Origin of the sequence: Pseudomonas sp. SWRI99 (assembly GCF_014270125.1) — a bacterium.
GTDB classification, from domain to species: domain Bacteria; phylum Pseudomonadota; class Gammaproteobacteria; order Pseudomonadales; family Pseudomonadaceae; genus Aquipseudomonas; species Aquipseudomonas hamedanensis.
This window is the reverse complement of the sequence record NZ_JABWQR010000029.1, coordinates 1-85,601: the sequence shown is the minus strand read 5'-3', so window position 1 is coordinate 85,601 and position 85,601 is coordinate 1. Positions and strand designations below refer to the sequence as shown.

Genomic DNA, 85,601 nt, shown 5'->3' with positions numbered 1-85,601 from the left:
GCTCGCGATAGTGTCAGCCAACAGATATGGCGCTGATACACCGCTATCGCGAGCAGGCTCACTCCTACAAGGGTTTGCAACATCAGCTTATAATCGCCAGCTTGCTAACGATCGAGACCGGTATGACCGCCATCCATATCAAGTTCCCCGCCTTAACCCTCAAGGCCGGCCCGCGGGCCATGGCGCGGATTCGTGCCCAAGGTTTGAACGCTGCGGATGTCGGCACCCTGCCCGGCGCCGCCGGCGGGCCGAAGGCGTTGGGGATTCAGGGGCTGGACCTGGCGCTGTTCGGCGAATGGCTGCCGAGCGCGCCGCGCGAGCGGTCGCTGATTGGTGCATCGGTCGGCTCCTGGCGCTTCGCCAGTGCCTGCCTGCCGGACGCCGCCGAAGGTCTGCGCCGGCTCGGTCATCTTTACGCCGAGCAGCATTTCAACAAGGGCGTGACCATGGCCGAGATCAGCCAGAGCTCGCAGCGCATGCTCAACGATCTGCTCGACGGCCGCGATGCGAGCATCCTCGAAAACATCCATTACCGCTTGAACATCATGGTGGTGAAAAGCCAGGGGCGGCTGGCCGAGGATCATCGCGGCCGGCTCGGTCTGGCCCTGGGTTCGGTGATCGCCGACAACCTGCGTGGGCGCGCCCGCCTGTCGCGCCACTTCGAGCGGCTGATCATCCACGATCCGCGCCTGGCGCCACCGCTTGATGCGTTGACCGATTTTCCGTCGCGCTTCGTTGCCCTCAATGCCGGCAACCTGCGTCAGGCCCTGCTGGCGTCGGGCTCGATTCCGATGGTCATGGAAGGTGTGCGTGACTTGCCCGGCGCTGGCGCGGGCACGTTCCGTGACGGCGGTCTGCTCGACTATCACCTCGACCTGCCCTACAGCGGCGACGGCATCGTGCTCTATCCGCATTTCACCGACCGGGTGATTCCCGGCTGGTTCGACAAGACCCTGCCGTGGCGCCGCGCTTCGGTGCAGCGCTTGCAAGACGTGCTGCTGCTTGCGCCGTCGAAGGACTATCTGGCGCGCCTGCCCTACGGCAAACTGCCGGATCGCAACGACTTCAAACGTTTCATGGGCGATGCCCCGAGCCGGCAGAAATACTGGCACACGGCAATGGACGAAAGCCGCCGGCTGGGTGACGAGTTTCTCGAACTGACAGCCAACGGTCGCCTCGCCGATCGGTTGCTGACCCTTTAGTCAGCACGGCCAGATACAAGCTGATAAACTCGCCGCCTGCCCGAATCGCTGCGGCGAACGCCATCTGAACAGAGCCGAAAATACTGTGGAAATCTTCAAGGAATTTACTTTCGAATCCGCCCACCGCCTGCCGCACGTCCCCGCCGGCCACAAGTGCGGGCGCCTGCACGGTCACTCGTTCAAGGTGGCCATCCACCTGAGCGGCGACCTTGATCCGCACACTGGCTGGATTCGTGACTTCTCCGAGATCAAGGCGATTTTCAAGCCGCTGTACGAGCGTCTCGACCACAACTACCTCAATGACATCCCCGGTCTGGAAAACCCGACCAGTGAAGTGCTGGCCAAATTCATCTGGAAAGAACTGAAGCCGTTGTTGCCGGAACTCAGCGCGATCCGCATTCATGAGACCTGCACCAGCGGATGCATTTATCGCGGGGAATAACCCGATCCAGAGGGCACTGCACAATTCTGTGGGAGCGAGCCTGCTCGCGAATGCGGTTTGCCATTGAAATAAATAGTGACTGACACAATGCCTTCGCGAGCAAGCCCGCTCCCACAGGGACAGGCGGCGTGTCAGCCAATGAACAAACAGCCTTCACGGCTGTTTTTTTACGCCTATGCTTTTTGGCTCAAACCCGCCAAGAGGACAGGCCCATGACGGACTGGCTGCTGGACCAGGTCTTTGACTTCAACGGGCATCAGGTGCGCTATGCCGTGCGCGGCGACGGCCCGCCGCTGGTGTTCGTGCATGGCACGCCGTTTTCGTCCTATGTGTGGCACCGCATTGCTCCGCACTTTTTCGCCACGCACCGAGTGCACTATTTCGATCTGCTCGGTTACGGGCAGTCCGCACAGCCAGACGCCGACGTCTCCCTCGGGGTGCAGAACCAACTCCTGACGCAGTTGCTCGACCACTGGAATCTGCAAACTCCAGACGTGGTCGCCCACGATTTTGGCGGCGCCACGGTGTTGCGTGCACACCTGCTCAACGGCAGGGATTACCGCAGCCTGAGCCTGATCGATCCGGTCGCATTGACGCCGTGGGGCTCGCCGTTCGTGCAGCATGTGCGTCAGCATGAGGCAGCGTTCAGCGGCTTGCCCGATTACATCCAGCGCGCCATCGTGCCGACCTATATTCGTGGCGCGATTCATCGCCAGATGGCCGATGAGGAACTGGCGCCGTATGCCCAGCCTTGGCTCGGTAACCCGGGGCAAGCGGCCTTCTATCGGCAGATCGCGCAGATGGACGAGCGTTATACCCGTGAGGCCGAAGGCTTGTACCCGGCGATCCGCTGTCCGGTGCAGATTCTCTGGGGCGAGGAGGATCAGTGGATTCCCATCGAACGTGGCCGGGCATTGCAGCAGATGATCCCGGGATCACGATTCCACGCCATCCCCAACGCCGGCCACCTCGTTCAGGAAGATGCCCCCGAAGCGATCGTCGCCGCATTGCTGCGCTTTCTCTGACCCACACAAAGTTGCCCGCACACCGATCGTTCCCACGCGCATCAAAGGAATGCCTCAACGGATGCTCCGCGTTCGGTTTTGGAATGGGACGCGGAGCGTCCCGGGCTGCATTCCCACGCAGAGCGTGGGAACGATCAGATCAAAAGATCGCAGCCTTCGGCAGCTCCTACATTGGGCTTCGGTCCGTTCAGGTGCACTGTTTTCGCGCCTGACTTCGCCGTGTCGTCTATACATACCCGGCCCAACCGTGTTTGGCACGACCGCTGCAACCCTCCCGCGTCTTCCCCCTTCCAGCAAGGACTCCCCATGACGCAGAATGCCCCCGGCAACGATTACCCCCTCAGCGAAGTCCCGATGCACGCGCGCAAAGGCCTGGCCTCGACGGCGATGGTGTTACTGGGCTTCACGTTTTTCACCGCGACCATGTTTGCCGGCGGCAAGCTCGGGGTCGCGTTCGGTTTTGCCGAGATGATGGCGGTGATCATCGTCGGCAACCTGCTGCTCGGCCTGTACGCCGCGGGCCTGGGTTACATCGCGTTCAAGAGCGGCCTCAACTCGGTGCTGATGGGGCGCTTTTGCTTTGGCGAAGTCGGCAGCAAGCTCAGCGACCTGATCCTCGGTTTCACCCAGATCGGCTGGTACGCCTGGGGCACGGCAACGGCTGCCGTGGTCATTGGCAAATACTTTGATTTGAATGAAGCCACGGTGCTGGGCCTGATGGTGCTGTTCGGTCTGGGCTTCTGTGCCACCGCCTACATCGGTTATCGCGGGCTGGAGATTCTGTCGTACATCGCGGTGCCGGCGATGATGTTGCTGCTGATGCTGTCGATGTGGGTGGCGACGGTAAAAGTCGGCGGCTTCGAAGGCTTGCTCAGCGTGGTGCCAACGGGCTCGCTGGATTGGTCGACCGCGATCACCCTGGTGTTCGGCACCTTCGTCAGCGGCGCGACGCAAGCGACCAACTGGACGCGATTCTCACGTTCGGCGCGGGTGGCGGTGCTGGCCAGCCTGATCGGCTTTTTCATCGGCAACGGCTTGATGGTGCTGATCGGCGCGTACGGCGCGATCGTTTATCAGCAACCGGACGTGGTTGAAGTCCTGCTGTTGCAGGGTTTCGCCATGGCGGCAATGGCTATGCTGTTGCTGAACATCTGGAGCACTCAGGACAACACCATCTACAACTTTGCCGTGGCCGGCTGCAATTTGCTGCGTACCGGTCGGCGCAAGACCGTGACCCTCGGCGGCGCGGTGATCGGCACCCTGCTCGCGCTGCTGGGCATGTACGACATGCTGGTGCCGTATCTGATTCTGCTCGGCACGGTGATTCCGCCGATTGGCGGGGTGATCATGGCTGACTTCTTCTATCGCTGGCGCGGGCACTATCCGCGTCTGGCCGACGCACGGTTGCCCGCGTTCAACTGGCCGGGGCTGACGGCCTACGGCGTGGGCACTGTCGCTGCGTTCAGCTCGCCGTGGGTCGCGCCGCTGGTAGGGATTGCCGCTGCCGCGCTAACGTATGTCATCGTCACCGGTATGCTCGGCGCCCGTCGCGTCAGCGCACCCCTACAAGACTTATAAAAAGGATTCGCCTGATGCACATCATCAACGCCCGATTGCGCAACCAGGAAGGCCTGCACGAATTGCACCTGCAAGACGGCCTGATTCACAGCATCGCCCGCCAGACCGAAGCGCCCACCCTCGGCCCGAATGACCTCGACGCCGGCGGCAACCTGGTGGTGCCGCCCTTCGTCGAACCGCACATCCACCTCGACGCCACCCTGACTGCCGGCGAGCCGCGCTGGAACATGAGCGGCACGCTGTTCGAAGGCATCGAGTGCTGGGGCGAACGCAAGGTCACCATCACCGAAGAAGACACCAAGACTCGGGCGAAAAAGACCATTCAGGCGCTGGCTGCCCACGGCATTCAGCATGTGCGCACCCACGTCGACGTCACCGACCCGCAGCTGACCGCACTCAAGGCCATGCTCGAAGTGCGCGAGGAAAGCCGTCACCTGATAGACCTGCAAATCGTCGCGTTCCCGCAGGAAGGCATCGAGTCGTTCCGCAACGGTCGCGAGCTGATAGAAGAAGCGATCCGCATGGGCGCCGACGTGGTCGGCGGCATTCCGCATTTCGAGTACACCCGCGATCAGGGCGTCAGCTCGGTGAAGTTTCTCATGGATCTGGCCGAGCGCACCGGATGCCTGGTCGACGTGCACTGCGACGAGACCGACGACCCGCATTCGCGCTTTCTCGAAGTACTCGCCGAAGAAGCACGCAGCCGCGACATGGGCGCGCGTGTCACCGCCAGCCACACCACGGCGATGGGCTCTTACGACAACGCCTACTGCGCCAAACTGTTCCGCCTGCTCGGCCACTCCGGAATCAGTTTTGTCTCCTGCCCGACCGAGAGCATTCACTTGCAGGGACGCTTTGACAACTTCCCGAAACGCCGCGGCGTCACCCGCGTCAACGAGTTGCTGGAGGCCGGCATGAACGTGTGTTTCGGCCAGGATTCAATCGTTGACCCGTGGTATCCGCTGGGCAACGGCAACATCCTGCGCGTACTCGAAGCCGGCCTGCACATTTGCCACATGCTCGGTTATCGCAACCTGCAAAGTGCGCTCGATCTGGTCACCGACAACAGCGCCAAGGCCATGCACCTGGGCGAACGTTATGGACTGGAACAGGGCCGCCCGGCGAATCTGCTGATTCTCTCGGCGGACAGCGATTACGAAGTGATCCGCAGCCAGGGCTTGCCGTTGTATTCGATTCGCGGCGGCAAGGTGCTGATGAAGCGGCAGATGCCGGTGGTGGAGTTCAGCTGAGGTTCGCGGCGGCTGATGGCCTCATCGCTGGCAAGCCAGGCTCCCACAGGGTTTTGTGTTGATATGACGATTAGGGCCGAACACAAAACCTGTGGGAGTCTGGCTTGCCAGCGATGGCGTTTGCCGATTCAACCCATCAGCCGCGCCGTGCCGAACAATCTGACGCGCAGCAACTCCCCTTCCGAAACCTCCAGCAAAATCGGTGCGGTGCCACCGGGCATGACCACTTGCACTTCCCCCATCTCGACCCAGCCAACCCGCCACGCCGCACACGCCACCGCACTGGCGCTGGTGCCGGATGACGCGGTCGGCCCTTCGCCGCGCTCAAATACCCGGGCGAGAATTTTCTGCGGCGACGCCAGCGCGGCCCATTGCAGATTGACACCCGCCGGGCAGGGATTACCGGCACCGGTTGGCGTGGCGTAAGCAATCTGGGTCAGGCCTTCGTTCAATGGCGATTCAAGCATCTGCTCGTTGCTCGGCAAAGCGCCGGCATCGCTGAGCAGCGTTACGCAGTGAGGATTGCCGATGCGTACGAATTGACTCTGGGTCCAGGCGGGATCGAGTTGTGCCAAGGGCTGGACATGGCTGACGTTCCGACTGTTGAACTGAATGCTCTCAACCGCGTGCGCAGCCGCCGCCTCCGGTCCGAATCCGGGCTGGCCGAGATCAAGCCAAAATCCGCGCACGCCTTCGACCTCAGCCGGTTTCACCGAGGTTTCCACTGCTGTGCCCTTGTCATGATGAACGCGCAACACTGCGCCTCCCTCCGGCATCAACCCCTGCTCGGCCAACGCCTGAGAGAAAATCGTCAAGCCGTTGCCACTGCGCTCGGCGAGGGAGCCGTCGGTGTTGACGATCAGCACATCGAATGGCGCCGATGTCTGGAACGGGCCGATCAGCAGGCCATCGCTGCGGTGAGGTTTGCTGTTCGCCGGGCGTTGGCCAGCGGGCCAGTGGCAGCACAGGGCTATTGCTGCTGCGCTCCATTTTTGCCAAGACGAGGCGCACTGGGCAGCGCTTGTCGGCAGATCAATGCCGGCCTGGCGCAAGGCTTCGGGAGAAACCACTGCGTAAATATTGCCGCGTGCGTCGTAGAACCTCGTCATGCCCTATTCCCGTCTTTCATGCTGGCGAAAATCCCACTGTAAACCGCAATCTCCTGTAGGAGTGAGCCTGCTCGCGATGGCGGCGTGTCAGGTTTATAAAATATCGACTGGAATACCGCCATCGCGAGCAGGCTCACTCCTACAGGTTACGATGTCGGCTGCACGCCCTCGAACAGACTGCGATCGAACCTCGACGCAGTCAGAATGTCACTCGGGATGCCGTTGTTTTTTTGCCAAGGATCGATATGACCAGCCTCAACCCCCAAGACACTTTTATCCCCGGACGCCTGCAACAGATGTCCACGCGCATCGCCTTTTTCATCGCCGGTCTCGGCATCGCCGCGTGGGCGCCGCTGGTGCCGTACGCCAAGGCACGCGCCGGGCTGGATGAAGGCACGCTGGGGTTATTGCTGCTGTGCCTGGGCGTCGGTTCGATTCTGGCGATGCCGCTGGCGGGGATTCTTGCCACACGTTTCGGTTGCCGGCGCGTGGCCACCGGCGGCACGTTGCTGATCTGCGCCGCGTTGCCCTTGCTGGCGACGGTGTCGTCGATTCCGGCGCTGATCGCCACGCTGTTCATGTTTGGCGCAGGCCTGGGCACGGTGGATTCGACGGTGAACCTGCAAGCGGTCATCGTCGAGCGCGCCAGCGGCAAACACATGATGTCGGGTTTTCATGGGCTGTTCAGCCTGGGCGGGATCGTCGGCGCGGCCGGGGTCAGCGCCCTGCTCGGCCTCGGCCTGACACCGCTTGCGGCAATGCTGGTAGTGGTCGTATTGCTGATCGGCGCCTTGCTCAAGTGTGTGCCGCACATGTTGCCTTACGGCAGCGAAAGCTCCGGCCCGGCCTTCGCCATTCCCCACGGCATCGTGCTGTTTATCGGTGGCATGTGCTTTATCGTGTTCCTCACCGAAGGCGCGGCGCTGGACTGGAGCGCGGTGTTTCTGGCGCAGGAACGCGGGATCGACACGGCGTATGCGGGATTGGGTTACGCAGCGTTTGCCTTGACCATGACGGTCGGGCGTCTGCTCGGTGATCGCATCGTGCGCAAGCTCGGTGCTACGCGGATCATTCTGTTTGGCGGTCTGTTGGCAGCGGCGGGATTGTTCCTGGCGACGTTCGCGCTGAGCTGGCAAGCGGCGCTGGTCGGCTACGCGCTGGTCGGTGCCGGCTGTTCGAACATCGTGCCGGTGCTGTACACGGCGGTGGGCAAGCAGACGGTGATGCCGGAAAGCATCGCAGTGCCGGCGATTACCACACTGGGGTATGCCGGGATTCTCGCGGGGCCGGCGGTGATCGGTTTTGTCGCCCATGCCAGCAGCCTGAGTTTTGCCTTTGGGCTGATGGCGGTATTGCTGGTGGCTGTCGCGATTGGCGGCAAAGTGCTTAAAGTCTGATCTGTGGCGAGGGAGCTTGCTCCCGCTGGGTTGCGCAGCGACCCCCGCTTTGGGGCCTGCTGCGCAGTCCAGCGGGAGCAAGCTCCCTCGCCACAGTGGCAGCGGCTAGAAACCGACGCTGGCCTGCACAAAGAACGTGCGCGGCGCACCGACATACATCCCCGAGTTGTTGTCGCTGGAGCGGGTGAAGTACTGCTTGTCGAAGATGTTCTTCACCCCGGCGCCGAGCTTGAGGTTCGACAGTTGCGCGCCGAAGTCATAGCCGCCGCGCACGTTCCAGGTCACGTAGCCTGGAATGTCACCGTACTGCCCGTCCGCCGTGCCTTCGGTGATGTAATTGCCGTTGAAGCTGCCGTCGGCGTTCACGCCAGTGCCGGGTGAGCGCTGTTTCGATTGGGCAAAACCGTCAATGTTGTAGGTCCAGCGGTTGATGTCGTAACGCAGGCCCACGGTCGCCACCTGCCGCGAGTAGAACGGCAGATCGCGGCCCTTGAAGCCGGGAATCTCGCCTTCATAGGTGGCGCGGGTGTAGGTGAATCCGGCGTTGGCGGTCAGGCCATCGAGGCGCGGATCGAGCGCGGCCATGTCGTAATGCACCGATGCTTCGAGGCCCTGGTGCTTGGTCGCGCCGAGGTTGGTCCAGCCGACATCGTTACTGATGTATTGCAGCTCGTCATCGAAGTCGATGTAGAACAGCGTCACTTCCCCGCCCCAGACGTCATCGTTGTAGCGCGTACCGATTTCGTAGGTCTTGGCTTTCTCCGGCTGCAGACCGTTGGCGGTGCTGTCACCCGAACCGCCCTGGCCGAGCTGGAAATACTGCAGGCTGCCAAACGAAGTTTCGTAGTTGGCGAACAGTTTCCAGGCATCGGACAGGTGATACATCACGCTAAGCGCCGGCAGCGGTTCGTTGCTTTCGATGCTGCGGTTTTTCTCCGGCACCGGCCGCCCGGCGGTGTCGAGCACGGCGCGGTCATGCCAGTCGGTGCTGATGTGTTCGAAGCGGATACCCGGGGTGATCGTCCACTGACCGACGTCGATCTTGTTGTCGACATACACCGAATTGGCCTCGGTGCCGCCGGTGCGGTCCTGGAACACATGACCGTCCGACGTCGGCCTGACCACCGGCTGATTGTTCACCAGCGCCAGACGGCTCGATTCCTCGTGCATCGCCTCTTTCAGATAACGATAACCAACGCTGACTTCTTGAGTGGTCGGGCCGACATCGAACACCCGCGATACCCGAGGTTCGATGCCCAGGGTGTAATACGAACGCGGGTACGAGCTGAGGGTTTTCTGATCGCGCGCAGCGATGGTGCTGCCACGGAAGCTGTCGGTGTAATAGGTGAGGATCTCTGCCTGGGTGCGCTCGTCGATCTGCCGAATCCACTTGAACGACACGTCTTTGCGCCGACCTGTGAACTGGTCATAGTCGCGCACCGACTCATACGGTTTGTCGTCGTACTGCTTCTGCGTCAGACCGCCGGGCATGTCGGCGCTGGCGTCGTAGTAGTGGAAGTTGAGGCTGAAGTCGTCCTGATCGGTCGGCGCCCAGTGGGTCTTGAGCAGCACGTCGTCGATGTCGTTGCCGTTATTGCGCTCGCGATAACCGTGACCGTTGACGCCCGAATACAACAACGCCACGCCCATGCCGTTGTCGGCCGTGCCGCCGAGGAACGCGGTGTCGATGTGCTTCCAGCCGCCGTACTGGGTAGTCTCCAGAGTCGTACCGATTTCACCGGTGGTTTTTTCCGGAATCGCGCGGGTCACGAAGTTGATCACGCCCCCGACGTTTTGCGGCCCGTAACGCACCGAGCCGGCGCCGCGCACGACATCGATGCTGTCGAGGTTGCCCGAGGAAATCGGCGCCATCGACAGCTGCGGCTGGCCGTACGGGGCGAACGCGGCCGGTACGCCGTCGATCAGCACGGTGGAGCGCGGCGACAGTCGCGAGGTCAGGCCGCGCACGCCGACGTTGAGGGAAATGTCACTGCCACCGGTGCCGTTGGAGTCTTGCACCTGCACGCCGGGTACACGCTTGAGCACGTCACTGACGTTCATCGCGCCTTGCTCGACCATCGCTTCGCGGCGAATCACGGTGCGGGCGCCAGGGTGGTTCTGCACCACGGCGGCGTCGGCGTCACCGAGCCAGTCACCGACGACCTTGATGTCGGTCACGCCCAGTTCCAGCGGGCCATTGCTGGCGGCGGACGGCGCTGCGGGGGCGAGCGTCACCGAGCCTTCGTTGATCTGATAATCGAGGCCGCTGCCCTGCAACAACTGCCGCAGCGCCTGCTCCGGCGAGACATTCCCCTCGACCGCCGGGGCCTGCTTGCCGGCCACCAGCTCCGGGCTGAAAAACACTTGCAGCGACGTCTGCTGACCAAGTTCGCTGAGCGCCTGGCCCAGCGGCTGGGCGCGGATATGGATGGCCTCGGCGGCAACGGCCAGCGGCATCGCAGCATTGACCGCCAGCACGAGGGCGAGCGGCAACCAGGGAGATTTTTTATTGTGGTTTGTGGTGTTTTTCACGTCGTACGGAGTCCTGTGGATCGCAAGAGTGTGCGGCTGTTAATGCAAACCAGTTGCAGTTGAACAGGAAGACGATGAACTCGAAAAAAACCTGAATGCTATTTTGAAATTATTTCCTGGCTACCATCAGCGAGGGTCCGAACGGCCACTGGCAGGATGCTCGGCAAGGCTTTGAGCAAGGCGTCGGTGTCGTCGGATCTGAACACGCTGGTCAGGCGCAGGCTGGCCACGCTCGGGTTGGCGACCGTCAGCGGCTTTTCGCGATAACGCGACACTTCGGCGGCCACTTCGCTGAGGCTGGCGTTGTTGAACACCAGTTTGCCGTTGCGCCATGCCGTCAGTTCTGCCGGGTTGACCGCATAGGCTGCAGCGACTTTGCCTTGGCCGTCGACGTAGGTGCCCAAGCCGGCGGTCAGGCTGATGAACGCTCCGTCCGGGGCATTGCGCCCCTGCACTTTCACCGTGCCCTGCTCCACCGCCACGCGGGTTTGCGCAGCATCGCGGCGCACATCGAAGCGCGTGCCGGTGACCGTGACCTTGCCACTGCCGGCCTCGACCACAAACGGACGGGCGCCGTCATGCTCGACGCTGAACATCGCCTCGCCTGCGCTCAACTCGATAAGCCGACGATTGTGCTCGTAACGCACCTGCACTCGGCTGCGGCTGTTCAAGTCGATCACCGAGCCATCCGGCAATACCACGTGTTTGCGCTCGCCCAGTGCCGTGGCGAACTCGGCGCGGTAACCGCCCGGATCATGCAAACCACTGAACAGGCCAAGCCCCAGCGCAACGGCCACCACACTCGCAGCGACGGCATAACGCAGCAGCGGTCGCCGCTGGCGGCGTGGTGGCGGGGTTTCGGCAAGCGCTTCGAGGCGTGACGCCGGCAGCAGATCCGCCGCCGTCCACAGGCCCTGGAGCAACTGGAATTCTTCGCGGTGTTGCGGGTGCTCATTCAGCCAGGCGTCGAAGCGTTGCTGTTCTTCGGCACTGACCGCCGGCTCCTGCAATCGCACGAACCAGCTCGCTGCCTCGTCGCGTACCGTCGTTTGCCCACAGGCGCAATCACCCGTCTCCCTCATGGAATGTCCTGTCCGGCTGAAGATGAAAAGGTCCGAGCGTTCATGACTGCAACCCGTCGAGACGCTCGCGCAGATGCCGCAGGGTGCGGATCATATACTTTTCGACCATGTTCTTGGACAGCCCCAGGCGCTCGGCGATTTCCGCCTGCGTCAGGCCCTCGATCTTCTGCCAGACAAAAATCTTCCGGCAGTTGAGCGGCAGCTCGCTGAGCGCGCGCTCAATGGAATCGGCCAGCTGGATCGCGTGCATGTAATGCTCCGGGTCGCCCGCTGACGACGCACTTTCATCCACCACGCCCGATTCCATGGCGCCACGTCGATCCTCCCGCCGATAACCGTCAACCGCAATATTGCGCGCGGTCTGGTGCAGATACGCCCGAGGTTGTTGCACCGCCGCCGAATCCGACTCAAGCACCCGCACAAAGGTATCGTGCGCCAGGTCCTCGGCCTGCGCGCGATTGCGCAGGCGGCGAGTCCAGGTGCCGATCAACTCTTCGTAATGCTCGAAAAAGCCGGATCTGCGGGAGCGCATGGGGTATGAGCGGCAAGCTGAGGAAAGGGGCGTGAATAGTAATGCTTCGTATTAATACAAAGCAATGCACGCTGCGACGGTGTACTGATGCGCAAGGTGCAACCACCGACGACGCCGAGTGCACAAGCACCCTGAAGATCTCTCTGTAGGAGCTGCCGAAGGCTGCGATCTTTGACTTTTAAAAGACAAGATCAAAAGATCGCAGCCTTCGGCAGCTCCTACAGGGGATGTAGGCAGCTTAGGCCTGGGGCAGTTTGCGGAAGCCCACCGCCAGACGATTCCAGCCATTGATGGTGTTGATCGCCACGGTCAGATCGACCATTTCCCTGGGCGTGAATTGCGCGGCGACGATGTCGTAATCTTCGTCCGGGGCATGGGTCAGGCTCAGTTGCGTCAGCGATTCGGTCCACAGCAACGCCGCGCGTTCGCGATCGCTGAAGAACGGCGCTTCGCGCCATGCCGTCACTGCGAACAGGCGACGCGGGGTTTCGCCGTCCTTGATCGCATCGCTGGTGTGCATGTCGATGCAGAATGCGCAGCCGTTGATTTGCGAGGCGCGCAGCTTGACCAGCTCGATCAGGCTTTTTTCCAGTGGCAATTTCGAGACAGCGGTTTCCAGCGCCATCATCGCTTTCAGGGCATCAGGGGACGCGGTGTAGAAATCGGTACGAGGCTGCATCTGTGGCTCCGGGGTTGCGAATGAATGTGCGGCTACGTTAGCCCCGGGCCGTGGTTCGGCAAATAGCCAATTGTGCGCAAGAACAGTAGGCCACCGGCATCGCCATCGACCACTCGTCACTCACCCGGCACCAAGGGTTCAGCACGCCAGACCAACATCAGGTAATCCCTTTATCAGGAGATGCACCATGACTATGCGCACACTCACTTCGGTATTGCTCGCCGGTCTGCTCGCTGCGGGTTCGGCAGCAACCTTCGCCGCCAATGACAGCACCGACGCCACCGGCACCAAGTCCGGCGCCACCAGCGGCTCGACCATGCCGCCGGACAATACGCCGGGCTCGCCTTCCGGTGGCAGCGGGTCTGGCGGCTCGAACAACGGCAGCAAATCGGGTACCGGCTCAGGCACTGGCATGGGCACCGGGACAGGCACCAATGGCGGCGCCAGCAGTTCCGGCTCGGGCGCGGGCGGCGGCACCGGTTCGGCCGGCGGTGGCACAGGCGGTGCGGGTGGCGGCACGGGCGGCTGAACGAACAAGAGCCATCCCAAGTAGCCTGTAAACGAAGAAAATCTACTGTGGGAGCGAGCCTGCTCGCGAAAGCGATTTGTCAGTCAATAATGATGCAAGCTGACACACCGCATTCGCGAGCAAGCCCGCTCCCACAGTTGGAATGTGTTGTTTCAAAGATCAGCGATCCGAGCGCATCAGCGCGGCAAAACGTTCCTCTGGCGAGAACACCGCCGCCCTGTTGCGGCCGGCATTTTTTGCCTCATACAACGCCGCATCCGCGCGCCGGATAAACATCTCCAGGCTGTCGTTACCGTTCGGGATAAATGAATAACAGCCCAGGCTCACGGTGAGATATCCGGTGGGCGAACCACTGTGGACAATGTGTTTGTCGATCACACTGCGCCGAATCTGCCCGGCAATCGCCAGCGCGCCGTTGATGTCGGTGTCCGGCAACAGCACGGCAAACTCTTCACCGCCGTAACGCACCGCCAGGTCCGACTTGCGCTGGCAACATGTCTTGACCACCTGCGCCACTTGCGCCAGGCATTGATCGCCGGCGACATGCCCGTAGGCATCGTTGTAGCGCTTGAAAAAATCGATATCGAGCATGATCAGGCTGACCGGACTGACCTGCCGTGCACAGCGGGCAAATTCGATTTCCAGCGAGCGCTCGAACAAGCGCCGATTGGCCAGGCCAGTGAGGCTGTCATGGGTCGCGATCTGCTCCAGCGCCCGTTGCGCCTTGCGCAGGTTTTTTTCAATGCGCTCACCGTTGCGCACTTGATGGATGAACACCCAACCGAACAGCCCCACCCCAAGGATCACCAACGCAACAATCACGCTGGACTGAAACGCGCGCTCCGACCAGCCCTGCAGAATCGTCTCGCGCGAAGTCGCCGCGGACACCACCAGCGGATACGACGCCAGTTGCCGATAGCCATACAACCGGGTAACGCCGTCGACCACCGAGTCGAGCATTGCCGTGCCCGCCGTCGCGTTCGGTAGCAGGCTCTGATAGATCTCGCCGTGGGCCACCGAGGTGCCGATCAGTGATTCGTCGAAAGGCCTTCGGGCAAGCAAGGTGCCGTCGGTCAAGGCGACAAACATGATGCCGCTGTCGTCCAGGCTGAAACTCTTGAAAAACCGGTCGAAGTAGGACATCCGGATACCGGCCAGCAGCACCCCCTGGAAATTGCCGACGCGGTCGTTGATGCGCCTGGACACCGGGATGATCCACTCGCCGTTCTCGCGACTGCGAATCGCTGGACCGATGTGTGCCACGGTCGAGACATTCTGCTGATGGAACTTGAAATATTCGCGATCGGCCACGCCGTTGCCACGGGGCAGATCGGCGAAGGACGTAATGACCCATTGCCCCTCGCGATCAAAAAGAAACAGGCCGTGCAGTTGCTCCAGCTGCTGCGCGCGGCGGGCGAAAACCCTCTGTAGACGCGGTCTCTGCGCAGCGCCGTAACCATCGTCCTGAATCCAGTCGACCAGACTGGTCAGCACCAGGTCCGCCGCCATGATCGTGTCCTCGGCCTGCTGCGCCATCGCCCGCGTCAGGTTGCTCGATGCCACTTGCGCCACCGCCAGGTCCTGACGCCGCGACTGCTCCAGTTGCAGGTACAACAAACCGCACAGGCACAGGCTCACAGCAACGATAAACAGCACCGCCGCTTTGCGCAGGGGCAGGCGCTTGAGCGCGCCGGGGGCCTGATTCGGATCTTGAGGGGAGATAGGCAAAAGCATGTCCTGGGCAGGTACGACAGGGGCGCGAGCCCGAAACCCTTATGTTTGTGAGCGTAGCCCACCGGGGTGTACCGGGCAAACGCCCGCCTCCCGCCCAGTTATATCGGCGCGTCGTCCGTTTGGATGATCGCTGTTTGCCAATTTATTTGCGGCTGCTTCAACGTCAGTCAGTTGTGCAGCAGTCGACGCATCGCGCTGCGTAGATGTGCCTGGGCACTCTGCGCATCGCTCGCGCGCATTTGCTCGCAGGCACGTTGCGCGATCGCGTGGGGCACCGGTTTCAGTTCGCGCTGCGTGGCCATGGCCAGCAGTTGCACCTGCGCGGCGCGTTCCAGGTAATAGAGATCATCCCAGGCCTGGGCGATAGTGGGTGCGGCGACGATCACACCGTGGTTTTTCAGGAACAGGATATCGGCATCGCCCATGACCCCGGCGATGCGGTCGCCCTCGGATTCATCCAGCGCCAGGCCGTTGTAATCTTCATCCACCGCTGTGCGCCCATAAAACTTCAGCGCGGTTTGCCCCAGCCACAACAGCGGCGGTCCTTGCAGCAGGCACAACGCAGTGGCGTGCGGCATGTGCGTGTGGAAGGCGACTTTCACCCGCGGCAGCTGTTTATGCAGACGCGCATGGATATAGAAAGCTGTCGCCTCGGGTTCGCCCGCGCCGTCGACCACGTGGCCATCGAAGTCGCAGACCAGCAGATTCTGTGCGGTCACTTCGGCAAATGCGTAGCCGTACGGGTTGACCAGAAACAGCTCGTCATGCCCCGGCAGCATCGCCGAAAAATGATTGCAGATGCCCTCCTCCAGTCCATGCAACGCCGCCAGTTGAAAACACGCGGCGAGTTCGTGACGGGCGGTGACGATTGCCTCGGTCTCAAGGTTGAGTGTCGATGCCGACCGGGGCCGAACACTGCCGCTCAAGGTGTGCGCCATGGCAATTCTCCTTACATCCAGCCGAGGGATTTGAACAGGGGCAGCACGTGATCAAGCGCGCTCAGCGTTGCGTCGGGACGATAGTCCGGCAACAACTGACGACCGGTGCCGCGATCGATCCAGACGCAGCGAAAGCCCATGTCCCGCGCTGCCGTGTGATCGAGCATGGGGCTGGCGCAGATGTGCACTGTTTCATCGCGCGTCACGCCCAATTGCTCATGAGCGTAGTCGAACAGCCGGGGCGCGGGTTTGTAGGCGCCGGCCTGTTGCGCAGTGATCACCCGGTCGATATGGCCGCCGAGCTGCGCGACGTTACCGGCAATGATCGCGTCATCCGTGTTGGAGACGATACACAGTTTGAAGCCCATGGCTTTGAGCTGCGCGAGGGTCTCGATCACTTCGGTAAACGGCGGCATCTTCGGGATCGCCGCGGCCAGACGCTGACTGTCTTCGGCCAGGCTCGGCAAACCCAGTTCTTCCAGCGCCAATTGCAGACCGAGACTGCTCAGCTCGCGAAACGAACGATGCGGCGGGGTTTGTTCGAGACGGTGTTCGTGACGGTCGTACACTTCAATCAATTGGTTCGCGTCGACGTGGTGCTCGCCCTTCTCGCTGAGGATTTCCCCGACGACCGCCTTCAGGCCCTCATCCCATTGGATCAGCGTGCCGTAACAATCGAAGGTCAGCCATTCGGGGCGTGGCGTGTTGGTCAGGGTCATTGGTCGGTTCCTCGGTGGTGAGGGTTTCAGCTTATGAGCGACCAATGATAGTGTGAAATTAAATAAACAGACGTACGTCAGTTGCAAAACCAATATCGAGAACACCGCCATGCTGGATCTGGAGTTGCTGAAAACCTTCGTTTGCGTGGTCGACGAAGGCAGCTTCACCCGCGCCGCCGAACGCGTACACCGCACCCAATCGACGGTCAGCCAGCAGGTGCGCAAACTGGAGGATCTGGTCGGCCATGCTTTGCTGCTGCGCGACCGCACCGGGCTGAACGTCGCCGTCACCGAGCACGGCGAACTGCTGATCCACTACGCCCGCCGCTTGCTCGCGCTGTCCGCCGAAGCCACGCAAGCGCTGGCCAGCGAGGTCGATCTGGAGGTGCTGCGCATTGGCATGCCGGAGGACTTCGACGCCCGGCGCATGGCGCTGATCCTCGCCGGTTTCACCCGCAGCCATCCACAGGCACGCCTGGAAACCCTCAGCGGCATGAGCCTCGACTTGCGCCAACGCCTCGATGCCGGCGATATCGACATCGCCCTGATCAAACGCGAACCCGACAGCGGCCCGGCGTGGGCGACCTGGCCGGAACGGCTGGTGTGGGTCAAAGGCGCCGAGTTCGATACGTCGAGCGGTGTACTGCCGTTGGCGCTGTTTCCGCAAGGCTGCCTGTATCGGCAGCGAGCGATTCGCCTGCTGGATGTAGCCCAGCGACCCTGGCGGGTAGCGTTCGGCAGCCATAGCCTGACCGGGATTCAAGCGGCGGTGGCATCGGGATTGGGGGTTTCAGTGCTGCCGGTCTCGGCGGTGCTGCCGGAGCATCAGCTGTGTACGGACTTGCCTGAGTTGGCGCCGACGGAACTGGCGTTGGTCAGCCGCGAGGGAGTGTTGAGTGCGTTGCAGCGTGGGCTGGTGGAGTTTTTGCGTGGGGAATTGGGGGTGGATGCGGGGGGATTTGCCTGAGATCCCCCGGTGGGTTATTCGGGTTTGTTGATTTCCCGCAGCAGGTCGGCGGTGGGGATGTTCATGGTGTTTGAGTAGTAGGGTTTGTAGCCGTAGGCGGTGACGACGACTTTGCAGGGGACGCTTTTTCTTTGGGATAGCAGAGCGTTAAGTTCCGGTACCGAGAGATTGTCCTGCGTGCTGCCGTTATCTGGGGTTTGGCGCAGAAAGGCACTTGTTACATTGTTGAATCTCCCCCGTGCTTTGTTCGACGCATCCTCATCGATCACACCGTATGCGGAATACCTGAACCGGTTAGTAATCGAAAAATCCTCGTCATCACCCAGTGCGCATTCCAGCATTGTCGAAGCGGCACCTACCCTCTTGCCCCTGTTGAATAAATCCAATAGATCGACGTCAGAGCCATAATACACAGCGTAAAGGGAGCTATTTCCCTCCCTTTCTACGCTAAGAAAGTTAAGGTTCGCGGCAGGAACACTGTGATCCTTGGCGCAAGAGGCACAGAAGACGATCAGGAGTGTTGCCAACAACTTCTTCATATCAGCAGGTTTCCTTGTTGATCTCATCAAACATAATGCGGTGGGGTCGGTGACGCGGGCAGCGGGTTTTCCGCTCATGAACAGCTCCTTGCGGTGTGACGTGAAGATCCTTTAGGGCGCGCAGCATGCGTGAATTTGCAGGCGCTTCAAACCTTCAGGAAAAAAAACAGGCGCTCAAATGAGCGCCTGTTTTGATTGGCCGTTGCCCGTGGCTCACCGCGCCGGGGGCACCCGGATGTCCCCCGCCCGGCACTGATTCTTCACGCCTTTGCCGCACGCGCCAAACTGCAAATCCTTGTCCATGCACACCCGCACTTCCGACAGCTGCGGGCCGCTGCAAATCACCGCGATGCCGTCTGCCGGGATGCCCGGATTGGCCTTGCGGAACAGATCGGCAATTTCTTGCGCCTCGAAGTAGTACGAAGAACTGAACGGTTGCAGCTCTGCCGGCACGTTCACCGCCGCAACAGCCTGGTCGGATTTGTCCAGATAGCCCATCGCGCCGAGGCCACTGCAGGTGCCGTGCTTGGACCACTCGTGATCAAGGAGTTTTTTCGTTGGAAACAGCGTCAGCCCCTTGTTGGTCTCGGCGGCTGATAATCGGGTCAGCGGCGGGCAGGATTGCGGCCAGCCGCCGCTGGCATATTGTGGCCACAGGCCGTGCAGAACGAAGCCGTAGCCCTTGCCGGTGCACTGCGCATCGTCCTTGTGAGTGAGACAAAAAGTCGGCGACCAGGACAGCGCCAACAAGTAGTAGTCGAACACCCCCGCCACCGATTCCGCCTGCACTCTGGATTGCGATTGACGCGCCGAACTGATGCCGATGCTACCGATCGTCAGTGCGATCACTGTCAAAATTGTAAACAGCTTTTTCATGTACCCATTCCTTGGGACGCCAGCGTCCGTGGTTATCGTTGCGGGCCAGACTTGGCCAGTGCTGATTTCGACACGCTTGTATTGCAAGCGCATGACGCAAGGCAAGGCTCTGCGCCGTGCAAAGGTCTACGCTGAACAGGCAGACATCCAACAAGGGAACCGAAATGAGTAAAGCAGACGAACTCGCCGCCAAACTCAAACAAACCCGGCACACCCAGGCCGACGACAGTACCTGCGCTGCGCTTGAGATCGATTGCTGGCCTGCTCAGGTGTATGACTTGTACCACCGCATCGAGGCCTGGCTACAGCCCGTCACCGAGGTAGGACTGAAGATTCGGCGAATTCCTACGCACGTTTGCGAGACTTCACCGGATGGCGAATCCCATGATTACGCCATCGATCAGTTGGTGATCGAAGCCAACCACCATAGCCTGACCTTTGATCCGATCGCGCGGTTTACCGAGGACGGCTGCGGCCGAGTGCAGATTAATGTGCCAGAGCGCGATCAGTCGTTGCTGCGCACGGTGGATGAACATGGCGAAAGTCACTGGTGGTTGCAGACCGTTGAAACCGGGCAGGAGCTGGATGCGATTGCCCTGACGGAAAACAACTTGCTGCAGGTAGTACAGCAAGGTCTGGGTCTGTAAAGGCCATCGCGAAACTGACAAAACTGTAATCCACCCCTCAGCCAACTGAAAGCTGGCACTGGTTAGCCTCCCCGTCATGGGTCAAACAAGGACTTCCAGCGCATGTCTTCCACCACGTCTCGCCGCACCTTCGTCAAAGGCCTTGCTGCCGGCAGCCTGCTCGGCGGCCTCGGCCTGTGGCGCACGCCAGTCTGGGCGCTGAACGGCGCCGGGCCGCTCAACGAGCTGAGCGGTAATCAGTTCGAGCTGTTTATCGGCGAAACCGCGGTCAACTTCAGCGGTTCCCCGCGTACCGCCATGACCATCAACGGTAGCCTGCCCGGCCCGCTGCTGCGCTGGCGCGAAGGTGACACGGTCACGCTGCGGGTGCGCAATCGGCTCTCGGCCAGCACCTCGATTCACTGGCACGGCATTTTGTTGCCGGCAAACATGGACGGTGTGCCGGGCCTGAGTTTCCATGGCATCGAACCGGGCGGCGTGTACGTCTATCAATTCAAGGTTCGCCAACACGGCACCTACTGGTACCACAGCCATTCCGGGCTTCAGGAACAGGCCGGTGTCTACGGACCGCTGGTGATTGAGGCCAAAGAGCCGGAGCCCTTCCAGTACGACCGCGACTGCGTGGTGATGCTCAGTGACTGGACCGACGAAGACCCGGCCAGCCTGATGAAGACTCTGAAAAAACAGTCCGACTACTACAACTTCCACAAACGCACCGTCGGCGACTTCATCAATGATGTCGGGGAAAAAGGCTGGGGCGCCACCGTCGCCGATCGCAAAATGTGGGCGCAAATGAACATGAACCCCACCGACATCGCCGACGTCAGTGGCGCCACGTACACCTTTCTGATGAACGGCCAGGCGCCCGATGACAATTTTACCTGCCTGTTCCGCCCTGGCGAAAAACTGCGCCTGCGCCTGATCAACGGCTCGGCGATGACCTACTTCGACGTGCGCATTCCGGGGCTGAAAATGACCGTGGTGGCCGCCGATGGCTTGCACGTCAATCCGGTCAGCGTCGATGAATTGCGCATCGCGGTAGCCGAGACTTACGACGTCATCGTCGAGCCTGATGGTGACGCCCACACCGTGTTCGCCCAAGCCATGGACCGCAGCGGTTATGCGCGCGGCACCCTCGCCACACGCGGCGGATTATCCGCGCCGGTGCCCGCGCTCGACCCGCGTCCCCTGGTCAGCATGGACGACATGGGCATGGCCGGCATGGACCACAGCGGCATGGACATGAGCGCCATGGACCACTCGGCCATGGGGCCGATGCAATCGCATCCGGCCAGCGAGACAGACAATCCGCTGGTGGACATGCAGGCCATGACCACCGCGCCAAAACTCGACGATCCCGGCCTTGGCCTGCGCAACAACGGCCGTCGCGTGCTGACGTACGCCGACCTGCGCAGCACCTTCGAAGACCCGGACGGCCGCGACCCGGGCCGCACCCTCGAGTTGCACCTGACCGGGCACATGGAGAAATTCGCCTGGTCGTTCAACGGCATCAAATTCTCCGACGCCGAACCGTTGCTGCTCAAGTACGGCGAGCGTATCCGTCTGGTGCTGGTCAACGACACAATGATGACCCACCCCATTCACTTGCATGGCATGTGGAGCGACCTGGAAGACGAGAACGGCAATTTCCAGGTGCGCAAACACACCATCGACATGCCGCCCGGCAGCCGCCGCAGCTACCGCGTCACTGCCGATGCCCTCGGCCGCTGGGCCTATCACTGCCATCTGCTGTATCACATGGAAATGGGGATGTTTCGCGAAGTGCGGGTGGAAGAATGAAGGGACCGACCATGACTCGATTTAGCGCGTTTTCCCTGCTGCTCATCGGCGCCCCAGCCCTGGCCGCCAGCGACATGCACGGCATGGACCATTCGGCCATGCAAAGCATGGACGACGGCATGATGCAGCCCGCCGCGCCCGCCGAAAGCCGCGCGCCGATCCCGCCACTGACCGACGCCGACCGCGCTGCCGTGTTCACCAGTCCCGGCGGCCATCAGGTACATGACCGCGTCATCAACAGCTATTTCCTCGCCGACAAACTCGAATGGCAGGACGCCGACGACGGCAGCGCCCTGGCCTGGGATCTGTCCGGCTGGATCGGCGGCGACATCGACCGGCTGTGGCTGCGTTCCGAAGGCGAGCGCAGCAACGGCAAGACCGAAGACGCGGAAATTCAGGCGCTCTGGGGCCATGCGATCTCGCCGTGGTGGGACGTGGTCAGCGGCGTGCGTCAGGACTTCAAACCCGGAGCCCCGCAAACCTGGGCCGCGTTCGGCGTGCAGGGCATGGCGTTGTACAACTTCGAGGCCGAAGCCACGGCATTTCTCGGTGAGGGCGGCCAGAGTGCGGTGCGCCTGGAAGGCGATTACGACATCTTGCTGACCAACCGGCTGATCCTGCAACCGACCGCCGAACTCAACGTCTACGGCAAAAACGATCCGCAGCGAGGCATTGGCTCCGGGCTGTCCAACACCGAGGCGGGCCTGCGTTTGCGCTATGAAATCCGCCGCGAATTTGCGCCTTATATCGGCGTGACGTGGAACCGCACCTACGGCAACACCGCCGACTACGCCCGCGACGAAGGCGAGGATCGCAGTGAAGCGCGCCTCGTCCTGGGCGTGCGGATGTGGTTCTGATTTCCCTCTAAAAACAAACCGGAGACTTGCATGCGCACCTTGACCACCACCCTCCTGCTTGCCAGCGGATTGCTCCTGAGCAGCCTCGCCCAGGCCCACCCGAAACTGCTGTCATCGACCCCTGCCGAAGGCGCGGATGGCGCCGCCCCCGGCAAGATCGAGCTGCACTTCTCGGAAAACCTCGTCACGCAGTTTTCCGGCGCCAAACTGGTCATGACCGAGATGCCCGGCATGGCCCACCCGCCGATGCCGATGAAAGCCAAAGTCAGTGCCGGCAGCGACCCGAAAACCATGCTGATCACCCCGCTCGCGCCATTGCCTGCCGGAACCTACCAGGTGCAGTGGCGCGCGGTGTCATCCGACACGCACCCAATCACCGGCAACGTCACGTTCAAAGTGAAGTGAGCGATGGATGAACTGGTCAACATCGTCCTGCGGTTCGCGCTGTATGTAGATTTGCTGCTGTTGTTCGGCCTGCCTTTGTTCGGGCTGTACAACGTTAATGCGGCGCTGCGGTTTCAACCGCTGTTGCGTGGGATGGCGTTGGTCGGGGCACTGCTGTCACTCGCAGGGCTGGTGCTGATGACCCGCACCATGAGCGGCGAAACGCAGCTCGCGGCACTCTGGCCGCATCTGCGAATGATGCTCCTGGAAATGGATGTCGGGCTGGCGTGGGCGCTGCGGATGACGGCGCTGACCATCGTGCTGTTCCGGCCGAGTGGCTGGATTGCCTCGATCGCCAGTGCAGTCGCCCTCGCCTCTCTGGCCTGGAGCGGACACGGCGCGATGGATGAAGGGTTGTCGCGATTCTGGCATTTCCTCAGCGACATTCTGCACCTGCTCGCGGCCGGGGCGTGGCTGGGCGCGATGCTGGCGTTGCTGCTGATGGCGCGACGGGTCGGTGACACCCATATTCGGCGGCTGGCCGAGGCGGTCAAGCGCTTCGAATGGGTGGGCGCAGGGATCGTGCTGACCCTGACGATCAGCGGCGTTGTGAATTACCTGTTCATCGTCGGCCCGCGGCTATTGCCTGGCAGTTATGGGCTGCTGCTGGCGATCAAGGTTCTGCTGTTTATGGCAATGCTGATGCTCGCCGCGTTGAATCGCTTTCACCTTGGACCGTTGCTGGAGCGCTCGTTACGCGACGGCCAACACCTCATCGCAGCGACCGCGTTGAGGCGCAGTCTGGTGGTGGAGCTGGTCACGGCCCTGCTGGTCGTGGCATTGGTGGCGTGGCTGGGTACATTGAGTCCGGAGCCGGGATGACACCCGGGAAGGGCTTTCACTACACTGGGCCACCTTCCCTCTCAGAAGTCCGATCTCCATGACAACACCAAAAAGCACGATGATCGCCTGCGCTCTGCTGACCCTGGCCACCGGCGTCCACGCCGAGCCAAGCGCCAGCCACCTCGACCGCATCCAGCAACAAGGCCAACTGCGCGTCTGCACCACGGGCGACTACAAGCCCTACACCTTCAAGCGCACCGACGGTGATTTCGAAGGCATCGACATCAGCATGGCCCGCTCATTGGCCGACAGCCTCGGCGTCAAAGTCCAATGGGTGCAAACCACCTGGAAAACCCTGATGCCCGATATGCAGGCCGGCAAATGCGACATCGGCATGGGCGGCATCTCGGTCACGCTGGAACGGCAGAAAAAAGCTTACTTCAGCAACACCCTCGACACCGACGGCAAAATCCCGCTGGTGCGCTGCGCCGACCAATCCAAGTACCAGACCATCGACCAGATCAACCAGCCGGACGTACGCCTGGTCGAACCCGCGGGCGGCACCAACGAAGCCTTCGTCCACGCCTTCCTGCCCAAGGCACAACTGGCCCTGCACGACAACGTAACGATCTTCCAGCAACTGCTCGACAACAAGGCCGACGTCATGATTACCGACGCCTCGGAAGCGCTGTATCAGCAGAAGCTAAAACCCGGCTTGTGCGCGGTCAATCCGCATCAGTACATGCAATACGGCGAAAAGGCTTACTTGCTGCCGCGCGATGACATCAGCTGGAAACTGTATGTCGATCAGTGGCTGCATTTGAGCAAAGTCACCGGTAAGTACCAGAAGGCTTTGAGTGAGTGGATTGCCGTGCCTGCGGCGCAGTAAAGACTAATCGTCGTGCAGCATGCCGGAGCTGTATTGACTCAGGCTGCTGCCGATACTGTTGCCGCCGAAGTTCAACGTATTGGCATTACGGCTCTGTGGCGACTGGCAGTCGCCGGAGAAGCAACTGGTCGTGGTCAGGCCTGCCCCGCCTGAACAAGCACTCAGCACCGATACCGCTGCAACAATCAACAGCACCCTGACGACATGAACGTTCATCGCACGATTCCCCTCTGGATGAAAAGCGACGGTCTTGTCCGAGCATCCTGCGCCCGTACCGCGCGCGCCAACATGAAACTTGCTTGGCCGACAGCACCGGTTCAGCATCTTCTGAGCTGAGGGCGACAGCGCCATACCGAACGCAGAAATAGCGCTGAGCGGATCTTTGCCCGACCGCATTCCTGATAAACTCCCGCGCCTTCGCCTCGTTGATTCAGATTCCCCAAAATGCCTCTACAACCCGCGCCACTGTCCCGCCGTTTTTCTGTAGCTCCGATGATGGATTGGCACGGCTAATTCTACAGGCCGCTATAATCGCGGCCTCCAGCATCATCTAGAAACGCACGTACCATTTTCGTACCACCCCATTTCCTTTTTCCCTGGCGGGACAAGCGAACTTCCTCTCGCATCGTCGGCACACCCGCCTGTCGCTCCAATCCCAAGCACTTCCCACAAACGTTTTTGTCGCGGGCAAAACGACTGCGCACGAGTGTCTCTTCGTCATCTGCATGAATGAGTGGCGACGGCGATCGGCTGTACCGCCTGATAGGTAATGCTGTTTTTTCGGGAAAGGCATCGGAAAAAGGTAATTTTTGTAAGTCGAACGGTCAATCTGGCTGAGAGCCTTGATTTTACTGGGCTGCAAAGGATCGGCATGAAGTAATTTTTGAGTAATGTAGAAATAAGGTAATTACCTTTTAAGGAAGTAATATTTGTTTTTATGCATCCCTTATAAATCAACCACTTACAGCCACATTACCTTTTTCATTACTCAAAATTACTTTCCGAAGTAAGCCAGCAAAGCCAATGAATACGGGGCTTTCCCCGGTGTCCCGATATTCGAATTACCACATTACTTTTTTCCGACGGCGTTCCTGAAAAAGCCGCATTGAAAGGTTTTGCCTACCTGCCTTCCGCTTCGCCAGGTCCGCCCTGTCAGACACCCACCCTTCGCAGGGATCCGCAGGCTTTTTGACCTTCGACGCCACTACTAAAGCGCCCGGCCGTGGGGGCGCTCGGCCAGGTGCAGGACTGCGGAAAAAAAGACCCATTTAGCCCGCAGGCGAGGTGGGGGGATGACGGCGCGCGCCAGAATCAGCCACGGCGATAGCCGAGAGCGCGGTAGCAACGATTTGGGATGTTTGCGTACTCGGATTTAGCCGCGGGGTGTGGTGTAATGAGAAAACTCAATTCAACCAAGGAATGGAAATGGCTGCTGCAGTTATCTCATGTATCAATCTGAAAGGTGGTGTTGGTAAAACAGCACTAGCCGTCAATCTCGCTGCTTACTGCGGTTCGCTCGGTAAAAAGACGTTACTAGTCGATCTCGACCCACAAACGAACGCGAGTTTCTCATCGGTCGGCGTGGCCGCTTGGCAAAATCATGTACGTGACCACGGATCGGTAGCAGACTTATTGGGCGCCAGGAAACATACAACAGCGGACGGAGCTGTTCGTGACGCGCATGAAACGATAATTCATAATGTTTTCGATAATGTCGATCTAATTCCATCACATATCGATCTTTTCACCGTAGATCTCGACCTTGCGGGCGCAACATCAAGAGAGACCAGACTGCGAAGAGCTCTCAAAGATGTAATAAACGAATATGAAGTCATAATTTGTGACTGCCCACCTAACCTCACCATCCCTACGCAAAATGCCTTGGCGATCAGTACGCACTATGTTGTACCTGTTTCTCTAGACTTCCTTTCCGCTATCGGAGTAGGGCTACTATTGAAGCGGGTACAAGAATTTTGTACTGACCTTGAGCACACATTAGAGAACATTGGAATTGTAATTTCTAGAGTTGGCCGCCCTGCTCTACATCGGGCGGAAACCGAGGCAACACTTCGTAAGCAGTTCGGGAAGTCAGTTTTAAAAACAAAAATCTCAGAACGTGTAGCTGTTAGCATATGCGCGCAACAGCAAATTTCTGTTTTTGACTCCAAAGACGACACATCAATTTACGAATTCACAACTGTCTGCAATACACTGCTGAAAACATCGGGAGTAATTTAATGAAAGCTCACGAACTTTCCAAGGCACTTTTAGCGCTCTCGAAAATTCTAAAATCAGGCCCTGATGTTGACGTAGAGGACTGGTCGCTGCTTAGTAAAAGCGTTACCCCAATGAACAAGCCTACACCTCTAAGAGATAGCGATATCCCCACAGCGCTGTACACGCTGGTGAGACTAAACGACGTAAGTAAAGCCCAATGGCTTTCGTTAATTCAAGATTTCAATATCGACATCGAAATACGTCCGAGAGATGCAACAAGAGATATTGTCGGAAAAATACTCAATTATCTCGCAACCAACCCTAGCGCGCGTGAAAGCTTATTAAGGACGGGATCTAAAAAGAATCCTACAGAATCAACCGAGCTCGCCAACGCACTGAATTTGTTGCTTAAATAATGGAACAATTCAAACTCGAAGTAAAAGCCAATTTCGAGCGGAGTTATATCGCTACGAGAACTAGCGTTGACGATGCCTTAACAAAGCTCGAACCACACAAAGAAGTGTATGCAGAAAGCTATTCACGATTAGTGTCTCTCAACGCATGGAGATCCGAGCTTTTCAGTAACATCTTTGATGTAGATACGGCCGAGTTCTTTCAAGAAGCGCACAACGATGCGTTAATGTCACATGCACTCGCGCGCCAAGGTGCTTGGCGCGTAGCGCTAATGTCCCTGCGAAGCCTCATTGAGAATACTTTATTTGGACTGTACTACTGTGAGCACCCCGTCGAATTGCAACAATGGTTGATAGGTGAACATAAATTAGGTTTCAGCGAAACCATTACGTACCTATCACGCCACCCAAAGCTGAAAAAAATTGATGAAGCATTAACCGGCATCGAAGTACTAAAAAAAGAATACGCTACTTTGTCCAAAGCTGTTCACGGATCAGCAAAAGTATTCCGAATGTCAAGGGACGGAACTGTTACAGGATTAAACCTAAGTTCCGCCTCGGAACTTGGAGCGTGGAGCAGTCGCGAAAAATCCACGATCGCGGCAATTAATTTATTACTAACCTGCTTCTTTGCAGAGCACCTGAGCGGCGCAGCGCTACCCAACCTTCGAAAGTCAATAAGCCTCGCAATACCCGTAAAAAAACATGCAAATCTAAAAGCAGTTCTACAGGTAACACTCCGACACTAATAACAATGCAACACTTGAACACACCACGAATTACTGGAGCCCCCCCTGATGCAAGGGCTCCATAATTCACAAACACTCTAAAGACATCTGTTAAAAATTCAGCAAACTAATCACGAATACCAATTTCGTACACTTTAAACCTTATTACTTCTTGGCTCATCCAATCATTCAACTGCAACATCCGCGTCTGAATCGGTTCTAGCTCATTGGCTGCATAGATTTCTGCTGCCTCCCGAATCGACCCAAACCCACCCGCATTCTGCGGCACAATCCCCATCAACTGCGGCGGAATGCGTAGACTGGCCAAAACGTCATCCCGCGTCTGGTTCTTGATCGAATTGAACTCATCCTTCGCCGCCACCTCACTCACGGGGATCAGTTGAATCCCGTCCTTCTTGCCGGTCGGCGAGTACACGAACAAATTCCGAAAATTCCCAGGCCCTTTCGACTCCTTCAACGCTTTCCGCAACGCATCAATATCAGCCTCTGTCTGCGCCGCATCGGTCATGTACAGGATGAACCCGGCATGGCTGCCGTTCTCATAATACTTGCGCCGAAACAACGTCGCAGACTCGTTCAACAACGCCGACTGCAACGCGCTAATCCACTCCGGCAGCCCATAAATCTCCTGGTGCAGATCCGCCTCACGCAAATGAAAAATGCTGTCCGTCTCAAACACGTGTTCATCCTTCCACCCCCTCACTTGGTAAAACTGCCCATCCGGCCCGCGGCGCATGTACTTGGCCAACGGCGTCTCCAGTTTGCGCACCCCACCCAACCGCGAACGGCGCCCCTCAAGGTAGCCATTGCCCAGGCACAGAAAGTCCAACGCAAACTGCTCAAACGAGGCCCGCGAGAGCAGCGGGTGCGGGATAAACGTCTTGCTCAACAGGTTGCGCTTGAACATCAACCCTGAATGCAGATGCACGCTCGCCCCCACCGACCGCGCCAGCCCGTCCAGCGACAGCGGCGGCTCATACCACCGCCCGTTGAACCAGCACTCCAGATAGTCGAAAACCTCCCGACCACCCAGCACCGGCGTCGGCTCGCCGAAAGAAAACACTTGAGTCCCGGCGCCGGTGGCGGATGTGGTCGCGGGCAACGTCTGGTTGGCCATTTGTTCGGTCATCAGTAAATCTCCATACGCCCGGTGTTGGCAGTGGTCTGCCCCTCAAGCGGTTCGTGGTGCAATGCGTGAAAGAGCGCCCAGGCCAGGTCGGCGTGGCCGGTGTTGTCGTTGCGGCCGGCGGTGTAGGTGTACTGGCGTCCGCCGGCGGTGACGGTTTTGCGGATCGCCATCAGCGACTGGGCCATGTCGGTCCAGCCAACATCGAATTCGAGCCGGCCCTTGTGGATCACGTCGTAGGCCTTGAGTACGAGGCGGGTTTTGACTTCGGGCGAGTAGCTGAAGGTGGTCACCGCCGGGAAGAACTGGCGCACCAGCTGGGCCACGCCGCTGCCCAGACCGGTCACGTCGATGCCGATGTAGGTCACCCAGTAGCGGTCGCAGACGCTTTTGATAAATGCTGCCTGCGCGGCGAAGTCCATCCCTCGGAACTGGTGGCGTTCGAGGATGCGGAATTTGCCGCCCGGTACCAGCGGCGGCGCGACCACGACCAGGCCGGAACAGTCGCCCGTTTCGGCCGGGTCGTAACCGATCCAGCCCTAGCGGTCTCCATCTGCCAGTCGTCAATGACAACCAAGACTTTTAGACAGTTGTCCAAGCCCTCGCGGACAGGGGGTATGTGAGATTTTGAAGAGTGCTTAGTGCCCAATGTTTCGGCGTCGCCAGCAATCTCCTCGAATATTCTTGGTCGCCGGTTATTATCGAGGAACGCTCCCTTCGAGTTCCAAGCTGACGCCGCGCCAGTGGACCCCATACCCTTAGCCACTGGCTACGGCGAGCGGATACTGCCTCTACTCGCGGATTGAGTCCTCCACAGATTGCTGTGAACCGCACCACTCTCGTCGCTCACACGAACGGACGGGATCGGATGATTGCCCCTGAAGAAGATGGGCTTTGCCTCGGACTGGATACGGCCAACCTTGCGGAGGCTTCAGTACCGGAAACGCTATTGTTGCGCAGGTAGCGGCGAAGCCGGGCAAAAAAACGATTGCCATCGACGGGATTAATTTGAAAAGGCATACCAAAGCATGCCTTATAAGACAGCACTACCCGTTAAGCCCCATAAAGACCTAGCTTAATTGATGAGCTAAATCCACAACAGGCTTATACTGTCTCAACTTCGGCTTTACCTCATATCCCCTATAGACGCTCTCTCTCCACATCGGAAGATTATCACCGAACTTCATCTCAGCATCCAGCATCATCATAATATGGAAAGCAATAACGTCATTCACTGAAACAAGGTCCGTATTCATATGAAATTTAAGAATGGTGCCAGCGGGACATACTTTCCGCAGAACCACGCCACACTCTTCAGTCAAGATCTCCTGATAGAAAAGACTGCCTTTTGCCCTTGCAAAAATCAGTATCGCCAAGCAGAAAAAATGCACTTTACCATTAATGAAGTCACTTGCCGCCTTTATCTGCCTAACATAGTTAATTATCTCACGCAATTGAACGCCAAAAACCTTACATAACGCCACAAGCAAAAGCGCATTCTCACCAAAGTCAAGCAACTTGCTATGAACTGTCATATTAGTTGCCAACACTGTTTTTTCAGTACTGTATTTAGGCCTCGACGCGACTGGCGTACCTGCCACATTAACTCCGACAGGGTAAGATTCAATCGAGGGCAACACTGACCGCACAAAACGATATATATCCCTATTATCTAAAGAAAACTCAGAGTCGAAAAATCTTTTTAAATAGTTTTCAGACGAAAATGTTTGCCCATAAACGACCTTTATTGAGTGGGCTAACTGAGTGGAATCCGAAGCAATTACAAATTTGCAATCATCCAAGTCGAAAAAGTGTTTGATTCTTTCTAGCAGTTCAATTGCGTAGGTTGGCCTACAACGGTCAAGTTCATCAATAAAAATGAATACCGGTGCTTTTTTATTTTTATTTTCTCTAGCCTGCGCAAAACCCTCCAATAATGCCTGCTTGAAATCTTGAACGCTCTTAGCTGCACCTGCTTGCTCAGCTACCAGTTCCTCCACAAGTTTTCCCGCAGCCTCACCCCCACCCTCTCCTATCAATTCATTGAAATCCACCCCTACTGTCCTCATAAGCAACCCTCGCGCTATGAGAGGGACACTTTTTTTTATTAGATTAGAAGTAACATGGATGACTGATTTTCCGACCTCCGTTGAATCCAGGGAGGTAGAATCGAGTAATTGTTGCTGTAAAGCTGCCATCAACGCTATTAGAGGCTCAGAAGCGTAGTCAGATTCCCAAGCATTGAAACAAACACAGATATGTTCTTCGCTTAATTCTTTCGCCCAACGTTCCAAGAAAAAAGTTTTCCCAGCACCCCACGCGGAGTTCACATTCAGAACTCTTACATGACTATTCGCCAGCAAATATTTAGTCAAAAAATCAGCACTGGTTTTTCGTGCCATGAAATCATCAGCCCACACCCCAAGATCTTCAGTCATGCACTCCCACTCCCTTGAGTTAAACCACGTGCTTAAATTCAACCACCGTGGCCTGAAGACAGCAACGTCCAAAACCACAAAAACCACAATTGCTATTTTTTAAGCTTTTTCTTACAGACCTTCCTTGACGTTTCAGTTAGCCTCCGTAAGTCAGAAAAAACTGATTCCTAAACACGGATGAACGACGCAAGGACGATGAATGATTTCCTCTGCTCGCCTGGGTGACAAGCACGTCTGCCCATTACCAGGTCACGGCACAACCCCGATCGCCTCCGCCAGCGGTGACGTAAACATCAATTTCATGGGCTCTGCTCGAGTCGGAGATACGTGCGGTTGCGGAGCAGTGATCACAACAGGTTTCCCCTCTATCCAGGTAAATGGCCGACCAATGGCCCACTTGGGCAGTCCAACCAGTCACGGTGGCACAGTCATTACCGGATCAGGCGATGTTGGTGGCGGCTTTGTCATGGGTGACTCTGGCAGTGCAACCATCATCAATTTCATGGCGCTCGGAGCGTTCCGCCCCGACGGATCCGTCGATGATGAGAAGATGGCAACGTTACTGGCCGACCCGAAACTCACTGAAAAAGCCAAGGCTGCAAACGCTCTAGTTGCGCCAAAGGCCGTCGCCAAGGAGCCTGATAAAAAACCGGAAAAGAAACCCGAGCCAAAAGCCGTATCCGCCGCCTGCAAAGATCCGGACATGATGGAGAAGCTGGCGACTTACATCGCGGCCGAGATGAACACCAACATCTATAGCCCAGCCGTTCGCCAGATGAAGGAACTGAACAGCTACGACGCTCATGCTAAAACCAAGGAATACATGGCGCTGCCCTTTTACCTTCAGCTCGGTCCCAAGCCGGACTTCTACAGCTTGGCGATGGGAATGAAGGCAAAGGCCCTGGCTATCTGGACCGAGCGGGTCGGCCAAAATCGTCCATGGGACCACAAACCGATCATCCGTAGGACCATTGGGGGCGTTTGGCACAAGCAGGGGCAGTACGACTACTTCTACGACATTTGGTCGAACATTCATTACGGCTATGTGGGCAGAGCTGGCGGCCTATCCGAAAGTGCGTTGCTGGATGGTGCTGGTGGCGAGCAGATCATTTCTGATGCTCTACGCAAAGCCCAGGAGGTAGTAACGAAACCAAAAGAACAGTGGGAGCTACCGGGCCCAAACCGTTCAGCCAATGTCGACGGTCTGAGGGCGTGGGATGATGCGCCCGACCGAATATCCATCAGCATCGGCGTGAAGCTCTATCGCCAACATCCCAATGGGGGCATCACAGCTAAAATGATCATGGATCAAGTGCTTGCAGTACCACCTAAGGAATGGGGAAAAGGAATCAAACTACATGAATGCAGCTAAAACCGGACGCCGATATGGGCGCTGGATCGTTCTACTGCTCATCGCTCTTCCAACCGCTTTTTGGTATTTCGGCTCCCCAGTCGTAGCGGTGAATTTCTCCCCGAACAGCGAAGGAGAATTTCACTACGCTTGGAACACCCAAGACAGGATTCATAGAGGCGATATCAAGCACGGTGGCTCGGCCGTTGAGTTCGGCTACCTGTTCCCCGATGACGAATTCTTCATGATGTTCGATTGGTGGGCTGATGATGGTTTTCAGAGGTGCATCGACATCACACCCAAATGGGGTCGAACCATTGACATCTATCTGGATGAAACAGGCAGGATCGATATCGCTAAAACCGGCCCGGACGTTATTGCTCGATTGAAACAATGCACCGGCGAGCCAGACCCTTTCCGGCCGTAAATAATCGGCCGGCTCTCCAGCGACATCAAGATGTACACGATTCCTGCGGCTTCGCCCGCTTGATCGCCAGTTCATCCAGTTCTAATTCGCGCCTGCGCAGCCTGTTTCCGGGCGAAGGTCTGGCTCTCTTGGTAGACTTGCACCCCATCACGCTTGATGCGGATCTGAGCGGTGTAGCTCACAGACCCATCCGCCAGTTTTCTTGCCCTGATAGCTGCCATATCGAAAGTGGTACGCGTCGATTTTGAAGTGGTACATCGTACCACCGAGACCTGAAAAAGGCCTGAAAACGCCCAAAAACACGCCGAATACACGTTGAGTAAAATGGTACAGAATCAGAGCTTTAGCCCAGTAAAACCAATGCCTGCGCTGTCTCGGCGCTTCAGCGTGGCGCCCATGATGGATTGGACCGACCGCCATTGCCGGTACTTCCTGCGCCTCCTGTCGAAAAACGCCTTGCTCTACACCGAAATGGTCACCACCGGCGCGCTCCTTAACGGCGATCACGAACGCTTCCTTCGCCACAACGACGCCGAGCACCCGCTCGCTTTGCAATTGGGCGGTAGCGTCCCGCTGGATCTCGCTGCCTGCGCCCGCATGGCGCAGGAGCACGGCTACGACGAGGTCAACCTGAACGTCGGCTGCCCAAGCGATCGCGTGCAGAACAACATGATCGGCGCGTGTCTGATGGGACATCCGCAGTTGGTGGCCGATTGTGTGAAGGCGATGCGCGATGCGGTTTCGATTCCGGTGACGGTGAAGCATCGGATCGGTATCAATGGGCGCGACAGTTATGCCGAGCTGTGCGATTTCGTCGGTACGGTGCGGGATGCCGGGTGTACAAGTTTTACCGTGCATGCGCGGATCGCGATTCTGGAGGGCTTGTCGCCGAAGGAGAACCGCGACATTCCGCCATTGCGCTATGACGTGGCGGCGCAATTGAAGGCTGATTTTCCGCAGCTGGAGATTGTGTTGAATGGTGGGATCAAGACGCTGGAAGCCTGCCATGAGCATTTACAGACGTTCGACGGTGTGATGCTGGGGCGTGAGGCTTATCACAATCCGTATTTGCTGGCGGAGGTCGATCAGCAGTTGTTCGGCAGTCCGGCGCCGGTGATCAGCCGCGCCGAGGCGTTGGCGCAGCTACGTCCTTATATAGCCGAGCATTTGCTGGCGGGTGGTGCGATGCATCACATCACCCGGCATGTGCTGGGCCTGGGCACCGGGTTCCCGGGGGCGCGTAAATTCCGCCAGTTGTTGTCGGTGGATATCCACAAGGCCAAGGATCCGCTGGCGCTGCTGGATCAGGCGGCGGCGTTGCTCGAAGGGCGTTGATGCCCTCCCGTCATTCATCAGGCGGCTAAGGCCGCCTGGCTTGCACCTCAAGCCGCCGCAGCCGCGGTCCAGTTGACCCAGCCAAACAGCCACGTCGCCAATATCAGCAAGCCAAACCCGATGCGATACCACGCGAACGCGGCGTAGCTGTGGTTGGCAATGAACTTGAGCAGGCCGCGCACGGCAATCATCGCGAAGATAAACGCGGTGACGAAGCCCAGAGCGAAAACCGGGAGGTCGTTGGGCTGGAACAGGTCGCGGTATTTGTAGCCGGAGTACACGGCGGCGCCGACCATGGTTGGCATGGCGAGGAAGAACGAGAACTCGGTAGCGGCTTTGCGCGACAGACCGAAAAGCAGGCCGCCAATAATGGTTGAGCCGGAGCGCGATGTGCCGGGAATCATCGCCAGGCATTGTACGAAACCGATCTTCAGCGCGTCGGACCAACGCATGTCGTCGACGTGCTCGACGCTTACGACATGGCTGCGCTGCTCGGCCCACAGCATGACGATGCCGCCCACGACCAATGCCACGGCAACGGTGATCGGGTTGAACAGGTATTCGTGGATCGTGTCAGCGAACAACACGCCCAGGATAACTGCCGGAAAAAAGGCGATCAGCAAGTTAATCGTGAACCGTTGTGCGTTGCGCTCGGTCGGCAGGCCTTTGACGATCTCGAAGATCTTCGGACGAAACTCCCAGACAACCGCAAGAATGGCCCCCAACTGAATAATGATGTTGAACGCCATGGCGCGTTCGCCGCCGAACTCAAGCAAGTCAGCGACAATAATCTGGTGACCGGTGCTTGAGATGGGCAAGAACTCGGTCAGGCCTTCTACCGCACCTAATATCAACACCTGGAAAAGGGTCCAGAAATCCATTAATCCTCCGTCAGAGCGCTCAGGGCGAGCGACCGGGCAATAACACTCAGGGTTTGAGCATCTAAAGTCATGCAAGTAGTTCTTTTGGCCCGGAAGAATAGGTCTTATGAAATGCCACACTCAAGCCATGTTAATAATCGTCGGCCGACGAACTACTCAGAAAAAATTTATATCCATGTAGTAAAAATATTTCAGCAAAGATATAAAGTGTGACCTGGCTCACATTCTTCCCGGATGGCCATTCAGTGGCAAAAGGACATAGACAAAGCCATCGCAATAGACTCAGAATAGTGGCACCATTGCATATCGCCATCATCTAAGCAGTAGTTCACAGCTTCGCGGAAATCAACTAAAAGCTTGAAAAGCTTAATTATTGTTAGAAAACTCGCGAGCCACGTCTAATTTCCGCGTAAATGTTACCAATTGTCAGTCACAGATGAGAACCGGTGCTTTAACATCCCGATGTCAGCACTAATTCGAGTCAAAGCATGATGCTCTCAGGGAACTTAGCGACTAGAAGCCCGCGCCCGACAAATGACGAACCTGGTGTTCTCACTTTGAGTCGTACCCGTGGCGTGGCTGAACATTTTAGAGCGCTAGTCGCCCCGCACGTGCGAATCGATATACCGCTTGAAGCCAGCGAATACACGGGCTACTTCAACCAGAATGAATACCTGGGTTCGTATCGCGCCATCTTCCTTGTCATCGATAGCCCGCAGGCACTTGAAGACAATCTCGCCCTGGTCGAAAGCCTGCGTAGCGACAACTTGAAACCGCTGATCTGCGCCGTCATAACGGGTCGTGGCGCCTTCAACAAGATCAAATATTACCTGGCCGGCGCGGATGCTTGTATCAAGCTCAACACCCTTTCAGACGACAGTGCCGACTTGCTGGCAGAGTTCTTCAATAGCGAAGAATGGCAACGTGACATCAACTTGACGCTCGACCCGACGCGTATCTGCCTGATGAGCACCAGCAAGAAACTCGACATCTCGTTTGCCGAAATGAAGATCCTCGAAGCCTTTGCGCAAACGGGTAATCACATACTGAGCCACGATGAAATAGCCGGCATCATGGGCCTCAACACCAATTTCTACGATCCTAGGGCGCTGGAAAAATCAATCAGTCGCTTGCGTGGAAAAATCAAGGAGATGTATGGTACAAACGCGATTCAGAGCATCCGCGGCTACGGCTATCGCCTGATGCGGGGCCTGATATCGACTGCCTGACTCACGGGCAGCCAATCCCTTTTGCATACGAACGAAGGATCGTCTGATGCAACTCTATAGCTCCAGTTCTGCTCCACGCCTGTCAGAAATCATGCTTTTGAATGAGCGCGACAACACGACCCATAACAATAAAACTCCATAACATAGCAGCAGTTCGAGTGGAATTTATCGAGGGCCATCATTCGGCCCAACCCTGCCTATCGATTACTTCCGAGGAAGTCATTGCTCGCCTGCCGATTTATCTTTTAGCCAATTTTGGTATGTATTTAGGAGAGAGACATGGAAACGAGTACAACCCTCCCAAGAAAATATTTTGTTGTCGTGGCGCACAGCTCAACGTCGCAGCGTGAACTGGAGAGCATCTTGTCCAGTGAACGTTTCAACTCGTTTGGCACATCGCAGGCACAAATGTTTGTTGAAGGTGTTGCTTCGCCCTCTTCCGCCCCAACGGTCATGGAGTTCAGTTACCCAAGCCTCAGTCGAAAAAATGTTGCACGCAGCATCGAACATGATACCCAGCGCATACTGGCCACGCTTGAATCCGAATGGCGGGCCGCGCAAACAGGCAATCCCTTTCACAACATCCCGGCATTGACTGGACATAACAACGCAATGCCAACCGCCATTGAAAGCGATGTATCCGGCAGCGAAACCTGGCATCTGGACAATGCTCAAGGTGCATTGGTCAAAGACAGTGTCGAGATCAGCCTGACTGGTCTAGAGACAGCTCTGGTCAGAAAGATGCTGACTCACGAAGATCGAGTTGTCAGTCGCGACGACCTGATTCTGAGTATCGGCCGCGAACCAGAGCAATACCGCGGGCTTGAGATGTGCTTGAGTCGATTGCAGGACAAGTTTAAAAGCGCCAGTAACGGCGAGCGGCTGTTTCGTGCTGTGAGAAACCGCGGATATTGCCTCATCCAGGATATCGTCGCGTAATCACCTTCGACACTCCGAATAAAGCAAACAGATATAAAGTGCGACTACAACAACAAGAAGAGCACTCTGTTGGCTTCACCTCCCCTGACTATCCAGCCACCTGCCTCCACCCCTCCAACAGTAACAAATACAACTGCCTTTATTCACCCCCCGCTCCACGACCTTTTCTAACAGCTCAGCTATTTAATTATTAAAAAGTTGGCACTGTGCCATCTTGTTAGAACTCGTCAGACACCCTTCCCGTCAATAAATTAGTCTATTGACTGACGACAGTTCGACATATCGACGTTGTTACCTCAGGACACTCGCTAGAACAAAAACAATAAGTCTGCATAACAAGTCGGTTTTCAACTGTTGAAACCTGAATGGACGTCTTTTGGGGATATCGTATGGATCTTTCTCTCAGTATCAATCGAAGCACGGGCCTCAAGGGACTGACCTTTTGGGGCCAATGGGCGCTGGCACAGGGCTTTGTGGTAACGCTGTTGTTCATACTCGCCGAGCAGCACACCGGGACGGTCGCGTTCTACTACCGTATGTGCGCAACGCTGGCCGTTCTGGCATCGGTGCCGGCTTACACGTTTAGCGGTGTTTATCGCAAACGTGACAATTACCTGACCGGGCTGGGTCGGCTGTTCATGGGGTGGTCGATGACCATGGCGGCACTCGCGTGCATCGCCTTTGTCTGCCAAGCCGATGAGTTGTTTTCCCGCCAGGTGATCCTGAGCTGGGCGGTCTACGGCTTCCTCGGTCAGGCGTTTCTGTACGCTCCGCTGCATGCGTTTTCCAAGTACTACCAGCGTTCGCGGAAAAGCGAGCACAGGACCCTGATCGTCGGTACCGGCGAACTGGCACTGGGCTTGGCGAGGAAACTCAGCCAGTTGGAAAACCTGCCGCTGATCGGTTTGGTCAGCAACGGTGACACACCGCTTCTCGCATCGGATGCACCGCGTGTCGTGGGTGCGCAGGACGAGTTGCTGGAACTGATCGAAGCGCATGACATCCGTCGCTTGTACATCACCCTGCCGCTGTGCGAAGCGGCGAAAATCGAAGCGATGTATGTCGATTTGCTGGGTGCTAACGTCGATGTGGTGTGGGTCCCGGACTTGAACAGCCTGACCCTGCTGAATCACTCGGTGAAAGTAGTGGATGGTCTGCCGGCGATCTACCTCAATGAAAGTCCGCTGACCAGCCGTCCGACCGCAGCGTTGAGCAAAAGCCTGGTGGAAAAGACCGTGGCGTTCCTGGCGATCATCGCGCTGAGCCCCATACTGCTGCTGATTGCCCTGGCGGTGAAGATCAACTCGCCCGGCCCGGTGTTCTTCAAGCAGGATCGGCATGGCTGGAACGGCAAGGTGATCAAGGTCTGGAAGTTTCGCTCGATGCGTGTTCACGATGATCGCGAAGTGAAGCAGGCCAGCCGTAATGACTCGCGTATCACCGCTGTCGGCCGCTTCATCCGCCGCACGTCGCTGGACGAGTTGCCGCAACTGTTCAACGTGCTGCAAGGGCACATGGCTTTGGTCGGCCCGCGCCCTCATGCGGTTGCACACAACAACTATTACTCGGGGAAAATCCTCGCGTACATGGCGCGTCACCGGATTAAACCGGGCATCACCGGGCTTGCACAAATCAGCGGCTGCCGTGGTGAGACTGACACGCTGGACAAGATGCAGAAGCGCGTCGAGATTGACCTGCAGTACATCAACAGCTGGTCGTTGTGGCTGGATCTGAAGATTCTGGTGAAGACGCCATTTACCTTGCTGTCGAAGGATATTTACTGAGGCGCAGTGCTTCGGGTCGCAAGGGGACGAAAGTCCCCTTTTTTGTGGGCGGGATTTGGGTAAACCGGTACCGAGTACAGGTACGAACCCTGTGGGAGTGAGCCTGCTCACGAAAGCGGTGGGTCAGGCGATGGTGGTGTTAAATGTGCCAATGCCTTCGCGGGCAAGCCCGCTCCCACAGGGATTCAGGTCATAGCCAGGATCTGCGGCGTGACGCAAGACCCTGTGGGAGCTGGCTTGCCAGCGAAAGCGGTGGGCCAGGCAATGGAGATGTTGAATGTGCCAATGCCTTCGCGAGCAAGCCCGCTCCACCGGGTTTTGGGGTTGAGCAGCAATTTTCGCTGAGACAGATAGCCAATGTGGGAGTGAGCTTGCTCACGAAAGCGGTGGGTCAGGCGATGGAGATGTTGGATGTGCCGGCGCCTTCGTGAGCAAGCCCACTCCCACAGGTTTTGGGGCTGGATCCAGAGTTGCGGCGTGACGCAGACCCTGTGGGAGCTGGCTTGCCAGCGAAAGCGGTGTGTCAGGCATCAAGATGTCAACTGACCGGACGCTATCGCTAGCAGGCTCGCTCCTGCAATGGTTTTGTGTCGAGCTTGGGAGGCCGGCGCTTACTCAGTGATTTTCTCGAAGTTGCGATAGAACATGTCCCCTTCCCGGCTATCGGTCATCGAGTGCAGTTGATAGCTGCGATTGAGCCTCGCGCCGCCGTCACGAGTCAGCGGGGCCCAGACCAGGTTGGCGCGGCGCATGGTCGACATGCTCATCATCTCGTCGAACGGGATCGACAGGTAGAGGCCTTTGTCGAAGCTACCTTCGCCATATTCGGCGCTGCTGGCCGTGGTGATCGTCGCCCATGCCCCCACACGCACGCCGTTGAAGAACTCCCGCGAAATGTCCACGGTCGTGCCCCAGTCGCCGGCCAGGTAGCGGCCAACGCTGACCGCAGCCAGCGTGTCGAACGGCAGGTCGGTGTAGCCAGTGATGTGCCCGGTCACCACCGAGTAGTCGCGCAAGGCAAATCCCTGATCGAAATCGCGCTGACGCACCCAGTTGATGTCCGCCCCCAGCGACCAGCGTTCGCCGGTCGGACGGAACAACACTTCACCGCCGACACCGGCAAACATCGACTCCAGATAACCGCCGTAGACCATGCCGTACAGGTCTTTATCCAACTGCTCGGCGTGGCTGACCTGAAATAACGGCATGGTGGTATTGGAGGTGGTCAGGTACTGACGCAAATCCGTGCGCACACGGGGCAAACCGCTCGGCGCGTCATAGCTGAATTTGTCGAAGTTGTTCGCCAGGTTCGCGCTGAGCAAGCCGCTCCACCAGGTGTTGCGATTGAAGCGATACTCGGCATCGGCGTCGGCACTGAATTGATAGAGCAAGCCATCCGGGCCGCCGACGTTCTGTTTGAAGCCCAAGCCCACGCCATAACTGAAATGCTGCGGCGCTTCGGTGTAGAGGGTTTTTTCGTTGTGCGGCATCGCCGGGTTGATCTCGGTGGTGCGGTGCAGGGACAGCAGTGGCTCTTCGTTGTTGATCACCTCGCGAAAGGTCTGGCGCGGCACGCTGGTTTCTTCTAGCGGCAGGTCGTAGCGCTTGTTGACCACGGTGAACCAGTCGATGTCGTCGTTGACGCTGTTATCAAGAATCCGGCTCGCCCGCCCGACGGCCTTGGACGAATGGAAATAACGCTGCTGCTCGCCATAGACGATCAGCTCGGAATCACGCTGGCTGATGCGCTCGACCTTGTAACCGGCATTCTGCTGCAAGCGTTTGGACACGTCAGCCCAGTCGACCTGCTCCATTGTCTTGGTCGGCGCTTTTGCCGGCAACGGTTCCGGCGTGGGGTCGTAGGTTTTGGCGGGCGCCTTGCGGCTGACGAAGTTGGTGTGGAAAGTCACACCGAACATCGCGGTGTTGCCACGTTCCCACGCCGCACTGAGATCGATCGAATCGGTCACCTTGAACACCGCGCCGAGGTTGATCGGCGAGTCCTGCTTGATCTCGTTGTCCTTCGGTTCGTTTTTGTAATCGTTGCCGTCAAATTCAAGCTTCAGGCTCAGGCGATCCCAGGGCGTCTGGTAACTCACGCCGCCGAAGAACGACGGCCGGCCACGAAAATACGAACCGGCATTGACGTCACCGGTGCCTTCGGTTTCCGGGCGGGTCTTGAAGCGCTCGCTGGCAAAGCCCAACGGGTTATCGAAGTCGCCACGGTTGCCGATGTAGCCCCAGGCGATGCCCGCGCTGAAATCGAAATTGTCGTAGCGCTTGTTGGCGACGAAAAACTCACTGGAAAACAAACCGGTACCACCGATATCTCGGAAGCCCAGCGCCACTTCCGGCGCCCAGTGACTTTCTTCCCACAGCCGGACTTTGGCATCAACCGCCTTGTCCTTATAGCTTTGGCTGCCGCTCAGGGCCTCCGAGCCGTAAGGCCGGTTGGTGATCGCGGTGTAGCGAAACGAGCCTTCGAGCCAGTCCAGCGGCTGCAACGACACGCTGTAGCGACTGTAAGGGTCGGTGCGGTTGGCGTTGACGCTCAACTCGCCGGCCGGGGCCATGCGTGCGGTCGGCGTCTGCAGCAGACCGGCGCCACCGAAGTCATTCTGGGTAATGCGCGGCTCGGCATGAGCCAGACCGCAAGGCAATAACAACACAGCTGCAAAACGTAACTTCAACGAACCACCTCGGCCAGCTGCGTGGCAATGAATTCGGCCAACTGCTGATTCAGTTCAGGAAGAGGCGGATCTAGATCATCATTTTTAAGCGGTACCAGAATCTTGCTGCCGGCCACCGGAAACTGCCCACTCTCGCGATTCCAGTGCGCAATGCCTACGCGCCGCGAAACGCCGTTGGGCTGAATCAACCACAGGTAGTCGGCTTCGGCGTCGGCCAGAATCGTGCAGCCTTGCAGGTATTCACGGGCCTCCTGCAACGGCTGATACGGCAGGTGGCAAGGCTCGGCGACAGCGCCCAACACTTCGACCTCGTCGACGCGTTTGGGGTAGATCAGGCGATCGCCATCGTCGAGACGAATGTTGCGGGCGAAACCGACTTCCAGCGCCACCGGATCGAGGTCAGCGATCTGCCGTCCGGTCACTGGCATCTGACGAACTTCTTCGGCCATCCGCTGCGCCAGCGCCGCCCTGCTCGGCCGGTCGAACAGCGTGGCCATGCGCTGCAACACGTCGAGATCAAACAACACGCCAACCTTAAGCCGCGTCTGCTGCTCCACCAGCGATTTGCGCAGCAACACGCCTGCCAGCCAATACCCTTCGGCATTGGGCACAGCCTCGCTGATCACATCGAGCAAGCGCCCGCCGGGTGGCAACTCGATCGCCCCGGGGTTGGCGACATCGCCGGAAACGGTGACGGCTGCGTGACCCGTGCCGCTCAGCAGCATCAGGCACAACGCTAAATAACCGAGGCGCTTCACGGCAGGTGCCTGCGATCAGGCGTCAGCTGTACGATTTTCACGCGCAGTTGCGAGGTCAGTTGCTGCTCGCTCTGCACGATGAAACCGTCACGCGGATCGACCCAGTAACGATTGGTCGCGCGCAGGCCGATGGCCGGGGCGTCAATCTGCTCGTCGATACGCAGCACGCTGTAGGCCTTGCCGAGAATATTCAGGGTCTCAGTCGAGCGGCGCGAAAAGCGGCTGTTGACCATCACGCCGACTTCCTGGCCTTTGTACAGGTCGATCCAGCGCCGTGTGGCAAAACCATCGGCGACGTGGTGCAGGCCGTGTTTGAACGGCGCGTCATCGGCCAGCCGCGTGCCGTCCAGATCACCTTCCAGGCCCAGGCCGATACTGCGTACGGCGAGGCCGTTACGCAGTAGCAACACCTGTTTGCCGGACGCGACCCAGAACTGCAGGTCCTCACGCTCGCGTACCAGCGCCAGTACCCCGGAGCCGGACGGCGTGGTCAGTTTCAGTTGCGGATAGTTGACCCCGGCCACTTCGGCGGGGCTCACCTCTACTTCGTCCGGACCGACGGCCGCGGCCTTGAGGTTGTTCAAGGACGCGCTCATCAACGGATTACAGCCGCACAGCAATAAGGCCGCCATCAGGCAGACGCCCGCTTTCAAAGTGTTCACAGTCGGGCGGCCTTATTTGCTGTTGTTACTGTATTCGCTCCAGTTCTTCGCAGCGGAAGCCCCGGTACCGACAATCGACGCCGACGGCACCAACTGGCTGATGAAGCGGTTCCAGCGCGTCACGTTGGCCGGGCCGACATACACAACGTCCTGCGGGCGAACCTGGAAGTGCGAGGCGAGTGCCATGGCGGTCGGCGATTCGGCTTCGAGCTGGTAGATCTTCGCCGGTTCGACATCAAGGTTTTCCACCCCGCGAATGACGTACACGGCGTTGCCGTTGGAGGTGGTCTGGCTCAAACCGCCGACCGAACCGAGCACATCGGAAAGGTTCATCGTCGCCGTCTTGAAACTCAGGGCACGTGGTTGGTTGACCTCGCCCATGACGTAGATGCGTTTGTTGTCGTTGTACGGCAGATACAGCTGATCGCCGCCTTTGAGGAAGACATTCTGCAACTCGGAATCCTGCTGGTTGAGCGAGTCCAGATTCAGCGGATAGACACGGCCGTTACGCGTCAGCAGCAACCCGGACAAGTCGGCATTGTTGGTGTCGATTCCGGCGGAACCAAGCGCCTCGACCACGCTCAGCGGGTTGGTCGAGATCGCCTGCGGTCCGGCCTTGGTGACCGCACCGGTGACCACGACTTTCTGGCTGGCAAAACGCAACACCGCGACATCCACCTGCGGCTCGGCGATGAACGCCGACAGCCGTTGCTCGATGTCCGAACGCAGTTGCTGGATGGTCCGGCCAGCGGCCTGGACTTCCTTGATGAACGGGTAGTAGAGCGTCCCATCGGAGCGCACCAGGCGGCCGTTGGCATCGATCTGTTGCTGCGCGCCGGACGGGGCGGTCAGCTCGGGGTGGTCCCAGACCGTGATGTACAACACATCGTTGTTGCCGATGCGGTATTCGGCCGGGGTCGCCAGCAATTCCGGCGGCAACGTCTCACGCTTTTGCGTGGCGCGGTTCATGGAAATCAGCTTGGGCGTGATCGGAATCAGCTCGACCCGGCTGCTTTCACTGGCGCCCTGGCGGGTGATGCTGCCGGTGCTCAGGTATTGACCGGGGGAAAACATGCAACCTTGCAAAGCGAGACTTGCCAACATTAAAAGATAAACACTACGAGTCATAATGGCACTACGCTATTCAAGGGCGAATCCAAAAACAAAGTCACCCGACTTGCGTCGGGCGACCCTGTACTGCACTAACAAATGTTCCTGTTAGTTATGCGTGCCGGTTGTACCGGTGGTACCCGTCGTACCGGTGGTACCGCCATTGGCACTGCCACCGCTGTTGGACGCCGCTACAGCACTGGCAACCATTGCAGTACTGGCAGCGGGCGCTTGAGAAGCCGCCACACTGCCACCTACATTGGTTACCGCTGTCAGCGGCGCTTCAGCGGCGGCAGCCCAGTTGCTCAACATCGTCAACAGGGCAACTGCCATCACTTTTTTCATAACAACTCCTTTCTAACATTCGACCTGTTAAAAAACCGGCCTGAGTTAGAGTTGGTAGCGTTCAAGTCCGCCACAAGCGCGAACAAGATCCGTTGTTCTTTCACAGTCTTACGCAACTGATAAAAGTCGAACGGCAGGTTTATATCTACGGACTTGCAAAAGGCATTGCCAGTGTAATTTCCCGACGTTATCTAACAACCTGACTGAAAATAACATTGGGCTAATTGGCCATCATCCCGCGTAACCGTTGGGATGGTTCGACTGCCAGCGCCAAGTATCAGTGACCATGTCCTGCAAACTGCGCGTGGCTTTCCAGCCAAGCTCTTTCGCCGCTTTCGAGGCATCGGCAAAGCTCTCGGCAATGTCACCGGCACGGCGCGGCATCATGCGATACGGCACCGGCCGGCCGCAGGCCTGTTCGAAGGCATGCAGCACTTGCAACACGCTGTAGCCATCGCCCGTGCCGAGATTCCAGGTGTGGATACCGCTGCGCTCGCTGATCGATTGCAGGGCTTTCAAATGCCCGTCGGCCAAATCGACGACGTGGATGTAATCGCGCACGCCGGTGCCATCGACCGTCGGGTAGTCGTTGCCGAAGATCGACAGTTCGCGCAGGCTCCCGACCGCAACCTGGCTGATGTAAGGCACGAGGTTATTGGGAATGCCGTTGGGGTCTTCACCCATGTGCCCGCTGGCGTGGGCGCCGATCGGGTTGAAGTAGCGCAGCAGCGCAATGCTCCAGCGCGGCTCGGCCAGGCTCAGGTCGCGCAGCACGTTCTCGACGATCAGCTTGGACTGCCCGTAGGGATTGGTGGGATTGCCCGTGGGAAAATCCTCGCGGATCGGCATTTGCGCAGGCTCACCGTATACCGTCGCCGAAGAGCTGAACACCAGGCGAAACACCCCCGCCGCCGCCATCGCCTGGCACAGCGTGATACTGCCGCCGACGTTGGTTTCGTAGTAGTCGAGCGGCTTGCGCACGCTCTCGCCGACCGCCTTGAGCCCGGCGAAATGCAGCACTGCGTCAATCCGGTGCTCGCGAAAAATCCGCTCAAGCAGCGCACGGTCGCAGACATCGCCGCGGATCATCCATGCGCTCTTGCCGCAGATGGCTTCGATGGCGTGCAATGCCGCATCGCTGCTGTTGCAAAGATTATCCAGAACAACAACTTCATAACCTGCTTCGAGCAGTGCAAGTGTGGTGTGCGAGCCGATATAGCCGGCGCCCCCGGTGACCAGAATTTTCATAGCGCGGTCCGTCATTGATAAGTACCCGGTAGCGTGTCAAGCCTCATGCAGTGAATGTGTGTGGCAGTCCACATAAACAAGGCGACAACAACCTTTAACAAAATTAGTTCAACCACTGGTAATAAATATTTTTCCGGGTCAAACTCTGTTGGCGGATACTTATTAGCACTCCCTGCGCACTTACCACTATTAGCAGATGCCGACTAAAAATAACTAATAATGCTCTGACCGACATCGCATAACATTGCAGCATTTAACCGCGACTGCGCATTGCCATTAACAACCTGGCTACTGTATTAAAGTAGTCCTTCAATCATCATTGATAACTTGCAGCCGGTTCTTTCGGCTTGCAACCGTCGCCTGTGTTCCATGACTGTCCAGGATGTTTTTATGATTCGTAAATGTTTGTTCCCCGCTGCCGGTTATGGCACGCGTTTTCTGCCGGCCACCAAAGCCATGCCGAAAGAGATGCTGCCGATCGTCAATAAGCCATTGATCGAATACGCCGTTGAAGAAGCGCGGGACGCCGGCCTGCAACACATGGCCATCGTCACCGGTCGCGGCAAGCGTGCGCTGGAAGACCATTTCGACATCAGCTACGAACTCGAACACCAGATCCGCGGCACCGAAAAAGAGAAATTTCTCGCCGGCACCCGTGAGCTGATCGATACCTGCACCTTTTCGTATACCCGCCAAGTGGAAATGAAGGGCCTGGGCCACGCCATTCTCAGCGGTCGCCCGTTGATCGGTGACGAACCCTTCGCCGTGGTGCTGGCCGATGACCTCTGCCTGAACCTGGAAGGCGATGGCGTGCTGACCCAGATGATCCAGCTGTACAAGAAATTCCGCTGCTCGATCGTTGCCATCCAGGAAGTCCCGGCGGACCAGACCCACAAGTACGGGGTGATCGCCGGCGAGTTGATTTCCGACGGTATTTACCGGGTCAACAACATGGTGGAAAAACCGGCGCCGCAAGACGCCCCGTCGAACCTGGCGATCATCGGTCGCTACATCCTGACGCCAGACATTTTCGACCTGATCGCCGACACCCAACCGGGCAAGGGCGGCGAGATCCAGATCACCGACGCGCTGATGAAACAGGCGCAGAACGGTTGCGTGCTGGCCTACAAATTCAAGGGCCTGCGCTTTGACTGCGGCGACGCCGAGGGTTATCTGCAAGCGACCAATTTCTGCTACGAGAACGTGTACCTCAAGGGCCGCTGAGACGGCTTTCACTCACAACAGGCGGACAACCATGAACATTGCACAACATTCGACAGAGATTGAACGTGAGGTGGACAACCTCGGGGTGATGAGCTGGTTGTCCCGCCATCAACCGTTGCCCAGCGCCAATGAATCCTGGCTGGGCACGATTCTGCTGGTCGAGCGCATCGGCGTGTTTCCCGCGTCCGGCGATATCCGCCGACCGATGCGCGATCCCTATCCCCTGCTCGCTCACCTGAAGCAACTGTATGGCGAGCAGGCGCTGGAAATGGATGACCGCGATGGGCTGAAAGTGATTTTCAGCGACTGGCGCTTTCGCGTGCGCCTGTGCTGTAACGACCCGGCGATTATCATCAACGTGGAAACTCGTTGTGATACGCGGTTAATGCCGCAGAAGCTCGACGAACTGCTCGATCAAATCGATAACTTCGCCCCTGCGAAATGATGGGACGCGGAGCGTCCCGGGCGGCATTCCCACGCAGAGCGTGGGAACGATCACCGTGCCCCCACATCAGCGTGGGGCAGCACCGCACTCAGGATCGTGCCCCAAGATCCAGGCATAAAAATAATCGGCAATCACCTTGCCGCCCGTGGCCGGCAATGGATGAATCTTGTCCGGACCGATCATTGCCGCAGCGTAGCGTTTAACGTCGGGACCAAACGCACATTGCAGGTTGGCGTAACCCAAATGCTGCTCGCGCGCCCAGGGTTCGAGTACCTGCGCATACGCCGACATCGGATAGGCGCTGGAGCGCGTGGTGTCCTGACGCATGATCAGGTTAATACTCGCCGCCGGCTGGATCTCGCGCAGCATCGCGACCAGCCCCTGAACGTTCTGCAGATACTGCGCTGGCTTGACGCCAAAACCCTGGTCATTGCCGCCAAGCATGATCAGATAGACGTCGGCCGGGATCTTCGACACGACGGATTTCCACTGCGCTTGCCACGCTGGGTCCTGATGATAGAAGTCAGCGGAGGCCGCGCCGGAGGCCGCCAGTTTCGACACCCGCACACCCTTCTGATCGTTAGCCATCCACAGGCCGAATAACGTCGGCGCGCCTTTGATCACTTCCAGTTTGAATGACCAGTCGGCGGCCGGAGGTGCGCCGGGCAGCGTAACTTCCTGAACGCCCGAGCCTTCAAGCTGCAAGGGCCGCCAGTCTTGCGAGGGCGTCCAGCGATAACGGACTTCGTTGCTTTGGCCGTTGCCCAGATAGAGCAATTTCGCCTGGGTGACGGTGGTGTCGATCGCGGGGGTCGGACTGGCATCAATCTGCACCCATGCACCGGGCTTACCTGTCACCGTGCGACTGTCAGGACTGGCCTGGCCGAGGTCGGAAACTTTCCAGCCACCACCGAAGTATTTGTCGCTGCTGCGGGTGTATTTGAAGTGCGTGCCGCCCAGCGCCGCGCCGTGGTTGAATCCGACGTAACCGGGGCCGGCGAAACCCACTTCGCCAGCCACTCGCTGCACCAGTTTGTTCAGGTAGAAATCCTGCCCGGCGGTGTAGCTGTCGCCGATCACCGAGACCGACAAGACCTTGCCGGCCTTGCCCTCGCGCCACTGCGCAAACCGCTCGCGGGCATCGCCCACCTCTATGACCGAGGCAGCGACTGGTTGAGGGGCGTCTACTGGCAACATTCGAAATTTCCTTTGTCTGTGATGCCCTCTGTCGGGACTTCTGTCGTACACAAATCACTGTAGGAGTGAGCCTGCTCGCGATAGCGGTGGATTAGCCAACATCAATGTTGGCAATGATGACGCTATCGCGAGCAGGCTCACTCCTACAGGGGTTTTGTGTACAGCATGGAACAGTGTTCAGCTGTTTTGCGTCTGCACAACAGGCGTCACGATTGTTGGCGGTTTCTGCTTCGCCGCGCGCTCTCCGAGGAACAACACGGAGGTGAAATTGAACCGACTGAACACCATCGCCAACACCACCGGCCCGAGCAAGCCACAACTCCAGCCGCCCAGCACCAACAGGCTTTCATCCTTAACGCCCAGGCGCCCGAGCACAAACCGCGAGGTCGCGGCGAACAGCACGTGAAACAGAAAAATCGCATAAGAATAACCGCCCAGCCAGGTGAGCGCTCTGGAACGCATGTCACTGGACAACAAGGCGATGCACGACACACAACCCACAATCAGCCCGACCACACTGCGACGGTCGACAATCAACTCGCGATCCATCGCCGCCACGTACAGCAGCGTCAGCGAGATCACCACAAACAGCAGTGGCCCGCTGACTTTGAACGTGCGTTTCAAGCGCTCGACGTTTTTCTGGCCGATCATCCCCGCGACAAAAAATGGCAGCAGGTAAATCGCGCCATTGATGCCAAACGCATCCAGCGGCAACGGCGGCAGCAAAAACAACACAGCTGCAAATGCAAACAGCCCATACAGCCGCGTCGCCGAACGCAGCAGGCCGCGCCACTCCAGCAGGCCGACGAACATGAAAATGATGAACACCGCCTGCAAAAACCAGAAGTGGTTGATCGGCACCCAGAACGACAACAGTGCATCGATCACGCCGACGTCTTTGTTCACCCCCGGCCCCACCGCTTGCAACACCGAGAACGGCACACCGACGCAAAACAGCGGCACGATCAAGCGCCGCACCTTGCCGCTGAAAAACGCAGAAAAGTCATTGCCGCGAATCTTGTAGATCGAATAGATGTACCCGGAAATGAACGTGAACAGCGGCATGCGCACATACACCATCGAATCGGCGAGCACCCGAAACGGCGAGCCGATGTCGATCTTCAAGCCGCCGCCCAGCGGACCGATGACGTGATAGAGCACCAGCAGCAGGCACGCCAGGCCGCGCAGGGTTTCGATTTCCAGGGATTTGTTCTTGCTCGACATAGAGCACCTGCCTTAAGTGAGAATTCGTGATTCGACCTGCGCCGGTTTGTTCGCGCGCAGCATCAATCCCAGGCCAACGAACAACACCGGCACCACCATCGAGAAGTGCCGGGCGAAGGAGCCGAAGTCTGGCTCGAACAAGCCCTGCACCAGCAGAAACGCCAACGGAATCGCAATCAGCTCCTTGGGTTTGGTCTGGATCGGCGCGCCCTTGTAATCGGTCGAAGTGATGACTTTGAACAGCAGCAGCGCGGTCATGATCATCAGCGCAACGAAGATCACCTGCCCCGGCCCGGACAGCAGAATCAGCTCCACCGGGAACGACAGGCGAAAGAAGATGATCATCGAGTCCAGCGCCTGCGAGACGAAGTCGCTACCGCTGAGCCACGAGACGATCAGCGACTTGGAGCCCTCCTCGCCCGCCGTGCGCAGCTCGTTGTTGCTGGCGCGAATCGACGACACCGGAAAGCCCAGCGCCACCTGAATTGCCATCGCCACCGCCAGGTAAAACAGGAACAGCATCAGAAAGAAGGTGAAGCGCGACACGTATTTTTTCATCACGCAGACGCCGACCCACGACAGCGAAAACAGAATCCAGTAGGGGCGGATCAACACGCCGTAAATCACCGCTGAGAGGAAAAAACCGCCGCGATATTTACGTGTCAACGAGCTGAGCAAAATGCTCAGCACCGCCACCGAAACGATAATTTCCTTGGTCAGGTTCTCGAGGAAAAACGAACGCACAACGCCCCACAGGCACAGGGTGCCGAAGATCGTCAGCGGCATGCGCCGAAAGACAATCACCGGAATCGCCGTGAGGAAGAAATTGCAGAACATGCCGTAGGCCCAGGCATTGGTCAGGTTGATCCCGGTGGGCCGCAGCAGGAACGCCGAACACTCGTAGGACGAGCGATCCGGCGAGAATGGGTTCCAGAAATTGCAGTTGTCGGCGCGCGCGTAGGACGACCACAAGGTCATCGCGTCCGGGCCCGGATCGCGGGGTACCAGCAGTGGCATTGCCACCGACAGAAACAGCCCGGTGAACAGGATCAGGAACGAAATGGACGAATCGAGTCTGCGCCCACGAAACTCGATGCACGGCAGCTTCAGGCCCATGACAGCGCGGCCTTCTTCGCGCCGGTGACGCGAGTCAACAGGGCAATCACGGCCAGTTGCACGACGATCGCAAAGACATTGCCCCACGCCGCGCCATAGATCGAGTAATGCTTGATCAGCAGGTAGCTGACCGGCACCGAAATCATCAGGCAGAGGGCCGCGCTGGCCAGCGACACCCGGCTGTTTTTCGAAGCGATCAAGCCGCCCCAGACGATGTCGCCAATTGCGCGCAAGGCGAAGGAAAAGATCAGCACGCCGAGGATTGCGTTGTCCGGACGCGGGACGCTGGTGGCGACATAATCGAGCACCACGTTGAAGAACAGATAAATCGCCACCGCCACCGCAGCCGAGACGACCAACGAGCGCATCACCCACTTGTTGATAAAGAGTTGCTTGACCGTGAACGCCTGCCGATCAGCCTGGAAACGCTTGGCCAACACCGGAATGCCGACCACCGCCACCACCGCATACGACAACGCCTGCAAAGTGTTCGCTGCCGACCACGCATAGACGTATTTGCCGAGGCTGGCGTAGGGTTCCAGATCGATGATCAGAAAGCGCTCGGCGTACTGACTCAGGGCAATCAGCCCGGTGCCGAGATAGAACGGCAACCCGGCTTTCCACACGGTCGCGGTGTCCAGCGCCACCGCTTCGCGGCCCTTGTGTACCTTCACCACAATCAGGTAACCGACCGCGATCACCAACACGTTGGCGACCACCCACAGCCACAACACACTGGCGATGCCCGCGACCCAACCGAGCATCATCCCGCCCACCGCCAACAGCGCCCAGAGGCCAGTCTTGATGAAGAACAGCAAGGCCCCTGCCGTGGCTTTTTGCGCGGAAAACACAAAGGAATTGATCTCGAACGACAGGTGCTCGGTGAGCAACACCAGGGTCACGCAAAGGATTAGCAACGCCGCCGCTTCCACCTGCTGGAACAGCGAATACACCAGCACCGTCGCCACCGACAGCAGCAGCCCCACCGCCAGGTACAGCAGCAGGACTTTGTCGACCACGCGACGGGAACTGCCACCCACGCTGATCAGCCGATTGATCTCGGAACTGAAACCCACACTGTAAAACTTCGAAGCGATCAGCGACGCCGCGACCACCACGCCGTAAAAACCCAGCGCCTCATAACCGAGGTAATGAGTGATCGCCAGCACCAGCAAGAACTTCGCGGCCAAGGCTCCGCCGCGAAGCAACAGCCGAAATATCATCGAATGACACCCTTGATGATCTCGTCCATGGCCACGGTCTTCGCCTCGATCTCACGGCAGGTGTCGGTCAGGCGCTGGCCGAAATCAGACAATGCGTTGGGCTTGTAAACCGTGTTGATGATGGTGTCGACATCGATGTCGCCGCCATTGATCACCCAGTCTTCCACGCCCATGTCCTGATACGCGCCAAAACCCTTGCGCTCGTAGCTGATGTGATACGCCGGCACGCCGGAGAGCAGCGATTCGATCGCACCGTGCAAGCGCACGGAAATCACCAGATCCGGTTGGTATTTGGCGATGGTCGCCTTCAGTGACAACAGGTCTTCGGTAATACCCAACTCGCGATAGAACGCCCCGTCATCGTTGCCGCGCACAGCACTCTGCACGGCGCAGACCACTTTGCTTTTGTTCTTCAGGCGCTGCAGTAACAGCTTGAGATTGGCGACATAGGCGAGCTTCTTTTCCTTGCTCCACTCCGGTGGCTTGCGCAGCACCACGCAGACCGTGGCCGGCGAGGCGGCGCAGCGGGTGAATTTCGGTTGCGCGAGGATCTTGCTCGCCAGCGACTGCACTGCCAGATCCGGCGCGCGATAGACATTTTCACAGGCATCGAAGATCGCCGAAGAACGGTTGTCGCGCACAAACACAGCGTCGGCACCGGCGTAGTGTTCAACGATCTTGCTGCTCTCGCCGTGGAACGGACCGATGCTTTGCGGCAAATACACCGACGGCACTTTGCTGAGAATCGCCGTCTCCAGTTGCTTGGCGTGACCGAGCTTTAACTTGATGTGTTCGAAAGCGCTTTTGGAGCGCATGTAGCCGCCGCCGACACCCACGATCAGGTCGGTTTTTTTCAGCAGTTCGGCGAGCCCGGCATAGGACTGATTGAGGAACACCGCTTGCTTGACCCGGCCCAGTCCCTTGGCCGCCATCACTGGCGCGTCGAAGCGCGGGTGCGGCAGGTAACTGAAAGAGTCCGGATCGGAGGCCACGACATTGATCGAAGTGTCCTCACCAAAATTGCGCTGCACCAGGGCAATCGCCAGATCGACGAGCAAGCCGTCACCAGAGTTGGACGCACTGTAGCCATGCAAAATCGTTACGTTCATAAGCTTGAGTTCTACTTAATAAGTGGGAGCGCGATACAAGTCGTAGGTCTGGCGGATCATCAGCGCGGCACTGAAGCGCTCGCGCACGATGCTGCGGCCTTCGTTGCCGAGGTCGAGCAGGCGTGGCTTCTGGATGATCGTCAGCACATCGGCCAGCGCCTGGTGGTCACCGGACGGAAAGACATAGCCGGACACTTCGTTGGTGACCAGTTCAGGCAGCGAGGTGCAGTTGCTGGCAATCACCGGCAAGCCCATGGCCATGCCTTCGAGCGGGACCATGGCAAAGCCTTCCCAGCGACTGGGCACGATCAGCGCGTCGGCTTTCTGATACAGCGCCTGCACTTCGCTTGGCGTGACCCACGGCAAGTATTCAACCGAGTCCATGGGCGGACATTCGACCGAGTCCTCGTTGACCGCACTGCCGACCACCGTCAATTTCAGGTCGTTGCGGTTGACCTTGGCGTAGGCCTTGAGCAGCACGTCGAAACCTTTCTGGTAGTCGAGGCGGCCGACGAACAACAGATGAATCGGCTCGCTGCCGGTGGCTTTCGGCGCGTCATCCTTATGATGAATGCCGTTGTAGATCAGCTTCATGCGCTTGCGCTCGATGCCGAACCGTGCGGCTTTATCCAGCTCGTACTGGCTGACGCAGATGATCACGTCGGTGACTTTTTGCAGCACCCGCTCGATCCACGCATACGCTTTCTGCTTGATCGGCGAGCTTTCCATCAGAAATGAAAACGCGTGCGGGCAGTAGACGATTTTCGGTTTGCGCCAGGGCCGTAACAGCACGCACACGCAACGGCCGATCACCCCGGAAAACGTGCTGTGCAAATGCACCACATCGGGCTTTTCCTTGAGCATCACCTGGGTCAGTCGCCAGGCAAAACGCAACAGCGACGGCACATTGCGGCCACTGCGTGGAAAAGTACGGATCTGTTGCGGCGCGATGCCGTGCAGCTCCCTGGCCTGGTCCTCGGGGACCAGATAAACCATCTCATACTTCGCCGCGTCACCTTCCGGCGAGGCCGAAATGGTGCGGATGACCGTCGCGACGCCACCTTTGATCGTCTCTGCCACGTGCAATATTTTTTTCACAACTCACCCACTTCAAACAGGAAAAAAAACAATCGCTGACAGTCAGGCTTTGTCGGACGCATATTCGTAGTTGTAATAGCCGTTGCCGCCGTAATAGCTGGCCGCACGCTTCTCGACGCCGTTGAACACCGCGCCTTTCAACTCAATGCCGTTTTGCGCGAAGCGGCGAATGGTCAGCTCGATCTCTTTGGCCGGGTTCACGCCGAAACGGGTGACGATCAGGCTGATGCCGGCTTCGCGGCCGACGATGGCGGCGTCGGTCACCGCCAGCAGCGGCGGCGTGTCGATGATCACCAGGTCGTAGAGGTCGCTGAGTTGCGCCAGCAGCTCGCGGAAGTTGGCGTGCATCAACAGCTCGGACGGATTGGGCGGGACCTGCCCACGGCTGATGAAGTGCAGGTTGTCGACTTCGACTTTATTGATCGCCTGCTCAAGGGTGCAGCGCTTGACCAGCAGGTCGGACAGACCGTTGGCAATCGGCGTGTCGAGGGTCTTGTGCAAATGACCTTTGCGCATGTCGGCATCGATCAGCACCACGCGCTGACCACTGAGGGCCATGACCGCGGCGAGGTTGGAAGAGACGAAGGTCTTGCCGACCTGTGGGCTCGGCCCGGAAATCATGATGCGGTTGTTGGTCGAATCCAGCCCGGCGAAGTGCAGACAGGTGCGCAGGCTGCGAATCGATTCGATCGACAGATCCGTCGGGTTGCGCAGGGCCAGCAGGTACGCCGGCTTGTCCACACCATCGCGCGCGCGGCCCTTTTTGCTGTCCTCTTCTTCCTGCAAGGCGCTGTACGGAATCGACGCGTACACCGGCAAGCCCAACTGCTCGATGGCCTCGGGACCTTCCAGGCCACGGCTGAGGGATTTGCGCAGCAATACCAGGGCAACGCCGACAAAAGCACCGAGGAATGTGGCGATCAGCACGATCAGCGGTTTTTTCGGTTTGATCGGGCTGGTCAGGTCGACGTCGGCGGTATCGACCAGACGAACGTTACCGACGGCGCCGGCGCGCACGATGTCCAGTTCCTGGGATTTGTTCAGCAATTGCGTGTAGATCTGCGAGGCCACTTCGACGTCGCGGGTCAGGTTGAGCAATTCCTGCTGGGTGGCCGGCAAGTCTTGAACCTTGCCTTCAAGAGATTTCTGCTGCTGGGTCAACTCGCCAATCTGCGTCATCAACGCGCGGTAGGCCGGGTGCTGTTTGGTGAACTTGCGATCGAGTTCCGCCTGCTGCATTTTCAGCTCGGAAATCCGCGTTTCAAGCGCCACGGACTGACCGAGCACCGATTGCGTTTCCAGCGAGATGTTCACGGTCTTGCCGTGGGTCTGGTAGGCGTTCAAGGCATCGCTGGCCTTGGCCAGATCGCGTTTGACCTGGGGCAGTTGGCTTTGCAGAAACGCCAGGCTCTGCGCCGCTTCCGCCGAGGTGCGACGCACGTTCTGCTCGACGTACAGAGCGGCAATCTTGTTAAGGATTTTCACTGCTTCGGCGGCGTCCGAGCTGGCCAGCGCCAGACGAATGATCCCCGATTCCTTGCCTTGCTCGGAAATGTCCAGCGCGTCCTGATAACCCTGAATGGTCACGATCCGCGGATTGCGCACCACCTGAAAACGTGTGCCGGGATTGGCCGCCAACTGAGCGATCTGCCCTTCTACGCCGTCGTTGGTAAACGCTTCACCCGCCACGCCTTCAACGAGCAGGTTGTCGTTTTCATCGAACAGCTGGAAGCGCTGCTGCTCGCCGGCGATCAGCGTGAGTTTCTTGCCGAGCAGGTCTTTCGGCAGTTCGAGCCGGCTGAACTGCAGGCGCTCGCCGCCCCAGGCGTAGCTGTTCAGGCCCAAACGCGGCGGCGCGACGCTGGTCTCACTGTCGCCGCGATAGCGACGCGAAAGAAAGCCGCCGATCAACGGGAACGTGTTGGGCGTGACGTCGATGTCCAGGCGCAGGTCGTCAACGGTTTTACCAATCACCGCGCGAGACTTGATGATGCCGATTTCGGTCACCGACGGCGATTGCCCACCGAGCATGCTGTTGAGGTCGGAAAAACCGAGCATGTCGTTCTTTTTCGGTTCGACCTGCACCAGTGCGTTGGCCAGGTAGACCGGGGTGGCCAGAACCGCATAGGCGACGCCGGTGACCATGAAGGCACCGGTGAGCGCGCCGATCAGCCATTTCTGGTCAATTAGACTGCCAAAGATGCCCATCAGATCAATACTGTCTTGATCGTTGTCACGGTTGCCGATTACGGACGGTAACTGCATAAGTCTGTTCTTACCATTCACTGTTCTGAAGAATATTGGTCAATGCCCGAGACGCTTTGCCCATGAACTAACAGCATCCTCAATCAATGCGTGGGCATGAATAAAAGCGGCCTTGCCTTGACGATACGGGTCGTGTATTTCGCGCTCGCTCTGCCATTTACCGAGCAAAAACACTTTGCCCCTGGCGTGCGAGGCAATCTTCAGCACTTGATCGACATGCTTCTTTTCCATGACCAGAATCAGATCCGAGTCATTGACGATGTCCGAAGTCAGCTGCCGCGCCTTGAACGCTTCGGCGCAATGCCCGTGGTCTTCGAGCACCTGCCGCGCCGAAGGCTCAACGCCCTCGCCCACGCGGGCGGAGAGGCCGGCGGAGGACACCGTGATGGCCGACGGGCCCAGCGCGTTGCGCAGCAGTAGTTCAGCCGTCGGACTTCGGCATATATTGCCCACGCAGACAACGAGGATCTTTTTGAACAAGTCTTGCTTTCCTGTGTAATATCAAACAGCCAACATGCCGCACAAGTTAATGAACCCTCGCGACTTTCCTGCACTCAGAAATAGCTTCGCCCTGTTAGTACAGGACATTAAGTACCACAGCGTTTTAAGCCGCCCCAACCACAATTAGCGGACTAAAAATAACTGTGATTTTCAGCTGCGTTTTTCCTGACAAAAAATAACATTCACGCACTAAGTGCCATCACCCTTATCGAAAATTGAGTAACGGGATCCATTATTCGTAGTTGTCATTCTCTCCGGGAGAGCAGACATGAAATCAGCACATCTGAATAAACTCGGCGCCCTCGCCCTGATGGCGCTCGGTGCAACCAGCCAGGTTCACGCCAGTGAGCTGTTCCCTAACCTTCCAGCAAAAACCATCGGTGTTCAGGTCAAGATCCAGAGCTTCACCGCCGCCGATGCCGCCCAAATCAAGGCGGCCGGCTTCAGCTTCGTGCGCTTCGGCGTGTGGAGCGACAGCCTGACCGCCCAGACCTACCAGAAGCAGGTCAGCGATGCTTTCGCCGCCGCCGGCTCAGCCGGGTTGCCCGTGCTACTTACAGTGCGCGCAATCAAGGCACTGCCCGCCACTTCGCCCACTGAACTCGACGCAGCCGGCGGTAAGTTTGCCAACGCCGTGAGCGGACTGGAAAAGTCCTACAGCGCGCAATTGGTGGCAATCGAGATCTGGAATGAGCCAGACCTGGCAACCTACTGGCCAACGGGCAACTTCGACACCACCTTCGTGCCGTTCATGGCGGGTATGTGTAAAGCGCTGGAAGCTCAGCCTCAGCTGGCGCCGCGAGTCGGTTTCGGCTTTGCCCGGGCACCGAGCGCCGCCTCGGCCTCGACCGTTGCGCTGAAACGCATCGTCAGCGAACACCCTAAATGCCTGAACGCCGTCTCCTACCACCCGTATGGCATGACCGCCACCCAGATCAGCAACGCACAGACATTCATCCAGCAGAACTTCAATCTGCCGGGCGTCATCAGTGAGTGGGGGGTTTCCGCGCTCGCGTCCAACGGTGGCCCCGAAGGGCAAGCGACCAGGATCAACGCATTTATCACGGACGTTAAACGGCTGAATATTCCGTTGACCTCTATCTACGAGTGGAGAAACAGCGCCACGGGCAGTAACGAACGCGAGCAGAATTTTGGCTTGCTGACCTCCGACGGTCAGGCGAAACCGGCACGGCTGTCGGTCGAGCCGCTGTTAAACGCCGAGTAGCGCCTTGGGCGACCGACCTGTTCACAGGTCGGTCGCTTTGAACCTGTGGGCGGTTTTGGCATCGTATTCATCGACACCGCGCCCCGCCTTTCAAACAATCGTTTTCAGGTTGTTGCCGCAGGGGCCATCGATCCACGTACACACCCTTGAGTGGCTGTCAGCGCTCGGGTAATGTCATCAGACCCATAGGATAGAGCACGCCCATGACTTCCAAGCTGGAACAACTCAAACAGTTCACTACCGTCGTTGCCGACACCGGCGACTTCGAAGCGATCGCCCGGGTCAAGCCGGTCGACGCCACCACCAACCCTTCCCTGCTGCTCAAGGCCGCAGCGATCCCGGGCTATGCCGAGCTGCTGAACGCTTGCGTCAGCGATTGCCGCGGCGATGTCGGCCTGGCCAGCGATCGTTTTGGCGTCGCGGTCGGTCAGGAAATTCTCAAGGTGATTCCGGGCCGTATCTCCACCGAAGTGGATGCGCGCCTGTCGTTCGACCAGGAGGCCATCCTCAAACGTGCGCATCGCCTGATCGAACTGTACGACAAGGCCGGCATCGGCCGCGATCGTGTACTGATCAAGATCGCCTCGACCTGGGAAGGCATCCGCGCTGCCGAGATCCTCGAGAAGGAAGGCATCCAGACCAACCTGACCCTGCTGTTCTCCTTCGCACAGGCTGCCGCGTGCGCCGATGCCGGGGTGTTCCTGATTTCGCCGTTCGTGGGGCGCATCTACGACTGGTACAAGAAGGCCAACGGCAACGACTACACCGGTGCCGACGATCCTGGCGTACAGTCGGTAACGCGCATCTACAACTACTACAAGGCCAATGACTACAAGACCGTGGTCATGGGCGCCAGCTTCCGCAACCTCAACCAGATCGAGCAACTGGCCGGCTGCGACCGCCTGACCATCAGCCCGGATCTGATCGACAAGCTGGCTGCCGACACCGGCAAGCTGGAGCGCAAACTGGCGCCGGGCAATGCCGGCGAAGCCCGTCTGAGCCTCAACGAAGCGCAATTCCGCTGGTTGTCCAACGAAGACGCGATGGCCACCGAGAAACTGGCTGAGGGCATTCGTCAGTTCGCGCGTGATCAGGAGAAGCTTGAGGCGCTGTTGCAGGCCAAGCTGTGATTTGAGTATGTGAAATGCAAAAAGGGCGAACCTGTGAGGGTTCGCCCTTTTTTGTGTACGCGCTACTGCGGTGAGCATCTATGGCGAGGGGCAGTGAACATCTGTGGCGAGGGTGCTTGCTCCCGCTCGGCTGCGCAGCAGTCGTAGACGCTGCCGACTCGGTGAATCAGGAAAACTCACATCGCCTGTCTGGGGCCGCTTCGTAGCCCAGCGGGAGCAAGCTCCCTCGCCACAGGGCCATCAATGTCTTTCGAGCGCATTCACCAGATCATGAAACGCTTCACGATTGGAGTCGTTCAGGCCCATGAGGATCTTGTGCGCTTCGAGCACCTTGATCCGCACCACTTCTTCCGACTGGTCCTGGTCCGGCAGGTCATCGAGGCACTCCGGGCAAGGCACCGGGTGGTTGACGATGTTGAACACCTGCTCGAAACCCATCGATTGCAGCAGACGGGTGATGTCTTCGTGGGTGGTGACGACGGTCGGCAGCAGGCCGACCTTCTGGCGCGACAGGATCGACAGTTTGGCCAGCAGGCCCAACGTCGTGCTGTCAATGCTGCGGGTTTCGGTCAAATCGATCACGATCGCGTTGAAATTCAACGCCGTGAAGATTTTCTCGATAGTCGCATCCAACGCCGAACACAGGGTCAGGCGAACTTCACCGACGAACTTCAGGACGAAGGTGCCGTCCTGCTCGGCGAACTGGATTCTACCGGTACTCATTAAAGATTCCTGCTCAACACCAACAGGGCGATATCATCCGGCATCTCCCCTAGCGTGGCCAATCCAAACACTTGCCGCAGACCATCCAGGCTGCCGCCCGCCAACTTCACCCGCTCGGGCAAAGCAGCTTCTTTTTCTTTGAGCGTAGCTTCTGGCAAAAGATCCAGAATGCCATCCGACATCAGCGTCAGGCTGAACGACGGCGGCAGCTCAAGCACGTGATCTTCGTAGGTGGCTTCATTGAAGAGGCCCACCGGCAGACCACGCCCTTCGAGGTAACGAACACTGTCTGGCGTGTACAACACTGGCAACGGCAGATGCCCGCCGATGCTATAGGTCAACAAACCGGTCTCCTCGTCGATGACTCCACCGACCATTGTGACGTGTTTACCCAGCTTACAGCTGATCAGCCCCCGGTTGATATGACCGAGCACTTCCGACGGCTTGAATTCAGGCAATGTACCGCTGCGCCTGGATTCGAACAGCAACCGTGTGGTCATGAACTTCAGCAGCACTGTCACGAAGGCTGAAGACGCGCCATGGCCCGAGACATCCGCCAGGTAAAACGCAACCCGGCGCTCGTCGACGCGGAAATAGTCGACAAAATCCCCCGACAGATACAGCGACGGGATGATCTGGTGGGCGAAGCTGAATTCGTCAATGCGCCACGGGCTTTCCGGCAGCATGTTCATCTGTACCTGGCGACCGGCGTTCTGGTCTTCCTGGAGCAGGTTCAGGCTGGCTTCGAGTTCGCGGTTGGCCTTTTCCAGCTTCTCGCGGTAGCGCTGGTTTTCCAGCAGCAGCCGTGCACGATCCAGGGCCCGGCGCACGGAGTGCTCGAGCACGGCCAGATCTTCGAGAGGCTTGATCAGGTAATCCGCCGCCCCCAGGCGCAGGGCCTCGACCGCGTCGTTCATCACGCCGGCACCCGACACCACGATCACCGGCGTTTGCGGTGACAGCTCGGTGACCTGGCGGATGAGTTCGAGTCCGCCCATCTGCGGCATGCGCAGATCGCAGATGACCAGGTCGGGCTGGTCTTGCTCGAATACCTGAAGGCCCTGTTGACCGTTGCCGGCCTGCAGGACGCTGAAACCACTGTCTTCCAAATAGGCCGCGAGACTCGCGCGCACTACTTCGTCATCATCGATTATCAGCAGCGTGGCACTGGTTTTTGGCATGTGGGCAAACGGCGCCAGAATTAGGTTGGCGTAGTTGGCGGAGCATTGGCCCCTGCGCAGACTACTGGATTCGCTTTCTAGCCTCTCTGGCACAGCGGTTTCGAGCATAGGCTCCAAACGCGGTTACACCAGAGGTGCCCTTCTAAGGCGCAGACGGTACTCCCATCCGCGGGGCGTTTCAAGCGTACGCCGATGGTCGCTTCGCGACTTTGTTTGTCAAAGCACCGAGAGTTATAAGAACGGCGCGCAGCGTAACCCGATGGAAGGTCCCACGGGCTCTGGGCGATGCGCTGGCACCGACAAAAAAGGCGACCCGAGGGTCGCCTTCCTGTGCAGCGGCCGAAATCAGAAATCGTCTTCGACCTGGCCGTCCTTCACCTTGAACTCGCGGTTCTGCAAGTAGGCGTTGCGGATAAAGGTGTACTTGTCGCCGCTGATCAGCTTCTCGCTCGACAGCAGGCCGGCGCGGGTGTCGACGATGTTCAGGCCGAAAATCGAGTTACGCGTCGGCACGTGGTCGATGTAACGGTACGGGCCGGTGAAGCCGTCGACGTACTTGGACGGCGCGTCACGCAGGGTACTCGGGCCCATCAGCGGCAGCATCACGTATGGGCCACTGCCCACGCCCCAGTAGCCGAGGGTCTGGCCGAAATCTTCGTCGCTGCGATTGAGGCCCATGTGGGTGCCAACGTCGAAGAAGCCGAGCAGGCCGAACGTGGTGTTGAAAATCAGTCGTGCGGTATCGACGCCAGCGGCAGCCGGTTTGGCCTGCAGGAGGTTGTTCGCCAGGTTGGTGACGTCACCGACGTTGCGGAACATGTTGTGAATGCCGTCTTCGACAAATTGCGGTGTGACGTATTGATAGCCCTGCGCCAACGGCTTCAGCGCGTAGGTATCAAGGAAATCGTTGAACTGGAAAATCGGCCGGTTAACGCTTTCCCAAGGGTCTTCTTCTGTTGCCGCCTGACTGGCAAACGGCGCCAGCAACAGGCCGGCACATACACTTAGCTGAGCGAGCGGATGGCTCCAGCGCATAGAAAAACTCCTTGGATTTGATACTGGCGAAGGCTTCGGAGCCCAAGCGTTAAGGCCGCTAGTATAAGCGTAAAAGGCAATTTGGGCAGTGCAGCGATGCAGCTGACTGTAGGAATATTCCCGCATTCTCCTGCGCCTGATTGTCATCCAACTGTCATCGACCGCCCCTAGCCTTAGGGTTTATTTCAGGGACGTTGCCATGACTCACGCCGAAACCTTGCCCGTCGCCGCGCCCAGCCTGACCGCCGTACTGTTCGGGCTCAGCGGCTGCCTGGTGGATTTCGGTGGTGGCGCACGACGCCAGAGCATCGCGCTGCCTGAGCACGCTGCTCCCACCCCGGGCGCTCTGGAGAGCTTACGCAGTTTGCAACGCCAGCAGATTCCCTGTGCCTGGCTGGACGAATTGTCCCCTGCCCTCGCGCAACCCTTGTCAGCCGCCCTGCCGGCCTGGATCAAACCCGCGCAACATTCGGCAACAATCAATCCGTGGCCCGCCCCGAACGCGTGCTGGCAGGCCTTGATGGATTTGAAGGTCGACAGCCTGGACGGTTGCGTACTGGTCAGCGGCGAACCCCGGCTGTTGCAAGCAGGCCTCAACGCCGGACTGTGGACCATCGGCCTCGCCTCCTGCGGCTCGCTGTGCGGCCTGACACCGGAGGAATGGCAGGCGCTGGATCACAAAGAACGTGAGCAGTTGCGTGGCAAGGCCACCGTGCAGTTATTCGCGCTGGGCGTGCATTCGGTGATCGACCATCTGGGTGAACTCGACACCTGCCTGGCCGACATCAGCCTGCGCCGCCTCAAAGGCGAAAAGCCCTGATCAGGATCATGCAGCTTAAGCGAGAGTGGATTAATCTAAAGGTCAGCCACCGACCTTTGGCGCGCGGCTGCGGTCAATGCCAGTGCCTATTGATAAAAGGAAACCACCATGCCCGCTCAAGAACTGCAAAAACAGCTCGACACCCTGCGCGAGCAGTTGGAACAGAATCCGCCGCTGTCGGAGGTCGAGCGTGAGGATCTGCATGCGCTGATGGCAGATATCGAATCGAGAATTGAGCTGGAAAATGCCACTCAAGACGCGAGTATCGTCGATGGCGTGAATCTCGCAGTGGATCGCTTCGAACTTGAACATCCGGCCATCGCCGGCACCTTGCGCAACATTGTCAATGCGCTGGGCAGCATGGGCATCTGATGCCCCACGCACAAAAAAGCCCTGCCAGCGATGGCAGGGCTTTTTCATTTCTACAACTTGAAACGCAATCCCCTGTAGGAGTGAGCCTGCTCGCGATAGCGATGGACCAGTCGACATCAATGTTGAATGTCAGTCAGCTATCGCGAGCAGGCTCACTCCTACATTTATTGACGCACCAGACGATGGTTCGGCAACTGCATATCTTCTGTACTGCGATACGGGTTGATATCCAGTCCACCACGGCGAACGTAACGAGCAAACACCGTCAGTTTCTCGGGCTTCAACAACCGCTGCAGATCAAGGAAAATCCGCTCCACGCACTGCTCATGGAAATCCGAGTGCTGGCGGAAGCTGACGATGTATGCCAGCAGGCTGGCGTGATCCAGCGCCGCACCACGATATTGCACCACCACGCTGCCCCAGTCCGGCTGACTGGTCACCGGGCAGTTGGATTTGAGCAGATGGCTGTGCACGCTCTCTTCAACGATCCGTGAATCATCGCAACGCAACAGCTCAGGACGCGGATGCTCGTAGTTGCTGACGCTGATATCCAGATCGTCGATGCACACGCCCGGCAACGCCACGACGCCTTCGGCTTCCACGTCCTTCAGACTGCGAACCCGCACGCCCACCGGTTTGCCGGCGGCAGCGGAAAGGTCTTTGACCAGCGTCGCTTCCAGCGTGGCAACGTCGGCGAACGGCGTCTGGTTCAGCGAATTCAGGTACAGCTTGAACGACTTCGACTCGATGATATTCGGCGAATCCGCCGGGATGCTGAATTCGCCAATCGCCACCACCGGCTTGCCCGACGGCAACAGCCACGACAGCTCGAAGCAGTTCCAGAAATCCACGCCTTTATACGGCAGGGTTTCGGCGGTCAGTCCCAGCTCGGCCCATTTCGCCGTGCGCGGAATCGGGAACAGCAGGGACGGTGTGTACGTGGCGATGTATTCGCTGGATTTGCCCAGCGGCGAGTGTTCGGCTGCGGGATGCATGGCGGAAACCTGACTGAAGAATCAGCGGATTCTACCAGCCTTTGCGTCCGCCTTTGAGTGCTTACTGACTGACAGTCAGTTTGCCGACCATGCCTGCCTGATAATGCCCGGGGATATTGCAGGCGAACTCCAGGTTCGTTGCCTTGCTGAATGTCCAGGTCAACTCGGCGCGCTTGCCCGGTTCGACCAGCGCGCTATTGGGGTCGTCATGCTTCATGCCGTGGCCCATCGCCGCATGATCCATGCCCGCCATGCCGTGGGACATTTCTTTCATGCCTGTCGGCGTGAGCATGCCGCTCTGCTGCATTTTCAGCATTTCCTGCTGGTGACTGGCATGCATCGCCGCATCACCGAGGTTGAATTCGTGCAGCAACTGGCCTTTATTCACCAGCACAAAGCGAACCGTCTCACCGGCCTTGAGCTCAAGGGTCTTGGGCTCGAACGTCATGTCCCCCATGACGATCTCGATGCTTCGCGAAGCCTGGCTGGCAGACGCCGGTTGGCCGAAGTCATAGGTGTGGGCGGGCGCGGCCCACACCGGCGAACTGATTGCCAGCCAGCAGGCAGCCAGCGTCAGGGTTTTGCGCAAAAACATGGTCGTACTCCAACAAGAAAAGGTTCAGCCTGTGGGAAACTCTAAGCGCCCCGCGCTGGCATCGACCTGACAGGCAGATTACAACTTTGTCAGGTTCATGCCGGGCAAGCGTTCTCACGATATAAAGTCTGCGTATTGACACCCGAACCCACCCGAGTCGCCCATGAAACTGTTGATCGTCGAAGACCAAGCGAAAACCGGCCAATACCTGCGCCAGGGCCTCACCGAAGCCGGCTTCACCACCGAATTGGTGGCCGACGGCATCAGTGGCCAGCAACTGGCGCTGAGCGGCGATTACGCGCTGCTGATCCTCGACGTGATGCTGCCCGGGCGTAACGGCTGGCAAATCCTCCAAGCGGTGCGCAGCGCCGGGCTGGAGACGCCAGTGCTTTTTCTGACGGCCAAGGACGCGGTGGAAGACAGGGTTCACGGCCTCGAACTCGGCGCCGACGACTATCTGGTCAAGCCCTTCGCCTTCTCCGAACTGCTGGCCCGGGTGCGCAGCCTGTTACGCCGCGGCAGCGCCAGCGCACAGGAAACCAGCCTGCAGCTGGCCGACCTGCGCCTGGACCTGATTCGCCGTCGCGTCGAACGCAGCGGGCAGCGCATCGACCTCACGGCCAAGGAGTTCGCCCTGCTGGAGATGCTGTTGCGCCGTCAGGGCGAAGTGCTGCCAAAATCGTTGATCGCCTCACAAGTCTGGGACATGAATTTCGACAGTGACACCAACGTCATCGAGGTCGCCGTTCGGCGTTTGCGCCTGAAGATTGACGACGAATACCCGCAAAAACTGATCCACACGGTGCGCGGCATGGGTTACGTGCTGGAAGAGCGCGGCGTCTGATGCGCCGGTTGTCCTTGAGTACCCGTCTGGCCTTGCTGTTTGCCGCTTGCACAGCCGTGGTTTCACTGCTCGCCGGAGTGCTGTTCGATCGCGCCAGCGAGGCGCATTTCATCGAACTCGACCAGCAACAACTCGATGCACGCTTGCTTGGTCTGCGCCGTGCCTTGCAAGGTGTGCCAGCCGATCAACGGCAAACGCGCCTGGCCGATGAACTGAGCCGTCAGGCCGATCTGTCCCTGCGCATTACCGGCAGCGACGGCCAGCACTGGTACGCCAGTTCGCCGCAGATCCCCGAGCAGTTGCCGCAAGCCGCAGGTCTGTCGACCATCAGCCACGATGGCACCGACTATCGCCTGCTCAATGCCCCGCTCTATCCAGGCCAACCTGACTCGCCGCAATTGACGCTGCTGCTCGACATCACCCATCACCAGCATTTTCTGCAACGAATGCAGCATCTGATCTGGCTGACGGTCGGCCTCTCAGCGCTGGCCACCGCGCTGCTCGGAGCCTGGGCCGCGCGCAGCGGTTTACGCCCGTTAAGGCGCATGAGTGCGGTGGCCCGGGGGATTTCCGCACAATCGCTGAATGCACGATTGCCGCAAGCGCACATGCCGCCGGAGCTTGCGCAAATGGCCCATAGCTTCAATGCCATGCTCGCCCGCCTCGACGAGTCGTTTCAGCGGCTCTCGGCGTTTTCCGCCGACATCGCCCATGAGCTGCGCACGCCTCTGTCAAACCTGCTGACCCACACTCAAGTCACCCTCACCCGCCCCAGGACGCTTGAGGACTACCGCGAAGCGCTGCACAGCAATCTTGAAGAACTGCAATGGATGGCGCAGTTGGTCAATGACATGTTGTATCTGGCCAAGGCTGACCACGGCTTGCTGATGCCCAAGCGCGAAGCGCTGGAGCTGGCAGATGAGGCCGACATGTTGCTGGAGTTTTTTGCGCCATTGGCGGAAGACGCCGGCGTGCGTTTGAGTCGTGAAGGTAAGGCGCGAATCGAAGGTGATCGCGGTATGTTGCGCCGGGCCCTGTCGAACCTGCTGGATAACGCGTTGCGGTTTACCCCGGCCGAGGGTTACGTACGCTTGAATCTTGTCGATGAAACGAACGCCGTGCGCGTTTGCGTCGAGAACAGTGGCGAGGGCATCTCAGCGCAGTTGTTGCCACGCTTGTTTGATCGATTCTATCGGGCCGATCCGGCGCGACAGGAAGGCAGCAGTGAGCATGCGGGGCTGGGGCTGGCGATTACTCAGTCGATCGTGCGGGCGCATGGCGGGACGATTCATTGCGAATCGGAGGTGGGGGTGACGCGGTTTGTGATTGAGTTGCCGAAGAAAGATTGAGGCCAGCAGGTACGGCCTATCGCGAGCAGGCTCACTCCTACAGGGGGAGCGCATTCCAATTGTAGGAGTGAGCCTGCTCGCGATAGCGGTTTTGAAGTTTACGAATATCTCAACGCATGCGCCGGCTCAATCTTCGCCGCCCGCCACGCCGGATACACCGTTGCCAGAAAGCTGAGAATAAAGCCTGCCGAGCAGATCAACAGCACATCGCCACCCTGCAGTTCCGACGGCAGATTGCTGACGAAATACACGTCCGAACTGAAGATATGCTGCCCGGTCACGCGCTCGACCCAGCCGACCAATTCACTGACATTGAGCGCTGCAATCACACCCAACACACCGCCAATGATCGTGCCGACAATGCCGATCACCGTGCCTTGCACCATGAAGATCGCCATGATCTGCCGTGGCGTGGCGCCGATGGTGCGCAGGATCGCGATGTCTGCGCCTTTGTCGTTCACCACCATAATCAGCGTCGCGATGATGTTGAATGCCGCCACCGCGACGATCATCAGCAACAGCAGGCCGATCATGGTCTTTTCCATCTTCATCGCACTGAACAGGCTGCCCTGGCTGTGGGTCCAGTCGTCAGCCTTGAAGTCGGCACCGAGACCGCTGGCAATGTCGGACGACACCTTGGGTGCCGCGTACAGATCCTTGACCGCCAGCCGCACGCTCTGCACCTGATTCGGTTGCCAATGCTGCATCGTCGCGGCATCGGCCACGTGGATCAGGCCCATCGAACCGTCCAGCTCGGCGCCGACCTTGAACACCCCCACCACATTCAGCCGCTGCATGCGCGGGGTGATACCGCCCGGCGCGGTGCTGACTTCCGGGACAATAAGAGTGATCTTGTCGCCGACATTCAGACGAAAACGCCGCGCGGTGATTTCACCGATCACCACGCCAAACTCACCCGGTTTGAGAGCATCGAGACGACCCTGGACGATGTGCTGGGCAACGATCGAGACCTTGCCTTCCTGAGCAGGATCGACACCGCTGATCTGGATCGGCTGCATCGCGCCCTTATAGGAAAGCATGCCTTCCATTTCGGTGAACGGCACGGCGGCGGTGACTTCCGGGTTTTTCATCGCGGCGGCGGCCACCGGCTGCCAGTCGTCGATCGGCTTGACGCCGACGATGGTCGCGTGCGGCACCATGCCGAGGATGCGCGAGCTCATTTCGCGCTGAAAGCCGTTCATCACCGACAACACCACGATCATCGCCAGCACGCCGAGGGCGAGGCCGATCATCGAGGTCATCGAAATGAACGAAACAAAGCGATTGCGGCGCTTGGCGCGGGTATAGCGCGTGCCGATAAAGATCGATAACGGTCTGAACATTCGCTGGGGCACCGTATAAAAATAAAAGACCCGGCGCCATTACGGGCGCCGGGTTTCAGCCAGTCAGATGGGGGTCAGGCAACCTTCCTGCAATTGCAGGACGCGGTCCATCTGGCGAGCCAGGTTCATGTCGTGCGTGACCACCAGGAACGCCGTGCGCATTGAGGTGCTCAACTCCAGCATCAAATCCTGGATGCCTTCAGCGGTGTGCAGGTCGAGGTTGCCGGTCGGCTCGTCGAGCATCACCAGGCCCGGATTGTTCACCAGCGCGCGGGCGATGGCCACACGCTGGCGTTCGCCGCCGGACAGCTCCGAAGGTTTGTGTTCGAGGCGATGGCCGAGACCGACACGCTCCAGCAATGCCGTGGCACGCTGACGTGCTTCGGGAATTGCCGTTTTGCCGATCAACAACGGCATGCAGACGTTTTCCAGCGCGGTGAATTCCGGCAGCAAGTGGTGAAACTGATAGACGAAGCCCAAGGCACGATTGCGCAGCAGGCCACGCTTCTTCTCGCTCAGCGCCGACAGCTCTTCACCGTCGAGCCAGACGCTGCCCTTGCTCGGCGTATCGAGGCCGCCAAGCAGGTTGAGCAAGGTACTTTTGCCCGAACCCGACTTGCCGACGATCGCCACACGCTCGCCCGGGTGCAACTCCAGTTGCAGACCGGCCAGCACTTCTACCGACTCCGGGCCTTCCTCGTAGGATTTGCCCAGGTTGCGGCAGCTCAGAATTGCTTGTTCACTCATGCCCGACTCACTCATAACGTAACGCCTCCGCCGGCTGGGTGCGCGCGGCACGCCAGGCGGGATACAGGGTGGCGAGGAAACTCAGGACCAACGCGGCGGCGCAAACCATGACGACATCCTGGCTATGCACCTGCGAGGGAAGATAATCAATGAAATACACGTCAGCATTAAGGAATTTGTGGCCGATCAGCCCTTCCAGCGCCGAGATGGCCGCGCTGACGTTAAGCGCGGCGAAAATGCCGACCACCGCGCCAATGGCTGTGCCGACCACACCGATCACCGTACCTTGCACCATGAACGTACGCATGATCGTGCCCGGCGTCGCGCCCAGTGTGCGCAGAATGGCGATGTCGCCCTTCTTGTCGTTCACCACCATTACCAGGGTGGAAATGATATTGAACGCCGCCACCGCAACGATCAGCAGCAACAGCAGGCCGATCATGGCTTTTTCCATACGGATGGCTTGGTACAGATTGCCGTGAGTGCGGGTCCAGTCGCGGGCGTAGTAGCGGTCTTCGCCGAGCTGCTGGGCGATGTTCCAAGCCTCGCGTGGGGCCTGGAACAGGTCGTCGAACTTCAGGCGCAGGCCCTGCACCTGATCCGGCTTCCAGCGGTGCATCTTCGCCAGATCCTGCAGGTTGGTCACACCGAGGTAGCCGTCGAGCTCACCGGCGCCGACATGGAAAATGCCGACCACGGTAAAGCGTTTCATGCGCGGGAACATCCCGGCCGGGGTCACGCTGACCTCCGGCGCGACGAAAGTGACCTTGTCACCGATGCCGACGCCCAGCTTGGTCGCAGCCTTGTCGCCGATGACGATGCCGAAGCTGCCCGGCGTCAGGTCGTCGAGTTTGCCCTGCTTCATGAAGTTGTCGATGATCGACACATTGCGCTCCAGCGCAGGGTCGATGGCATTGAGCAACACCTTGGAGACCTGGCCGTTGTTGGTCAGCAGGCCCTGCATCTGGGTGAACGGCGCCACCGCCGTCACTTGCCGGTTCTGTTTGACCTTGGCGGCCAGGCTCTGCCAATCGTTGATCGGTTCGCCAGTCTCAAGGGTCGCGTGGGGCACCATGCCCAGCACGCGGGTGCGCATCTCATGATCGAAGCCGTTCATCACCGACAGCACGACTATCATCACGACCACGCCAAGGGCGAGCCCGATCATCGAAGTCAGGGAAATGAATGACACAAAATGATTGCGACGCTTTGCACGGGTATAACGCGTGCCGATAAATACGAAGAGAGGTCTGAACATGTCGGGGCTTGTTCGGAGGGAAAAGGAACGTCCTTGTGGCGGGGGTCGATAACCAGCTTTACACTCAGACCACCGCCGCTACCATGGGTTCGCCATGTCGACATTAGATGAAGAAGATCGCCGCGAATACTACCGTATCGAGGACACGATCGCACTGGAAATTCGGCCCCTGTCCGCTCCCGAAGCCGCAGGCGAGGAAGTGTTGCAGGATGCTTCCCCACTCTTCAACCTGCTCAGTGAACTGCACCTGAGCGAATTCGAGTCGCAGCACCTGTTGCGCCAGATCAGCGAGCGCGACCGGGCAATCGCCGCGTTCCTCAAATCCCAGAACAAACGCATCGACCTGCTCAGCCAGGTGGTTGCCCTGACCGTGCTCGGCCACATCGGCGAGCCACAACCGGTGATCATCTCCGAAGGCGGGATCGACTTTCAGTACCCGACACCGATTGCCACCGGCGCACACCTGTCGGTCAAGCTGGTGTTGATGCCACAGGCACTGGGTCTGCTGCTGCGCGCCCGCGTCACCCACTGCGACCGCAAGGGCGATGGCTATGACGTCGGCACCGAGTTCGAACACCTGACCGACGCCCAGCGCCAGTTGCTCGCCCGCTACATCTTGCAGAAGCAGGCGCAGGAACGACGTCTGGCTCGCGAACAGAACGAATCTGGCATCTAACTTAAGGAAGCACCGTGACCCTCATTTACGGCCACCGCGGCGCCAAGGGCGAAGCACCGGAAAATACCCTGAGCAGTTTTCAGGAATGTCTCAAGCACGGCGTGCGCCGTTGCGAACTGGATCTGCACCTGTCCAAGGACGGCGAGCTGATGGTCATCCATGACCCTACGCTCAAGCGCACCACCGACCGTCGCGGCAAAGTTGTCGAGCACACCGCCGCCGAGCTGGTGACCTACGACGCGCGCAAGGGCGGCCCGGGCTGGATCAAGCCCTGCCCGATTCCCACGCTGGAAGCGTTGTTCGAACAATGTGATTTCGAGCACTGGCAGCTGGAAGTCAAAAGCGCTTCACGCACGCGCGCCGCAACCACCGTGCTGGCGATTCGGGAAATGGCTCAGCGCCATGGCTTGCTCGACAAGGTCACGATCACCTCGAGTTCGCGGGAAGTGTTGAAAGCGGCAGTGGACCTGGTTCCGGACGTATCCCGTGGCCTGGTGGCCGAATACGCCTGGCTCGATCCGCTGAAAGTCGCGGCCAGCTATGGCTGTGAGATTCTCGCGCTGAACTGGACGCTGTGTACGCCGGAACGCCTGCAAAAGGCGCAGCGCCAAGGTCTGCATGTGTCGGTATGGACCGTCAACGAGCCCGCGCTGATGCGCAGACTCGCCGACTTCGGCGTTGACAGCCTGATTACAGACTTTCCCGGTTTGGCCACTGCCACCCTTGAGAATTGCTGAAATCGGTCTCCCCGGCCGGCTCAGGCCACCGGCCGGAGCCCGTCAAAAAAGCCGGTTGAGGCCGTCGTATGCAGCTACCCGATAGGCTTCGGCCATGGTCGGGTAGTTGAACGTGGTGTTGACGAAATACTTCAGCGTATTCAGTTCGCCCGGCTGGTTCATGATCGCCTGACCGATGTGGACGATCTCCGACGCCTGATAACCGAAGCAGTGCACACCGAGCACTTCCAGGGTTTCGCGGTGGAACAGGATCTTCAGCATGCCTTGCGGCTCGCCGGCGATCTGCGCCCGCGCCATGCTCTTGAAGAACGCCTTGCCGACTTCGTAAGGCACTTTGGCCTGAGTCAGCTCCTGCTCGTTCTTGCCGATCGAGCTGATCTCCGGAATGGTGTAGATGCCGGTTGGCACGTCATTGACGAAACGCCAGCTGCCATTATCGACGATGCTGCCAGCGGCGGAACGGCCCTGGTCGTGAGCGGCACTGGCCAGGCTCGGCCAGCCGATCACGTCACCGGCACCGTAGATATTTTCCACGCAGGTGCGGTAGTTCTGGTCGACTTCGATCTGGCCACGGCTGTTGACCTTGACGCCAATGTTTTCCAGACCCAGCGTATCGGTGTTGCCGGTACGGCCGTTGCACCAGAGCAAGGCGTCGGCCTTGATCTTCTTGCCCGACTTGAGGTGCAGGATCACGCCGTTGTCCACGCCTTCGACGCGGTCGTAGTCTTCGTTGTGGCGCACGGTGATGTTGTTGTTGCTGAAGTGATAGCTCAACGCCTGGGAGATTTCCGAGTCGAGGAAGCTCAGCAACTGGCCACGGTTGTCGACCAGCTCGACCAGCACACCCAGGCCACTGAAGATCGAGGCGTATTCACAGCCGATCACACCGGCGCCGTAAACGATCAGTTTGCGCGGAGTGTGGCCGAGGCTGAGGATGGTGTCGCTATCGTAGATACGCGGGTGATGGAAATCGATGTCCGCCGGACGATACGGGCGCGAACCGGTGGCAATGATGATGTGCTTGGCGACCAGTTTCTCGACCACCCCGTTGCCGCAGACCACTTCGATGGTTTGCTCGTCGGCGAAGCTGCCGGTACCGAAGAACACGTCGACGCGATTACGGGCGTAGTAGCCGGTGCGCGATGCGACTTGTTTGGAAATGACTTTTTCGGCGCTTTTCAACACGTCTGGGAAGGAAAACCAGCGCGGCTCGCCGATCGCCCGGAACATCGGGTTGGTGTTGAACTGCATGATCTGCCGCACCGAGTGACGCAGTGCCTTGGACGGAATGGTGCCGAGGTGGGTGCAGTTGCCGCCGACCTGACGACGGCTGTCGACCATCGCGACCTTGCGCCCTGCTTTGGCGGCGTTCATTGCCGCGCCTTCTCCCGCCGGGCCGGAACCCAGCACCACCACGTCGTAGTTGTAGACAGCCATGCGTACTCCTCAGAACAGGCCGCGGTGCCAGCAGCACCGGCGGCTAAATCACGCCGAACGGCGGCGCGAAGGAACAATTGGGGGCCAGTAGAGAACCCGGACACAGTCTATAGAAGCGTCAACGCCGCGCACATTAACCCTTGGTCGCGTCGTAGGCTACTTTTGCCTGCACTACAACGCCAGCTTTCGTCTTGTCTTCAATCAATTTTTTGCACCCGCGAGCTGATCGAATGCCTGACTGGTGCGGATGATAAAACCTGTATCGGCACGCAAGACAAAGAATGCAGCAATGGCATGTTTTTGGGCATAGTCCCGCGCCCTTTCCGGGCCGAGAATCAGCAGCAGCGTCGATAGTCCATCGGCCATCAACGCTGAAGGATGAATCACCGTGACGGACGCCAGGTCGTGTAGGACCGGGGCACCGCTGCGCGCATCGACGGTGTGGGAATAGCGCCGGCCATCCTGCAGAAAATAGTTACGGTAATCGCCGGACGTGGACACGCCGTAGCCGTCGACATTAATAATGCGCTCGGCCACTTGCTGGTCGTCGCGAGGCTCTTCCAATGCGATGCGCCAGGGCGAGTCATCAAGTTTTTTCCCCTTGGCCTTTAATTCGCCCGTGGCTTCGACGAGGTAAGCGTAGATGCCCATGGCCTCCAGCCTCGCGGCAATGCTGTCCACGGCGTAACCGGCTGCGATGCTGTTCAGGTCGACTTCGACAGCGGCGTCCTTGCACAAGCGGTTGCCGTCGATGTGCAAGTGCTGATAGCCGACACGCTGCATGACCTCGCTTACCGCCGCCGGGTCGGGGATCTTTTCCGCGCGCCCTTGCGGACCAAAGCCCCAGAGGTTGATCAGCGGTTCGACGGTCAGGTCGTAAGCACCCGCGCTTTGCGCCGACAGTCGTTCGCCGACACGGACCAACTCCAATACCGAGGCGGGCATGGCCAGACAGTCATTGGCGGGCAAGGCGTTGAAGCGTTCGATAGCCGAATCGCTCCGATAGGTCGACATCTGTAGATCGACTTCAGCGAGGATGCGCGCCACTTCGCCGCGCACTTGCACAGGGTCGGCGAGGCCGGCGTGGCGCACGTACTTGACCGACCAGGTACTGCCCATCGTCGGGCCGCCAATGCTCTCCATGGAATCGCCGTTGCCACAGCCGGCGCACAGCATCGCCAGCACCACAAGCCCCACCCAGCGTCCAGTTAACAATTCTTCATCTCCCCGCAAAACCGCGGCGGCCATTATGGACTACAGCGCCCGCTCGCTCCCGCACGGCTGCAATGCCTTTCTACAAAATTGAAACAGTGAGTAACCGACCATGTCCTCCACCCCGGGCAAAGGCAAAGCGATTTTCCGCGTTGTCAGCGGCAACTTCCTCGAAATGTTCGATTTCATGGTGTATGGCTTCTACGCCACCGCCATCGCCAAAACCTTTTTCCCCACCGACAGCGCGTTCGCTTCGCTGATGCTGTCGCTGGCGACCTTCGGGGCCGGCTTCCTGATGCGCCCGCTGGGGGCGATTTTCCTCGGCGCCTATATCGACCGTCACGGACGGCGCAAAGGTCTGATCATCACCTTGGCGATGATGGCGGCCGGCACCGTGCTGATTGCCTGCGTGCCGGGCTATGCGACGCTCGGGGTCGCGGCACCGCTGCTGGTGTTGTTCGGACGGCTGCTACAAGGCTTCTCGGCCGGCGTGGAGCTGGGCGGCGTCTCGGTCTATCTGGCGGAAATCTCCACACCGGGGCGCAAAGGCTTTTTCGTCAGTTGGCAGTCTGCCAGCCAACAGGCTGCGGTGGTCTTCGCCGGCCTGCTTGGGGTCGGCCTCAACCACTGGCTGAGCCCGGAGCAAATGGGCGAGTGGGGCTGGCGCGTGCCGTTTCTGATTGGCTGCTTGATCGTGCCGGTGATTTTCTTCATCCGCCGCTCTCTGGAGGAAACCCCGGAATTCCAGGCGCGCACCCACCGCCCTACCCTCGGCGAAGTCGTCCGTTCGATCGGCCAGAACTTTGCCATCGTCATCGCCGGCATGGCGCTGGTGGTGATGACCACGGTGTCGTTCTACCTGATCACCGCGTACACCCCGACATTCGGCAAGGCAGAGTTGCACCTGTCAGATCTCGATGCGTTGCTGGTGACGGTGTGTATCGGCCTGTCGAACTTCTTCTGGCTGCCGGTGATGGGTGCGGTGTCCGATAAGATCGGGCGAAAACCCTTACTGCTGGCGGCGACGATTCTGGCGATTCTTACCGCCTACCCTGCCCTGTCGTGGCTGGTCGCCAATCCGAGCTTCAGCCACTTGCTGATTGTCGAGTTGTGGCTGTCGTTTCTGTACGGCTCGTACAACGGCGCGATGGTTGTGGCGCTGACCGAAATCATGCCGGTGGAAGTGCGCACGACCGGTTTCTCGCTGGCGTACAGCTTGGCGACGGCGACGTTTGGTGGATTTACCCCGGCGGCGTGCACGTATCTGATCCATGTGCTGGACAATAAGGCGGCGCCGGGAATCTGGCTCAGTGGCGCGGCGGTGTTGGGGTTGATTGCGACGTTGGTGCTGTTTCGTGGCAACCGGCATGAACTGCGCACGGCGCAAGCGTCGGTTGCCAGCGGCGCCTGACAGAATGCTTTCGCGAGCAGGCTCGCTCCCACAGGAGACGCGATCATTCCCACGCTCTGCGTGGGAATGCAGCCCGGGACGCTCTGCGTCCCATTGGAACGCGGAGCGTCCCTTGAGGCATTCCCACGCAGAGCGTGGGAACGATCACTCCACAAACAAAAACGCCCCGACAAAATGTCGGGGCGTTTTCATTCAAGCCTGCGGCTTATCGCGGGAACGCAGGCGGATTTACATCAGCCATGTCTTCCATCACGCGAACCACCTGGCAGCTATAACCGAACTCATTGTCGTACCAGACGTACAGCACAACGCGGTTGTCCTGAACGATGGTCGCTTCAGCGTCGACCACACCGGCGTGGCGCGAACCGACGAAGTCAGTCGACACCACTTCCTGCGAATTGACGAAATCGATCTGCTTGTGCAGTTCGGAGTGCAGCGCCATGTAGCGCAGGTACTCGTTCATCTCCTCACGGGTGGCGGCTTTCTCAAGGTTGAGATTGAGAATGGCCATCGACACGTTCGGCGTCGGCACGCGAATCGCGTTACCGGTCAGCTTGCCGGCCAGCTCAGGCAGGGCCTTGGCAGCAGCGGTGGCGGCACCGGTCTCGGTGATCACCATGTTCAGTGCGGCGCTACGGCCACGGCGATCGCCCTTGTGGAAGTTGTCGATCAGGTTCTGGTCGTTGGTGTACGAGTGAACGGTTTCGACGTGACCGTTGATGATGCCGAACTTGTCGTTGACCGCTTTGAGCACCGGCACGATGGCGTTGGTGGTGCAGGAAGCAGCCGACACGATCTTGTCGTCAGCGGTGATTTCACCGTGGTTGATGCCGTGAACGATGTTCTTCAGCTTGCCCTTGCCAGGTGCGGTCAGAACAACGCGGTCGATACCCGGGCAGGCCAGGTGCTGACCCAGGCCGTCGGCGTCACGCCATACACCGGTGTTGTCCACCAGCAGCGCGTCTTTGATGCCGTACTGGGTGTAATCCACCTCGGTCGGGTTCTTCGCGTAGATCACCTGGATCAGGTTACCGTTGGCGGTGATGGTGTTGTTTTCTTCGTCGATGGTAATGGTGCCGTTGAACGAACCGTGCACCGAATCGCGACGCAGCAGGCTGGCGCGTTTGGTCAGGTCGTTCTCGGCGCCTTTGCGCACGACGATGGCGCGCAGACGCAGGCCGTCGCCACCACCGGTTTTTTCGATCAGGATGCGCGCCAGCAGGCGGCCGATACGACCGAAGCCGTACAGCACAACGTCGGTGCCTTTGCGGGGCGAAGCGTTTTGCTGCCCCACCACGTCAGCCATTTCTTCACGCACGAACTGCTCGGCGCTGCGGCCATTGCCTTCGTTACGGAATTTGAACGCCAACTTGCCCAGGTCTACCGAAGCCGCGCCGAGCTTGAGCTCGCTCATGGCCTTGAGCAGTGGGAATGTTTCGTGGACGGAGAGTTCGCTGTCGTCGGAGGAACGGTGGCGCGCAAAGCGGTGAGCTTTGAGAATCGCGATGACAGACTGGTTGATCAGGCTGCGGCCATAGATCGAGCTCACCACGTTGTTATTGCGGTAGAGCTGACCGATAAGCGGGATCATCGCTTCTGCGAGTGCTTCACGGTCGATCCATTCACCAAGACACTGGTCGGGCTTCTGAGTCACGGTAACCTTCCACATGTAGGGGCAGAAAAAAGGGGCTACATTATGCCGCCGACAACCTCTTTCAGCAATGCGCGCTTGTCGCCAATCCGTTAACAAAATCCTGTTCAAAAAAATTACGCCGCTCTCCAGCCCAGTAAAACCGCGGCTTTCAGCGCAGTCAATTTTTCGACGACTGTTAGACGATGTCTGTAACCCTCCGAAACACGACCCGGTTTCGGCACTACATAACCACTGAAAAAGTGCTCGTTTTTATGGTTACCACTACATTTCGTCCAAACCGCGAAGATAGACGTAGTCTGCAACTGACAGGTGGCACCGCAGACCGCTACAATTACCGACTTTGTCGCAACGCCTGGAGCTCAACCTTCCGTGCCTGTTCTGCGTCTACCGCTACTCCCTGCCGAGGCAGGTAAACAGCATTGGGGCAATCTGCCCGGTGCTGCCCTCAGCCTGGCGATTGCCGAGGCTGCCAGCGCTGCCAAGCGCTTCACCCTGCTGCTGACCGCCGACAGCCAAAGCGCCGAACGGCTGGAACAGGAGCTGAGTTTCTTCGCCCCGGATTTGCCCGTGCTGCATTTTCCCGACTGGGAAACCCTGCCGTACGATTTGTTCTCGCCGCACCAGGACATCATTTCCCAGCGCATCGCCAGCTTATACAGGCTGCCGGAATTGGCGCATGGCGTACTGGTGGTGCCGATTACCACGGCCCTGCACCGACTGGCGCCGACCAAATTCCTGCTCGGCAGCAGCCTGGTGCTGGACATCGGCCAGAAGCTCGATGTCGAGCAGATGCGCGCGCGGCTCGAGGCCAGCGGCTATCGCTATGTCGACACAGTTTATGAACACGGCGAATTCACCGTACGTGGCGCGCTGATCGACCTGTTCCCGATGGGCAGCAAACTGCCGTATCGCATCGACCTGTTCGATGATGAAATCGAAACCCTGCGCACCTTCGATCCGGAAACCCAACGCTCCATCGACAAGGTCGAGTCGGTCAAGCTGCTGCCGGCCCGCGAGTTTCCGTTGCAGAAAGACGCAGTCACCCGCTTCAAGGCGCGCTTCCGTGAGCGCTTCGACGTGGACTTCCGCCGTTGCCCGATATTTCAGGACCTGAGCAGTGGTATCACACCGGCCGGTATCGAGTACTACCTGCCGCTGTTCTTCGACGAAACCTCGACGCTGTTCGACTACCTGCCCCAGGACACTCAGGTGTTCTCACTGCCGGGCATCGAGCAAGCGGCGGAGAATTTCTGGAACGACGTGCGCAATCGGTATGAAGAGCGCCGCGTCGATCCTTCGCGCCCTTTATTGCCACCGGCCGAATTGTTCCTGCCGGTGGAAGACTGCTTTGCACGGCTGAAGAACTGGCCACGGGTAGTGGCGAGTCAGCAAGACGTTGAGAGCGGTGTCGGCCGTGAACGCTTCCCGGCGCATGCATTGCCGGATCTGGCGATCGAAGCCAAAGCCACCCAACCGCTGGCGGCGCTGGCCGGCTTCCTCGAACAATTCCCCGGACGCGTGCTGTTCACCGCCGAATCGGCGGGTCGTCGCGAAGTCCTGCTGGAACTGCTCGAACGCCTGAAGCTGCGTCCCAAAACCGTCGATAGCTGGCCGGATTTCGTCGCTGGCAAGGATCGTCTGGCGATCACCATCGCCCCGCTCGACGAAGGTCTGGTGCTCGACGACCCGGCACTGGCACTGGTCGCGGAAAGTCCGCTGTTCGGCCAACGGGTGATGCAACGCCGTCGCCGCGAGAAGCGCAGCGACGTCAGCAACGATGCAGTGATCAAGAACCTCACCGAGCTGCGCGAAGGCGCCCCGGTGGTGCACATTGACCACGGTGTCGGTCGCTATCTGGGCCTGACGATTCTGGAAATCGACAATCAGGCCGCTGAATTCCTCACCCTCGAATACGCCGAGAACGCCAAGCTCTACGTGCCGGTCGCTAACCTGCACCTGATCGCCCGTTACACCGGCAGCGACGACTCGCTGGCGCCGCTGCATCGTCTCGGCTCGGAAACCTGGCAGAAAGCCAAGCGCAAAGCCGCCGAACAGGTGCGCGACGTCGCCGCCGAACTGCTCGACATTTATGCCCGTCGCGCCGCCCGCGAAGGTTACGCGTTCGCCGACCCGAAAGCCGATTACGCCACGTTCAGCGCCGGTTTCCCGTTCGAAGAAACCCCGGACCAGCAAGCGACCATCGAAGCCGTGCGCGAAGACATGCTCGCGCCGAAACCGATGGATCGCCTGGTCTGCGGCGACGTCGGCTTCGGCAAGACCGAAGTGGCCATGCGCGCCGCGTTCATCGCGGTGCACGGCGGTCGTCAGGTGGCGATTCTGGTACCGACCACCCTGCTCGCCCAGCAGCACTACAACAGTTTCCGCGACCGCTTCGCCGACTGGCCGGTGACCGTAGAGGTGATGAGCCGCTTCAAGTCCGCCAAGGAAGTCAACGCGGCGATTGCTGATCTGGCGGAAGGCAAGATCGACATTGTCATCGGCACGCACAAGCTGCTGTCCGACGACGTGAAAATCAAAAACCTCGGCCTGGTGATCATCGACGAAGAACACCGCTTTGGCGTGCGTCAGAAAGAACAGCTCAAGGCGCTGCGCAGCGAAGTCGACATTCTCACCCTGACCGCCACACCGATTCCGCGCACGCTGAACATGGCGGTGTCGGGCATGCGCGATCTGTCGATCATCGCCACGCCGCCAGCGCGACGCCTGTCGGTGCGCACCTTCGTCATGGAGCAGAACAAGAGCACGGTCAAAGAGGCCCTGCTGCGCGAGCTGCTGCGTGGCGGCCAGGTCTACTACTTGCACAACGATGTGAAGACCATCGAGAAATGCGCCGCCGACCTCGCCGAACTGGTGCCGGAAGCGCGCATTGGTATTGGCCACGGGCAGATGCGCGAGCGCGAACTCGAACAGGTGATGAGCGACTTCTACCACAAGCGTTTCAACGTGCTGATCGCTTCGACCATCATCGAGACCGGCATCGACGTGCCGAGCGCCAACACCATCATCATCGAACGAGCCGACAAGTTCGGTCTGGCACAGCTGCACCAGTTGCGTGGCCGCGTCGGCCGCAGTCACCACCAGGCTTACGCCTACCTGCTGACGCCGCCGCGCCAGCAAATCACTTCGGACGCGGAAAAGCGTCTGGAAGCGATCGCCAACACCCAGGACCTCGGCGCCGGCTTCGTGCTGGCGACCAACGACCTGGAAATCCGCGGCGCTGGCGAACTGCTCGGCGACGGTCAGAGCGGGCAGATTCAGGCGGTGGGCTTCACGCTGTACATGGAAATGCTCGAGCGCGCGGTCAAGTCGATTCGCAAAGGCGAGCAGCCGAACCTCGATCAACCGCTAGGCGGTGGCCCGGAAGTCAATCTGCGGGTGCCGGCGCTGATTCCGGAAGACTATCTGCCGGATGTGCATGCGCGTCTGATTCTGTATAAACGCATCGCCTCGGCGACCGACGAAGAAGGTCTGAAAGATCTGCAGGTCGAGATGATCGACCGTTTCGGCCTGCTGCCGGAGCCGACCAAGAACCTGGTGCGGATCACCGCGTTGAAACTGCAGGCGGAAAAGCTCGGCATCAAAAAAGTCGATGGCGGGCCGCAGGGCGGGCGTATCGAGTTCGAAGCGCAGACGCCAGTCGACCCGATGACGCTGATCAAGCTGATCCAGACCCAGCCCAAACGCTACAAATTCGAAGGCGCGACGATGTTTAAATTCCAGGTGCCGATGGAGCGCCCGGAAGAACGTTTTAATACTGTAGAGGCGCTGTTTGAGCGTCTCATCCCGAAATCCGCTTGAAGGACGCCCAATGCGCCTGTTCCGCTCTCTGACTTTGCTGCTCACCTCGCTGTCGATAATAGTGCTGGCACCGATGGCGTTTGCCGATGACACGTATCAGGTCGAAATGATTCTGGTGCGCCAGAATGCCGTGCCGGCCATCGTCAGCCGCGCCGCGCCGGAAGACTGGGCCACCGGCGCCCAACGCCTGGGCAACGACAGCCTGCGCACGCCTGCGCTGAACGATGTCGTGAGCAAACTCACCGCCAGCGGCGAGTACACCGTGCTGATGCACAAAGCCTGGCAGCAAAGCCTCGGCGAAACGCCGGTGAAAGTCGCAGTCAGTGACGGCCAGGAGCAGTTTGGGCAGTTCCCGATCGAAGGCACGCTGGAGATGAAACTTGGTCGCTTCACCGACGTAACGGCCGACTTCTGGGTCAACCAGATCGACGCCAACGGCCTGGTCACCGCCAGTGAACGGCTGCGCCAGGACAGCCACACGAAGAACGGCCAACTTAACTACCTCGACAACGGCCACCTGGCTTTGCTGATCAAGATCACTTCCCTGACCGCGCCGGCGCCACGGGAAGCACCTGAAGCGATTCCGGACTGATCGAAGTCCTTATGCCCCCGCCCCTCAGCAAACCGTTGGCGTCCTCCTGGGTCAGCCGATTCAAGGAACAGAGCCTGGAGCGTGGCCGTCGCTACGCCCTGGAAAACCGGGTACGCATCGCACAGGTCGGCGATGCGACCATCACGGCCAGTTGCGAAGGCTCCGGTGGCAGCGTTTACCGCCAGACGATTCACTTGCGCGAGTCGGCCAAAGGCACGCTGCTGCTGGTCGACGCCACTTGCACCTGCCCGGTCCGCAGCAACTGCAAGCACTGTGCTGCGGTGCTGCTGAAAGTCCAGGAAACCCTCGATTATCCCGCCGCCGCGAAAGATGCCGCGCTGCTGGAAAAGCTCCAGGCTGTCCTGGAAAACCGCAGCCCGAAAGCGCCGCCGCAGGTGCTGGTGGACAACGTGCAACCGCTGCCACGCCTGTGGCTGGCGAGCGCCGAGTTCAGCGCGTTCGAGCCGCGTAACGGCAAGATGCAGCGCTATATCCAGCACCGCGCGGCACTCTCGTTCAGCTATCTGGACGAGTACGTCAGCGGGCAGAAGAACAGCGATATCCTGATTCGCCAAGAGACCCAGACCCTGCGCGTCAAGCGCCACCCCGACGTCGAACAGTCCTACCGGGAACAACTGCGCATACTCGGCTTCCGTATCGCCACGCGGCAGAGCAAAGCCTTGCCGGAGAGCGCGGGCGAGCTGTACGAAATGGTCAACGACAGCGCCTGGCTGACCTTCACCCTTAACGACCTGCCAAAGCTGCGCAGCCTGGGCTGGGAATTACAGATCGACGAGGAGTTCGGCTTCGACCTGACTGCCGTCGACGACTGGTACGCCACGGTTGAACAAGTCCCGGAACGCGACTGGTTTGATCTGGAACTGGGCATCATCGTCAATGGCGAACGCCTGAGCCTGCTGCCAATTTTGCTCAACCTGATGCGCTCACACGCCGAAATCCTCAACCCGGAACGCCTGGCGCGCCGCCGCGATGACGAGCTGATTCTGGTCAATATTCCACAACGGACCAGCGAACACGGTCCGCTGCAGGTCGCGCTGCCGCTCGGCCGCCTGAAACCGGTACTGACCACCCTCGGCGAGTTTTACCTGCAAGAGCCCGGCGAAACCACCTTGCGCCTGAGCAAGGCCGATGCGACGCGCCTCAATGCGCTGGACGGCATTCCACTGTTGTGGGAGGGCGGCGAACAGATCCGAACACTCGCCCAACGCCTGCGCGACATCCGCGATTTCAGCGCCGAAGCGCCGCAAGGCCTGAACGCGACGTTGCGTCCCTATCAGCTCGAAGGCTTGAGCTGGATGCAGTCGCTGCGGCAACTGGAGGTGGGCGGGATTCTCGCGGACGACATGGGTCTGGGTAAAACCCTACAGACCCTGGCGCATCTTCTCAGCGAGAAGAACGCCGGGCGCCTGGATCGCCCGTGCATGGTGGTGATGCCGACCAGCCTGATCCCCAACTGGCTCGATGAAGCCGCGCACTTCACGCCGCAATTGAGGGTGGTGGCGTTGTACGGGGCCACGCGCAAAAAGCACTTCGACAACCTCGCCGACTTCGACCTGATTCTTACCACCTATGCGCTGCTGCCCAAGGACGTCGAACGCCTGGCGAAACAGCCGCTGCACGTGCTGGTGCTGGACGAAGCGCAGTACATCAAGAACCCCAACAGCAAAGCGGCCCAGGCCGCGCGCGAGCTGAATGCGCGCCAGCGCTTGTGCTTGAGCGGCACCCCACTGGAAAACCACTTGGGCGAGCTGTGGTCGCTGTTTCACTTTTTGCTGCCGGGCTGGCTCGGCGATGTGAAAAGCTTCAATGCCGATTACCGCGTGCCGATCGAAAAGCGCGGCAGTGAAGTCAGACTTCAGCACCTCAACGGTCGGATAAAGCCGTTTCTGCTGCGCCGCACCAAAGAACAGGTCGCCACCGAACTGCCGCCGAAAACCGAAATCATCCATTGGGTCGAACTCAACGAAGCGCAGCGCGATGTCTATGAAACCATGCGTCTGGCCATGGACAAAAAGGTCCGCGACGAGATCACGCGCAAAGGCGTGGCGCGCAGTCAGATCATTATTCTTGAGGCACTGCTTAAGTTGCGTCAGGTCTGTTGCGATCTGCGTCTGGTCAGCGACACGGCCCTGCCCGCTCGTGCCAGCACCTCGGGCAAGCTCGACAGCTTGATGGAAATGCTTGAAGAGCTGTTCGAGGAAGGTCGGCGGGTTCTGCTGTTTTCGCAGTTCACCTCGATGCTGACATTGATTGAGGATGAGCTGAAAAAACGTAACGTCGCCTATGCGCTACTGACCGGGCAAACCCGCGACCGACGCACGCCGGTGAAGGAATTCCAGAGCGGCAAGCGTCAGATCTTTCTGATCAGCCTGAAGGCTGGCGGTGTCGGTTTGAACCTGACCGAAGCCGATACGGTGATTCACTACGATCCGTGGTGGAACCCGGCGACCGAGAACCAGGCAACTGATCGGGCGTATCGCATCGGTCAGGAAAAACCCGTATTCGTTTACAAGCTGATTGCCCGCGGGACGGTGGAAGAGAAGATTCAGCACCTGCAGAAGGAGAAATCTGATCTGGCGGCAGGCGTACTGGATGGGCGCAAGGCCGGGGACTGGAAGTTGCAGAGTGATGATATTGAAGCGCTGTTCGCGCCGTTACCGGACAAGATCGATAAACGTTGAGATCGGCGTCGCCGGTTAGCTAGCTATCGCTGGCAAGCCAGCTCCCACAGATATCGAGTTGAATCACAATTTTGTGTACAGCTCATAACC

76 protein-coding genes and 2 pseudogenes are annotated in these 85,601 nt (G+C 59.0%); 37 read left to right on the top strand and 41 right to left on the bottom strand.

Translation table 11 applies throughout. The features are described from left to right. Positions 1 to 122 precede the first annotated feature (122 nt). The 5 genes from HU743_RS21710 to codA all read left to right on the top strand — a co-directional run bounded on the left by HU743_RS21710 (position 123) and on the right by codA (position 5,497). On the top strand, positions 123 to 1,202 hold the full coding sequence (locus tag HU743_RS21710; RefSeq protein ID WP_186651169.1) for a patatin-like phospholipase family protein: 1,080 nt from the start codon (positions 123 to 125) through the stop codon (positions 1,200 to 1,202). 85 nt (positions 1,203 to 1,287) lie between these two features. Continuing rightward, positions 1,288 to 1,644: a 6-carboxytetrahydropterin synthase QueD gene (gene queD, locus HU743_RS21705; RefSeq protein WP_186651167.1), complete on the top strand. Its 357-nt coding sequence runs from the start codon at positions 1,288 to 1,290 to the stop codon at positions 1,642 to 1,644. 212 nt (positions 1,645 to 1,856) lie between these two features. After that, positions 1,857 to 2,669, top strand: a complete 813-nt coding sequence (locus HU743_RS21700) for an alpha/beta hydrolase (RefSeq protein WP_186651165.1) — start codon at positions 1,857 to 1,859, stop codon at positions 2,667 to 2,669. A 306-nt stretch (positions 2,670 to 2,975) separates the two neighbouring features. Further along, on the top strand, positions 2,976 to 4,247 hold the full coding sequence (codB, locus tag HU743_RS21695; protein ID WP_186651164.1) for a cytosine permease: 1,272 nt from the start codon (positions 2,976 to 2,978) through the stop codon (positions 4,245 to 4,247). A 14-nt stretch (positions 4,248 to 4,261) separates the two neighbouring features. Next, positions 4,262 to 5,497, top strand: coding sequence for a cytosine deaminase (gene codA / locus HU743_RS21690; RefSeq protein ID WP_186651161.1), 1,236 nt, complete (start codon positions 4,262 to 4,264; stop codon positions 5,495 to 5,497). Between the two features lie 128 nt (positions 5,498 to 5,625). Here the strand turns inward: codA and HU743_RS21685 are convergent, their stop codons facing one another. Further along, on the bottom strand, positions 5,626 to 6,606 hold the full coding sequence (locus HU743_RS21685; protein WP_186651159.1) for a diaminopimelate epimerase: 981 nt from the start codon (positions 6,604 to 6,606) through the stop codon (positions 5,626 to 5,628). 245 nt (positions 6,607 to 6,851) lie between these two features. Between HU743_RS21685 and HU743_RS21680 the strand changes: the two genes are divergently transcribed. Further along, positions 6,852 to 8,003 carry an MFS transporter gene (locus HU743_RS21680; RefSeq protein WP_186651157.1) on the top strand — a complete coding sequence of 384 codons (1,152 nt, stop codon included), beginning with the start codon at positions 6,852 to 6,854 and terminating at the stop codon, positions 8,001 to 8,003. Positions 8,004 to 8,108: 105 nt separating this feature from the next. Here HU743_RS21680 and HU743_RS21675 read toward each other — a convergent pair whose 3' ends face one another. The 4 genes from HU743_RS21675 to HU743_RS21660 all read right to left on the bottom strand — a co-directional run bounded on the left by HU743_RS21675 (position 8,109) and on the right by HU743_RS21660 (position 12,828). Beyond that, entirely contained in the window at positions 8,109 to 10,535 is a 2,427-nt protein-coding gene (locus HU743_RS21675) for a TonB-dependent siderophore receptor (RefSeq protein ID WP_186651155.1), read from the bottom strand. Between the two features lie 98 nt (positions 10,536 to 10,633). Continuing rightward, positions 10,634 to 11,617 carry a FecR family protein gene (locus HU743_RS21670; RefSeq protein WP_186651153.1) on the bottom strand — a complete coding sequence of 328 codons (984 nt, stop codon included), beginning with the start codon at positions 11,615 to 11,617 and terminating at the stop codon, positions 10,634 to 10,636. A 40-nt stretch (positions 11,618 to 11,657) separates the two neighbouring features. After that, positions 11,658 to 12,149: a sigma-70 family RNA polymerase sigma factor gene (locus HU743_RS21665; RefSeq protein WP_186651151.1), complete on the bottom strand. Its 492-nt coding sequence runs from the start codon at positions 12,147 to 12,149 to the stop codon at positions 11,658 to 11,660. 238 nt (positions 12,150 to 12,387) lie between these two features. Next, positions 12,388 to 12,828, bottom strand: a complete 441-nt coding sequence (locus tag HU743_RS21660; RefSeq protein WP_186651149.1) for a carboxymuconolactone decarboxylase family protein — start codon at positions 12,826 to 12,828, stop codon at positions 12,388 to 12,390. Between the two features lie 187 nt (positions 12,829 to 13,015). On the opposite strand from HU743_RS21660, the gene HU743_RS21655 reads away from it, so the two are divergent. Next, positions 13,016 to 13,357, top strand: coding sequence for a hypothetical protein (locus tag HU743_RS21655; RefSeq protein WP_186634155.1), 342 nt, complete (start codon positions 13,016 to 13,018; stop codon positions 13,355 to 13,357). A gap of 159 nt (positions 13,358 to 13,516) precedes the next feature. Here HU743_RS21655 and HU743_RS21650 read toward each other — a convergent pair whose 3' ends face one another. The 3 genes from HU743_RS21650 to HU743_RS21640 all read right to left on the bottom strand — a co-directional run bounded on the left by HU743_RS21650 (position 13,517) and on the right by HU743_RS21640 (position 16,748). Then, positions 13,517 to 15,085: a sensor domain-containing diguanylate cyclase gene (locus tag HU743_RS21650; protein WP_186651147.1), complete on the bottom strand. Its 1,569-nt coding sequence runs from the start codon at positions 15,083 to 15,085 to the stop codon at positions 13,517 to 13,519. 173 nt (positions 15,086 to 15,258) lie between these two features. Next, complete coding sequence (locus tag HU743_RS21645) at positions 15,259 to 16,029, bottom strand: aldolase (protein WP_186651145.1); 771 nt, start codon at positions 16,027 to 16,029, stop codon at positions 15,259 to 15,261. 11 nt (positions 16,030 to 16,040) lie between these two features. Next, a complete protein-coding gene (locus tag HU743_RS21640; protein WP_186651143.1) occupies positions 16,041 to 16,748 on the bottom strand; it encodes a haloacid dehalogenase type II in 708 nt (235 codons plus the stop codon). Between the two features lie 109 nt (positions 16,749 to 16,857). Between HU743_RS21640 and HU743_RS21635 the strand changes: the two genes are divergently transcribed. Next, entirely contained in the window at positions 16,858 to 17,715 is an 858-nt protein-coding gene (locus tag HU743_RS21635; protein WP_186651176.1) for a LysR substrate-binding domain-containing protein, read from the top strand. A gap of 14 nt (positions 17,716 to 17,729) precedes the next feature. Here HU743_RS21635 and HU743_RS21630 read toward each other — a convergent pair whose 3' ends face one another. Both HU743_RS21630 and HU743_RS21625 read right to left on the bottom strand, forming a co-directional pair. Beyond that, a complete protein-coding gene (locus HU743_RS21630; protein WP_238351773.1) occupies positions 17,730 to 18,332 on the bottom strand; it encodes a hypothetical protein in 603 nt (200 codons plus the stop codon). A gap of 135 nt (positions 18,333 to 18,467) precedes the next feature. After that, positions 18,468 to 19,130 (bottom strand): ribonuclease T2, encoded by a 663-nt coding sequence (locus HU743_RS21625; protein ID WP_186651141.1) that lies wholly within the window; start codon positions 19,128 to 19,130, stop codon positions 18,468 to 18,470. A 164-nt stretch (positions 19,131 to 19,294) separates the two neighbouring features. Here HU743_RS21625 and HU743_RS21620 point away from each other — a divergent pair, with 164 nt between their 5' ends. The 6 genes from HU743_RS21620 to HU743_RS21595 all read left to right on the top strand — a co-directional run bounded on the left by HU743_RS21620 (position 19,295) and on the right by HU743_RS21595 (position 24,550). Further along, positions 19,295 to 19,777: a hypothetical protein gene (locus tag HU743_RS21620; protein ID WP_186550480.1), complete on the top strand. Its 483-nt coding sequence runs from the start codon at positions 19,295 to 19,297 to the stop codon at positions 19,775 to 19,777. Between the two features lie 102 nt (positions 19,778 to 19,879). After that, on the top strand, positions 19,880 to 21,577 hold the full coding sequence (locus HU743_RS21615; RefSeq protein WP_186651139.1) for a copper resistance system multicopper oxidase: 1,698 nt from the start codon (positions 19,880 to 19,882) through the stop codon (positions 21,575 to 21,577). An 11-nt stretch (positions 21,578 to 21,588) separates the two neighbouring features. Further along, the gene (locus HU743_RS21610; RefSeq protein WP_186651137.1) at positions 21,589 to 22,434 is read left to right on the top strand and encodes a copper resistance protein B; all 846 of its coding nucleotides are present in this window, start codon (positions 21,589 to 21,591) and stop codon (positions 22,432 to 22,434) included. 30 nt (positions 22,435 to 22,464) lie between these two features. Beyond that, a complete protein-coding gene (gene copC, locus HU743_RS21605) occupies positions 22,465 to 22,839 on the top strand; it encodes a copper homeostasis periplasmic binding protein CopC (RefSeq protein WP_186651135.1) in 375 nt (124 codons plus the stop codon). Positions 22,840 to 22,842: 3 nt separating this feature from the next. Further along, positions 22,843 to 23,700 carry a copper homeostasis membrane protein CopD gene (gene copD, locus HU743_RS21600; protein ID WP_186651133.1) on the top strand — a complete coding sequence of 286 codons (858 nt, stop codon included), beginning with the start codon at positions 22,843 to 22,845 and terminating at the stop codon, positions 23,698 to 23,700. Between the two features lie 58 nt (positions 23,701 to 23,758). Next, a complete protein-coding gene (locus HU743_RS21595) occupies positions 23,759 to 24,550 on the top strand; it encodes a transporter substrate-binding domain-containing protein (protein ID WP_186634188.1) in 792 nt (263 codons plus the stop codon). Between the two features lie 3 nt (positions 24,551 to 24,553). Here the strand turns inward: HU743_RS21595 and HU743_RS21590 are convergent, their stop codons facing one another. After that, the gene (locus HU743_RS21590) at positions 24,554 to 24,766 is read right to left on the bottom strand and encodes a hypothetical protein (protein ID WP_186651131.1); all 213 of its coding nucleotides are present in this window, start codon (positions 24,764 to 24,766) and stop codon (positions 24,554 to 24,556) included. Positions 24,767 to 25,975: 1,209 nt separating this feature from the next. Here HU743_RS21590 and HU743_RS21585 point away from each other — a divergent pair. From HU743_RS21585 to HU743_RS21575, 3 genes are read left to right on the top strand one after another with little or no spacing between them, the layout of a single operon-like run. Continuing rightward, positions 25,976 to 26,788 carry an AAA family ATPase gene (locus HU743_RS21585; RefSeq protein WP_186651129.1) on the top strand — a complete coding sequence of 271 codons (813 nt, stop codon included), beginning with the start codon at positions 25,976 to 25,978 and terminating at the stop codon, positions 26,786 to 26,788. Further along, positions 26,788 to 27,183: a hypothetical protein gene (locus HU743_RS21580; RefSeq protein WP_186651127.1), complete on the top strand. Its 396-nt coding sequence runs from the start codon at positions 26,788 to 26,790 to the stop codon at positions 27,181 to 27,183. The genes HU743_RS21585 and HU743_RS21580 overlap by 1 nt, the downstream gene beginning before the upstream one ends. Continuing rightward, the gene (locus tag HU743_RS21575; protein ID WP_186651125.1) at positions 27,183 to 27,929 is read left to right on the top strand and encodes a hypothetical protein; all 747 of its coding nucleotides are present in this window, start codon (positions 27,183 to 27,185) and stop codon (positions 27,927 to 27,929) included. The genes HU743_RS21580 and HU743_RS21575 overlap by 1 nt, the downstream gene beginning before the upstream one ends. 106 nt (positions 27,930 to 28,035) lie before the next feature. On the opposite strand, the gene HU743_RS21570 is transcribed toward HU743_RS21575, so the two are convergent. The 3 genes and pseudogenes from HU743_RS21570 to HU743_RS21560 all read right to left on the bottom strand — a co-directional run bounded on the left by HU743_RS21570 (position 28,036) and on the right by HU743_RS21560 (position 31,493). Beyond that, entirely contained in the window at positions 28,036 to 29,046 is a 1,011-nt protein-coding gene (locus HU743_RS21570) for a phage portal protein (RefSeq protein ID WP_238351774.1), read from the bottom strand. Between the two features lie 11 nt (positions 29,047 to 29,057). Beyond that, a pseudogene (locus HU743_RS21565) lies at positions 29,058 to 29,606 on the bottom strand (terminase); the annotation flags it as partial. A gap of 519 nt (positions 29,607 to 30,125) precedes the next feature. Then, positions 30,126 to 31,493: a P-loop NTPase fold protein gene (locus HU743_RS21560; protein ID WP_186651121.1), complete on the bottom strand. Its 1,368-nt coding sequence runs from the start codon at positions 31,491 to 31,493 to the stop codon at positions 30,126 to 30,128. 199 nt (positions 31,494 to 31,692) lie between these two features. Between HU743_RS21560 and HU743_RS21555 the strand changes: the two genes are divergently transcribed. Both HU743_RS21555 and HU743_RS21550 read left to right on the top strand, forming a co-directional pair. Then, entirely contained in the window at positions 31,693 to 32,865 is a 1,173-nt protein-coding gene (locus HU743_RS21555; RefSeq protein WP_186651119.1) for a polymorphic toxin type 44 domain-containing protein, read from the top strand. Further along, a complete protein-coding gene (locus tag HU743_RS21550) occupies positions 32,852 to 33,271 on the top strand; it encodes a hypothetical protein (protein WP_186651117.1) in 420 nt (139 codons plus the stop codon). The genes HU743_RS21555 and HU743_RS21550 overlap by 14 nt, the downstream gene beginning before the upstream one ends. A gap of 89 nt (positions 33,272 to 33,360) precedes the next feature. On the opposite strand, the pseudogene HU743_RS27255 reads toward HU743_RS21550, so the two are convergent. Next, a pseudogene (locus tag HU743_RS27255) lies at positions 33,361 to 33,492 on the bottom strand (site-specific integrase); the annotation flags it as partial. Positions 33,493 to 33,631: 139 nt separating this feature from the next. Between HU743_RS27255 and dusA the strand changes: the two are divergent. Continuing rightward, positions 33,632 to 34,606 (top strand): tRNA dihydrouridine(20/20a) synthase DusA, encoded by a 975-nt coding sequence (gene dusA / locus HU743_RS21545; RefSeq protein ID WP_186651115.1) that lies wholly within the window; start codon positions 33,632 to 33,634, stop codon positions 34,604 to 34,606. 47 nt (positions 34,607 to 34,653) lie between these two features. Here the strand turns inward: dusA and HU743_RS21540 are convergent, their stop codons facing one another. Further along, complete coding sequence (locus HU743_RS21540) at positions 34,654 to 35,487, bottom strand: undecaprenyl-diphosphate phosphatase (RefSeq protein ID WP_186651112.1); 834 nt, start codon at positions 35,485 to 35,487, stop codon at positions 34,654 to 34,656. Between the two features lie 488 nt (positions 35,488 to 35,975). Between HU743_RS21540 and HU743_RS21535 the strand changes: the two genes are divergently transcribed. From HU743_RS21535 to HU743_RS21525, 3 genes are all read left to right on the top strand, one after another. Then, complete coding sequence (locus HU743_RS21535; RefSeq protein ID WP_186651110.1) at positions 35,976 to 36,716, top strand: winged helix-turn-helix domain-containing protein; 741 nt, start codon at positions 35,976 to 35,978, stop codon at positions 36,714 to 36,716. A gap of 279 nt (positions 36,717 to 36,995) precedes the next feature. After that, positions 36,996 to 37,655, top strand: a complete 660-nt coding sequence (locus HU743_RS21530) for a helix-turn-helix domain-containing protein (protein WP_186550460.1) — start codon at positions 36,996 to 36,998, stop codon at positions 37,653 to 37,655. A 389-nt stretch (positions 37,656 to 38,044) separates the two neighbouring features. Further along, a complete protein-coding gene (locus HU743_RS21525; protein WP_186550458.1) occupies positions 38,045 to 39,439 on the top strand; it encodes an undecaprenyl-phosphate glucose phosphotransferase in 1,395 nt (464 codons plus the stop codon). A gap of 611 nt (positions 39,440 to 40,050) precedes the next feature. Here the strand turns inward: HU743_RS21525 and HU743_RS21520 are convergent. The 6 genes from HU743_RS21520 to galE form a co-directional block, all read right to left on the bottom strand. Further along, complete coding sequence (locus HU743_RS21520; RefSeq protein WP_186651109.1) at positions 40,051 to 42,129, bottom strand: YjbH domain-containing protein; 2,079 nt, start codon at positions 42,127 to 42,129, stop codon at positions 40,051 to 40,053. After that, a complete protein-coding gene (locus HU743_RS21515; protein ID WP_186651171.1) occupies positions 42,126 to 42,854 on the bottom strand; it encodes a capsule biosynthesis GfcC family protein in 729 nt (242 codons plus the stop codon). Before HU743_RS21515 ends, HU743_RS21520 begins: the two co-directional genes overlap by 4 nt. A 29-nt stretch (positions 42,855 to 42,883) precedes the next feature. Continuing rightward, the gene (locus HU743_RS21510) at positions 42,884 to 43,549 is read right to left on the bottom strand and encodes a YjbF family lipoprotein (RefSeq protein WP_186651107.1); all 666 of its coding nucleotides are present in this window, start codon (positions 43,547 to 43,549) and stop codon (positions 42,884 to 42,886) included. A 12-nt stretch (positions 43,550 to 43,561) separates the two neighbouring features. Continuing rightward, a complete protein-coding gene (locus HU743_RS21505) occupies positions 43,562 to 44,623 on the bottom strand; it encodes a polysaccharide biosynthesis/export family protein (RefSeq protein WP_225922786.1) in 1,062 nt (353 codons plus the stop codon). Positions 44,624 to 44,767: 144 nt separating this feature from the next. Then, complete coding sequence (locus tag HU743_RS21500) at positions 44,768 to 45,004, bottom strand: hypothetical protein (RefSeq protein WP_016775457.1); 237 nt, start codon at positions 45,002 to 45,004, stop codon at positions 44,768 to 44,770. A 231-nt stretch (positions 45,005 to 45,235) separates the two neighbouring features. Further along, a complete protein-coding gene (gene galE, locus HU743_RS21495; protein ID WP_186651105.1) occupies positions 45,236 to 46,252 on the bottom strand; it encodes a UDP-glucose 4-epimerase GalE in 1,017 nt (338 codons plus the stop codon). Between the two features lie 390 nt (positions 46,253 to 46,642). Here galE and galU point away from each other — a divergent pair, with 390 nt between their 5' ends. Both galU and HU743_RS21485 read left to right on the top strand, forming a co-directional pair. After that, positions 46,643 to 47,476 carry a UTP--glucose-1-phosphate uridylyltransferase GalU gene (gene galU / locus HU743_RS21490; RefSeq protein WP_042560129.1) on the top strand — a complete coding sequence of 278 codons (834 nt, stop codon included), beginning with the start codon at positions 46,643 to 46,645 and terminating at the stop codon, positions 47,474 to 47,476. A gap of 31 nt (positions 47,477 to 47,507) precedes the next feature. After that, positions 47,508 to 47,921 carry a mannose-1-phosphate guanylyltransferase gene (locus HU743_RS21485; protein WP_186550447.1) on the top strand — a complete coding sequence of 138 codons (414 nt, stop codon included), beginning with the start codon at positions 47,508 to 47,510 and terminating at the stop codon, positions 47,919 to 47,921. Between the two features lie 66 nt (positions 47,922 to 47,987). Here HU743_RS21485 and HU743_RS21480 read toward each other — a convergent pair whose 3' ends face one another. The 8 genes from HU743_RS21480 to HU743_RS21445 all read right to left on the bottom strand — a co-directional run bounded on the left by HU743_RS21480 (position 47,988) and on the right by HU743_RS21445 (position 57,633). Further along, positions 47,988 to 49,118 carry a GDSL-type esterase/lipase family protein gene (locus HU743_RS21480; protein ID WP_186651103.1) on the bottom strand — a complete coding sequence of 377 codons (1,131 nt, stop codon included), beginning with the start codon at positions 49,116 to 49,118 and terminating at the stop codon, positions 47,988 to 47,990. A 177-nt stretch (positions 49,119 to 49,295) separates the two neighbouring features. After that, entirely contained in the window at positions 49,296 to 50,342 is a 1,047-nt protein-coding gene (locus HU743_RS21475; RefSeq protein WP_186651101.1) for an acyltransferase, read from the bottom strand. 12 nt (positions 50,343 to 50,354) lie between these two features. After that, positions 50,355 to 51,458 (bottom strand): hypothetical protein, encoded by a 1,104-nt coding sequence (locus tag HU743_RS21470; protein ID WP_186550440.1) that lies wholly within the window; start codon positions 51,456 to 51,458, stop codon positions 50,355 to 50,357. After that, positions 51,449 to 52,681, bottom strand: a complete 1,233-nt coding sequence (locus HU743_RS21465; RefSeq protein ID WP_186651099.1) for a phosphoribosylaminoimidazole carboxylase — start codon at positions 52,679 to 52,681, stop codon at positions 51,449 to 51,451. Before HU743_RS21465 ends, HU743_RS21470 begins: the two co-directional genes overlap by 10 nt. Further along, complete coding sequence (locus HU743_RS21460) at positions 52,678 to 53,790, bottom strand: polysaccharide pyruvyl transferase family protein (RefSeq protein WP_186621839.1); 1,113 nt, start codon at positions 53,788 to 53,790, stop codon at positions 52,678 to 52,680. The genes HU743_RS21465 and HU743_RS21460 overlap by 4 nt, the downstream gene beginning before the upstream one ends. A gap of 15 nt (positions 53,791 to 53,805) precedes the next feature. Beyond that, positions 53,806 to 54,888, bottom strand: coding sequence for a glycosyltransferase (locus HU743_RS21455; protein ID WP_186651097.1), 1,083 nt, complete (start codon positions 54,886 to 54,888; stop codon positions 53,806 to 53,808). Between the two features lie 42 nt (positions 54,889 to 54,930). Next, positions 54,931 to 57,153: a polysaccharide biosynthesis tyrosine autokinase gene (locus HU743_RS21450; RefSeq protein WP_186651095.1), complete on the bottom strand. Its 2,223-nt coding sequence runs from the start codon at positions 57,151 to 57,153 to the stop codon at positions 54,931 to 54,933. Positions 57,154 to 57,192: 39 nt separating this feature from the next. After that, entirely contained in the window at positions 57,193 to 57,633 is a 441-nt protein-coding gene (locus HU743_RS21445; RefSeq protein ID WP_186621841.1) for a low molecular weight protein-tyrosine-phosphatase, read from the bottom strand. Positions 57,634 to 57,922: 289 nt separating this feature from the next. On the opposite strand from HU743_RS21445, the gene HU743_RS21440 reads away from it, so the two are divergent. Further along, positions 57,923 to 58,879: a glycosyl hydrolase family 5 gene (locus tag HU743_RS21440; protein WP_186651093.1), complete on the top strand. Its 957-nt coding sequence runs from the start codon at positions 57,923 to 57,925 to the stop codon at positions 58,877 to 58,879. 203 nt (positions 58,880 to 59,082) lie between these two features. Beyond that, positions 59,083 to 60,009 carry a transaldolase gene (gene tal, locus HU743_RS21435; RefSeq protein ID WP_186651091.1) on the top strand — a complete coding sequence of 309 codons (927 nt, stop codon included), beginning with the start codon at positions 59,083 to 59,085 and terminating at the stop codon, positions 60,007 to 60,009. Between the two features lie 240 nt (positions 60,010 to 60,249). Here tal and rssC read toward each other — a convergent pair whose 3' ends face one another. The 3 genes from rssC to HU743_RS21420 form a co-directional block, all read right to left on the bottom strand. Then, positions 60,250 to 60,732 (bottom strand): anti-sigma factor antagonist RssC, encoded by a 483-nt coding sequence (rssC, locus tag HU743_RS21430; protein ID WP_003226553.1) that lies wholly within the window; start codon positions 60,730 to 60,732, stop codon positions 60,250 to 60,252. Continuing rightward, on the bottom strand, positions 60,732 to 61,913 hold the full coding sequence (gene rssB, locus HU743_RS21425) for a two-component system response regulator RssB (RefSeq protein WP_186550424.1): 1,182 nt from the start codon (positions 61,911 to 61,913) through the stop codon (positions 60,732 to 60,734). Before rssB ends, rssC begins: the two co-directional genes overlap by 1 nt. A gap of 345 nt (positions 61,914 to 62,258) precedes the next feature. Then, entirely contained in the window at positions 62,259 to 62,948 is a 690-nt protein-coding gene (locus HU743_RS21420; RefSeq protein WP_186550422.1) for a VacJ family lipoprotein, read from the bottom strand. A gap of 199 nt (positions 62,949 to 63,147) precedes the next feature. On the opposite strand from HU743_RS21420, the gene HU743_RS21415 reads away from it, so the two are divergent. Further along, the gene (locus tag HU743_RS21415; protein ID WP_186651089.1) at positions 63,148 to 63,768 is read left to right on the top strand and encodes an HAD family phosphatase; all 621 of its coding nucleotides are present in this window, start codon (positions 63,148 to 63,150) and stop codon (positions 63,766 to 63,768) included. Between the two features lie 108 nt (positions 63,769 to 63,876). After that, on the top strand, positions 63,877 to 64,140 hold the full coding sequence (locus HU743_RS21410; RefSeq protein WP_186651087.1) for a DUF4404 family protein: 264 nt from the start codon (positions 63,877 to 63,879) through the stop codon (positions 64,138 to 64,140). A 164-nt stretch (positions 64,141 to 64,304) separates the two neighbouring features. On the opposite strand, the gene queF is transcribed toward HU743_RS21410, so the two are convergent. Together queF and HU743_RS21400 are read right to left on the bottom strand one after the other, a co-directional pair. After that, the gene (queF, locus tag HU743_RS21405; RefSeq protein WP_186550416.1) at positions 64,305 to 65,135 is read right to left on the bottom strand and encodes an NADPH-dependent 7-cyano-7-deazaguanine reductase QueF; all 831 of its coding nucleotides are present in this window, start codon (positions 65,133 to 65,135) and stop codon (positions 64,305 to 64,307) included. A gap of 61 nt (positions 65,136 to 65,196) precedes the next feature. Continuing rightward, positions 65,197 to 65,730: a cupredoxin family protein gene (locus HU743_RS21400; protein WP_186651084.1), complete on the bottom strand. Its 534-nt coding sequence runs from the start codon at positions 65,728 to 65,730 to the stop codon at positions 65,197 to 65,199. Between the two features lie 163 nt (positions 65,731 to 65,893). Here HU743_RS21400 and HU743_RS21395 point away from each other — a divergent pair, with 163 nt between their 5' ends. Both HU743_RS21395 and HU743_RS21390 read left to right on the top strand, forming a co-directional pair. Beyond that, entirely contained in the window at positions 65,894 to 66,574 is a 681-nt protein-coding gene (locus HU743_RS21395) for a heavy metal response regulator transcription factor (protein WP_186651082.1), read from the top strand. Next, positions 66,574 to 67,923 carry a heavy metal sensor histidine kinase gene (locus HU743_RS21390; protein ID WP_186651080.1) on the top strand — a complete coding sequence of 450 codons (1,350 nt, stop codon included), beginning with the start codon at positions 66,574 to 66,576 and terminating at the stop codon, positions 67,921 to 67,923. The genes HU743_RS21395 and HU743_RS21390 overlap by 1 nt, the downstream gene beginning before the upstream one ends. A gap of 98 nt (positions 67,924 to 68,021) precedes the next feature. On the opposite strand, the gene HU743_RS21385 is transcribed toward HU743_RS21390, so the two are convergent. From HU743_RS21385 to HU743_RS21375, 3 genes are all read right to left on the bottom strand, one after another. Further along, on the bottom strand, positions 68,022 to 69,266 hold the full coding sequence (locus HU743_RS21385; RefSeq protein ID WP_186651078.1) for a lipoprotein-releasing ABC transporter permease subunit: 1,245 nt from the start codon (positions 69,264 to 69,266) through the stop codon (positions 68,022 to 68,024). A 63-nt stretch (positions 69,267 to 69,329) separates the two neighbouring features. Then, a complete protein-coding gene (lolD, locus tag HU743_RS21380; protein ID WP_186550406.1) occupies positions 69,330 to 70,013 on the bottom strand; it encodes a lipoprotein-releasing ABC transporter ATP-binding protein LolD in 684 nt (227 codons plus the stop codon). A 7-nt stretch (positions 70,014 to 70,020) separates the two neighbouring features. Next, positions 70,021 to 71,271, bottom strand: a complete 1,251-nt coding sequence (locus HU743_RS21375) for a lipoprotein-releasing ABC transporter permease subunit (protein ID WP_186651076.1) — start codon at positions 71,269 to 71,271, stop codon at positions 70,021 to 70,023. A gap of 94 nt (positions 71,272 to 71,365) precedes the next feature. On the opposite strand from HU743_RS21375, the gene HU743_RS21370 reads away from it, so the two are divergent. Together HU743_RS21370 and HU743_RS21365 are read left to right on the top strand one after the other, a co-directional pair. Further along, entirely contained in the window at positions 71,366 to 71,947 is a 582-nt protein-coding gene (locus HU743_RS21370; RefSeq protein WP_186651074.1) for a PilZ domain-containing protein, read from the top strand. Positions 71,948 to 71,961: 14 nt separating this feature from the next. Next, on the top strand, positions 71,962 to 72,684 hold the full coding sequence (locus HU743_RS21365) for a glycerophosphodiester phosphodiesterase family protein (protein WP_186651072.1): 723 nt from the start codon (positions 71,962 to 71,964) through the stop codon (positions 72,682 to 72,684). A gap of 42 nt (positions 72,685 to 72,726) precedes the next feature. Here HU743_RS21365 and sthA read toward each other — a convergent pair whose 3' ends face one another. Both sthA and HU743_RS21355 read right to left on the bottom strand, forming a co-directional pair. After that, positions 72,727 to 74,121, bottom strand: coding sequence for a Si-specific NAD(P)(+) transhydrogenase (sthA, locus tag HU743_RS21360; protein WP_186550398.1), 1,395 nt, complete (start codon positions 74,119 to 74,121; stop codon positions 72,727 to 72,729). Between the two features lie 201 nt (positions 74,122 to 74,322). Next, the gene (locus HU743_RS21355; protein ID WP_186651070.1) at positions 74,323 to 75,369 is read right to left on the bottom strand and encodes an FAD:protein FMN transferase; all 1,047 of its coding nucleotides are present in this window, start codon (positions 75,367 to 75,369) and stop codon (positions 74,323 to 74,325) included. A 76-nt stretch (positions 75,370 to 75,445) separates the two neighbouring features. Between HU743_RS21355 and HU743_RS21350 the strand changes: the two genes are divergently transcribed. Continuing rightward, complete coding sequence (locus HU743_RS21350; RefSeq protein ID WP_186651068.1) at positions 75,446 to 76,744, top strand: MFS transporter; 1,299 nt, start codon at positions 75,446 to 75,448, stop codon at positions 76,742 to 76,744. Between the two features lie 205 nt (positions 76,745 to 76,949). Here HU743_RS21350 and HU743_RS21345 read toward each other — a convergent pair whose 3' ends face one another. Next, a complete protein-coding gene (locus tag HU743_RS21345; protein ID WP_186550392.1) occupies positions 76,950 to 78,413 on the bottom strand; it encodes a glyceraldehyde-3-phosphate dehydrogenase in 1,464 nt (487 codons plus the stop codon). A 354-nt stretch (positions 78,414 to 78,767) separates the two neighbouring features. Between HU743_RS21345 and mfd the strand changes: the two genes are divergently transcribed. Genes mfd through HU743_RS21330 form a run of 3 tightly spaced genes read left to right on the top strand, consistent with a single transcriptional unit; the run spans position 78,768 to position 85,511 of the window. Beyond that, positions 78,768 to 82,217: a transcription-repair coupling factor gene (gene mfd, locus HU743_RS21340; protein ID WP_186621853.1), complete on the top strand. Its 3,450-nt coding sequence runs from the start codon at positions 78,768 to 78,770 to the stop codon at positions 82,215 to 82,217. Between the two features lie 10 nt (positions 82,218 to 82,227). Continuing rightward, positions 82,228 to 82,809 carry a CsiV family protein gene (locus HU743_RS21335; protein WP_186651066.1) on the top strand — a complete coding sequence of 194 codons (582 nt, stop codon included), beginning with the start codon at positions 82,228 to 82,230 and terminating at the stop codon, positions 82,807 to 82,809. Between the two features lie 11 nt (positions 82,810 to 82,820). After that, positions 82,821 to 85,511: a DEAD/DEAH box helicase gene (locus HU743_RS21330; RefSeq protein WP_186651065.1), complete on the top strand. Its 2,691-nt coding sequence runs from the start codon at positions 82,821 to 82,823 to the stop codon at positions 85,509 to 85,511. The last annotated feature ends 90 nt before the right edge of the window (positions 85,512 to 85,601 follow it).

Excerpts from the sequence above, each read along its gene's own strand:
- HU743_RS21465 (WP_186651099.1), bottom strand. The coding sequence starts at position 52,681 with ATGATATTTCGGCTGTTGCTTCGCGGCGGAGCCTTGGCCGCGAAGTTC.
- HU743_RS21680 (WP_186651157.1), top strand. The coding sequence starts at position 6,852 with ATGACCAGCCTCAACCCCCAAGACACTTTTATCCCCGGACGCCTGCAA.
- HU743_RS21390 (WP_186651080.1), top strand. The coding sequence starts at position 66,574 with ATGCGCCGGTTGTCCTTGAGTACCCGTCTGGCCTTGCTGTTTGCCGCT.
- HU743_RS21660 (WP_186651149.1), bottom strand. The coding sequence starts at position 12,828 with ATGCAGCCTCGTACCGATTTCTACACCGCGTCCCCTGATGCCCTGAAA.
- HU743_RS21420 (WP_186550422.1), bottom strand. The coding sequence starts at position 62,948 with ATGCGCTGGAGCCATCCGCTCGCTCAGCTAAGTGTATGTGCCGGCCTG.
- galE (WP_186651105.1), bottom strand. The coding sequence starts at position 46,252 with ATGAAAATTCTGGTCACCGGGGGCGCCGGCTATATCGGCTCGCACACC.
- HU743_RS21635 (WP_186651176.1), top strand. The coding sequence starts at position 16,858 with ATGCTGGATCTGGAGTTGCTGAAAACCTTCGTTTGCGTGGTCGACGAA.
- HU743_RS21585 (WP_186651129.1), top strand. The coding sequence starts at position 25,976 with ATGGCTGCTGCAGTTATCTCATGTATCAATCTGAAAGGTGGTGTTGGT.
- HU743_RS21475 (WP_186651101.1), bottom strand. The coding sequence starts at position 50,342 with ATGTCGAGCAAGAACAAATCCCTGGAAATCGAAACCCTGCGCGGCCTG.
- HU743_RS21515 (WP_186651171.1), bottom strand. The coding sequence starts at position 42,854 with ATGCTGCTGAGCGGCACGGGTCACGCAGCCGTCACCGTTTCCGGCGAT.
- HU743_RS21625 (WP_186651141.1), bottom strand. The coding sequence starts at position 19,130 with ATGAAAAAGCTGTTTACAATTTTGACAGTGATCGCACTGACGATCGGT.
- HU743_RS21460 (WP_186621839.1), bottom strand. The coding sequence starts at position 53,790 with ATGAACGTAACGATTTTGCATGGCTACAGTGCGTCCAACTCTGGTGAC.
- HU743_RS21345 (WP_186550392.1), bottom strand. The coding sequence starts at position 78,413 with ATGTGGAAGGTTACCGTGACTCAGAAGCCCGACCAGTGTCTTGGTGAA.
- HU743_RS21480 (WP_186651103.1), bottom strand. The coding sequence starts at position 49,118 with ATGTTGCCAGTAGACGCCCCTCAACCAGTCGCTGCCTCGGTCATAGAG.
- HU743_RS21655 (WP_186634155.1), top strand. The coding sequence starts at position 13,016 with ATGACTATGCGCACACTCACTTCGGTATTGCTCGCCGGTCTGCTCGCT.
- rssC (WP_003226553.1), bottom strand. The coding sequence starts at position 60,732 with ATGAGTACCGGTAGAATCCAGTTCGCCGAGCAGGACGGCACCTTCGTC.
- HU743_RS21575 (WP_186651125.1), top strand. The coding sequence starts at position 27,183 with ATGGAACAATTCAAACTCGAAGTAAAAGCCAATTTCGAGCGGAGTTAT.
- dusA (WP_186651115.1), top strand. The coding sequence starts at position 33,632 with ATGCCTGCGCTGTCTCGGCGCTTCAGCGTGGCGCCCATGATGGATTGG.
- HU743_RS21540 (WP_186651112.1), bottom strand. The coding sequence starts at position 35,487 with ATGGATTTCTGGACCCTTTTCCAGGTGTTGATATTAGGTGCGGTAGAA.
- HU743_RS21710 (WP_186651169.1), top strand. The coding sequence starts at position 123 with ATGACCGCCATCCATATCAAGTTCCCCGCCTTAACCCTCAAGGCCGGC.
- HU743_RS21590 (WP_186651131.1), bottom strand. The coding sequence starts at position 24,766 with ATGAACGTTCATGTCGTCAGGGTGCTGTTGATTGTTGCAGCGGTATCG.
- galU (WP_042560129.1), top strand. The coding sequence starts at position 46,643 with ATGATTCGTAAATGTTTGTTCCCCGCTGCCGGTTATGGCACGCGTTTT.
- HU743_RS21645 (WP_186651145.1), bottom strand. The coding sequence starts at position 16,029 with ATGGCGCACACCTTGAGCGGCAGTGTTCGGCCCCGGTCGGCATCGACA.
- codB (WP_186651164.1), top strand. The coding sequence starts at position 2,976 with ATGACGCAGAATGCCCCCGGCAACGATTACCCCCTCAGCGAAGTCCCG.
- codA (WP_186651161.1), top strand. The coding sequence starts at position 4,262 with ATGCACATCATCAACGCCCGATTGCGCAACCAGGAAGGCCTGCACGAA.
- HU743_RS21670 (WP_186651153.1), bottom strand. The coding sequence starts at position 11,617 with ATGAGGGAGACGGGTGATTGCGCCTGTGGGCAAACGACGGTACGCGAC.
- copC (WP_186651135.1), top strand. The coding sequence starts at position 22,465 with ATGCGCACCTTGACCACCACCCTCCTGCTTGCCAGCGGATTGCTCCTG.
- HU743_RS21370 (WP_186651074.1), top strand. The coding sequence starts at position 71,366 with ATGTCGACATTAGATGAAGAAGATCGCCGCGAATACTACCGTATCGAG.
- lolD (WP_186550406.1), bottom strand. The coding sequence starts at position 70,013 with ATGAGTGAACAAGCAATTCTGAGCTGCCGCAACCTGGGCAAATCCTAC.
- HU743_RS21440 (WP_186651093.1), top strand. The coding sequence starts at position 57,923 with ATGAAATCAGCACATCTGAATAAACTCGGCGCCCTCGCCCTGATGGCG.
- HU743_RS21350 (WP_186651068.1), top strand. The coding sequence starts at position 75,446 with ATGTCCTCCACCCCGGGCAAAGGCAAAGCGATTTTCCGCGTTGTCAGC.
- HU743_RS21470 (WP_186550440.1), bottom strand. The coding sequence starts at position 51,458 with ATGGGCCTGAAGCTGCCGTGCATCGAGTTTCGTGGGCGCAGACTCGAT.
- HU743_RS21385 (WP_186651078.1), bottom strand. The coding sequence starts at position 69,266 with ATGTTCAGACCGTTATCGATCTTTATCGGCACGCGCTATACCCGCGCC.
- tal (WP_186651091.1), top strand. The coding sequence starts at position 59,083 with ATGACTTCCAAGCTGGAACAACTCAAACAGTTCACTACCGTCGTTGCC.
- HU743_RS21580 (WP_186651127.1), top strand. The coding sequence starts at position 26,788 with ATGAAAGCTCACGAACTTTCCAAGGCACTTTTAGCGCTCTCGAAAATT.
- HU743_RS21375 (WP_186651076.1), bottom strand. The coding sequence starts at position 71,271 with ATGTTCAGACCTCTCTTCGTATTTATCGGCACGCGTTATACCCGTGCA.
- HU743_RS21335 (WP_186651066.1), top strand. The coding sequence starts at position 82,228 with ATGCGCCTGTTCCGCTCTCTGACTTTGCTGCTCACCTCGCTGTCGATA.
- queF (WP_186550416.1), bottom strand. The coding sequence starts at position 65,135 with ATGCATCCCGCAGCCGAACACTCGCCGCTGGGCAAATCCAGCGAATAC.
- HU743_RS21610 (WP_186651137.1), top strand. The coding sequence starts at position 21,589 with ATGACTCGATTTAGCGCGTTTTCCCTGCTGCTCATCGGCGCCCCAGCC.
- HU743_RS21550 (WP_186651117.1), top strand. The coding sequence starts at position 32,852 with ATGAATGCAGCTAAAACCGGACGCCGATATGGGCGCTGGATCGTTCTA.
- HU743_RS21555 (WP_186651119.1), top strand. The coding sequence starts at position 31,693 with ATGATTTCCTCTGCTCGCCTGGGTGACAAGCACGTCTGCCCATTACCA.
- HU743_RS21525 (WP_186550458.1), top strand. The coding sequence starts at position 38,045 with ATGGATCTTTCTCTCAGTATCAATCGAAGCACGGGCCTCAAGGGACTG.
- HU743_RS21685 (WP_186651159.1), bottom strand. The coding sequence starts at position 6,606 with ATGACGAGGTTCTACGACGCACGCGGCAATATTTACGCAGTGGTTTCT.
- HU743_RS21415 (WP_186651089.1), top strand. The coding sequence starts at position 63,148 with ATGACTCACGCCGAAACCTTGCCCGTCGCCGCGCCCAGCCTGACCGCC.
- HU743_RS21500 (WP_016775457.1), bottom strand. The coding sequence starts at position 45,004 with ATGAAAAAAGTGATGGCAGTTGCCCTGTTGACGATGTTGAGCAACTGG.
- rssB (WP_186550424.1), bottom strand. The coding sequence starts at position 61,913 with ATGCCAAAAACCAGTGCCACGCTGCTGATAATCGATGATGACGAAGTA.
- HU743_RS21535 (WP_186651110.1), top strand. The coding sequence starts at position 35,976 with ATGATGCTCTCAGGGAACTTAGCGACTAGAAGCCCGCGCCCGACAAAT.
- HU743_RS21570 (WP_238351774.1), bottom strand. The coding sequence starts at position 29,046 with ATGGCCAACCAGACGTTGCCCGCGACCACATCCGCCACCGGCGCCGGG.
- HU743_RS21530 (WP_186550460.1), top strand. The coding sequence starts at position 36,996 with ATGGAAACGAGTACAACCCTCCCAAGAAAATATTTTGTTGTCGTGGCG.
- HU743_RS21615 (WP_186651139.1), top strand. The coding sequence starts at position 19,880 with ATGTCTTCCACCACGTCTCGCCGCACCTTCGTCAAAGGCCTTGCTGCC.
- HU743_RS21485 (WP_186550447.1), top strand. The coding sequence starts at position 47,508 with ATGAACATTGCACAACATTCGACAGAGATTGAACGTGAGGTGGACAAC.
- HU743_RS21355 (WP_186651070.1), bottom strand. The coding sequence starts at position 75,369 with ATGGCCGCCGCGGTTTTGCGGGGAGATGAAGAATTGTTAACTGGACGC.
- copD (WP_186651133.1), top strand. The coding sequence starts at position 22,843 with ATGGATGAACTGGTCAACATCGTCCTGCGGTTCGCGCTGTATGTAGAT.
- HU743_RS21700 (WP_186651165.1), top strand. The coding sequence starts at position 1,857 with ATGACGGACTGGCTGCTGGACCAGGTCTTTGACTTCAACGGGCATCAG.
- HU743_RS21450 (WP_186651095.1), bottom strand. The coding sequence starts at position 57,153 with ATGCAGTTACCGTCCGTAATCGGCAACCGTGACAACGATCAAGACAGT.
- HU743_RS21620 (WP_186550480.1), top strand. The coding sequence starts at position 19,295 with ATGAGTAAAGCAGACGAACTCGCCGCCAAACTCAAACAAACCCGGCAC.
- HU743_RS21400 (WP_186651084.1), bottom strand. The coding sequence starts at position 65,730 with ATGTTTTTGCGCAAAACCCTGACGCTGGCTGCCTGCTGGCTGGCAATC.
- HU743_RS21560 (WP_186651121.1), bottom strand. The coding sequence starts at position 31,493 with ATGACTGAAGATCTTGGGGTGTGGGCTGATGATTTCATGGCACGAAAA.
- HU743_RS21505 (WP_225922786.1), bottom strand. The coding sequence starts at position 44,623 with ATGTTTTCCCCCGGTCAATACCTGAGCACCGGCAGCATCACCCGCCAG.
- HU743_RS21665 (WP_186651151.1), bottom strand. The coding sequence starts at position 12,149 with ATGCGCTCCCGCAGATCCGGCTTTTTCGAGCATTACGAAGAGTTGATC.
- sthA (WP_186550398.1), bottom strand. The coding sequence starts at position 74,121 with ATGGCTGTCTACAACTACGACGTGGTGGTGCTGGGTTCCGGCCCGGCG.
- HU743_RS21410 (WP_186651087.1), top strand. The coding sequence starts at position 63,877 with ATGCCCGCTCAAGAACTGCAAAAACAGCTCGACACCCTGCGCGAGCAG.
- HU743_RS21640 (WP_186651143.1), bottom strand. The coding sequence starts at position 16,748 with ATGACCCTGACCAACACGCCACGCCCCGAATGGCTGACCTTCGATTGT.
- HU743_RS21595 (WP_186634188.1), top strand. The coding sequence starts at position 23,759 with ATGACAACACCAAAAAGCACGATGATCGCCTGCGCTCTGCTGACCCTG.
- HU743_RS21395 (WP_186651082.1), top strand. The coding sequence starts at position 65,894 with ATGAAACTGTTGATCGTCGAAGACCAAGCGAAAACCGGCCAATACCTG.
- HU743_RS21630 (WP_238351773.1), bottom strand. The coding sequence starts at position 18,332 with ATGAGCGGAAAACCCGCTGCCCGCGTCACCGACCCCACCGCATTATGT.
- HU743_RS21330 (WP_186651065.1), top strand. The coding sequence starts at position 82,821 with ATGCCCCCGCCCCTCAGCAAACCGTTGGCGTCCTCCTGGGTCAGCCGA.